This window comes from Nocardioides sp., from assembly GCF_035503875.1.
Lineage (GTDB): Bacteria > Actinomycetota > Actinomycetes > Propionibacteriales > Nocardioidaceae > Nocardioides.
Genome location: NZ_DATJTA010000003.1, coordinates 1 through 99532 on the forward strand (window position 1 = coordinate 1; position 99532 = coordinate 99532).

Annotated in this window: 94 protein-coding genes; 53 read left to right on the plus strand and 41 right to left on the minus strand. The window is 72.1% G+C overall.

Annotated features, from left to right (window positions below):
- The coding region (locus tag VMF51_RS00130; protein ID WP_325472351.1) for an FAD-dependent oxidoreductase at nt 1-761 on the minus strand (761 nt) is incomplete at its 3' end.
- Entirely contained in the window at nt 740-2182 is a 1443-nt protein-coding gene (locus tag VMF51_RS00135; RefSeq protein WP_325472352.1) for an aspartate aminotransferase family protein, read from the minus strand. The genes VMF51_RS00130 and VMF51_RS00135, both read right to left, overlap by 22 nt.
- Before the next feature lie 239 nt (nt 2183-2421).
- Between VMF51_RS00135 and VMF51_RS00140 the strand changes: the two genes are divergently transcribed.
- From VMF51_RS00140 to VMF51_RS00155, 4 genes are all read left to right on the plus strand, one after another.
- Nucleotides 2422-2772 (plus strand): hypothetical protein, encoded by a 351-nt coding sequence (locus VMF51_RS00140; RefSeq protein WP_325472353.1) that lies wholly within the window; start codon nt 2422-2424, stop codon nt 2770-2772.
- A 69-nt stretch (nt 2773-2841) separates the two neighbouring features.
- Complete coding sequence (locus VMF51_RS00145) at nt 2842-4275, plus strand: gamma-aminobutyraldehyde dehydrogenase (RefSeq protein ID WP_325472354.1); 1434 nt, start codon at nt 2842-2844, stop codon at nt 4273-4275.
- 343 nt (nt 4276-4618) lie between these two features.
- Entirely contained in the window at nt 4619-5827 is a 1209-nt protein-coding gene (locus VMF51_RS00150; RefSeq protein WP_325472355.1) for a saccharopine dehydrogenase family protein, read from the plus strand.
- Nucleotides 5827-6759, plus strand: a complete 933-nt coding sequence (locus tag VMF51_RS00155; protein ID WP_325472356.1) for an NAD(P)-dependent alcohol dehydrogenase — start codon at nt 5827-5829, stop codon at nt 6757-6759. The genes VMF51_RS00150 and VMF51_RS00155 overlap by 1 nt, the downstream gene beginning before the upstream one ends.
- Here the strand turns inward: VMF51_RS00155 and VMF51_RS00160 are convergent.
- Complete coding sequence (locus tag VMF51_RS00160) at nt 6756-7148, minus strand: hypothetical protein (RefSeq protein ID WP_325472357.1); 393 nt, start codon at nt 7146-7148, stop codon at nt 6756-6758. The genes VMF51_RS00155 and VMF51_RS00160 overlap by 4 nt on opposite strands.
- 41 nt (nt 7149-7189) lie before the next feature.
- On the opposite strand from VMF51_RS00160, the gene VMF51_RS00165 reads away from it, so the two are divergent.
- The gene (locus VMF51_RS00165; protein WP_325472358.1) at nt 7190-7756 is read left to right on the plus strand and encodes an N-acetyltransferase; all 567 of its coding nucleotides are present in this window, start codon (nt 7190-7192) and stop codon (nt 7754-7756) included.
- Between the two features lie 4 nt (nt 7757-7760).
- Here VMF51_RS00165 and VMF51_RS00170 read toward each other — a convergent pair whose 3' ends face one another.
- Nucleotides 7761-8117 carry a hypothetical protein gene (locus VMF51_RS00170; RefSeq protein WP_325472359.1) on the minus strand — a complete coding sequence of 119 codons (357 nt, stop codon included), beginning with the start codon at nt 8115-8117 and terminating at the stop codon, nt 7761-7763.
- Nucleotides 8118-8167: 50 nt separating this feature from the next.
- Here VMF51_RS00170 and VMF51_RS00175 point away from each other — a divergent pair, with 50 nt between their 5' ends.
- Nucleotides 8168-8455: a hypothetical protein gene (locus VMF51_RS00175; protein ID WP_325472360.1), complete on the plus strand. Its 288-nt coding sequence runs from the start codon at nt 8168-8170 to the stop codon at nt 8453-8455.
- Between the two features lie 64 nt (nt 8456-8519).
- On the opposite strand, the gene VMF51_RS00180 is transcribed toward VMF51_RS00175, so the two are convergent.
- Nucleotides 8520-11930 carry an HtaA domain-containing protein gene (locus tag VMF51_RS00180; protein ID WP_325472361.1) on the minus strand — a complete coding sequence of 1137 codons (3411 nt, stop codon included), beginning with the start codon at nt 11928-11930 and terminating at the stop codon, nt 8520-8522.
- Between the two features lie 272 nt (nt 11931-12202).
- Nucleotides 12203-15637: a glycosyl hydrolase gene (locus VMF51_RS00185; protein ID WP_325472362.1), complete on the minus strand. Its 3435-nt coding sequence runs from the start codon at nt 15635-15637 to the stop codon at nt 12203-12205.
- Between the two features lie 238 nt (nt 15638-15875).
- On the opposite strand from VMF51_RS00185, the gene VMF51_RS00190 reads away from it, so the two are divergent.
- Entirely contained in the window at nt 15876-16487 is a 612-nt protein-coding gene (locus VMF51_RS00190; RefSeq protein WP_325472363.1) for a TetR/AcrR family transcriptional regulator, read from the plus strand.
- Between the two features lie 22 nt (nt 16488-16509).
- Here VMF51_RS00190 and VMF51_RS00195 read toward each other — a convergent pair whose 3' ends face one another.
- Nucleotides 16510-16743 carry a DUF3099 domain-containing protein gene (locus tag VMF51_RS00195; protein WP_325472364.1) on the minus strand — a complete coding sequence of 78 codons (234 nt, stop codon included), beginning with the start codon at nt 16741-16743 and terminating at the stop codon, nt 16510-16512.
- 144 nt (nt 16744-16887) lie between these two features.
- On the opposite strand from VMF51_RS00195, the gene VMF51_RS00200 reads away from it, so the two are divergent.
- Genes VMF51_RS00200 through recQ form a run of 4 tightly spaced genes read left to right on the plus strand, consistent with a single transcriptional unit; the run spans nt 16888 to nt 20973 of the window.
- On the plus strand, nt 16888-17247 hold the full coding sequence (locus VMF51_RS00200; RefSeq protein ID WP_325472365.1) for a YciI family protein: 360 nt from the start codon (nt 16888-16890) through the stop codon (nt 17245-17247).
- Nucleotides 17244-18509: an RNA polymerase sigma factor gene (locus tag VMF51_RS00205; RefSeq protein WP_325472366.1), complete on the plus strand. Its 1266-nt coding sequence runs from the start codon at nt 17244-17246 to the stop codon at nt 18507-18509. Before VMF51_RS00200 ends, VMF51_RS00205 begins: the two co-directional genes overlap by 4 nt.
- Nucleotides 18510-18525: 16 nt before the next feature.
- The gene (locus VMF51_RS00210; RefSeq protein ID WP_325472367.1) at nt 18526-19092 is read left to right on the plus strand and encodes an NADPH-dependent FMN reductase; all 567 of its coding nucleotides are present in this window, start codon (nt 18526-18528) and stop codon (nt 19090-19092) included.
- A 51-nt stretch (nt 19093-19143) separates the two neighbouring features.
- On the plus strand, nt 19144-20973 hold the full coding sequence (gene recQ, locus VMF51_RS00215; RefSeq protein ID WP_325472368.1) for a DNA helicase RecQ: 1830 nt from the start codon (nt 19144-19146) through the stop codon (nt 20971-20973).
- On the opposite strand, the gene VMF51_RS00220 is transcribed toward recQ, so the two are convergent.
- Complete coding sequence (locus VMF51_RS00220; RefSeq protein WP_325472369.1) at nt 20960-21637, minus strand: hypothetical protein; 678 nt, start codon at nt 21635-21637, stop codon at nt 20960-20962. The two genes, recQ and VMF51_RS00220, sit on opposite strands and share 14 nt — an antisense overlap.
- 198 nt (nt 21638-21835) lie before the next feature.
- Nucleotides 21836-22342 carry a hypothetical protein gene (locus VMF51_RS00225; RefSeq protein WP_325472370.1) on the minus strand — a complete coding sequence of 169 codons (507 nt, stop codon included), beginning with the start codon at nt 22340-22342 and terminating at the stop codon, nt 21836-21838.
- 172 nt (nt 22343-22514) lie between these two features.
- On the opposite strand from VMF51_RS00225, the gene VMF51_RS00230 reads away from it, so the two are divergent.
- On the plus strand, nt 22515-23798 hold the full coding sequence (locus VMF51_RS00230; protein WP_325472371.1) for an HNH endonuclease signature motif containing protein: 1284 nt from the start codon (nt 22515-22517) through the stop codon (nt 23796-23798).
- 12 nt (nt 23799-23810) lie between these two features.
- Here VMF51_RS00230 and VMF51_RS00235 read toward each other — a convergent pair whose 3' ends face one another.
- The 5 genes from VMF51_RS00235 to gabT all read right to left on the minus strand — a co-directional run bounded on the left by VMF51_RS00235 (nt 23811) and on the right by gabT (nt 28794).
- The gene (locus VMF51_RS00235; RefSeq protein WP_325472372.1) at nt 23811-24674 is read right to left on the minus strand and encodes a hypothetical protein; all 864 of its coding nucleotides are present in this window, start codon (nt 24672-24674) and stop codon (nt 23811-23813) included.
- Between the two features lie 152 nt (nt 24675-24826).
- Nucleotides 24827-25006: a hypothetical protein gene (locus VMF51_RS00240; RefSeq protein WP_325472373.1), complete on the minus strand. Its 180-nt coding sequence runs from the start codon at nt 25004-25006 to the stop codon at nt 24827-24829.
- Nucleotides 25007-25137: 131 nt separating this feature from the next.
- Nucleotides 25138-25587 (minus strand): nuclear transport factor 2 family protein, encoded by a 450-nt coding sequence (locus VMF51_RS00245; protein ID WP_325472374.1) that lies wholly within the window; start codon nt 25585-25587, stop codon nt 25138-25140.
- Nucleotides 25584-27410 carry an N-acyl-D-amino-acid deacylase family protein gene (locus tag VMF51_RS00250; protein ID WP_325472375.1) on the minus strand — a complete coding sequence of 609 codons (1827 nt, stop codon included), beginning with the start codon at nt 27408-27410 and terminating at the stop codon, nt 25584-25586. The genes VMF51_RS00245 and VMF51_RS00250 overlap by 4 nt, the downstream gene beginning before the upstream one ends.
- A 37-nt stretch (nt 27411-27447) precedes the next feature.
- On the minus strand, nt 27448-28794 hold the full coding sequence (gene gabT / locus VMF51_RS00255) for a 4-aminobutyrate--2-oxoglutarate transaminase (protein ID WP_325472376.1): 1347 nt from the start codon (nt 28792-28794) through the stop codon (nt 27448-27450).
- A 36-nt stretch (nt 28795-28830) separates the two neighbouring features.
- On the opposite strand from gabT, the gene VMF51_RS00260 reads away from it, so the two are divergent.
- From VMF51_RS00260 to VMF51_RS00290, 7 genes are all read left to right on the plus strand, one after another.
- Entirely contained in the window at nt 28831-29934 is a 1104-nt protein-coding gene (locus VMF51_RS00260) for a 1-deoxy-D-xylulose-5-phosphate reductoisomerase (protein ID WP_325472377.1), read from the plus strand.
- Complete coding sequence (locus tag VMF51_RS00265; RefSeq protein ID WP_325472378.1) at nt 29931-31292, plus strand: site-2 protease family protein; 1362 nt, start codon at nt 29931-29933, stop codon at nt 31290-31292. Before VMF51_RS00260 ends, VMF51_RS00265 begins: the two co-directional genes overlap by 4 nt.
- Nucleotides 31293-31393: 101 nt before the next feature.
- The gene (locus VMF51_RS00270) at nt 31394-32815 is read left to right on the plus strand and encodes a polysaccharide pyruvyl transferase family protein (protein ID WP_325472379.1); all 1422 of its coding nucleotides are present in this window, start codon (nt 31394-31396) and stop codon (nt 32813-32815) included.
- A gap of 37 nt (nt 32816-32852) precedes the next feature.
- Nucleotides 32853-34004 (plus strand): flavodoxin-dependent (E)-4-hydroxy-3-methylbut-2-enyl-diphosphate synthase, encoded by a 1152-nt coding sequence (gene ispG, locus VMF51_RS00275; RefSeq protein ID WP_325472380.1) that lies wholly within the window; start codon nt 32853-32855, stop codon nt 34002-34004.
- Nucleotides 34005-34042: 38 nt separating this feature from the next.
- Nucleotides 34043-34888 carry a GNAT family N-acetyltransferase gene (locus VMF51_RS00280; RefSeq protein WP_325472381.1) on the plus strand — a complete coding sequence of 282 codons (846 nt, stop codon included), beginning with the start codon at nt 34043-34045 and terminating at the stop codon, nt 34886-34888.
- A 12-nt stretch (nt 34889-34900) separates the two neighbouring features.
- Complete coding sequence (locus tag VMF51_RS00285; RefSeq protein ID WP_325472382.1) at nt 34901-35266, plus strand: DoxX family protein; 366 nt, start codon at nt 34901-34903, stop codon at nt 35264-35266.
- Between the two features lie 44 nt (nt 35267-35310).
- Nucleotides 35311-37095 carry a proline--tRNA ligase gene (locus VMF51_RS00290; protein WP_325472383.1) on the plus strand — a complete coding sequence of 595 codons (1785 nt, stop codon included), beginning with the start codon at nt 35311-35313 and terminating at the stop codon, nt 37093-37095.
- A 1-nt stretch (nt 37096) separates the two neighbouring features.
- Here VMF51_RS00290 and VMF51_RS00295 read toward each other — a convergent pair whose 3' ends face one another.
- On the minus strand, nt 37097-37783 hold the full coding sequence (locus VMF51_RS00295) for a hypothetical protein (RefSeq protein WP_325472384.1): 687 nt from the start codon (nt 37781-37783) through the stop codon (nt 37097-37099).
- A 23-nt stretch (nt 37784-37806) separates the two neighbouring features.
- Here VMF51_RS00295 and VMF51_RS00300 point away from each other — a divergent pair, with 23 nt between their 5' ends.
- On the plus strand, nt 37807-38511 hold the full coding sequence (locus VMF51_RS00300) for an HAD family hydrolase (RefSeq protein WP_325472385.1): 705 nt from the start codon (nt 37807-37809) through the stop codon (nt 38509-38511).
- A 243-nt stretch (nt 38512-38754) separates the two neighbouring features.
- Here VMF51_RS00300 and VMF51_RS00305 read toward each other — a convergent pair whose 3' ends face one another.
- Together VMF51_RS00305 and VMF51_RS00310 are read right to left on the minus strand one after the other, a co-directional pair.
- Nucleotides 38755-39171, minus strand: coding sequence for a DUF4439 domain-containing protein (locus VMF51_RS00305; protein ID WP_325472386.1), 417 nt, complete (start codon nt 39169-39171; stop codon nt 38755-38757).
- The gene (locus VMF51_RS00310) at nt 39168-39677 is read right to left on the minus strand and encodes a hypothetical protein (protein WP_325472387.1); all 510 of its coding nucleotides are present in this window, start codon (nt 39675-39677) and stop codon (nt 39168-39170) included. Before VMF51_RS00310 ends, VMF51_RS00305 begins: the two co-directional genes overlap by 4 nt.
- Before the next feature lie 100 nt (nt 39678-39777).
- On the opposite strand from VMF51_RS00310, the gene rimP reads away from it, so the two are divergent.
- Nucleotides 39778-40269, plus strand: a complete 492-nt coding sequence (rimP, locus tag VMF51_RS00315; protein WP_325472388.1) for a ribosome maturation factor RimP — start codon at nt 39778-39780, stop codon at nt 40267-40269.
- Complete coding sequence (nusA, locus tag VMF51_RS00320) at nt 40270-41253, plus strand: transcription termination factor NusA (RefSeq protein ID WP_325472389.1); 984 nt, start codon at nt 40270-40272, stop codon at nt 41251-41253.
- 15 nt (nt 41254-41268) lie between these two features.
- On the opposite strand, the gene VMF51_RS00325 is transcribed toward nusA, so the two are convergent.
- Complete coding sequence (locus VMF51_RS00325; RefSeq protein ID WP_325472390.1) at nt 41269-42033, minus strand: glycoside hydrolase family 16 protein; 765 nt, start codon at nt 42031-42033, stop codon at nt 41269-41271.
- Between the two features lie 78 nt (nt 42034-42111).
- On the opposite strand from VMF51_RS00325, the gene VMF51_RS00330 reads away from it, so the two are divergent.
- The 6 genes from VMF51_RS00330 (at nt 42112) to VMF51_RS00355 (ending at nt 48923) form a co-directional block, all read left to right on the plus strand.
- On the plus strand, nt 42112-42489 hold the full coding sequence (locus tag VMF51_RS00330) for a YlxR family protein (protein ID WP_325472391.1): 378 nt from the start codon (nt 42112-42114) through the stop codon (nt 42487-42489).
- Nucleotides 42490-42591: 102 nt separating this feature from the next.
- Nucleotides 42592-45483, plus strand: coding sequence for a translation initiation factor IF-2 (gene infB, locus VMF51_RS00335; RefSeq protein WP_325472392.1), 2892 nt, complete (start codon nt 42592-42594; stop codon nt 45481-45483).
- Nucleotides 45484-45570: 87 nt separating this feature from the next.
- Nucleotides 45571-46047, plus strand: a complete 477-nt coding sequence (gene rbfA, locus VMF51_RS00340) for a 30S ribosome-binding factor RbfA (RefSeq protein WP_325472393.1) — start codon at nt 45571-45573, stop codon at nt 46045-46047.
- Nucleotides 46048-46097: 50 nt separating this feature from the next.
- Nucleotides 46098-46919 carry a tRNA pseudouridine(55) synthase TruB gene (gene truB / locus VMF51_RS00345; RefSeq protein ID WP_414689426.1) on the plus strand — a complete coding sequence of 274 codons (822 nt, stop codon included), beginning with the start codon at nt 46098-46100 and terminating at the stop codon, nt 46917-46919.
- Nucleotides 46920-46971: 52 nt separating this feature from the next.
- Entirely contained in the window at nt 46972-47907 is a 936-nt protein-coding gene (locus tag VMF51_RS00350; RefSeq protein ID WP_325472395.1) for a bifunctional riboflavin kinase/FAD synthetase, read from the plus strand.
- Between the two features lie 14 nt (nt 47908-47921).
- Nucleotides 47922-48923, plus strand: a complete 1002-nt coding sequence (locus VMF51_RS00355; RefSeq protein WP_325472396.1) for a hypothetical protein — start codon at nt 47922-47924, stop codon at nt 48921-48923.
- 81 nt (nt 48924-49004) lie between these two features.
- Here VMF51_RS00355 and VMF51_RS00360 read toward each other — a convergent pair whose 3' ends face one another.
- The 4 genes from VMF51_RS00360 to VMF51_RS00375 are packed head-to-tail and all read right to left on the minus strand — an operon-like array spanning nt 49005 to nt 53125.
- Nucleotides 49005-49262 carry an HPr family phosphocarrier protein gene (locus VMF51_RS00360; protein ID WP_325472397.1) on the minus strand — a complete coding sequence of 86 codons (258 nt, stop codon included), beginning with the start codon at nt 49260-49262 and terminating at the stop codon, nt 49005-49007.
- 39 nt (nt 49263-49301) lie between these two features.
- Complete coding sequence (locus tag VMF51_RS00365) at nt 49302-51401, minus strand: fructose-specific PTS transporter subunit EIIC (protein WP_325472398.1); 2100 nt, start codon at nt 51399-51401, stop codon at nt 49302-49304.
- Complete coding sequence (locus tag VMF51_RS00370) at nt 51402-52361, minus strand: 1-phosphofructokinase family hexose kinase (protein ID WP_325472399.1); 960 nt, start codon at nt 52359-52361, stop codon at nt 51402-51404.
- Nucleotides 52358-53125: a DeoR/GlpR family DNA-binding transcription regulator gene (locus VMF51_RS00375; protein ID WP_325472400.1), complete on the minus strand. Its 768-nt coding sequence runs from the start codon at nt 53123-53125 to the stop codon at nt 52358-52360. Before VMF51_RS00375 ends, VMF51_RS00370 begins: the two co-directional genes overlap by 4 nt.
- 96 nt (nt 53126-53221) lie before the next feature.
- On the opposite strand from VMF51_RS00375, the gene ptsP reads away from it, so the two are divergent.
- Together ptsP and VMF51_RS00385 are read left to right on the plus strand one after the other, a co-directional pair.
- Nucleotides 53222-54916 carry a phosphoenolpyruvate--protein phosphotransferase gene (gene ptsP / locus VMF51_RS00380; RefSeq protein ID WP_325472401.1) on the plus strand — a complete coding sequence of 565 codons (1695 nt, stop codon included), beginning with the start codon at nt 53222-53224 and terminating at the stop codon, nt 54914-54916.
- A gap of 171 nt (nt 54917-55087) precedes the next feature.
- Nucleotides 55088-56065 (plus strand): DUF559 domain-containing protein, encoded by a 978-nt coding sequence (locus VMF51_RS00385; RefSeq protein WP_325472402.1) that lies wholly within the window; start codon nt 55088-55090, stop codon nt 56063-56065.
- 83 nt (nt 56066-56148) lie between these two features.
- Here the strand turns inward: VMF51_RS00385 and VMF51_RS00390 are convergent, their stop codons facing one another.
- Nucleotides 56149-56790, minus strand: coding sequence for a response regulator transcription factor (locus VMF51_RS00390; RefSeq protein ID WP_325472403.1), 642 nt, complete (start codon nt 56788-56790; stop codon nt 56149-56151).
- Nucleotides 56742-58025, minus strand: a complete 1284-nt coding sequence (locus tag VMF51_RS00395; RefSeq protein ID WP_325472404.1) for a sensor histidine kinase — start codon at nt 58023-58025, stop codon at nt 56742-56744. Before VMF51_RS00395 ends, VMF51_RS00390 begins: the two co-directional genes overlap by 49 nt.
- Here VMF51_RS00395 and VMF51_RS00400 point away from each other — a divergent pair.
- The 5 genes from VMF51_RS00400 to VMF51_RS00420 all read left to right on the plus strand — a co-directional run bounded on the left by VMF51_RS00400 (nt 58024) and on the right by VMF51_RS00420 (nt 64892).
- A complete protein-coding gene (locus tag VMF51_RS00400; protein ID WP_325472405.1) occupies nt 58024-60228 on the plus strand; it encodes an MMPL family transporter in 2205 nt (734 codons plus the stop codon). The genes VMF51_RS00395 and VMF51_RS00400 overlap by 2 nt on opposite strands.
- A gap of 51 nt (nt 60229-60279) precedes the next feature.
- A complete protein-coding gene (locus VMF51_RS00405; protein WP_325472406.1) occupies nt 60280-60537 on the plus strand; it encodes a DUF6458 family protein in 258 nt (85 codons plus the stop codon).
- Between the two features lie 205 nt (nt 60538-60742).
- Nucleotides 60743-61018: a 30S ribosomal protein S15 gene (gene rpsO / locus VMF51_RS00410; RefSeq protein WP_349255725.1), complete on the plus strand. Its 276-nt coding sequence runs from the start codon at nt 60743-60745 to the stop codon at nt 61016-61018.
- Nucleotides 61019-61266: 248 nt separating this feature from the next.
- On the plus strand, nt 61267-63516 hold the full coding sequence (locus VMF51_RS00415) for a polyribonucleotide nucleotidyltransferase (protein WP_325472407.1): 2250 nt from the start codon (nt 61267-61269) through the stop codon (nt 63514-63516).
- Nucleotides 63517-63524: 8 nt separating this feature from the next.
- The gene (locus tag VMF51_RS00420; RefSeq protein ID WP_325472408.1) at nt 63525-64892 is read left to right on the plus strand and encodes a pitrilysin family protein; all 1368 of its coding nucleotides are present in this window, start codon (nt 63525-63527) and stop codon (nt 64890-64892) included.
- 2 nt (nt 64893-64894) lie between these two features.
- On the opposite strand, the gene VMF51_RS00425 is transcribed toward VMF51_RS00420, so the two are convergent.
- The 6 genes from VMF51_RS00425 to VMF51_RS00450 all read right to left on the minus strand — a co-directional run bounded on the left by VMF51_RS00425 (nt 64895) and on the right by VMF51_RS00450 (nt 71302).
- Nucleotides 64895-65461, minus strand: coding sequence for a hypothetical protein (locus tag VMF51_RS00425; RefSeq protein WP_325472409.1), 567 nt, complete (start codon nt 65459-65461; stop codon nt 64895-64897).
- On the minus strand, nt 65458-67566 hold the full coding sequence (locus VMF51_RS00430; RefSeq protein ID WP_325472410.1) for a DUF4157 domain-containing protein: 2109 nt from the start codon (nt 67564-67566) through the stop codon (nt 65458-65460). Before VMF51_RS00430 ends, VMF51_RS00425 begins: the two co-directional genes overlap by 4 nt.
- 65 nt (nt 67567-67631) lie before the next feature.
- Nucleotides 67632-69497, minus strand: a complete 1866-nt coding sequence (locus tag VMF51_RS00435; protein WP_325472411.1) for an ATP-binding protein — start codon at nt 69495-69497, stop codon at nt 67632-67634.
- A 54-nt stretch (nt 69498-69551) separates the two neighbouring features.
- Nucleotides 69552-70112, minus strand: coding sequence for a hypothetical protein (locus VMF51_RS00440; protein WP_325472412.1), 561 nt, complete (start codon nt 70110-70112; stop codon nt 69552-69554).
- A complete protein-coding gene (locus VMF51_RS00445; protein ID WP_325472413.1) occupies nt 70109-70705 on the minus strand; it encodes a transposase in 597 nt (198 codons plus the stop codon). The genes VMF51_RS00440 and VMF51_RS00445 overlap by 4 nt, the downstream gene beginning before the upstream one ends.
- 81 nt (nt 70706-70786) lie before the next feature.
- Nucleotides 70787-71302 (minus strand): class I SAM-dependent methyltransferase, encoded by a 516-nt coding sequence (locus tag VMF51_RS00450; RefSeq protein ID WP_325472414.1) that lies wholly within the window; start codon nt 71300-71302, stop codon nt 70787-70789.
- Between the two features lie 73 nt (nt 71303-71375).
- Between VMF51_RS00450 and dapB the strand changes: the two genes are divergently transcribed.
- The gene (dapB, locus tag VMF51_RS00455; protein WP_325472443.1) at nt 71376-72122 is read left to right on the plus strand and encodes a 4-hydroxy-tetrahydrodipicolinate reductase; all 747 of its coding nucleotides are present in this window, start codon (nt 71376-71378) and stop codon (nt 72120-72122) included.
- An 81-nt stretch (nt 72123-72203) separates the two neighbouring features.
- The gene (locus VMF51_RS00460) at nt 72204-73745 is read left to right on the plus strand and encodes a M4 family metallopeptidase (protein ID WP_325472415.1); all 1542 of its coding nucleotides are present in this window, start codon (nt 72204-72206) and stop codon (nt 73743-73745) included.
- Nucleotides 73746-73837: 92 nt separating this feature from the next.
- Here VMF51_RS00460 and VMF51_RS00465 read toward each other — a convergent pair whose 3' ends face one another.
- Nucleotides 73838-74896, minus strand: coding sequence for a zinc-dependent dehydrogenase (locus VMF51_RS00465; protein WP_325472416.1), 1059 nt, complete (start codon nt 74894-74896; stop codon nt 73838-73840).
- Nucleotides 74897-75090: 194 nt separating this feature from the next.
- Between VMF51_RS00465 and VMF51_RS00470 the strand changes: the two genes are divergently transcribed.
- Nucleotides 75091-77046 (plus strand): PTS mannitol transporter subunit IICBA, encoded by a 1956-nt coding sequence (locus VMF51_RS00470; protein ID WP_325472417.1) that lies wholly within the window; start codon nt 75091-75093, stop codon nt 77044-77046.
- A gap of 42 nt (nt 77047-77088) precedes the next feature.
- Here VMF51_RS00470 and VMF51_RS00475 read toward each other — a convergent pair whose 3' ends face one another.
- From VMF51_RS00475 to VMF51_RS00485, 3 genes are read right to left on the minus strand one after another with little or no spacing between them, the layout of a single operon-like run.
- The gene (locus VMF51_RS00475; RefSeq protein WP_325472418.1) at nt 77089-77385 is read right to left on the minus strand and encodes an AzlD domain-containing protein; all 297 of its coding nucleotides are present in this window, start codon (nt 77383-77385) and stop codon (nt 77089-77091) included.
- Nucleotides 77382-78071 (minus strand): AzlC family ABC transporter permease, encoded by a 690-nt coding sequence (locus VMF51_RS00480; protein ID WP_325472419.1) that lies wholly within the window; start codon nt 78069-78071, stop codon nt 77382-77384. Before VMF51_RS00480 ends, VMF51_RS00475 begins: the two co-directional genes overlap by 4 nt.
- Nucleotides 78068-78622, minus strand: coding sequence for a GNAT family N-acetyltransferase (locus VMF51_RS00485; protein ID WP_325472420.1), 555 nt, complete (start codon nt 78620-78622; stop codon nt 78068-78070). The genes VMF51_RS00480 and VMF51_RS00485 overlap by 4 nt, the downstream gene beginning before the upstream one ends.
- A 45-nt stretch (nt 78623-78667) precedes the next feature.
- On the opposite strand from VMF51_RS00485, the gene VMF51_RS00490 reads away from it, so the two are divergent.
- Complete coding sequence (locus tag VMF51_RS00490; RefSeq protein ID WP_325472421.1) at nt 78668-79672, plus strand: aldo/keto reductase family protein; 1005 nt, start codon at nt 78668-78670, stop codon at nt 79670-79672.
- Nucleotides 79673-79815: 143 nt separating this feature from the next.
- Here the strand turns inward: VMF51_RS00490 and VMF51_RS00495 are convergent, their stop codons facing one another.
- Together VMF51_RS00495 and VMF51_RS00500 are read right to left on the minus strand one after the other, a co-directional pair.
- The gene (locus tag VMF51_RS00495) at nt 79816-80631 is read right to left on the minus strand and encodes a hypothetical protein (RefSeq protein WP_325472422.1); all 816 of its coding nucleotides are present in this window, start codon (nt 80629-80631) and stop codon (nt 79816-79818) included.
- Nucleotides 80632-80642: 11 nt separating this feature from the next.
- Nucleotides 80643-81227: a DUF3043 domain-containing protein gene (locus VMF51_RS00500; RefSeq protein WP_325472423.1), complete on the minus strand. Its 585-nt coding sequence runs from the start codon at nt 81225-81227 to the stop codon at nt 80643-80645.
- Nucleotides 81228-81388: 161 nt separating this feature from the next.
- Between VMF51_RS00500 and VMF51_RS00505 the strand changes: the two genes are divergently transcribed.
- The 9 genes from VMF51_RS00505 (at nt 81389) to VMF51_RS00545 (ending at nt 90712) form a co-directional block, all read left to right on the plus strand.
- On the plus strand, nt 81389-82183 hold the full coding sequence (locus VMF51_RS00505) for a PspA/IM30 family protein (RefSeq protein ID WP_325472424.1): 795 nt from the start codon (nt 81389-81391) through the stop codon (nt 82181-82183).
- Between the two features lie 42 nt (nt 82184-82225).
- The gene (gene htpX, locus VMF51_RS00510) at nt 82226-83152 is read left to right on the plus strand and encodes a zinc metalloprotease HtpX (RefSeq protein ID WP_325472425.1); all 927 of its coding nucleotides are present in this window, start codon (nt 82226-82228) and stop codon (nt 83150-83152) included.
- On the plus strand, nt 83152-83739 hold the full coding sequence (gene pspAB, locus VMF51_RS00515) for a PspA-associated protein PspAB (protein ID WP_325472426.1): 588 nt from the start codon (nt 83152-83154) through the stop codon (nt 83737-83739). The genes htpX and pspAB overlap by 1 nt, the downstream gene beginning before the upstream one ends.
- Nucleotides 83740-83827: 88 nt before the next feature.
- A complete protein-coding gene (locus tag VMF51_RS00520; protein ID WP_325472427.1) occupies nt 83828-85009 on the plus strand; it encodes an efflux RND transporter periplasmic adaptor subunit in 1182 nt (393 codons plus the stop codon).
- Complete coding sequence (locus VMF51_RS00525) at nt 85006-85704, plus strand: ABC transporter ATP-binding protein (protein WP_325472428.1); 699 nt, start codon at nt 85006-85008, stop codon at nt 85702-85704. The genes VMF51_RS00520 and VMF51_RS00525 overlap by 4 nt, the downstream gene beginning before the upstream one ends.
- On the plus strand, nt 85701-86927 hold the full coding sequence (locus tag VMF51_RS00530) for an ABC transporter permease (protein ID WP_325472429.1): 1227 nt from the start codon (nt 85701-85703) through the stop codon (nt 86925-86927). The genes VMF51_RS00525 and VMF51_RS00530 overlap by 4 nt, the downstream gene beginning before the upstream one ends.
- Before the next feature lie 38 nt (nt 86928-86965).
- A complete protein-coding gene (locus VMF51_RS00535) occupies nt 86966-87772 on the plus strand; it encodes a hypothetical protein (protein ID WP_325472430.1) in 807 nt (268 codons plus the stop codon).
- Nucleotides 87769-89445: an HlyD family efflux transporter periplasmic adaptor subunit gene (locus tag VMF51_RS00540; RefSeq protein WP_325472431.1), complete on the plus strand. Its 1677-nt coding sequence runs from the start codon at nt 87769-87771 to the stop codon at nt 89443-89445. Before VMF51_RS00535 ends, VMF51_RS00540 begins: the two co-directional genes overlap by 4 nt.
- A gap of 70 nt (nt 89446-89515) precedes the next feature.
- Nucleotides 89516-90712 carry a GAF domain-containing sensor histidine kinase gene (locus tag VMF51_RS00545; protein ID WP_325472432.1) on the plus strand — a complete coding sequence of 399 codons (1197 nt, stop codon included), beginning with the start codon at nt 89516-89518 and terminating at the stop codon, nt 90710-90712.
- A 152-nt stretch (nt 90713-90864) separates the two neighbouring features.
- Here the strand turns inward: VMF51_RS00545 and nadA are convergent, their stop codons facing one another.
- Nucleotides 90865-92037, minus strand: coding sequence for a quinolinate synthase NadA (nadA, locus tag VMF51_RS00550; protein ID WP_325472433.1), 1173 nt, complete (start codon nt 92035-92037; stop codon nt 90865-90867).
- 40 nt (nt 92038-92077) lie between these two features.
- Nucleotides 92078-92959, minus strand: coding sequence for a GNAT family N-acetyltransferase (locus VMF51_RS00555; RefSeq protein WP_325472434.1), 882 nt, complete (start codon nt 92957-92959; stop codon nt 92078-92080).
- A gap of 32 nt (nt 92960-92991) precedes the next feature.
- Here VMF51_RS00555 and VMF51_RS00560 point away from each other — a divergent pair, with 32 nt between their 5' ends.
- Both VMF51_RS00560 and erpA read left to right on the plus strand, forming a co-directional pair.
- Nucleotides 92992-94062 carry a glycerate kinase gene (locus VMF51_RS00560; RefSeq protein WP_325472435.1) on the plus strand — a complete coding sequence of 357 codons (1071 nt, stop codon included), beginning with the start codon at nt 92992-92994 and terminating at the stop codon, nt 94060-94062.
- A 170-nt stretch (nt 94063-94232) separates the two neighbouring features.
- Nucleotides 94233-94595 carry an iron-sulfur cluster insertion protein ErpA gene (gene erpA / locus VMF51_RS00565; RefSeq protein WP_325472436.1) on the plus strand — a complete coding sequence of 121 codons (363 nt, stop codon included), beginning with the start codon at nt 94233-94235 and terminating at the stop codon, nt 94593-94595.
- A 117-nt stretch (nt 94596-94712) separates the two neighbouring features.
- Here erpA and VMF51_RS00570 read toward each other — a convergent pair whose 3' ends face one another.
- Nucleotides 94713-94910: a hypothetical protein gene (locus VMF51_RS00570; protein WP_325472437.1), complete on the minus strand. Its 198-nt coding sequence runs from the start codon at nt 94908-94910 to the stop codon at nt 94713-94715.
- A 64-nt stretch (nt 94911-94974) separates the two neighbouring features.
- On the opposite strand from VMF51_RS00570, the gene VMF51_RS00575 reads away from it, so the two are divergent.
- On the plus strand, nt 94975-95958 hold the full coding sequence (locus VMF51_RS00575; RefSeq protein ID WP_325472438.1) for a carbohydrate kinase family protein: 984 nt from the start codon (nt 94975-94977) through the stop codon (nt 95956-95958).
- Here the strand turns inward: VMF51_RS00575 and VMF51_RS00580 are convergent.
- Together VMF51_RS00580 and VMF51_RS00585 are read right to left on the minus strand one after the other, a co-directional pair.
- Nucleotides 95951-96190, minus strand: a complete 240-nt coding sequence (locus VMF51_RS00580; protein WP_325472439.1) for a sulfurtransferase TusA family protein — start codon at nt 96188-96190, stop codon at nt 95951-95953. The genes VMF51_RS00575 and VMF51_RS00580 overlap by 8 nt on opposite strands.
- Nucleotides 96187-97350, minus strand: coding sequence for a cysteine desulfurase family protein (locus tag VMF51_RS00585; RefSeq protein WP_325472440.1), 1164 nt, complete (start codon nt 97348-97350; stop codon nt 96187-96189). The genes VMF51_RS00580 and VMF51_RS00585 overlap by 4 nt, the downstream gene beginning before the upstream one ends.
- Nucleotides 97351-97583: 233 nt before the next feature.
- Between VMF51_RS00585 and coxB the strand changes: the two genes are divergently transcribed.
- On the plus strand, nt 97584-98378 hold the full coding sequence (gene coxB, locus VMF51_RS00590; protein WP_325472441.1) for a cytochrome c oxidase subunit II: 795 nt from the start codon (nt 97584-97586) through the stop codon (nt 98376-98378).
- Nucleotides 98375-99532 (plus strand): cbb3-type cytochrome c oxidase subunit I (locus tag VMF51_RS00595; protein WP_414689425.1); only part of this gene is annotated, 1158 nt, incomplete at its 3' end. The genes coxB and VMF51_RS00595, both read left to right, overlap by 4 nt.

The window sequence follows — 99532 nt, forward strand, 5'->3', positions numbered from 1 at the left end:
GCCCGCACGACGTACTGCGCCCGTACGGTACCGCCCCGGGTCGCGACCGCCGGCCGGTCGCCCGCCTGGCCGGCGCGCAGCGAGAGTACCTCGGTGTGCTCGTAGATCCGCACCCCGTGCCGCTCGACTGCGTCGGCCAGCCCGCGGGCCAGGAGCGCCGGCTGCACGACGGCACAGTGCGGCGTGAACGTCGCACCCAACACGCCGGCGGCGCCGGTGACCTGGCGTGCCTCGTCCGCCCCGAGCCAGCGCAGGTCGTCCTCGCCGAACCCCAGCGCGCGTGATTCGTCGACCTCGTCCATGGCGCGCTGGCGTTGGGCCTCGCTCCGCACCAGGTCGATCATGCCGCCCTTGGCGAATTGGCAGTCGATGCCCTCGCTCGCCGCGCTGGCGCCCACGATGTCGACCGTCTCCTGCATGGCGCGGCGCATGGATCGCATGGCCTCGACGCCGTGCTGGCGGGCCAGCGCAGCGTCGGACGTGGCGAACAGCGCGGAGCACCAGCCGCCGTTGCGCCCCGAGGCGCCGAAGCCGGCCACCTCGCGCTCCAGGACGGCGATGCGCAGGGTGGGGTCAGCAACAGCGAGCGAGTGCGCCGTCCAGAGCCCGGTGAACCCGGCGCCGACGATGCAGACGTCGACGTCGAGGTCCTCGGTGAGCGCCGGGCGCGGCGGCAGCGGGACCGGGATGGCCTCCCACCACAGGGACAGCCGCTGATAGCCCGATGCTGCCCCCGCCGCTAGTTCTTCTCCGCGCCCCATGCCGCTCGTGCTCCGGGGGCCGGTTCCTCCCCACTCGAGTGTGGCATCAGATCCGCTCGCTTCCCGGCTTCGGTCAACACCTCGCGCAGGGTGGCGGCGATGAAGTCGATCTCCTCCTGCCCGCAGATGAGCGGCGGCGACAGCTGCACGACCGGGTCGCCACGGTCGTCGGCGCGGCAGTAGAGGCCGGCCTCGAACAGGGCGCCGGAGAGGAAGCCGCGCAGCAGGCGCTCGGACTCGTCGTCGTCGAAGGTCTCCTTGGTGGCCTTGTCCTTGACGAGCTCGATGCCGTAGAAGTACCCGTCGCCGCGGACGTCGCCGACGATCGGGAGGTCCTTCAGGCGCTCCAGGGTGGAGCGGAACGTCGCCTCGTTCGAGCGGACGTTCTCCAGCACCTTCTCCTCCTCGAAGGCCCGCAGGTTCGCGAGCGCGACGGCGGTGGAGACCGGATGCCCGCCGAAGGTGTAGCCGTGCGCGAACATCTCGCCGTCGGCGAGGAAGGGCTCCATCAGCCTCTCCGACGCGATCATCGCGCCGAGCGGGGCGTAGCCGGAGGTGATGCCCTTCGCGCAGGTGATGATGTCGGGCTGGTAGCCGTAGCGCTCGGCGCCGAACATGTGGCCGAGCCGGCCGAAGGCGCAGATGACCTCGTCGCTGACCAGGAGTACGTCGTACTCGTCGCAGATCTCGCGCACCCGCTGGAAGTAGCCGGGCGGGGGCGGGAAGCAGCCGCCGGCGTTCTGGACGGGCTCGAGGAAGACGGCGGCGACCGTGTCGGGACCCTCGTTCTCGATCGCGACCGCGATCTGGTCGGCCGCCCAGCGGCCGAACGCCTCCGGGTCATCGCCGTGCTGCGGAGCGCGGTAGATGTTGGTGTTCGGCACCCGGAAGGTCGAGGGCACCAGCGGCTCGAACTGCTGCTTGAGCAGCGGCAGGCCGGTGATCGAGAGCGCGCCCTGGGTGGTGCCGTGGTAGGCGATCGCGCGGCTGATCACCTTGTGCTTCATCGGTCGGCCTGTGAGCTTGAAGTAGTTCTTGGCCAGCTTCCACGCGGTCTCGACGGCCTCGCCGCCACCGCTGGTGAAGAAGACGCGGTTCAAGTCACCGGGGGCGTACGCCGCGATCTTGTCCGCGAGCTCGATCGCGGACGGGTGGGCGTAGGACCACAGCGGCATGAAGGCCAGCTCCTTGGCCTGCGCGGCCGCCGCCTCGGCGAGGTCCTCACGACCGTGGCCGAGCTGGGAGACGAACAGGCCCGCGAGCCCGTCGAGGTACCGCTTGCCGTGCGCGTCGTACAGGTAGGCACCCTCGCCGCGGACCATGATCGGCACGTCGGCGTCCCGGTACGAGTCGTGCCGGGTGAAGTGCATCCAGAGGTGGTCCTTGGCTGCCCGCTGGAGGTGTTCGTAGTCCGCGCTCATAGCACCATGGTGCGCGGCGTCCCCCCGCTATTGCAAGTGAATCAGTTGTCGCAGGGGGTGATCTTCAACTGATTTCGTCGCGCCGGGTCCCCGGTGGCGCGTTTGGCACCCGGGTGACAAGAGCCCGCGTCGTCTTCCGGGCATCGCGCGGCAGTCATGGACGACCCCTCCGGCGACCCGGCACCATCGCAGCCACGACCGACGTGGGCGTGGCGGTGACTGAAGGAGCGTGCGAGTCCGTGCAGGAGTCCGAAGCACCGGTCACGCCACTCGTCTTCGCTGCGGAGGTCGTCTCGACCGTGCTGCTCGTGGCCGCGCTGGTCGTGGGGATGTACCTGTTCATGGGCACCTGGTCCGAGACGGTCTGGCTGCTCTCGGCCGGTCTTGTCGTCTCCAGCCTGGGCCGCGTGTGGTGGGCGAATCCGCAACGCCGGACGCGCGACGTCCGGTTCGGCCGCAGCTTCCTCGTCGCGGCGGCGCTGCTGCTCACGTCGTACGCCGTGCTCGGCTTCGCGGACGGAGGGATCTGGGCGCCGCTGGTCGCGGCGACCATCGCGGGTGTGTTGATCTGCGTGGTCGCTGTCTCCTAGCGCGACTGATTCCGCGCAGAGGGGCCCTTGGCCCTACCGATTCCGTCGGCCCGTCACTAGGCTCCCGGCATGGCAGACCAGACCTTCAAGAACGTCGTCAACGGTGAGCTCGTCGACTCGGTCTCGGGCGAGACCTACGAGGTGATCGACCCGACCACGGGCGAGGTCTACGCCCACGCGCCACTCTCCGCCGCCGAGGACGTCGACCGGGCGTACGCCGCCGCCGACGCCGCCTTCGACGGGTGGGGCTACGCCACGCCCCAGGACCGGTCCAACGCGCTGCTGAAGCTCGCGTCGGCGATCGAGGAGCGGGTCGACGAGATCAACGCCGTCGAGTGCCAGGACACCGGCAAGCCGGTGCAGCTCACGATGGACGAGGAGATGCCGTACGCCTCCGACCACTTCAAGTTCTTCGCCGGCGCGGCCCGCCTGATGGAGGGCAAGGCGGCGGGGGAGTACATGGCCGACCACACCTCCTGGGTACGCCGCGAGCCGATCGGCGTGGTCGGTCAGGTGACGCCGTGGAACTACCCGCTGCTGATGATGATCTGGAAGATCGCGCCCGCGCTGGCCGCCGGCAACACCGTGGTCCTCAAGCCGAGCGACACCACCCCGGCCAGCTCGACGCTGCTGGCCGAGATCGCGCAGGAGTTCCTCCCGCCGGGGGTGCTCAACGTGATCTGTGGCGACCGTGACACCGGCCGGGCGCTGGTGTCCCACAAGACCCCCCAGATGGTGGCCATCACCGGCTCGGTGCGGGCCGGCATGCAGGTCGCCGAGGCCGCGTCGCACGACCTGAAGAAGGTGCACCTCGAGCTCGGTGGCAAGGCGCCGGTCATCGTCTTCGACGACGCCGACATCGCGAGTGCCGCCGAGGGCATCGCCGGTGCCGGGCTGTTCAACGCCGGCCAGGACTGCACCGCGGCCACCCGGGTGCTGGTGCAGCAGGGCATCCACGACGAGTTCGTGGCGGCGCTGGCCGAGGCGGCGAAGGGCATGCCGACCGGCCTGCCGGACGACGAGGCGACGTACTACGGTCCCCTCAACAACGCCAACCAGCTCGCCCACGTCTCCGGCATGGTCGACCGGCTGCCCGACCACGCGACGATCCAGACCGGCGGCGCCCGCAAGGGCGAACGCGGCTACTTCTACGAGCCCACCGTCCTCTCCGGGCTCCAGCAGGCCGACGAGCAGATCCAGACCGAGATCTTCGGCCCGGTCATGACCGTGCAGAAGTTCACCGACGAGGCGCAGGCGCTCACCTGGGCCAACGACGTCCAGTACGGCCTGTCCTCCAGCGTCTGGACGAAGGATCACGCCCGCGCCCTGCGCATGTCGCGCCGGCTCGACTTCGGTGCGGTGTGGATCAACACGCACATCCCGTTCGTCTCCGAGATGCCGCACGGCGGCTTCAAGCACTCCGGCTACGGCAAGGACCTCTCCGGCTACGGCTTCGAGGACTACACGCGGATCAAGCACGTCATGAGCTACATCGGGGAATGACGGTCCTCACGGTGGTCGAGGTGCGAGTGGAGGTGCCGAATCCGGGTGAGGCAAGGAACAGCCCCGATCGAGGCCGTCGTACGGCTCTGGGTTTCGAGGCTCAGGACTTCGTCCTTCGCACCTCAACCAGCGTGGGTGGTGGGTGACGGTGGTTGAGGTGCGAGCGGAGCGAGCCTCGAAACCTGGTGAGTCGAGAGGCGGCCTTGATGGAGGCCGTCGTAGGGCTTACTGGGTTTCGAGGCTCAGGACTTCGTCCTTCGCACCTCAACCAGCGTGGGGGCCGCTCGGGATTTCGTCCTTCGCACCTCAACCCAGCGTCGGGTGACGTGAAAGGAACAGCAGCGTGAGGATCCTCCTGATCGGCGCCGGCGGGGTGGGTGGTGCGTTCGCGGCCATCGCGGCGCGGCGCGACTTCTTCGAGACGATCGTGATCGCCGACTACGACGAGGCGAAGGCCGAGCGGGCGGCCGCCGCCGACGAGCGGTACGCCGCCGCGCGGGTCGACGCGAGCAGTGTGGACAGCGTCGCCGCGCTGTGCCGCGAGCACGACATCACGCACGTGATGAACGCCGTCGACCCCGTCTTCAACATGAGCATCTTCGGCGGCGCGTTCGCGGCGGGCGCCGACTACCTCGACATGGCGATGTCGCTGTCGAAGCCGCACCCGACCGCGCCGTACGAGAAGACCGGGGTGAAGCTCGGCGACGAGCAGTTCGCGCTCGCCGAGCGGTGGGAGGGCGCCGGCCGGCTCGCGCTCGTCGGCATCGGCGTCGAGCCGGGGTTGTCCGACGTGTTCGCGCGGTACGCCGCCGACCACCTGTTCAGCGAGATCGACGAGCTCGGCACCCGCGACGGCGCCAACCTCGTGGTCACCGACGACGACGGCCAGGAGATCTTCGCGCCGTCGTTCTCGATGTGGACCACGATCGAGGAGTGCCTCAACCCGCCGGTGATCTGGCAGGACGGCGACTGGCACACCACGCCGCCGTTCAGCGAGCCGGAGGTCTTCGACTTCCCCGAGGGCATCGGGCCGGTCGAGTGCGTCAACGTGGAGCACGAGGAGGTGCTCCTCATGCCGCGCTGGATCGAGTGCCGGCGCGCGACGTTCAAGTACGGCCTCGGCGACGAGTTCATCAACATCCTGAAGGTGCTGCACACGCTCGGGCTCGACTCGACAGAGAAGGTGCGGGTCAAGGCCGTCGAGGTCAGCCCGCGCGACGTCGTCGCCGCGGTCCTCCCGGACCCGGCCACGGTCGGCCCCCGGATGACCGGCAAGACCTGCGCCGGCCTGTGGGTCACCGGGAAGGGCAAGGACGGCGAGCCGCGGTCGACGTACCTCTACCACGTGGTCGACAACGAGTGGACGATGCGCGAGTACGGCCACCAGTGCGTGGTCTGGCAGACCGCGATCAACCCCGTCGTCGCCCTCGAGCTCCTCGCGCGCGGCACCTGGACGGGGGCGGGCGTGCTCGGTCCGGAGGCGTTCGACGCCGTACCGTTCCTCGACCTGCTCACGGAGTACGGCAGCCCGTGGGGGATGGAGGAGCGCTGATGCGCGCCTGGGTCCGTGAGTCGTACGGCGGACCCGGCGTCCTCCGCCTCGAGGAGCGGCCCGACCCGGTGGCCGGCCCCGGCGAGCTGCTGGTGCGCGTGCACGCGTCCACGGTCAACCGGACGGACCTGGCCTACCTGACCGGCCGGCCATGGGTGAACCGTGCCGTCTGCGGCTGGCCGCGCCCACGCGCGTGGGCCCGCGTGCTGGGCTCGGAGTACGCCGGAGTCGTCGAGGCGGTCGGTCCCGGGGTGACGTCGTACGCCGTGGGCGATCGGGTCTGCGGCTTCGCGGACGGCCGTCCCGGTGCCCATGCCGAGCGGGTCGTGGTCGCGGCCGACTCGCTCGTCGCGCGGCTCCCCGGCGGCTGGTCGTTCGCCGGGGCCGCGCCGGCGATGGAGGGCGCGCACTACGCGCTGGCCATGCCGCGGGTCGCGCGCACGCGGCCGGGCGACCGGGTCCTCATACTCGGCGCCACCGGCGCGATCGGGTCGGCCCTCGTGCAGCTGCTGGTCGCCGACGACGTCGCCGTCACGGCGGTATCCGACCAGCCGCTGCCGGACGCGCTACGCGAGCTTCCCGTCACCGAGGAGGTCGCCGGTCCGTACGACGTCGTGGCCGACGCTGCGGGCAAGAGCTCGTTCGCGGCCTGTCGCCACCTGCTGGCCCCGCGTGGCACCTACGTCTCGTCCGACCTCGGCCGCGGCGGGGTCAACCTGCTGCTGGCGGCGGCTCATCCCCGGGTGCGCTTCCCGGTGCCGAAAGCCGGTCCGGAGGTGGCCACCGAGATCGCGGGGCGAATGGCGGCGGGCAGCTACCGGCCGCTGATCGACCGGACCTACGCGTTCGACGAGTTGCCGGCGGCGTACGCCTACGTCGCAACCGGTCGCAAGGTCGGCAACGTCGTGGTCACCCACGACGCCGCGTCCTAGCCGAAGAGCGTCTCGGCGGCCCGGGAGTCGGCGTACTCCTCGAAGCGGGCGATCCGGCCCTCGCTCAGGGTGACGACCAGGCAGGTCGGCACCCGTACCGGGTCGCCGGACGCGTTGGTGCCGACGGTGGTCGTCTGCAGGACCCAGCCGCCGTCGAAGACCCGGAGCCGGACGTCCTCGACCCGGAGGTCGGCCCCACCCTGGACCTGACGCGTGCGCGAGGGCGTGCGCTGGATCTCCACCTCGCGCTCGCCGATGTTGTGCCAGGTGCTGACGCCGTCCGCGTACAGGTCGTCGTCCGCGCGCCGCCCCTCGAGGAAGGCGGGCAGCCAGCGCTCGGCCAGGGCGCGCGCCTGGTCGATCCCGGCGGGGGAGGGCGTCTCGATCACCCGCCGTTTCTACACCACCGTCCCGCGATACCTTGCCCGTCGTGACGAGTCATCACGAACACCCGGCCGGGACGGTCCGGATCCGGCCCGAGGAGCCGGCCGACGCCCTCGCGATCGCCGACGTCGTCGGCGCCGCGTTCGCCGGCGCGGCGCACTCGGCACCTCCGGTGCACGAGGGCGGCCCGCCCGGCGAGGTCACCCTGCTGGAGTGGCTGCGCGAGGACGAGGGCTGGCTGCCGCGGCTCGCCCTGGTCGCGGAGTCGGACGGCCGCGTCGTCGGGCACGTCGTGTGCACCCGCGGGAGCGTCGACGGCGTACCCGCGCTCGGACTCGGCCCGCTCAGCGTCCATCCCGACCGACAGGGTGAGGGGATCGGCGGTCTGCTGATGCGTGAGACCCTGGCCCGCGCAGAGGAGTACGGCGAGCCGCTGGTGGCCCTGCTCGGCGACCCGGCGTACTACGCGCGGTTCGGGTTCGTCCCGTCCACGCGGTGCGGGATCGAGTCGCCGGAGGCGGAGTACGGCGACTACTTCCAGGTGCGCACCTTGGGCGCAGGCCTGCACCCGCGCGGACGTTTCACGTACGCCGCGCCGTTCTCGCGGCTCTGACCGCTTACTCGATGCACTTGCGCCACACACCCGCGCCCCACCCGCCGGACTCCGTGCGCCAGACGTCGACCTGGACGAGGCGTCGACCTCGCCGATCGAGCAGGTCCACGATGCGCACGACCTCCTCGCCTGCCCCGACGCCGGGGCCTCGTGGCTGCGTGCGCACCTCCGCGACCGGTCGCGCCCACTGGGTGCCGCGCAGCATCTCCTGCTCCAGGTCCTCCCAGGTGGCCGCGGCGGCGACGGGCTCGTGGTGGCTCACGCAGTCGTCGCCCTCGATCGTCCCCACGGTGGTGCATCCGCCGAGGAGCCCGCAGACCAGGACACCGAGGACGAGCTGTCGAGGGAACGTCATGCGCATGTGACGCAGGATCCCACCGGGACGTTCCGCAGGACGACTACCGTGCGCCCGTGGACGTCTACCTGCTGTGGCACATCCGGCACGCGAGGAACCTCGACGGCTCGCCGACCGTGCATCGCGACGAGAGCGGCGATCTGGTGATCAACGAGGAGGACGGCGACGACGTGAAGCTGATCGGCGTCTACAGCACGGTCGAGCTGGCGATGGCGGCGATCGACCGGTCGCGCGGGCTTGAGGGCTTCCGCGACGAGCCGGACTGCTTCATCGCCGATCCGTACACCCTGGACCAGGACCACTGGACAGACGGCTTCATCTCCGTGCCGCACGACGAGAGCTAGGCGAAATGCGGCCGGGCCGTGCCGACCCCGAGATCGACACGGCCCGGCCGCGGTGGTTCGCGCGTCAGCGCACCCGGAGCACGACCGGCTTGCTCGTCGCCGACCGGAGCCGCGGGTCGGCCTTGACCGTCACCGTGAGGCGGTGGTTGCCCCGCGCGAGGCGGGGGAGCCGCACGCGCGTCGTACCGGACGCGTTCGGCTTGAGCGTGGCACGCAGGATCACCTTCCGTCCGTCGCGGACGACGATCTTCCCGGTGGCACGCAGGCTGCTCCCGGGGACGGTGGCGACGACGGCGAGGCGGGCTCGCGCGGCGCGTCGTACCGTCTTCTTGGGCAGCTTGGCCCGCAGGCTCGGGGTCGCCTTCGTGATCCGCAGGCTGTCGCTCCCCGCGGAGGCGGCGAGCCGGTCGGCGCCGAGGAACCTCACCTGCACGGCGTACGAGCCGGGCACGATCCCGGCCGGCGTCGTGCTGGACGCCCGACCGTCGACGACCGGAGCCGTCCACGTGCGGCCGGCCGTGCTGAGCTGCGCGGTGCCGTTGACGGCCTGACGTCCCTCCGCGCTGACGGCGACCCGCACCGGGACGCCCCGGCCGTACGGCGTGGCGCCGCCGACGAGCACGGTGGTGGCGGTCGTGACCGGCTCCTCGGGGGTGCCCGGCTCCTCCGGCACGTCACCGAGCCCGAGGGTGCCGCTGAGCGGGTCGAGCGCCGTCGCCGCGGGGTAGAAGTCGGCGAACGCCGGCACTCCCGCCTCGGTGAGGGTGGCGGGCACGTTCGACAGGCTCAGCGTGTCGCCGGTCGCCTGGACCCGACCGTCGGTGTCGAGGTCAGCCAGCACCACGTCGTCGTACGTCGCCGTCTGCCCGCTGCTGAGCCCGCGGGAGGTGACGTCCGCGACCAACGTGGCGTCGTCCGTGCCGATGACGATGCGCGGCTCCGTGATGGTGAGGTCGAGCTGCGGTCCGGTGGCGCCGTCGTGCCCGGTGAACCGGACGGAGCCGCCGAGGTTCACGGTGCTGGTGCCCCGGGGGTCCCACACGCCGTCGACGACCGGGAACGCGTAGGTGCCGTCGCTGTTCGCCGTGACGCCTCCGGTCGTGGTGATCTGGCCGTGCGCGATCGGTCCGCTGATGTAGTTGCGGAAGGACGCCTTCACGCCCCAGTCGACGGTGCCCGAGGTGATCGCGCGGACCTCCGTCGCGGGCTCGGCGACGGTCACCGTGGCCCGCTCGCTGGTCACCGACCCGACCGGGTTGGTCAGCCGCGCCCGGAACACCGTCCCGGACAGGCTGGCGTCGACGTCACCCAACCGCAGGGTGGCACCGGACTCGCCGGGCACGTCGTGCCAGACCCCGCCGATGCGCTGCTGCCACTGCACGTCCGGTGCCGGGGTCCCGTCCGGCATGACCTTCAGCTCGACGTCGTCGCCGGGGGCGACCGCGACGTCGGCGGGCTGCACCATGATCCGCGGCGCGGTACGCAGCTGGAGGGAGACACGCTCGCTGGCGACCCGGCCGGCGGCGTTCTCGGCGACGAGCCGGTACTGCCGGCCGGTGTCGGCGGTGGTCACCTCGTCGGTGAGGGTGTCGCCGTCGGCCCCCTCGGTGACGTCCGTCCAGGACTGCCCGACGATCCGGGTCTGCCACGTGAGGGTCGGCGTGGGCGTGCCGGTGACCTCGGCGGACAGGGTGACCGTGGCGGTGTCGCCGACGAGGTCGGCTGTCGGTGCGGTCGGCTGGGTCGGGAACGCCGGGCTCACGCCCGCGGACCCGACGACCTGGAGCTGGCCGTCCAGCACGCCCCACACGTCACCGTCGGGCGTGAGGCCGAGGACGTGGCCGCCGCCGTACGGGCCGCTGTCGAGGGGGCCGCGCGCGACGACGGCTCCGCGCTGGAGCCGGGTGAGGTTGGTGCTCGAGTCGGTGACGCCGACGAGGGTGTCGGTGGCGTAGTCGGAGACGAGAGCGCCCAGGTTGAGGTTGGAGTCGGTCGCGGCGTTGAACGGTACGGCGGGCTCGGCGTCCGCGAGGCGCCGGTTGTCGGCGTACCCGACGAGGGGGAGGTAGACGGCCCGGTCGCCGGCGGCGACGGCGTACACGCCGTTGCGGGTGCGGAGCACGCGGTCGGGCTGGATGTCTCCGGCCTCGGTCAGCGGCTCACCCCGGTAGCCGTCGCCGACCTTCACGATGCGCTGCAGCGGCTTGCCCCCGAACAGGGTGGTCGCGAGGAACACGGTGCGACCGTTGTCGGGGACGGCGACCAGGTTGACGATCGAGTTCTCGAACGACCAGCCGCCGGTGACGCTCAGGGTCACGGGGCCGAGCTTGCGCGCGGTCCAGGTCCCGGCGACGTCGACGACCTCCCACAGGTCCGAGGCGGTGTTCGACCGGGCGCGAGCGACGACGTAGCGGTCGTTCTCCGGGTCCCACGCGCCGGCGTTGCCGCCGTCGTGGATCAGGTCCGGGGCGTGGCTGCCGGCGACCTCGGTGACGGTCAGCGTGGTGCCGTCCCAGTCGAAGGTGGTCAGCCGCCGGTCCTGCTGGTTGGTGGTCATGGTGGACGCGAAGATCGTGTCGGTCGCGGGGTCGATGGCGATCGAGTCGCGCACGATGTCCCCGGTGACGCCGGGCCCGCGGACCCAGGCGCTCCTCGGGGCGAGGGTCTGCGGGTCCAGGATCGCGACCCGGGCGCCGTTGCCCCAGCCGACGAGGCTGCCGTCGGACAGGGTGCCCATCACCCGGGTGGGCACCTCGGCGGGCTGCGGGTCGGCGGGCGTGGCGTGGTGCACGGTCCGGCCGGGCGCGTCCCAGGTCTCGCCGACGGGCTTGCCGCCGGGACCGTCGTACCCGAAGGAGACGGGGTCGACGACGGTGCCGGCGCCGTAGTTGAAGATCCGCTCGCCCTCGATGGTCATCGTGGCGGCCAGGTCCGACCAGCGGGTGGCGCCGCCGGACACGACCGGGGCGGCGTCCTCGACGTCGAGGTCGACGAGCGGTACGTCATCGTACCGCACGATCTCGCCGCCGGCGATGGGACGGCTCTCGGCGTCGACGAAGACGCTGGCGTGGTCCTCGGTGATCTCCACGCGGATGTCGTCGAGGGTCAGGTCCAGGTCGCAGGGACGCACGTGGGTGCCGCCCGCGCCGTGGCAGTGGCCGAGGAACTCGATGGTCCCGGCGAAGCCGACGACGGTGGTGCGGGTCGCGTCGTCGTAGCTGCCGCCGGCCACGGGGAGGTGGAACGTGCCGTCCTCGTTGCGGGTGGCTCCGTCGGACAGGGTCGTCCCGGCGGCGCCGATGTAGTTGCGCCAGGACTCCTTGATCCCCCAGTCGAGCCCGGCGCCGGCCGTGACCGGCGTGACGGCGGCCTGGGCGGGAGCGGCGCTCAGCGCCACCGCGCTGAGCGAGCCGAGGAGGAGGGACGTCAGGGCCGCGGCCGTGCTGGCGCGTCTCCGACGAGTGGATGCGGGCATCTCGGGTGCCTTTCCATCATGGTGATTAGGTAAGGCAAACCTAATTTAGAGAGACCTGTTGAACGAGAGCGTGTCCAAATGCGAGACGGAATGACGGATCTCGGGGGAATCGGGCGGCGTCGTGCCTGTGCCCTCCGCGCTCGCCGGCCACGATCGGCGCCGCGCTGCCAGCCGACGGCGGAAGCCCTCGCGACCACGCTCCGATCCGGAGGCGCGGCGCGAGTCCGGCGTGGCTCGAGGCCCGGCGGATCCGCCGGGCCTCGAGCTGGACGTCAGCGCTTCCTGACCACCACGAGCCGGACGGTCTTGGACGACGACCTCGCGGTCGTGGACGACCCGAGGTAGGTCACGCGGACTTTGTGCCGCCCAGCCTTCAGCTTCGGAAGGCGTACGGCCGCTCGGCCGTTCTTCAGGACAGCGGTGGAGCGTGCCTTGCCGTCGACGACGACCCTGATCCTGCCTGCGGCACGAGCCTTCCCGGCGGTGGTGACGAGGACCTTGGCGGTCGCGCGCTTGCCGGTCCTGACCCGGTTCGGGGTCACCTTCAGGGTCGTCGTGGTGGCCCGCTTGACCGTGGGTGCGGGCGGGTTCGGCGCGGCCGGAGCCTTGACCTCGACCTGGCCGTACGGAACGAGCTGGACGGGGCCGAGCAGGCCCGCGGGCAGTTCGGGTCGCGAGGCGAAGTTGCCGTACCCGGGGGTGCCGGCCTGGGCGGTGGCGCGCATCGCGTTGTTGAGGGTGGTGGACAGCTCGATCCGCACCGTGTTGACGCCGGACCGGAGGTGGTCGGTGACGTCGACCTCGTTGGTGCCGGGGACCTGTGACACCGGCACCGGCCTGTCGTTGATCCAGGCGCGGACGGCGCCGGCGAACTCGCCGAGCCGGAGCACGGTGCCGCGGTCGGGCCCGGTGAAGCTGGCCGGCAGGTCGACGGTCGCGGTGTAGACCCCGGTTCCGGACCTGCCCCTCAGCGCCGGGAGGTCCTTCCAGTCGGCGAGGGTGTCGAGCTCGATGTCTGTCTCGGTGGTGCCGGCCGGGAGTGTGGTCGTCGCGTGCAGCGACCAGCCGGCGTCGATGGTCACGGCGTCAGGCAGGGCCGGCAGGGTGGCCGTGCGGACGGTGCCGTCGGACATGGTGAACGTCCGGGCGCCCGGCTGGCCGTCGCGGGCCAGCAGTCCGGCGCCGGCGCGGACGACCTGGTCGGCGTCGGTGGCGGTGACGGCCAGGGCGCGGGCGCCGCCGTTGCGGGTGTCGAAGACGAAGGCCGCGGTGTCCTCGGCCTCGATGCGGACGGGCACGGTGACGGTGGTCGCGCCGGAGGCGCTCTTGCCGACGGCGTACCGTCCGAGCCTGGTGACCTCGCCGGTCCACAGGTCGATCTCGGTCGGGGCGCCCGGGGTGGTGAAGGTGATGGTCCCGTCGACCGGTGCGGTGGAGTTGTTGTAGAGGAACCACGCGTCACCGGACGCCGTACGCCGGTGGACCGGGACGACGTCCTTGACGACGGGGCCGGTGATGTCGGCGGTCACCTCGAGGCCCTGGACGGTGGCGGCCACGATGGCGGGGTCGTCGACGAAAGCGACGCCGGGCAGGGTGCGGAGTCGCGCGATCGCGTCCCGGACGCGCGCGTCCTCGCGGGCGGGCGCCTTCATGCTCTCCCCGGCGTCCGGCGCGCTGCCCTGGACGACGACGGGCAGGCCCGCCTCGGCGAGCCCGACGATCCGCTCGGCGGTCGCGGCGGGCAGGGACGGCTCGTCGTGGACGACGAGCGCCTTGTAGGCGGGGCCGTCGGGCAGGAGCCGGCCGGCCTCGACCTCGCCGGCGGCGCGGAGGTCGTGTGCGCTGATGGAGTCCCAGTTGAAACCGGCGTCGGAGAGGGACTTGCGGAAGTCGTCGACCGGCGTGCCGACGGGGTCGGGCTTGGAGGTGCCGTTCATGTCCGCCTCGCTGTCCAGGACGACGAGGTCGACCTGCGGGCGGCCGGTGCGGACCACGGCTCCGGCACGTCCGGTGTAGTCGGACCAGCGGGCGAGCGCCTTGAACTGCGGGAAGTCCTGGTTCCAGGAGTCGGCGAAGCCGAGGAAGCTGGCGCACCAGGGGCACCAGCCGACCCAGGGGTTCGAGCTGGCCGTGGTGTCGTTGTAGTCCTTGTACGCGAAGCCGTGAAGGATCATCCGGGACACCCCGGCGGCCAGCGAGTGATCGGCGAGCTGCTTGATGTCGATCGCGTTCTGACGGTAGGCGCCGAACAGGGAGGCGCCGATCTCGTTGGAGACCTCGTCCGCGCCGGACCGGTGTGCGCCGGACACGACCTGGCGGTAGCGGTCGATGACGGCCCGGCTGTCACCGGTGCCCGGCGGGCGGGGGCCAGCGGTGGTGCCGGGCTGGTAGGCGGTGGTGTTGGGGTCGCCGAAGCCGAGCGACTCGACGTCCGGCTTGGGGACCTGGGCCGAGAGGCGTCCGGCGTCGGTGGGCAGGTGGCCGTCGCCCTGGTAGGTCTGGGCACGGAAGGTCATGCCCTTGTCGGAGACCCACGCCTCGATGGGGGCGAGGTGGTCGGTGACCAGCAGCGAGTTCACAGTGTCGTCGTAGTCGGCCTTGACCCGCGCGTCGGCTCCACCGGTGAAGGCGATCTCGTCGAAGAGGCCGGGCAGGTACCTGGTGACCGAGTAGTCCTGGATCGTGGTCCAGTTCCGGAGCATGCCACTGGTCCAGAAAACCGCGGACTGGCCCGCGGGGACGGGACCGTGGGCGAGCTCGAGGGAGTCCTCGAAGATGTCGCCGCCGGTCGCGCGCAGCAGAGGCGCGAGCTCGTCGAGGGCGCGGGAGTCGAAGCTGGCCAGCGCGGTGCGGACCGCCTCGCGGTTGAGGTGGTCGACGACCAGGCCGCCGCTGCCGCCGGCGGCGCCGCTCGCGCCGCCACCGCCGCCGAGCTTGTTGACCTGCAGGGTCGGCCGCATCCAGAAGCCGAAGATCCGCCACGACCCCTCGTCCGGTGCGGTCCACTCGACGGCGCCATCCCTGACCCGAGGGGTCAGGTTGACCGTGCTGTCGGGGTCGAGCACCAGTGGCGTGACGCCCGGAGCACTGACGACCCGGGCGGCCGTCACAGCCACCAGTCGGCGTACGGCGCTCGCGTTGGTGCCCGGGTTGTCGGGGACGACGCCGTCGTACGTCGCGCCTGCGGCGACGTCGACCGTGCCGTAGCCGAGGTCCTGTGAGGAGAGGTCCTCGTCGATGGCCGGCGCGGAGACCGGCCAGCCCGGCCCGAGAGTGATGTCGAAGGTCAGGCCGAGCTCCCTCGCCTTCGTCAGCGCATGCGTCATGCTCGCCATGAATGCCGGGGTGCCCCATCGATCGACGTTGCGCAGCGTCGTCTGCTCGACGCCGGAGAATCCGGCTTCCTTGATCGCGGTCAGCTCGGCATCGATCTCGGCTGTGCTGAGCGCGTCGGTGGGCCACCACCAGCGGAACTTCGGCCGGAACTGATCCGGTACGTCGGCCAGCGCGGAGGGGTCGCCGACCAGGTCGAGTGCGGCGCCGCTCCCGCTGGCCGACGGCGCGGATGCGGCCGTCGGGTCATTCGCCGTGGCGGGCGCGGATCCGAGCGAGGCGACGGTGCCGGCTGCTAGCGAGAGCGCGAGCAAGGAGCCGAGCGCCTGAGACCGGCGCCTCGGTGCGCGGACGAGCGGAGTTCTGCGGGTCATGGTTCCTTCCGGCAACAACGATGAGCCCGCGACGCGAGGCGTCGGGGCAGGACGGGAGAGCGCTCACCGCGGTGGAGGCGGCCACGAGAATGTGATGTGAAACGATTCACATCGGCGCACGACGACTGTATGGCGGTCGCCACACGATGTGCAAGCATTTTGGAAACTCGAGTTTCCTTTTCGCCCTTCCGGATGGGAAGCGCCGAAGCCGGATGGTCGCGCCTGCCACAGTTGCGTCGTGGCCGACGATCAGACCGCCCCGCAGCGCCGTCGCGGCAGGCTCCTGGAGGACGCCCTCCTCGAAGCCGCGTGGCTGGAGATCAAGGAGCACGGCTGGTCGGACTTCAGCATGAGCCGCACCGCCGATCGCGCCGGCGCGTCGAAGAAGTCGCTCTACGCGCGCTGGCCGGACAAAGGCGCCCTGGTCGCAGCGACCCTCTTCCACAAGTCCGCCACCCGTGCGCGGCCGTTCGAGCCGGTAGGTGACCTCCGCGAGGACCTGCGACGGGTGATGTCGGCGGCTGCGGACATGCTGGCCGGGCCGATGGGCACGGCCGTCCGCGGCCTGTACGCCTCGCTGCCCACGCTGCCGTCGGAGTACCGGCTGCTGACCGACGAGAACCGCCCGGCGCGGGCCGTTCAGGATGTCCTTGACCAGGCACGTGCGAACGGGCAGCTGGGCGAGGGACCGATCCCGCCGCGCGTCATCGGGCTCGGGACGCACCTCGTGACGATGCACTACCTCGGGCGGGACGCCCCACCCGACGCGGTGGTGATCGAGGAGATCCTCGACCACGTCTGGCTGCCCAGCCTCCGCGCTGCCGCCACGGAGGCCGACGTCGCCCGTTGACGGGTCGGGCCGTGGCGCAGCGTCAGCGGTCCTCGCCCCAGTTGGCGATGATCACCGCGATCGGCGGGAGCACGGCGGCGACGAGCGACATGGCGACGGCCGCCGTCGTCGACCACAGCCGGACGACGTTCCAGGCCAGGACGATCAGCGCCACGCAGGTCCCCATCAGGGCGAAGTACCACCGCTGACGCCGGCGCAGTCGCTCGCTCTGCGGCCGGCGTACGCCGGTGACCGTGGCGCGTTGGCGTCGCCTCATCCCTCCACTGTGGCACCGGTCCGCTCGAGGCCCGGAGAGTTTTCTGGAAGATTTCTGGTCGACGGTGTCGAATCCGGCTGCGCGCCCCGACGTCCGGGTGAAAGGCAAGGTTCCACACCACCTACGACGCCCCAGGAGGCTCCCATGAAGTACATGCTGCTGCTCCGTCACGAGGTCAACGCCGGTCCCGCGGAGGGCACGCCCGAGTTCGACGCCGAGATGGCCCAGTGGGGCCAGGTGATGGGGGAGCTCGGCCAGTCCGGCGCGATGGTCGCCGCCCACGGCCTCGACACCGAGGCGACCGCCACCACCGTCCGCATCCGGAACGACGAGGCCCTGGTCTCCGACGGTCCGTTCGCCGAGACGAAGGAGGCGTTCTTCAGCTACATCATCATCGACGTCCCCGACCTCGACGCGGCCCTCGGCTGGGCCAAGCGGATGCCGCACGTGACGTACGGCTCGGTCGAGGTCCGGCCGCTGTCCAGCCACGAGCAGGACGCTTGACCGAGGCGGCCGAGGCCGTCGAGCGGGCGTACCGCGAGGAGTGGACCGTGCTCCTCGCGGCGCTCGCCGGCCAGGTAGGTGGCGACATCGGGCTGGCCGAGGAGGCGGTGGCCGATGCGTTCGCCGCCGCGGTGGCCGAGTGGCCCACCAAGGGAGTCCCGTCCCGGCCGGGGGCGTGGCTGACCACCGTCGCCCGCCGCCGGGCGATCGACCGGATCCGACGGGAGACCACGCGGTCGGCCGCCCTCGATCGTCTGGAGACGCTGATGAGGGACGACGACCTCTCCGAACCGGAGCCGCCCGACCACAGCGGCGTGGCCGACGACCGGCTGCGGCTGCTGTTCACCTGCTGCCACCCCGCGCTGGCGCTGGAGGCCCGCGTCGCGCTCACCCTCCGGGTCGTGGGCGGGCTCGAGGTCCCCGAGGTGGCGCGCGCGTTCCTGACCACCGAGACCACGATGTACCAGCGCCTCGTCCGGGCGAAGCGCAAGATCAAGACGGCCCGGATCCCGTACCGGGTGCCGGACGCCGAGGAACTGCCCGCTCGGGTGTACGGCGTCCTGCACGTGATCCACCTCGTCTACACCGAGGGCCACGTGGCCAGCTCGGGGGACGACCTCGTGCGGGTCGACCTGTGCCGCGAGGCGATCAGGCTGGGCCGCCTGCTCGCCGCGCTGCTGCCGGAGGACGCCGAGGTGCTCGGGCTGCTGGCGTACCTGCTGCTGACCGACGCACGACGCCCGGCCCGCACCGACGACCGGGGGCGGCCCGTGGCCCTGCAGGACCAGGACCGCGGCCGTTGGGACCGGGCGCTCGTCGCCGAGGGGACGGAGCTCGTCGAGCGCGCGCTCCGCCTCGGGGAGCCGGGACCGTTCCAGGTCCAGGCGGCCATCGCGGCGCTGCACGCCGAGGCGCCGCACTGGGACGCCACCGACTGGCCCCAGATCGCGGCGCTGTACGGCGAGCTGTCCCGGATGACCCCGTCGCCGGTCGTGACGATCAACCGGGCGGCCGCGCTGGCCATGGCCGACGGCCCGCACGTCGGCCTCGCGCTGCTGGCCGAGCTCGAGGACGATGGGCGACTCGACCGCTACCAGCCGCTGCACGCGACCCGGGCCGAGCTGCTGGCCCGCGCGGGGGATCACGAGGGCGCCGCGGCGGCGTACCGGCGGGCGATCGAGCTCACCGGCAACGCCGCCGAGCGCGAGGCCCTGGCCTTGCGCGCCCGCCGGTGGGAGCGTGGAGGCGACCCGTCCACCTGATCCCTCGGGAGTCACCATGAGCTACCAGGTCGCCTACTTCGTCGGGAGTCTCTCGTCGACCTCGATCAACCGAACCCTCAGCCAGGCGCTGATCAAGGTCGCGCCGGACGACCTCGAGTTCACCGAGATCCCCATCGGCAACCTGCCGCTCTACAGCCCGGACTTCGACAGCAGCTACCCGCCGGAGGCCCAGGCCCTCAAAGACGCCATCGCGGCGTCCGACGCGGTCCTGTTCGTCACCCCCGAGTACAACCGGTCGATCCCGGGCGCGCTGAAGAACGCGATCGACTGGGCCTCGCGGCCCTGGGGCCAGAACTCGTTCGACCACATGCCGGCGGCGGTCATCGGGGCCTCGATCGGGCAGATCGGGACCGCAGTCGCCCAGCAGAGCCTGCGCGGCGTGCTCAGCTTCTGCAACGCCCGCCAGATGACGGCCCCGGAGGCCTACATCTACTTCCAGCCGGAGACGTACGCCGCGTCCGGCGAGGTGACCGACGAGGCCACCGCGGACTTCCTGCGCACGTTCATGCAGGAGTTCCGCACCCACATCGAGCGGGTCCTGACGGTCATCCCGCGGCCCTGACCGGGGAGGGGCCGTCGACCGCTCGCGGCGGAGACGGCACGATGGCCCCCGATGACGACGACGAGCCACACGCCGACCGAGGTCCTCTCCCGGGTCTTCGGGTACGACGCCTTCCGCGGGGACCAGTCCCAGATCATCGACACCCTCGTCGGCGGCGGGGACGCCCTGGTGCTGATGCCCACCGGTGGCGGCAAGTCGCTCTGCTACCAGATCCCGGCCTTGGTGCGTCCCGGGACGGGCATCGTCATCTCCCCGCTGATCGCGCTGATGCAGGACCAGGTCGACGCGCTGGCCGCCCTCGGCGTACGCGCCTCGTTCCTGAACTCCACCCAGTCGCCGGAGGAGCGCCGGGCCGTCGAGACGGCGTACGTCGCCGGCGAGCTCGACCTGCTCTACCTGGCCCCGGAGCGCCTGTCGGTGCCGTCGACGATGGCGCTGCTGGACCGCGGCACGATCTCGCTGTTCGCGATCGACGAGGCGCACTGCGTCTCGTCGTGGGGCCACGACTTCCGGCCGGACTACCTCGCGCTCGCGGTCCTGGGGGAGCGGTGGCCCGCCGTACCCCGGATCGCGCTGACCGCGACGGCGACCGCGGCGACCCGCGCCGACATCGTCGCCCGGCTCGGCCTGGACGGGGCGCGGGTCTTCGTGTCGTCGTTCGACCGGCCCAACATCGAGTACCGCATCGTCGCCAAGGACAACCCGCGCAAGCAGCTCCTCGACTTCCTCCAGGCCGAGCACGCGGGCGACTCGGGCATCGTCTACTGCCTGTCGCGGAAGTCGGTGGAGGAGGCGGCGGCGTTCCTGACGCGCAACGGCATCCCGGCGCTGCCGTACCACGCCGGCATGGACGCCCGGCAGCGCGCCGAGCACCAGTCGCGCTTCCTGCGCGAGCCCGGGCTGGTCATCTGCGCCACCATCGCCTTCGGCATGGGCATCGACAAGCCCGACGTCCGCTTCGTCGCGCATCTCGACCTGCCGAAGTCGGTCGAGGGCTACTACCAGGAGACCGGCCGCGCGGGTCGCGACGGCAAGCCGTCGACGGCGTGGCTGGCCTACGGCCTCGCCGACGTCGTCCAGCAGCGGAAGATGGTGCAGACCTCCGACGGCGATGCGGCCCACAAGCGTCGCCTGGGCGCGAACCTCGACGCGATGCTCGCCCTCTGCGAGACCGTCGAGTGTCGTCGTGCGCAGCTCCTGGCCTACTTCGGTCAGCCCGCGTCGGGCGGTTGCGGAAACTGCGACACCTGCACCGCGCCGCCCGAGACCTGGGACGGCACCACCGCCGCCCAGAAGTTCCTCTCCGCGATCTGGCGGTTGGCCGAGCGTCGGCAGCGGTACGGCGCCGGCCACGTCATCGACATCCTGCTGGGGAGGACGAACGACCGGATCGTCTCGCTCGACCACACGTCGCTGACGGTCTACGGCATCGGCACCGAGCTCGACGAGCGACAGTGGCGCGGCGTCGTACGGCAGCTCCTGGCGCAGCGACTGCTCACCGTCGGCGATGACGGCTACGGGACGCTGGAGCTCACGTCGGACTCCGCCGCGGTGCTCCGTGGCGAGCGCGCGGTTCGTCTTCGGCACGAGGTCAAGCCGGCCTCGACCCGTCGCTCCTCGTCCTCCTCCCGCAAGGCGAAGGCCGACGACGTACCCCTCGACGCGGCGGGGGAGTCGCTGTTCGAGCAGCTCCGCGCCTGGCGCGCGGCGACGGCCAAGGAGGCCGGTCTCCCGGCGTACGTCGTCTTCCACGACGCGACGCTGCGGCAGATCGCTGCCCTGCGCCCGACGAGCCGGGAGCAGCTGGCCGGGATCTCGGGGCTCGGTGCCGCCAAGCTGGAGAAGTACGGCGAGGCGTTGCTGGGGGTCACCAGCGCGTAGCCCGAGACAAAGGGGGCTCGGTTGGTGCGATCGTCCCGTCTCGACGACCGAGCTGCGCCCACCAGAGCTTCAGCTGCGAGCACACCCAGGCGACACCGATGGAAGCGGCCGCCACGATTCCCAGGACGATGCACCAGGCCAGAGCACCCTCCCGGGCGCCGCCCGACGGCCACAGCGAGGCCGCGAGGACTCCGATCATCGACAGCGTCAGAAGTCCGAGGAGCGTGATCGCCAACCAACGCGGCGAGCGCTGGAGGATGAGCATGCAGATCAACACGAAGGCACCGAGCCCCACCGTCACCGCCAGCGCGTAACCCACGTCGAGGATGCTGATGAGCGTCACCAGCGCCAGCCCCGCCGAGCCTCCCGCGGTCAGGTCGCTGAGCAGTTGAGGGGCGGTCCGGCCTGCCTTCGGCCACAGCCTCCCCGCGAGCGAGGTGGCCGCGCCCAGGAGCCCGAGAAGCATCGATGCGAAGGCCAGTCCGAGGGTGGGCGGGTAACCGTCACCGGCGCTGGTCAGGACGCCGGCGTCCAGGCACATGCCGACCTGGTTGAGGGTCCAGGTCGCTGACTCAGCCGTGACCGGTTGCTCTGCCTGCTTGACCGTGCTCTTCAGCGAGGTGAGCGCGTCCGCGCCCACGAGACCGGAGCAGACCTCGTCCACGAATCCCGCGGTAGCTACGAAGCCGATCGGTGTCAGGACGAGGACTCCGATGAGGAAGGAGAGTAGGCCCGCACGATCGCCCGTCGGGGTCGACGTCGCGGACTCGTCCTGTTGTGGGGCGGTCAACGGAACAGCTCGACGGGCATCTGGCTCCCTGTTCTGGGATTTCTCGTCTCGATCGTTCGCTTCGGCGCCGGCTCACTCCGGCGGGAAGTGGAACTCCTTCACCCGGACGCGAACGGTCCGGTAGCCCTTCTTCGTGAAGGTCAGCTTGGCGGTGACTCGTCGCTTGCCGATGCTCCACACGTCGTCGGGACCTTCCGTCAAGCGCGGGTGCTCGAAGCGCAGGTGGTTGTTGCTGTCCCAGCCGTCGTTCTTGACCTTGCGCCGCTCTTTGAGCACGACCTTCTTGCCGACGTACCAGCGAGCGGTGAGGCGGAAGGAGCCGCGGATGCTCGGCCTGAAGTCGTCGTTCATCTCGTCGTAGCACCTGACGGGGTTCCCACCCATGGAGTCGTACCAACGGCCGGAGTGCACCAGGATGTTCAGCGCCGGCGTCGACTCGTACTCCGGGTGATGGTGGTAGGCGCACGTCTGAACGTGCCGCCACTTCTTCGGTTTGGCTGCGTTCGCGGGCGCGGCGATGACAGAGGCGACGAGAAGGACGCACACGGTGGCGAGGAGCGCGCGAGACCGGAGCAGCATGAGCGGGAACGTAGCAGCGCCGAGCCCACCTCGCGCAGGGAATGGTTGCTTGCGTGCCGATCCGCTGAGCCGATCGGATGGCAGCCCACTGAGGCTGTGAAAACCCCCTTGCGATCGAACGCGTGTTCGACCATACTGAGATGGTCATCTCGTAGAGGTTTCGGAGACTCGTATGGCCCACCCGATCCGCCTGGCCGCGGCCGAGATCGCCGGTGTGCTGAAGTCGGTGGCCGACGTGAACCCGGCCTTCATGACCACGCCGGACAAGGCGGCGGCGCTGGTCGAGCTGGCCGCGGTCGAGGTACGTGTTGCCGAGCTCCGGCTCCGGATCTCTGCGGACGCCGCTGACGTGGCCGAGGAGACCGGCGCCCGCGACGTGGGCGCCTGGGCCGCGGCCGCGACGCATCGACGCCGGGGCGACTGCGCGGCTGAGTTCCGTCTCGCTCTGGCCCTCGCGGACCGCCCGGTGCTCGCGACCGCGTTGCGGGAAGGGCGCGTGAACCTCGAACAGGCCCACGTCATCGCCACCGCCCTGGCCAAGCTCCCGGCCGAGGTGTCCTCGTCGGTGGTCGACGAGGCCGAGGCCGCCTTGGTGGGGTACGCCGACCGCTTCGACCCCACCGAGCTGGCCCGCCTGGGCCGTCGCATCCTCGACGTCATCGCCCCGGAGATCGCGGAAGCGGTGGAGGCGCGTCATCTCGCCGACCTTGAAGCTTCCGCCCAGCAGCGGATGCGCCTCGGTCTCCGCGCGCTCGGTGACGGCACGACCCGGATCAGCGGCCTGATCCCCGACGCGTCCGCGGCCCGGCTTGCGACGTACCTGCATGCGTTCACCAACCCTCGCCGCGACGACGCCGACTCAACGCTGGTTGAGGTGCGAGCGGAGCGAGCCGCGAAACCCAGTGAGCCAAGCAGCAGCCCCGTGCCCTACGGGCGCAAGACAGCCCAGGCGTTCTGCCACCTCCTGGAAACCCTCGACCCCACCCGCCTCCCGATCCACGGCGGCGACGCCACCACCCTCGTGGTGACGATGTCGCTGGACTCGCTCCGAGCAGACCTCGCCACCGCGACCCTCGGTAACCCCGCTCCGGGCGACTCTCACGACCGGATCACCGCCGCCGAGGCCCGCCGCCTGGCCTGCACGGCCGGGATCGTCCCCGCAGTCCTCGACGGCAAGAGCGAGGTCCTCGACCTCGGCCGCTCCCAGCGCTTCTTCGGCCGCTCCCAGCGCCGCGCCCTCGCCCTCCGCGACAAGGAGTGCCGAGCTGAGGGTTGTCACATCCCGGCACCGTGGTGCGAAGCCCACCACGCCGGCACCCCCTGGGCCGCCGGCGGCCGCACCGACCTCGCCGACGGGCTACTGCTGTGCTCCCACCATCACCACCGAGCCCACGACCCGACCTACGCCACCGAACGCCTGCCCGACGGCGGCGTCCGATTCCACCGACGAACGTAGGCCGGGGTCGCGTCAATTGACGAGCTCGACGTCGGACCACTGGCTGGTGCGGATGACGCCCAGGGCGCTGGACTGGATCCAGATGCCGACCTGGTCACCCGCGTCGACCGCCAGCAGGAAGCTGCGCTGGATCGACTGCGGTCCCATGGTCTCGACATCGAGCGGGGTGATCGTCTGGCTGCCGGGGACGATCGGCTCGTTGGGGCCACGGCTGGCCCCGACGGTCGCGTGGGTCGTGATCGCGGTCGCCGTCGGCAGCAGTGGGAGCTGCACGTCCACGCCGTAGGAGATCCGGTAGGTCCCGGCGCGGGTGAAGGTCAGTGCGCTGCCGTCGAGGTAGGCGGGACCGTCGCCGAGCTTGGTGTAGCCGACGCCGGCGAAGAGCTGCGGGGTCGTCGTGTTCAGGATGGGGATGGCGATCGAGTTGGGGGCGGCCGACGAGTACTCCGCATAGGCGGCGCCACCCGACCCCGCCGGTCCGGCTGGCCCGGTGGCTCCCGTGGCTCCCGCGGGACCGGGGGCGCCGGTGTCGCCCCGGGGTCCGGTGGCTCCCGGGGCGCCGGCGGGGCCGACGTCGCCCGCACGCCCTGCGGGGCCCGCCGGGCCGGTCTTGCCCTGGGGGCCGGGGGCCCCGGCCACGAGCTCGCCCGGGCGGAAGTCCCTCGCGCGCAGGGTGCCGTCCTTCACGCGCCTGCTGGTGATGGCGTCCTTGGCGATCTTGGACTTGGTCACCGAGCGGGGTGCGAGGTTGGAGGTCTCGACCTCGTGACGGCCGAGCTCGTGGGCGGCGTAGGCCGTCCCGGAGACGGCGACGGCGAGGGCGAGGGACGACACGACCAGTGCGGCTGGTCCGGTGGCGCGGGAGGAGGGCTTCACGGGGGAGGGCCTTTCGGGGTCCAGGCCGCGGTCCGGGTGCCGCGGGCGTCAACGCTAGAAGTGCATTCGACCGGCGGCGGCCCGGCTGAAGACATTTCTCGGCGTGACGCAGCGCCCCACGGCCGGCCCGCTCACGACGGCGGGGACGTCCGTCAGTCCGTGGCGTAGGCCACCCAGGTGATGAACATGAACAGGGCGATGATCGCCGCGTCGACCGAGATCGCGAACGCGAAGGCGGCGATCACGACCTTCCGGTCGTCGTCTTTCCACGAGGGCGCCTGCTCGTGCTCCCGCAGGGCGTACCCGGTCGTGCGGTCCTCGCTCGCGCTCATGGTCGCCTCCCTGGACTGCGGATCGGCTCGACGGCCGGCCGTTCGATCCCGGCCGTTCCATCGTCCGTCGCACGGTCCCGGTCCGCATCACCTCCGGCGGGTGAGTCGCCGCGACCCGGAGACGAGGTCGTCTACAGGTCGGCGGTGGCGTCGTACACCCAGCTCGTGTCTGCGGTGGCGAGCCCCTCGACCCACGAGGCGGGCGCGTTGTTCATGATGGCGCCGTAGTCCCAGTAGTCCTTCCAGAGGCACACGCGGCCGTCGCGCACCTTGTGCACGGTGGCGAAGGGGAGGGTGAAGACCTCGCCGGACTTGAAGGTCCAGGTCTCGGAGTGCTCGTAGATCACGTCGTCACCGGAAGCGACCAGGACGCCGTCGTGGTTCTCGTAGCCCGCGAGCTCGCCCCAGCCGACGCGAAGCCGCTTGGCGATGTCCTCCGGGCCACGGGCCGACAGGGACGGGCCGAGGGGCATGTCCATGTAGAGGCAGTCCTCGGTGACCCAGTCGGCGATGCCGTCGTAGTCGCGCGCGGACAGGGTGCGCCAGAGGCCGCGGACGGCCTCCTCGGGGGTGCGGGTCACGAGGCGATCTCCGTGGTCGAGGGACGAGGCGTCTGAGGGGTACGACGGGCCGCGGTCAGCGGCGATCGGGACTGCTCGCCGGTCCGCAGGAACCGGCCGGTCCGCTCGCGGCCGAGCAGCGACGTGGCGCGACCGGAGCGCCAGACCGTGCGGCCGCCGACCATGACGAGCGGGACGGTGGCGTCGTTGCGGTTGACCATGCGGGAGAGGCCGCCGTACTGCGCGACGGGCTCCTCGTTGTACTCCTCCAGCGAGGAGTCGAGCCGCGAGGGGTCGAGCACCATCAGGTCGGCGCGGTCGCCGAGACGTAGGTGGCCGGCGTCGAGGCCGTACCAGTCGGCCAGCTCGCCGGTCAGCCGGTGCACGGCGTGCTCGACCGTCACGAACGGCTTGCCGGCGACCTCCGCGTCGCGCACGTGCCGCAGCAGCCGCAGCCCGAAGTTGTAGAAGGCCATGTTGCGCAGGTGCGCGCCGGCGTCGGAGAAGCCCATCTGCACCCCCGGCTCCCGGGCGATCTTGCGCAGTACGCCGGGGCGGTGGTTGGAGATCGTGGTGCGCCAGCGGAGGTCGGTGCCGTGGTCGAGCACCAGGTCCAGGAACGCGTCGACCGGGTGGGCGCCACCGCGCTCCTGTCCGACCTGTCCGAAGGACTTGCCGACCACGGAGGCGTCCGGGCAGGCGACGATCTCGGCGTCGAAGAAGTCGCGGTGCCACACCCGCGGGCCGTACTTGGACTCGTAGTCCTTCCGGAAGCGGGCACGGTACGCCGGGTCGCGCATCAGCTCGTCGCGCGCGAGCTTCTCCTGCAGGTGCAGCGCCTGCGCGCCGGCGCCGAACTCCTCGAAGATCACCAGGTCGATGCCGTCGGCGTACACCTCGAACGGCACCGGGAGGTGCTGGAAGCGGAAGTCGCCGCCGAGCCGGTTGACCAGTCCCGCCAGCCCACGCAGGAGGTGGATGACGAACGGGATGGCCTTGATGTCGGCGGCCGACAACAGGCTGGTCTTCAGCGGCCTGCCGCCCAGACCGATCGAGCCGAACGCCTGGGTGAGGAGCGTGTGCGGGCGGCCGACGTCCGGTCCGGCCTGCAGGGCGCGGCCCCGCTGGCGCAGGATCCGGCGCAGTCCGCGCATCTCCCGTCCGCGGGCGTACGTCGACGGCAGGGTGCGCGAGCGGCACAGGTCGCCGTCGAGCTTGTCGAACAGCAGCTGCTGGGCCGACATGCCGACGAAGCCGGCGTCCAGGGCCTCGCGGAGCATGCGCTCCATCCGCGCCTGCTCGGCCGCGCTCGGCCGGACCTCCTTGCGGGTGGCCCGGTCCAGGCCCATCGTCGCGGTGCGCATGTCGGAGTGGCCGATGAACGCGGCCAGGTTGGGACCGAGGGGGAGCGACTCCAGCGCGGCGACGTACTGGCCGGCGTTCTCCCAGGTCCGCTTCTCGTCGACCGCGGAGATGACGTGCTGGCGGGGGATCGCCTCGACCCGGCCGAACAGGTCGCCGGCGTCCACGCCGCCGACGTGCACGGTCGAGAGCGAGCAGGAGCCCAGCAGGATCGTGGTGACCCCGTGCCGCAGCGACTCGGTCAGGTCGGGGCCGCGCAGCACCTCGACGTCGTAGTGGGTGTGGATGTCGACCATCCCCGGGAGCACCCACTGCCCGGCCGCCTCGACGACCTCGCCGCAGCCCGTCTCGTCGAGCGGCTCCTCGGAGATCGCCGCGACGACGCCGTCGCGGATCCCGACGTGGCGCACGGCCGACGGGCCGCCGCTGCCGTCGAAGAAGCGACCGTCCTTGATGATGGTGTCGTAGGTCACATTGCGCATCGAACCCCTCGGGTTGACACGCGTCAAGTGGTTCCCGTCAGGCGGTCGCGGCGAACGCCTCCGCGACCACGTCGAACGCCTCGTCGAGCAGGGCGTCGGAGATGGACAGGGGCGGCAGGAAGCGGAAGACGTTGCCCCACGTGCCGCAGGTCAGGGTGACGACCCCGTGGGCGTGGCAGTACGCCGAGACCGCCGCCGCCCGTGCCGCGTCGGGCTCGGTGGTGCCCGGGGCGCACAGCTCGATCGCCATCATCGCGCCCCGCCCGCGCACGTCGCCGATCACGGGGTACGACGCCCGCAGCGTCTCCAGGCGCGACCGCATCCGCTCGCCGATCGCCCGAGCGCGACCCACGAGGTCGTGCTCGCGCATCTCCTCGATGGCGCCCAGGCCGGCGGCGCAGGCGACGGGGTTGCCGCCGTACGTCCCGCCGAGCCCGCCCACATGGACCGCGTCCATCAGGTCGGCGCGGCCGGTGACCGCTGCCAGCGGCAGCCCGCCGGCGATGCCCTTGGCGGTGGTGACCAGGTCGGGGACGACGCCCTCGTCGTCGGAGGCGAACCAGTCGCCGGTGCGGCAGAAGCCCGACTGGATCTCGTCGGCGACGAAGACCACGTCGTGGGCGGCGCACCACGCGGCGATGGCCGGCAGGAACCCGGGTGCGGGCACCACGAACCCGCCCTCGCCCTGGATGGGCTCGATGACCACGCAGGCCAGGTTGGTCGCGCCGACCTGCTTCTCGATCACGTCGATCGCGCGGGCCGCGGCCTCGGCGCCGGACAGCCCGTCGCGGAAGGGGTACGACATCGGAGCTCGGTAGACCTCGCCGGCGAACGGCCCGAAGCCGTGCTTGTAGGGCATGTTCTTCGCGGTCATGGCCATCGTGAGGTTGGTGCGGCCGTGGTACGCATGGTCGAAGACGACGACCGCGTCCCGGCCGGTCGCGGCGCGCGCGATCTTCACGGCGTTCTCGACGGCCTCGGCGCCGGAGTTGAACAGCGCGCTCTTCTTCGCATGGCTTCCCGGCGTGAGCTCGGCGAGCTGCTCGCACACGTCGACGTAGCCGTCGTACGGCGTGATCATGAAGCAGGTGTGCGTGAACGCCGCCACCTGCTCGCTCACGCGACGGACGACCGACGGCGCGCTGTTGCCGACGGTGGTGACCGCGATGCCGGAGCCGAGGTCGATCAGCGCGTTGCCGTCGACGTCGAGCAGGATCCCACCGCCCGCGGCGACCACGAAGACCGGCAGCGTCGTGCCGACGCCGTCGGCGACCACCGCCTTCTTGCGGTCGAGGCGCTCCAGGGAGGCGGGGCCGGGGATCGCGGTGACGAGCCGGCGCTCCTGCGGGAGCGCGGGCCCACCGGTGGCGGGGATGGTGGTCATGAGATGACTGTAGAGCCGACCTGGGACGATGGTCGCGTGGCAATTCGTGACTCCCGGCGGGACGTCGTCGTCCTCGGCTCGACCGGCTCCATCGGCACCCAGGCACTCGAGCTGATCCGGCGGAACCCCGACCGGTTCCGGGTCGTCGGACTGACCGCCGGCGGGTCCAACCGCGAGCTGTTCCGGCAGCAGGTCGACGAGTTCGCGCCGGCGTACTCCGGGCTGGGGGAGGACGCCTCGGTCGAGGCCGCGGGCCGGCCGTGCGACGTCGTCCTCAACGGCATCACCGGGGCCGTGGGGCTGCGGCCGACGCTGGCCGCGCTCGACGCCGGCCGCACGCTCGCGCTGGCCAACAAGGAGTCGCTGATCATGGGCGGCCCGCTGGTCCTGGAGCGCGCCGGACCGGACCAGATCGTGCCGGTCGACTCCGAGCACTCCGCGCTCGCCCAGTGCTTGAGGGGCGGGACGCCCCAGGAGGTACGACGCCTCGTGCTCACTGCCAGCGGCGGCCCGTTCCGGGGTCGCACCCGCGAGCAGCTGGCCGGCGTGACGCCGCAGGAGGCGATGAACCACCCGACCTGGGACATGGGGCCGGTCATCACCATCAACTCCGCGACCCTGGTCAACAAGGGCCTGGAGGTGATCGAGGCGCACCTGCTCTTCGGCATCCCCTTCGACCGCATCGAGGTCGTGGTGCACCCGACGAGCGTCGTGCACTCGATGGTCGAGTTCGTCGACGGCTCGACACTGGTCCAGGCCAGTCCGCCGACCATGCTGATCCCCATCGCGCTCGGCCTGTCCTGGCCCGACCGGGTGCCCGACGCCGCGCCGCCGGTCGACTGGACCCGCCCCGAGACCTGGGAGTTCTTCCCCCTGGACGACGAGGCGTTCCCGGCCGTGGCGCTGGCCCGGGCCGCGGGGGAGACGGGCAGCACCGCGCCCGCCGTCTACAACGCGGCCAACGAGGTCTGTGTCGACGCCTTCCGCCGGGGCGAGCTCACGTTCATCGACATCGTGCCCACGATTCAGGCTGTTCTCAGCCGACACGACGTACCCTCGGACGTGGCCGTCGAGGACATCCTGGCCGCCGATGCCTGGGCCCGCGCCGAGGCGACACGACTGATCGAAGGGCCCGCATGACCGCGCTGTTCTACCTCCTCGGAGTGGTGATCTTCGCGCTCGCCATCCTGGTCTCGATCGGCCTGCACGAGCTCGGCCACCTGATCCCGGCCAAGAGGTTCGGCGGCAAGGTCACCCAGTACTTCGTCGGCTTCGGCCCCACGGTGTGGAGCAAGCAGGTCGGCGAGACCGAGTACGGCGTCAAGGCGATCCCGCTCGGCGGCTACGTCAAGATCGTCGGGATGCTGCCCCCGGGGGCGACCGCGCTCGCCGACGAGGTGACGTACGACGCCGACGGCAACCAGGTCACCAAGGTCCGCAAGTCGAACACGGGCATGTTCACCCAGCTGATCTCCGACGCTCGCGCCGCGGAGTGGGAGCTGGTCGGTCCCGACGACAACGACCGGCTCTTCTACAAGCTCCCGTGGTGGAAGAAGGTGATCGTGATGGCCGGCGGGCCCACGGTCAACCTGCTCATCGCGTTCTTCCTCTTCCTGCTGGTCTTCTCCACCTACGGCGTGAAGACCGAGGAGGTCGCCCCGGGTCCGCCCGTGATCGAGGCGGTCTCGAAGTGCGTGATCCCGTACGCCGAGAGAGATCGCAAGTGTCGCGAGAGCGACGAGATCAGCCCCGCCCTCGACGCCGGCCTGCTGCCCGGGGACACCGTCACCTCCTTCAACGGCATCCCCATCACCGGCTGGGAGCAGCTGCGGAAGCTGATCCGCGACAACGACGGCGGCACCGCCACCATCGGCTACGAGCGCGACGGACAGAGCCTGACCGGCACCACCAGCACCACGGTCGAGGCCCGGCCGGAGTCCGAGACCAGCGAGACGCTGCGCGAGGTCGGCTTCCTGGGCGTCGTCCCGACCATGCACACCACGACCGAGACCGGCGGGGTGCTGTTCACCCTCGACCAGATGGGCACCATGACCGTCCACACGGTCGAGGCGCTCGCGACGCTCCCGGTGAAGGTCTGGGACGTCGGCCAGGCGATCCTCGGCATGGAGGAGCGGGCGGCCGACAGCCCGGTCAGCATCGTGGGCGGCGGCCGGCTGGCCGGGGAGACGGTCTCCCACGACACGTTCCCCGTGCTCGACAAGGCCGTGCTCCTGGTCATGCTGATCGCGGGCTTCAACTTCTTCATCGGGATGTTCAACTTCGTCCCGCTGCTGCCGCTCGACGGTGGCCACATCGCCAGCGCGCTGTGGGAGGGGATCCGCCGGGGGATCGCGCGGCTCCGTCGGCGGCCCGATCCCGGGTACGTCGACGCGGCCAAGCTGCTCCCGGTCGCCTACGTCGTCGCCTCGGCGATGCTGGTGATGGGCGTGGTGCTGATCATCGGCGACCTCGTCGTACCCCTGCACCTGGAGGGGTAGCCGCGGAGGCCGGGACGCTCGCTGTGCTCGGATAGTCTGGCTCCCGGTCCGGTGCCTGCCGGGAGAGCGAGATCGTCCGGCTGTGGCGACTGAGGAGAGTCTTGACCCACCCCGCCCCCCATCCCCGCGTCCTCGCCGTCGGCGCCTACGAGCGCGACAACTTCGGCGACCTGCTCTTCCTGCTCGTCACCGAGCGCTACCTGGAGGGCAGCGAGGTCGTCTCCGCCTCGCCGTTCAGCGCCGATATGACGGCGCTGCTCGACCGGCAGGTGGTGGCCCTCGGCGACGAGCTGCAGGAGCGCGAGTACGACGCGATCTGGTCCGTCGGCGGCCAGGTCGGCGGGATCAGCATCGAGACCGCCTACCGCCTCTCGACCCCGCGCGAGGAGTACGCCGCCTACCGGCGCGCCACCCCCGACGTCCAGGAGCGGTTGATCGCCGAGGCGCTGAACGGTGCGCCGATCGTCTCGCCGTACATCCCGACGCCGGCCGCCTTCGAGCGCAACGCCGGAGCGGTCACGGTCCTCAACTCCGTCGGCGTGGCCGGGATCGCCGGACGCCCGGTCCGCATCCACCACGAGCTGGTCTCGGTGCTCAAGACGACCGACATCGTCTCGGTGCGCGACAAGGAGTCCAGTGACTTCCTGACCGGCCTCGGCGTCGAGCACACCCTGGCTCCCGACGTGGTCCACGCCATCGGGGTCCTGGAGCCGTTCGAGCCCGCCCCCGACAACGACGTGGTCGTGCTCCAGGTGTCGAGCGGCATCGCCGCGCAGCTGGGCCACGAGGCCATCGCCGAGCAGCTCGTCGGCAGCCGCCACCTCGGCGGCTCGACGGTCCGCTTCGTGCAGGCCGGCCTGGCCGCGGGCCACGACTCGATGGCCGACGCCGAGCGGATCGCCGAGCGGATCCGGCAGCTCTCGCCGAGCACCGGGATCGAGTTCGCGACCGGGCGTCGTCCGATGGAGGTCGTCGAGGCGATCCGCGACTCCCGCCTGGTGATCGGCACCTCGCTCCACGTGCGGATCATCGCGGCGTCGTACGCCCGGCCACGGGTGACCTTCGTCCGCAAGAAGCCGACCCGCTACGCCCGCCACTGGGACCCGCACATGCCGTACAACGTCGCCGTGGCCGACCTCGAGGAGGCGATGGGCGCGGCGCTCGAGGCCGGTCAGCGGCCCGAGGTCGTGGAGGCGTCGCGCGAGCTGTCGCGGCTCGCCGACCAGAACGTCCGCTCGATCGCCGAGCGGGTGCGCGAGCTGTCGGCCCAGCGCGCGGGCAGCGTCCGCGAGCAGCGTGCCGAGGCGCGCCGGGCCGCGCTCGCCGACGCCGCCGGGCGCGCCGACCTCGACGTCGACGGCATCCGCCGGGAGCTGGGCAAGACCCGGGCGGAGCTGCGCGCGACCCAGACCGAGCTGGCTCGCACCAAGGAGCAGCTGGCGCAGGCCCGCTCCGACGCGCAGGCCCGCGGTCGCGGGCTGGGCGAGCGGCTGCTGCGGCGCTCGGGCCTCGCCGGCCGCTGATGTCGGGCGCCGCCGGTCCGGCCAGTAGATTGGCGGCATGACCGAGATCAACCTGGGCATGCCCGCGGCCCCGCCGCCCGTGCTCGCCCCGCGCCGCCAGACCCGCCAGATCCAGGTCGGCAAGGTCGGGGTCGGCAGCGACCACCCGGTCTCGGTGCAGTCGATGACGACGACGCTCACGAGCGACGTCAACAGCACCCTCCAGCAGATCGCCGAGCTGACGGCGTCCGGCTGCGACATCGTGCGGGTCGCGTGCCCGAGCCAGGACGACGCCGACGCGCTCCCGGCGATCGCGCAGAAGTCGCAGATCCCGGTCATCGCCGACATCCACTTCCAGCCCAAGTACGTCTACGCCGCCATCGAGGCCGGCTGCGCGGCGGTCCGGGTCAACCCCGGCAACATCCGCAAGTTCGACGACCAGGTCAAGGAGATCGCCCGGGCCGCCCAGGACCACGGCACCTCCATCCGGATCGGCGTCAACGCCGGCTCGCTGGACCCGCGGCTGCTGCAGAAGTACGGCAAGGCCACGCCCGAGGCGCTCGTGGAGTCGGCGAAGTGGGAGGCGAGCCTCTTCGAGGAGCACGGCTTCCGCGACTTCAAGATCTCGGTCAAGCACAACGACCCCGTCGTGATGGTCCGGGCCTACGAGCTGCTCGCGGCCGAGGGCGACTGGCCGCTGCATCTCGGCGTGACCGAGGCGGGTCCGGCGTTCCAGGGCACGATCAAGTCCGCGACGGCGTTCGGCGCCCTGCTCAGCCAGGGCATCGGCGACACGATCCGGGTCTCGCTCTCCGCACCGCCCGTGGAGGAGGTGAAGGTCGGGATCCAGATCCTGCAGTCGCTCAACCTGCGCCCGCGCAAGCTGGAGATCGTCTCCTGCCCCTCGTGCGGCCGCGCCCAGGTCGACGTCTACACCCTCGCCGAGCAGGTCACCGCCGGCCTCGAGGGCATGGAGGTCCCGCTGCGGGTCGCCGTCATGGGCTGTGTCGTCAACGGGCCGGGGGAGGCCCGCGAGGCCGACCTCGGCGTCGCCTCCGGCAACGGCAAGGGCCAGATCTTCGTCAAGGGCGAGGTCATCAAGACCGTCCCCGAGTCGCAGATCGTCGAGACCCTGATCGAGGAGGCGATGCGCATCGCCGAGGGCATGGAGGCCGTCGACGGTGCCACCGCCGAGGTCTTCGTCGGCTGATCCGTGCCGCTCGGCGTCCGGAGACGTAGGCTTCGCCCGTGTTGACGACGCGCCACGGAGTGCGCCCCCTCGCGGCCCCCGATCTCGACGCGTTCCTCCAGCTCACGGCGCAGGACCCGGTCGTCAACGTCTTCGCCGACTACCGCGCCCGCACCACCAACCTCGAGCCGCGCTGGCTCGGCGGGGAGATGTGGGGCCGGTTCGTGGACGGCGACCTCGTCGCCGCCTGCCACGTCGGCGCCAACCTGGTGCCGGTGCAGGCGAGCGCCGACGACGCCCGGACGTTCGCGGAGCGCGCGCTGACCCGCGGACGTACCGTCTCGACGATCGTCGGGCCGCACGACGCGGTCCGGGTGCTCTGGGACGGGCTGGCCGGCTCGTGGGGCCGCCCGCGCGAGACCCGGTGGGAGCAGCCGCACCTCGAGCTGAGCGGCGCGCCGCTGGTCGAGCCCGACCCCGGCGTACGACGCACCACGCGCGAGGACCTCGAGGAGCTCTACCCGGCCTGCGTCGCGATGTACACCGAGGAGGTCGGCGTCTCCCCGGAGTACGGCGGGGGAGCCGATCTCTACCGCGCCCGGGTCACCCAGCTGATGAACCGCGGCTGGTCGTTCGCCCGCTTCGACGACGGCCGGCTGGTCTTCAAGGCCGAGGTCGCGTGCGCGTCGCCGTACGCCGCCCAGGTCCAGGGGGTCTGGGTGCCGCCGGACCGGCGCGGCGAGGGGCTGGCGATCAGCGGGATGGCCGCGGTCGCCGACCTGGTCCGCCGCGAGATCGCTCCGGTGGTCTCGCTGTACGTCAACGAGTGGAACACCCCCGCCCGGCGCGCGTACGCGAGCGTGGGCTTCCGGGAGACGGCCCGCTTCTCGACCGTCATGTTCTGAGAGGGTGGCGCGATGAGCCTCCCCACCAGCGCCAAGGTGCTCGCCACCGGCTTCGCCGTCAGCGGCACCATCCACCTCGTCAAGCCCGAGGTGTACGAGCCGATCATGCCGTCGTGGGTCCCGGCCCACCGCGAGGTGATCCTGGCCAGCGGGGTCGCCGAGCTCCTCTGCGCCGCCGGTCTCGCCGTGCCCCGGACCCGCCGGCTGGCCGGCTGGGCCAGCGCGCTGCTGCTGGTCGGTGTCTTCCCGGGGAACCTGCAGATGGCCCAGGACGCGTCGAAGACCCGCAACACGAAGTTCAAGGCTGCCGCCTACGCCCGGCTGCCGCTCCAGCTGCCGATGATCCGGGCGGCGCTGCGGGCGACCCGTGAAGGGTGAACTGGTTCGCTGACGGGGGAGTCCGGGAAGTAGCCTTGCGCCCCATGAGCACCTCCCGGATCCTGCGCATGTCGAGCCTCTTCGTCCGCACGCTGCGCGACGACCCGGCCGACGCCGAGGTGCCCAGCCACAAGCTGCTCGTCCGCGCCGGCTACATCCGCCGCGCGGCCCCCGGCATCTACACCTGGCTGCCCCTCGGGCTGAAGGTGCTGCGCAAGATCGAGGGCATCGTCCGCGACGAGATGGACGGCATCGGCGCCCAGGAGCTCAGCTTCCCCGCGCTGCTGCCCCGCGAGCCCTACGAGGCCAGCAACCGGTGGAACGAGTACGGCGACAACCTCTTCCGGCTGCAGGACCGCAAGGGCGGGGACTACCTGCTCGGTCCCACCCACGAGGAGATGTTCACCCTCGTGGTCAAGGACCTCTACAGCAGCTACAAGGACCTGCCGCTGTCGATCTACCAGATCCAGACCAAGTACCGCGACGAGGCGCGCCCCCGCGCCGGCGTCCTGCGCGGGCGCGAGTTCACGATGAAGGACTCCTACTCCTTCGACGTCGACGACGCGGGCCTCGACGAGAGCTACCAGAAGCACCGCGACGCCTACGTCCGGATCTTCGACCGGCTCGGCTTCGACTACGCCATCGTCAAGGCGACCTCGGGGGCGATGGGCGGCTCGAAGTCCGAGGAGTTCCTCGCCAAGGCCGAGGTCGGCGAGGACACCTACGTGCGCTGCACGACCTGCGACTACGCCGCCAACGTCGAGGCCGTCCAGGTCCGCCCGCCCAGCCCGGTGCCCTACGACGACGCGCCCGAGGCGCACGCCGAGCAGACCCCCGACACCCCCACCATCCAGACCCTGGTCGACCACCTCAACGCAGCCTTCCCCCGGGACGACCGCCCGTGGACCGCGGGCGACACGCTGAAGAACGTCCTGGTGATGCTCAAGCACGTCGACGGCACCCGCGAGCCGGTCGCCATCGGCGTGCCCGGCGACCGCGAGGTCGACCAGAAGCGCCTGGAGGGCCAGCTCGAGCCCACCGAGGTCGAGCCCTTCGACGAGGCCGAGTTCGTCAAGCACCCGAGCCTGGTCAAGGGCTACATCGGCCCCGGCGTCCTGGGGGAGAAGAACGCCTCCGGCATCCGCTACCTCGTCGACCCCCGTGTCGTCGAGGGCACCCGCTGGGTCACCGGCGCCGACGTCTCCGGCAGCCACGTCCTCGACCTGGTCGCCGGCCGCGACTTCACCCCCGACGGCACCATCGAGGCCGCCGAGGTGCGCGACGGCGACGAGTGCCCCAACTGCGACGCGGGAGTCCTCGAGACCGCCCGCGGCATCGAGATGGGCCACATCTTCCAGCTCGGACGCAAGTACGCCGACGCCCTCGACCTCCAGGTGCTCGACGAGAACGGCAAGCTCGTCACGGTCACCATGGGCTCCTACGGCATCGGCTGCACCCGCGCGGTCGCGGCGATCGCCGAGGGCACCCTCGACGAGGTCGGCTTGTGCTGGCCGCGCAACGTGGCTCCTGCCGACGTCCACCTGGTCGCCGCCGGCAAGGACGAGGCGATCTTCGCCGCCGCTGACCGGATCGCCCACGAGCTCGCGGAGCAGGGCGTCGAGGTCCTGTACGACGACCGCGCCGGCCGGATCAGCCCCGGGGTGAAGTTCAAGGACGCCGAGCTGATCGGGATCCCGACCATCGTGGTCGTCGGCAAGAGCCTCGCCGAGTCGGGCACCGTCGAGGTGCGCGAGCGACGCACGGGCGAGCGCGAGGACGTCGTCGCCGACCACGTCGTCGACCACCTCGTCCGCCTGGTCCGGGCCTGAGTCACACCCGCCGGTACAGCGGCGTGCGGCCGTCCCTGCCGGCGGGCGCGACCAGCTCCATCAGCCGCAGGCAGTAGACGACCCGCTGGGTCAGCACCCTCGGTGCGCCCAGCAGCGCCGCCAGGTCGCGGGTGCTGAACGGGACCTCGGGCACGTCGACGCCCAGCAGTGCGAGCGCGTCGGCCGGGCGGCGTACCTCGTGCCTGGCGAGGACGGCGTCGAGGTGGCGGGTACCCGGGTCCTTGGTCCGGCGCCGGTTGCCGGTGCTCCGGACCGGGGCAGGACCGCGCACGTGGTCCTCGCGGCACAGCAGCACCTCGACCACCAGGTGGGGGTGCCCGACCAGGGACGGGAAGGCGACCAGGCGGTCGAAGACCTCCAGCACCGACGCGGACTTCGGCGAGCGGCGCTCGGACAGGACGACGCCGTCCGCGTCGACCCGGACGATCCGCCGCTCGGCCGGCACCGGGTGCACGATCCGCATCCGGTGGCCGTCGAGCAGCGCGTCCAGCTTGGGACCGAGCGGCCCGAACCCGCCGGTCTGGATCTCCACCAGCTCCCCGTCGGCCCGCACCAGGTCGATGACGAACCGGTCGACGGGCACCTCGACGCGGTCGCCCGGCCGCGCCAGCCACTGCTTCACCGCGGCGTGCAGCGGGCCTTCCGCGAGGGTCCCGATGCCGGTCACGATCAGAACCTTAGGGTTTGAGCATGGCTGGCATCGACGCGGTGATCTTCGACTGGGGCGGCACCCTGACCCGCTGGCACGACGTGGACTTCCACGCGGAGTCGCTCGCCCTGGCCCAGGCGGTCATCGACGTCGACCACCCCGTCGAGGTCTCCCAGGCGCGGCTGCACGAGGCCAACCGGGCGATCTGGGGACGCAGCCGGGACCACCAGCAGAGCGCCACGATCGCCGACCTGTTCACCGAGGCCGGGCTCGCCCACGACCCGGAGCTGCTCGCGGCGTACTACGAGTTCTGGGAGCCGCACACCGAGACCGACCCCGACGTCGCCCCGCTCTTCGAGGCGCTGCGCGCGGAGGGGATCAAGGTCGGCGTGCTGTCGAACACCATCTGGCCGCGTGCGTGGCACGAGGGCTTCTTCGACCGCGACGGCGTGCTGCACCTGCTCGACGGCGACGTCTACACCAGCGAGATCGCCTGGACGAAGCCGTCGCCCGACGCCTTCCGGGCCGCGATGGCGGCGGTCGACGTGGCCGATCCGAGCCGCTGCGTGTACGTCGGCGACCGGCTCTTCGACGACGTCTGGGGTGCCCAGAACGCCGGCCTGCGCGCGATCCACGTGCCGCACAGCACGATCCCGCCCGACCAGTTCGGCCACACCGAGGGGGAGCCGGACGCCGTCGCGCACCGGCTCGCCGACGTCCTCGACGTCGTCCGTCGCTGGTCCTGACGCGACTGCAGGTTTCTGCATTGCAGGTTTGTGAGGATGGCGGCACGTCGCGCTCTGGCAGCGTGTGTTGCAGACTTGTGCAAGCAGGAAGCCGCCGGTCCCCACCATGTAGTGCGGCTCCTCGCAACGGCCTCCGTGTCCAGGCCATCAGCGGCTCGTGTGCTTGTCGGTTCCGGGGAACATCTCGGGAGTTCCCCGCGATCGACAAGCACCGGGCCGCTGCTCATGTCCGGCCGACCCGGCTCAGATGCCGGGGAGCTCCTCGGGCTCGGCGCCGAAGGCCAGCCCGCGCACCGCGGCGTCGGTCAGCGACTCGACGGCCCAGCGGCGCAGCGCCCCGGTCGTGCTGGCCACCCAGAACCCGTACGTCGCCGCGCATCCTGCCTCCAGCTCGCGGGCGCGCGCGGTGACGGCCGCGGTGCTGCCGAGGTCCGCAGACAGCTCGTAGGCCGGCGCCGCGGGCACGGGCGTGGCGTCCAGGCCCTCCAGTTGGGCGACGACCCGGTCGCGGCGGTCCCGGTGGACAGCGTGCGCGTCCTGGAGGGCCGCGTAGAGGCCCGGCTGTGCCGAGGCGGAGGTCTGGCCGCCCAGGGCGCCGTACACGTGGACCGCCGCGTGCTCGGCGGCCAGCACGGTCTGCAGCGCGTCGACCTCGCTCATCGGGCACCCACCTCCCCGGGCAGCGCGGCGAGGTGCTGGGCCACCGCGGCGGACATCGCGGCGAGCAGGCGGGCCAGCTCGCCGCTCTGGGCGGCAACCGCCGCCGTGGCGAGGCGGCCCTGCAGCCGCCGCTCCTGACGGACGGCCTCGGCGGCGGCGACCGGCTCCGAGGCGGGGACGGACGGCGAGGCCGCCGTCACGGCCTCGTCCGCACCGAGCGCGAGGAGGTGCTGCCGGTGCAGCCGGGCCAGGGGACGGAACGCCGCCCGCTCGGGGCGGGGGACCGCACGGACCGTCGCCAGGAGACCGGTCAGGTCCACCACGACCCCGGCCACCAGGGTCGTGTCCGCGTCCTCCGGGGGCGCCGAGGAGTCCGGGTCGGTCGGGCTGGTGGGATCCGAGCGCGGGTCGAGGTCGTCGAGGTCGCAGCCGGCGACGGCGGCCAGGCCGAGCAGCGCGACGCCGACCGTCGTACGACGGGTGACGGAGGGCTGACGGCGTGGCACGGCGTGACCCTATCCGCCGGGATGATCCCGGGTCGCACAGCGGTTAGGGTGTGCCGACAAGGACGAGTTGCAGACAACAGAACAGGGAGGTCGCTCACCCGTGAGCAGTGCCAGCCAGGATGCCCTCAGGGATCGGATCGAGGCAGAGCTCGCCGGCCCCCTGCGTGCTCTCGAGCTCGACGTCGAGGCGGTCGAGATCACTCCGGCCGGGAAGCGTCGGGTGCTGCGTGTCGCCGTCGACAAGGACGGCGGGGTGACGCTCGACGACGTCGCCGAGGCGACCCGCGAGGTCGACCGCACCCTCGAGGCCTCCGACGTGATGGGGGAGCACCCCTACACCCTCGAGGTGACCTCCCGTGGCGTCGACCGTCCCCTGTCCCTCCCTCGCCACTGGCGCCGCAACGTCGAGCGCTTGGTGCGCGTCGTGCTGACCGACGGCTCCGTGGTCGTCGGCCGGATCCGGGAGTGGGACGAGGACGACGCGGGAGCCGCGACCCTCGACGTCGACGGCGAGCGGCGCGAGCTGCCGTACTCCGAGATCGCCAAGGCGCTCGTCCAGATCGAGTTCAACCGTCCCTCAGAGGAGAGCTAGATGGATATCGACCTGAGCATCCTGCGCATGCTCGAGCGCGAGAAGGAGATCTCCTTCGACGTGCTCGTCGAGGCCATCGAGCAGGCCCTCCTGACGGCGTACCACAAGACCCCGGGCGCGCAGGACGCCGCGCGCGTCCTCCTCGACCGCAAGACCGGGCATGTCAGCGTGCTGGTCCGCGACGCCGACGCCGACGGCAATCCCGAGGGCGAGGAGTACGACGACACCCCGCAGGGCTTCGGCCGGATCGCGGCGACGACGGCGAAGCAGATCATGCTGCAGCGGCTGCGCGACGCCGAGGACGACATCCGCTTCGGGGAGTTCGCCGGCAAGGAGGGCGACATCATCTCGGGCGTGATCCAGCAGGGTCGCAACCCCGACGACGTGATGGTCGACCTCGGCAAGCTGGAGGCGCTGCTGCCGGTCAGCGAGCGGGTGCCGGGCGAGGACTACTCCCACGGCACCCGGATCAAGTGCCTGGTCGTCTCGGTGCGCAAGGGGATGCGCGGCCCGCAGATCACGCTCTCCCGCTCGCACCCGAGCCTGGTGAAGAAGCTGTTCGCCCTGGAGGTCCCCGAGATCGCCGACGGCACCGTCGAGATCGCCGCCATCGCCCGCGAGGCAGGGCACCGCACCAAGATCGCGGTGAAGTCGACCACCTCCGGCGTGAACGCCAAGGGGGCCTGCATCGGCCCGATGGGCCAGCGGGTCCGCAACGTGATGGCCGAGCTGCACGGCGAGAAGATCGACATCGTCGACTGGTCCGAGGACCCCGCCGAGCTGGTCGCCCACGCGCTCTCGCCGGCCCGGGTCACCTCCGTCGAGGTGATCGACCTCGCGGCCCGCTCGGCGCGCGTCGTCGTCCCCGACTTCCAGCTGTCGCTGGCCATCGGCAAGGAGGGCCAGAACGCCCGCCTCGCCGCGCGGCTGACCGGCTGGCGCATCGACATCCGCTCCGACGACGAGCCGGCCGGCGACGCCTGAGGAACGGAGCCGGCGCTAGCCGTGACCTGAGATCTCGGAGACCTCCAGGCGCGGCACCAGGTGCTCGTCGCCGCCCACCGACCAGCCGGGGAAGTCGAAGACGGCCAGCATCAGCTGGAGGGGGTACGCCGGCGGCCGCGGGCAGCGGCGTACCTCGTGCTCGTCGACGGTGAAGACGACCTCGTCGCGGTCCCAGACGGCCGCGTACGTATGCCAGCCCGACACGTCGAGCGGCAGTCGCGGGGCGGCGAAGTCCTCGGCGAGGTCGGGGTCGCGGAAGGCGTGCAGCCCGTGGCCGACCTCGGCGCTGGTGCCGGCGCCCTCGGTGCGGAGGGAGCGTCCGAAGACCTCGAACACGCAGATCTCGCCGCAGCGCTCGGGCCGGTCCTCGAGGCCGACCAGCCACAAGGAGGCCATCGAGCGCGCCGAGAGGCTCATCCGGCACCGGAGGGAGACGGCGGCCGGTGCGCTCAGCAGCCGCCCCTCGAACCGGGGCTGCTCCTCGCGCACGACCTGACCGGCCCGGAACGGCTGCTGCCCGAGGGTGCTGCCGGCCGGTCCGGAGAAGCTGCCGGACTGGAGTGCCGACACGCGCAGCGGCGGCTCGTGGTCGCCGGCGCACCACACGGGATGGTCGACGGGGACGTCGAGGACGAGCCCGTCCGGGCCGAGGCGGTACGACGCGGCCGAGGCCGCGCGTGAGCTCCACGCGGGCAGGTAGTGCGGCAGCCAGGTGTCCCGGTCGAGACCGGGACCGAGGAATCGGTCCGAGAAGGTCACCTCGAAAGCCTAAGGTCGCGCGATCCCGCGGCGCCCGGTTCGGATTCGAGCAGGGGTTGCGGGTAGAGTTGGAGAGCAGTGGCCCGCCTACAGACATCTTCGGCATGCCCGGACTCCGTTTCCCCGTTGGGACCGGTCCGGACGTGCGTCGGATGCCGGAAGCGGGCCGCGAAGCGCGAGCTGTTGCGGGTGACCGTGGGCTCGGACGCGGACGGCCATCCGGCGGTCTCGCCCGATCCACGCGGCACCGCACCCGGCCGGGGGGCGCACCTGCACCCCACGACCGAGTGTTACGACCTCGCGGTGCGGAGGAAGGCCTTCGCCCGTGCCCTGCGGTTCACCGCGGGCGGGGCGGGACTCTCCACCGAGCCGCTGGGGGAGTTCCTGCAGAAGGCGGCGACAGCGAGCCACGAACCACCACCACCGACCGACAGAAACTGGAGCAGCAGCTCATGAGCACTCGATGAGTACTTCCCGATGAGTTTGCACAACCACTAACGGTCTCGAGCACCACCCCGAACTTCCGAGCTCGCGGGTCTCGAGGCCAGAAGGAGAAGCGTGGCCAAGACCCGAGTACACGAGCTCGCCAAGGAGTTCGGAGTCGAGAGCAAGTTCGTTCTCGAGAAGTTCAAGGAGATGGGGGAGTTCGTCAAGTCGGCGAGCTCGACCGTCGAGTTGCCTGCGGAGATGCGTTTCCGCAAGGAGGTCGGCGAGTCCCTGAAGGCCTCCGGCGGCGCCGCTGCGCCCGCCGAGGCGCCCGCGGCGTCGGCGCCCAAGCCGGCTCCCCACAAGCCCGCCGCCCCGAAGCCCGCCGACGCTCCCGCGCCGGCCGCCGAGGCTCCCGCGGCACCTGCTGCTCCGGCACCGGAGGCTCCGGCCGCCGCAGCGCCGCAGGCTCCGGCTCCCAAGGCCGCCCCCCGACCGGGTCCCAAGCCCGGCCCGGCGGCCCCCGCCAGCAAGCCCGCTGCCGAGCAGCCTGCCGCTCCCGCGGCTCCGGCCGCGCCCGCCGCCCCGGCGGCGTCGGCCGCCCCGGCTCCCGCCGCGCCCAAGGCGCCGACCCCGGCCCCGCGGCCGGTCGGCCGTCCGGGCGCGCCGCGACCGGGCAACAACCCGTTCGCGCCCAGCCAGGGCATGGGCCGCAAGCCCGCCCCGCCGCGTGGCGGGGAGACCCCCGCCGCCGGTGCTCCGGCCGCCCCGGCCGCCGGTGGCGAGCAGCGTCCGCCGCGGCCGCCGGCCGCTCGTGACGGTGGCGCTCCGGGTCGTCCCGGCATGCCGCGTCCGAACCCGGCGATGATGCCCAAGTCCCCGGCCGCCTTCGGTAACGGTCCCGGTGGCCGTGGCCCGGGTGGCCCCGGTGCCCGTCCCGGTGCGCCGGGTCGCGGTGGCCCGGGTGCCGGTCGTCCGGGTGCTCCCGGTCGTGGTGGCCCCGGTGGCGGCGCGGGTGCGCCCGGTCGTCCGGGTGGCTTCGGCCCCGCCGGCGGCGGTCGCCCCGGCGGCGGCAACCGTCCCGGCCAGCGTGGTCAGACCCAGGGTGCCTTCGGTCGCCCGGGTGGCCCGTCGCGTCGTGGTCGCAAGTCGAAGCGGGCGCGGCGCCAGGAGTTCGAGGCCATGCAGGCCCCGACGATCGGCGGCGTGCGGGTTCGCAAGGGCGACGGCGAGACCGTCCGCCTGCCGCGCGGCGCCTCGCTGACCGACTTCGCCGAGAAGATCGGCGTCGACGCGGCCCAGCTCGTGCAGATGCTGTTCAGCCTCGGCGAGATGGTGACCGCGACCGAGTCGGTCAACGACGAGACGCTGGAGCTGCTCGGCGAGGAGCTCAACTACGTCGTCCAGGTCGTCTCGCCCGAGGACGAGGACCGCGAGCTGCTCGAGGGCTTCGACCTGGAGTTCGGCGCCGACGAGGGCGACGAGGCCGACCTGGTCGTCCGTCCGCCGGTCGTCACCGTCATGGGTCACGTCGACCACGGCAAGACCAAGCTCCTCGACGCGCTGCGCAGCGCCAACGTCGTCGACAAGGAGGCCGGTGGCATCACCCAGCACATCGGTGCCTACCAGGTCGCGGCCGAGGTCGACGGCGAAGAGCGTCGGATCACCCTCATCGACACCCCGGGTCACGAGGCCTTCACGGCCATGCGTGCTCGTGGTGCCCAGGCGACCGACATCGCGATCCTCGTGGTGGCGGCCGACGACGGCGTCATGCCGCAGACGGTCGAGGCGCTCAACCACGCCAAGGCCGCCGGTGTGCCGATCGTCGTGGCGGTCAACAAGATCGACAAGCCCGACGCCGACCCGACCAAGGTCCGCGGCCAGCTGACCGAGTACGGCCTGGTCCCCGAGGAGTACGGCGGCGACTCGATGTTCGTCGACGTCTCGGCCAAGTCCCAGCTCAACCTGGACAAGCTGCTCGAGGCGGTCGTCCTGACCGCCGACGCGTCGCTCGACCTGCGGGCCAACCCGACGCAGGACGCGCAGGGTCTGGTCGTCGAGGCCCACCTGGACCGCGGTCGCGGCCCGGTGGCCACGGTGCTGGTCCAGCGCGGCACGCTGCGCGTGGGCGACTCGATCGTCGCCGGTCCGGCCTTCGGCCGCGTCCGGGCGATGCTCGACGAGCACGGCCAGGAGCTCACCGAGGCCACGCCGGCCCGTCCGGCGATGGTCCTGGGTCTGAGCGCGGTGCCGGGCGCGGGTCAGAACTTCCTGGTCGTCGAGGACGACCGGATGGCCCGTCAGATCGCCGAGAAGCGCGAGGCCCGCGAGCGGGCGGCCATGCAGGCCAAGCGCCGCGTGCGTCGTACCCTCGAGGACTTCATGGCCTCCATGGAGAAGGGCGAGAGCCAGGAGCTCAACCTCATCCTCAAGGGCGACGTGTCCGGTTCGGTCGAGGCGCTCGAGGACGCCCTGTCGCAGATCGACGTCGGCGACGAGGTCAGCCTGCGGGTCATCGACCGCGGTGTCGGTGCGATCACCGAGACCAACGTCGACCTGGCCGCCGCCTCCGACGCCATCATCATCGGCTTCAACGTCCGCCCGCAGGGCAAGGCGACCGAGATGGCCGACAAGGAGGGCGTGGAGATCCGGTACTACTCGGTCATCTACCAGGCCATCGAGGAGATCGAGGCGGCCCTCAAGGGGATGCTCAAGCCGATCTTCGAGGAGTCCGTCCTCGGGCAGGCCGAGATCCGCAACATCTTCCGTTCGTCGAAGATCGGCAACATCGCCGGTTGCATGGTCACCAGTGGTGTCGTGCGGCGCAACGCGAAGGCGCGGCTGCTCCGCGACGGCAAGGTCATCGCCGACAACCTCGACCTGGCCTCGCTCAAGCGCGAGAAGGACGACGCTTCCGAGGTCCGCGAGGGCTTCGAGTGCGGTCTGGTCCTGAAGAACTACCAGAACATCGAGATCGGCGACATCGTGGAGTCGTTCGAGATGCGCGAGATCGCTCGCAGCTGATCCACCCTGCCGAGTCGGCGCCAGCCTCCGCATCGTCGGGGGCTGGCGCCGACTCGCGTCTACGAGTCTTCTGAGAGAGTGAGCACCATGGCCAATCCCCGTGTCCGCAAGATCGCCGATCGCATCCAGGTCGTCGTCGCCGAGATGCTGGAGCGCCGGATCAAGGATCCGCGCCTGGGCTTCGTGACCATCACGGACGTCCGGGTGACGGGCGACTCCCAGCAGGCCACGATCTTCTACACCGTCCTCGACTCGACGGGCGACGACGAGGCCGCGCTGGCCGCGACGGCCGCCGCCCTGGAGTCGGCCAAGGGCCTGATCCGCTCCGAGGTGGCCAAGCAGCTCGGCACCCGGATCGTCCCGACGCTCACCTTCGTCGCGGACGCGCTGCCGGAGTCGGCGCGTCATCTCGACGAGGTGCTGGCCCGGGCGAAGGCCCAGGACGACGCGGTCGCGGCCCAGCGTGGCGCGGCGTACGCCGGCGACGCCGACCCGTACAAGAAGCCCCGCGAGACCGCGGACTCCGACGCCGACCTCGACGTCGACGACTCCGACGACGAGTGAGCGACTCCGCCACCGCGGCGGGCCTCGTCGTCGTCGACAAGGCGGGCGGCATGACCTCCCACGACGTCGTCGCGAAGGTCCGCCGCCTCGCCGGCACGCGCAAGGTCGGCCACGCCGGCACGCTGGACCCGATGGCGACCGGGGTGCTGGTGCTCGGGGTCAACCGGGCCACCCGCCTGCTCGGGCACCTGATGCTCACCGAGAAGGCGTACGACGCCACCGTCCGCCTCGGCGTCGCGACCACCACCGACGACGCTGAAGGTGAGGCGACGGCGGCGGTCGACGCGTCCCACCTGGACCCCGCGAGCGTGCGGGCGGCCTTCGCCGAGCAGGTCGGCGACATCGAGCAGGTCCCGACGGCGGTCTCGGCGATCAAGATCGACGGCAAGCGCGCCTACCAGCGGGTCCGCGACGGCGAGCAGGTCGAGCTGAAGGCGCGGACGGTGACGGTCCACGAGCTCGTGGTCCACGACGTCCGCCCGGAGGGCGCCGTCGTCGACGTGGACATCTCGCTGCGCTGCTCCAGCGGCACCTACGTGCGCGCCATCGCCCGCGACGTGGGCGCCGCGCTCGACGTCGGCGGCCACCTGACGGCGCTGCGGCGTACCGCCGTCGGGCCGTACGACCTGGGCGTCGCCCGGACCCTCGACGAGCTCGGGGAGTCGTTCGCCGTGCTGCCGGTCGCCGAGGCCGCGCGCGCGGCGTTCCCGGTCGTCGAGCTCGACGAGGACCAGGCGCGTGACGTCCGGGTCGGCCGGCCCCTCGACGTACCGCTCGACGCGCTGGCGGCCGTCTTCGCGCCCGACGGGGAGTTCCTGGCCCTCTACGAGCCGCGCGAGGGGCGAGCCCGCCCGGTCGCCGTCTTCGTCTGAGCTAGCTGAGACCGTTTGGGTGGTCGAGCCCGCGCCTGAGTAGGGTTTCGGCGTGCAGATCTGGCGCTCCCTCCACGACGTCCCGGCCGACCTCGGCCCGACGGCCGTCGTCGTCGGCAACTTCGACGGGGTCCACCTCGGTCATCGGCAGGTGCTCGCCCGCGCCCGTGCTCTCGCCGACGAGAGCGGCCTGACCCTGGTGGCGGTGACCTTCGACCCCCACCCGATGGCGGTGCTGCGACCCGAGCACGCCCCGAGCACGCTGACCTCCATCGAGGTGCGTGCCGAGCTGCTGGCCGAGGCCGGTGCCGACGCCGTGCTCGCCGTACCCTTCGACCTCGACGTCGCCGGCTGGGAGCCCGACGAGTTCGTCCAGCGCGTGCTCGTCGACGCGCTGAGCGCGGCCCGGGTCGTGGTCGGGGCCAACTTCCGGTTCGGTCGCAAGGCCGCCGGCGACGTGGCCACCCTCCAGGCCGCGGGGGAGCGGCTCGGCTTCGTCGCCGAGGGGATCCCGCTCGACGGCGGTCCGATGGTCTGGTCCTCCACCTACGTCCGCACCTGCCTGGCGACCGGTGACGTCGCCGGTGCGGCGGAGGCGCTGGGCCGCCCGTACGCCGTACGCGGCGTGGTCGTCCACGGCGACCAGCGCGGCCGCGAGCTCGGCTTCCCGACGGCCAACGTCCCCACCGACGGCCTGACCGCCGCCCCGGCTGACGGCGTGTACGCCGGCCGCCTGCAGCGGCTGGACACCGGCGAGATCTTCCCCGCGGCCATCAGCGTCGGCACGAACCCCACGTTCAACGGCGTCCGCGAGCGCCGGGTGGAGAGCTACGTGCTGGACCGCACGGACCTGGAGCTGTACGGCGTCGAGGTCGAGGTCTCCTTCGTCGACCGGCTGCGCGGCATGGTCGCCTTCGAGTCGGTCGAGAAGCTCGTCGAGCAGATGGACGCCGACGTCGACCGGGCGCGGGTACTGCTCACCTCGTGACTCCCGTGAGCCCCGTGACGCCGGAGACCATCGCCGCCACCGACCGGTGGTTCCTGCAGCACGGCCTCGCCTACTTCGTCCCCGAGCAGCGGGCCGCCGTCCGGGCAGCGCTGCGCCCGCGCCGGGTCCTGCCGCTGCTCGCCGCCACCGCCCTGGGCGCCGCCGGGGTCGCGGTCGCGGTGACGCTGCTGGCGGACGAGATCAGCTTCCTGCCCTCCATCCTGTGGACCGGGTTCGGGATCGTCGCGACCTGGTACGCCCTCACGGCGCTGGAGGCCCGCTCGATCGTCACCTGGGCGCTGGCCCGGACCTTCCGCAGCCTGTGGACCCTGATGCCGATGATGACGCGGGCGCTGCCGCTGCTGCTGCTCTTCGTCACGTTCCTGTTCGTGAACGCGGAGGCCTGGGAGGTCGCCTCGCACCTCGACGGCGGCGAGCTGTGGCTGGTGGCCCTGCTCTTCGGCACCATGGCCGGCGCGTTCCTGCTGGTGCGGCTGCCCGAGGAGGTCGACCGCACCGACGACCACGTCGACGACGCGCTGCTGCTCGCGTCGACGACCGGGACCCCGCTCGAAGCGGCGGCGCAGGAGCTGGTGGCCGACCCGGATGCCGACCCCGCGTCGTACGCCGAGGTCAGCGGGTACGAGCGCTGGAACCTGGTGCTCGTGCTGGTGGTCATCCAGGCCACTCAGGTGCTGCTGCTGGCCGTCGGGGTGTTCCTGTTCTTCATGCTCTTCGGCGCGATCACGATGGAGTCGGGCATCGTGACCGGCTGGACCGGGGAGGAGGCGCACAGCCTCCCGGGTCGGTTCTCGAACATCTCCGTCGAGCTGGTCCAGGTCTCGGTGTTCCTGGCGGCCTTCTCGAGCCTGTACCTCACGGTCTCGACGGTCACCGACGAGACGTACCGCGCCCAGTTCTTCGGCAGCGTGCTGCACGAGCTGGAACGAGCGGTCGGCGTACGAGCGGTCTACCTTGCCCTGCGCGCTTCGACTCCCGGAGGCCCGACCACCTGACCCGCCGAGTCGGCAGAAGTTGCGCGTCGAGTCGGCAGAAGTTGCCGTCAGGTCTGACGTGAACTTCTGCCGACTCGGCGGTCAGGCGTCCAGGTCCTTCTCGACGAGGGCGGCGATCGCGTCCACGTCCGCCTGGCTGTCGCCGGAGACCTCGACGGTGTCGCCCTTGCCGGCGCCCAGGGTCATGATCAGCAGCGCGGAGCTGGCGTCGACGGCCTCGTCGCCGGGGATGCCGATCAGCACCTCGGAGTCGAGCTCACCAGCGGCCTCGGAGATGATCGCGGCGGGACGGGCGTGCAGGCCGACGGCGGAGCCGACGACGACGGACTTGGTGGGCATGGACTCTCCTTGAGCTCGGGGTTCGGTGGGGTGGAGCGGTCAGGCGGGGACGGCGGCCGGGCTGCGGCCGATGGACTTCAGGGCGATGACGGCGATGGCGCCGACGACGACGCCGACCGCCAGGGAGCCGAAGAACCAGATCACGTTGTCGACGGCGAAGATCACGAAGATGCCGCCGTGCGGGGCGCGCACGCTGACGTCGAGGGCCATCGACATGCCGCCGGTCACCGCGCTGCCGAGCATGATCCCCGGGATCACCCGCAGCGGGTCGGCGGCCGCGAACGGGATCGCGCCCTCGGTGATGAACGACGCGCCGAGCAGCCAGCCCGCCTTGCCGTTCTCGCGCTCGGGCACCGTGAACAGCCCCGGGCGTACGACGGTGGCGAGCGCCAGCGCGATCGGCGGAACCATGCCGGCGAGCATGACCGCCGCCATGATCTTCAGCTCCGGGGCGTCGGACGCGAGGGCCGCGCCGCCCACGCCGGCGGCTGCGAAGCTGTAGGCGACCTTGTTCAGCGGGCCGCCCATGTCGAAGGCCATCATCAGGCCGAGGACGACGCCGAGCAGGATGGCGTAGCTGCCGCTCATGTCGTTCAGGCCGTCGTTGAGCTGCTCCATCAGCCAGCCGATGGGCTTGCCGAGGACCACGATCATCAGCAGTCCGGCGAGGATCGAGGTGAACAGCGGGATGACCAGCACCGGCATCAGGCCGCGAGCCCAGGTGGGCACCTTCCAGCCGGCGATCCAGTGCGCGATCAGTCCGGCGACCACGCCGCCGACGATGGCGCCGAGGAAGCCGGTCACGGGTGCGGCGGTGTTGCCGGAGATGCCGTCGCCGTTCTGGACGTTGAAGATGTTCGCCGCGAGACCGCCCACGATGAAGCCCGGTGCGATGCCCGGCCGGTCGGCGATCGCGTACGCGATGTAGCCGGCCAGGGCGGGGACGAAGAACATGAACGCCGTCTTGCCGATGACGAAGAACAGCGCGCCCAGATAGGCCAGCAACCCCGAGCCGAGCAGCGCGTGGTCGAGGCCGAAGGCGTCGACGTCCGGCAGGTCGAACAGCGTGTTGTCGACCATGATCTTGCCGTAGTTGTTGTCGTTGGCGATCTCGTAGCCGGCCAGCAGGAAGCCGAGCGCGATGAGCAGGCCGCCGGCCGCGACGAACGGGATCATGTACGACACGCCGGTCATCAGGACGCGACGGGTCCGGCCGCCCCAGGTCTCCCCGGCGCCCGTGGACGCCATGCTGTCGCCGCCGCCGGAGGACCCCTCTACGCGCGGGGCGTTCGGGTCGCCGGCGTACCGGAGCGCCTCGGCGATCATCGCGTCGCCCTCGTCGATCGGCCGCTTCACCCCGGACGAGACGACCGGCTTGCCGGCGAACCGGTGCCGGTCGCGGACCCCGACGTCGACGGCGAAGATGACGGCGTCGGCGGCCGCGATGGTCTCGGGGGAGAGCGGCTTGGCGCCGGCGGAGCCCTGGGTCTCGACCGCGATTTCGACGCCGGCCTTCGCGGCGGCGGCCTCCAGGGCCTCGGCGGCCATGTAGGTGTGCGCGATGCCCGTGGGGCAGGCGGTGACGGCGACGAGGCGCCGGGCCTCGGTCGTGGTCGCGGGCTGTTCCGAGGCGGCCTCGGCGGGCTTGTCGGCGGGCGGCGCGGGCGCGGCCGGCTTCGGGGCCGGTGGCGGGCCGAGCACCAGCTCGATGTGCTCGACGACCTCCTCGGCCGTCTCGGCCTCGCGCAGCGAGTCGGTGAAGGCGGGCTTGACCAGCGCCCGCGCGAGCTTGGTCAGCAGCTGCAGGTGGGTGGCGTCGCCGCCGGCGGGGGCGGTGATCAGGAACGCGAGATCGGCCGGTCCGTCCTTGGCGCCGAACTCGACCGGCGGGTCGAGGCGGGCGAAGGCCAGCGTCGGTACGTCGACGCCCGCCGTCCGGCAGTGCGGGATGGCTATGCCGCCCGGGAGGCCGGTGGGAGAGGTCGCCTCGCGGGCGAGCGCGTCCGTGACGATCTGGTCGGCGTCGGTGGCGCGGCCGGCGTCGGAGACGACGCCCGCGAGGGCGCGGATCACGTCGTGCTTGTCGGCGCCGAGATCCGCATCGAGGCGGACCAGAGCCGTGGTGATCAGGTCGGGCATTCAGTCTCCCTGGGTGGGCCGCAGGTCGCGGACCGAGACGAGCTCGGGCCGGACCTCGGTGGGGTGCGGGATGGTCGTGCCGGGCAGTCCGGCGGCCGCGCTGCCGTAGGCGACGGCGAGCGCGAGTCGTTGGGCGGGTGGTCTGTTCTCGATGTCACCGAGGAGGTACCCGAACAGGCTGGAGTCCCCTGCGCCGACGGTGCTGACGACCTCGGTCGGCGGGGGTGCGGCGTACCAGGCGCCGTCGGCCGTGACCAGCACGGCGCCGTGGGCGCCGAGCGTGGCCAGGACGGTCTCGACGCCCCGCTCGACCAGGGAGTACGCCGCCTTCGCGGCCGCCTCCGCGTCGGACTCGAGGACGTCGGCGTCGCCGCCGGTGAAGGAGGCGAGCTCCTCGCCGTTCGGCTTCATCAGGTGCGGTGGAGCGTGGTCCAGCCGCTCGACGAGGGAGCGCAGCGGCGCGTCGCTGGTGTCGACGGCGATCCGGGCGCCGGCGTCGCGCAGGGCACCGACGAGCTCGGCGTACCACTCGACCGGGGCGCCCGGGGGCAGCGAGCCGGCGAGCACGATCCAGTCGGCGGACGCGGCGCGCCGGCGCAGCGACTCGGCCAGTCCGCGCAGCACCAGCGGGGTCACGGCGGGGCCGGGGCTGTTCAGCTTCGTCGTGGTGCCGTCGGGCTCGCTGATGGTGATGTTGACCCGCAGCGTGCCCTCGTTCGGAACGGGGCGGCAGTCGATGCCGGCACCGAGCAGCTCCAGGACGTACGGGTCGTCCTTCGCGGCGGGGAGTACGGCGATCGACGGGATGCCGGCGGCGACCGAGGCGCGCGAGATGTTCACGCCCTTGCCGCCCGCCTGGGAGAGCACGGACTCGGCGCGCTGGACCGCACCGCGCTCCAGGGGGCCGGTGAGGGTCACCGTCCGGTCGTGGCTGGGATTGGCCGTGAGCGTGATGATCATGCGGTGCGGACCTCCATCCCCGAGGCGGCGAAGGTCGCCTGGTCGGCAGGGTCGATGCCGGTGTCGGTGACGAGCACGTCGACCTCGTCGAGCGAGGCGAACCGGACCGGCGCCTCCACCCCCACCTTGCTGGCGTCTGCGAGCGCCACCACCTGGCGGGCGCAGTGCACCATCGCCCGCTTCACGGCCGCCTCGTCGTGGTCGGGGGTCGAGAGGCCGTGCTCGGCCGTGACGCCGTTGCTGCCGAGGAACACCACGTCGGCGCGGAGCCGCTCCAGTGCCGCGACGGTGTCGGCGCCGACGGCGGCCTGGGTGGTCGCGCGGACGCGGCCCGGGAGCAGGTGCAGCTCGACCTGCGGGTTGCCGGCCAGCCGCGCCGCCACCGGCACGGCGTGGGTGAGGACGACGAGACGGTGGTCGCGGGGGAGCAGGCTGGCCAGCCGGTTGGTGGTGGAGCCGGCGTCCATCAGCACCGTCGAGCCCGCGGGCGGGAGCAGCTCGAGCGCCGCGCGCGCGATCCGTTCCTTCTGCGGCGTGTTCGCCTGGTCGCGCTCGATCAGGCCCGACTCGATGACGGCGAGGCTGTCGGACGGTACGGCGCCGCCGTGCACGCGGCGTACCAGGCCCATCCGCTCGAGGGACGACAGGTCGCGCCGGACCGTCTCGGTCGTGACGTCGTACCGTTCGGCGAGTACGTTGACCGACAGACGCCCGTGCTCGGCGACGAGTTGGGCCATCGCCTGCTGGCGCTCCTCGGCGTACATCCGCCACCGTCCTCTCAGCCTGCGCGGATCTGTGTATCTGTTGTTTTAGACCCGTTTGTGTTGACTGTCAAGCCCGACCGGGCGTTTACTGTGAGCATGGTCACCGGTTCCCCCACCCCTGCCGCCGTCGTCCTGACGGGCACCCCCGTGGTCCCGGGTGCGGCGTACGGCCCCGCCCTGCTGGTCCGTGCCGAGATCTCACCGGCCGCCGTCGAGGCCTTCGGCTCCGGCGGGTACGCCGACGACGAGGCCGCGCTCGCGGCGTACGACGACGCCGTGGCCGCCGTCGCCGACGGCTTCGCCCGCAAGGCCGAGAAGGCGTCGGGTGCCGCGGCGGAGGTGCTCACCGCCAGCGCCGGACTCGCCAAGGACAAGGGACTGCGGGGAGCGGTCCGCAAGCACCTGCGTGCGGGCGACGACCTGCTGGCGTCGCTGCACGCGGCGGTCGAGCAGTTCGTCGGGGTGTTCACCGGCATGGGCGGGCTGATGGCCGAGCGGGTCACGGACCTGCGCGACATCGAGCGGCGCGTGACCGCGCACCTGGTGGGTGAGCCGGAGCCCGGCGTACCCACGCCCGAGATGCCGTCGGTGCTGGTCGCCGAGGACCTCGCCCCCTCCGACACCGCGGGTCTCGATCCCGCGCTGGTCATGGCACTGGTGACCGAACGGGGCGGTCCGACCAGCCACACGGCGATCATCGCGCGCCAGCTCGGCATCCCCTGCGTGGTCGGCGTCGGCGGCGCGCTGGCGCTCGTAGGCGGGACGCCGGTGCTGGTGGACGGCACCGCCGGCACCGTCGAGAGCCACCCCGACGCCGCCGAGGCCGAGCGCAAGGTCGCCGCCGACCGGGAGAGCCGGGCGGCCCTGGCGGCCTGGGAGGGGCCGGGACGTACGGCGGACGGCACCGCCGTGAAGATCCTGGCCAACGTCGCCGACGGGGAGTCGGCGACGCAGTCGGCCGAGGCGCCCGTCGAGGGGGTCGGGCTGTTCCGTACCGAGCTGTGCTTCCTCAACCGCAAGGACGAGCCCTCGGTCGAGGAGCAGGCCGGGATCTACGCCGACGTGCTGCGGCCCTTCCGGGACCGGTACGTCGTGGTGCGCACCCTGGACGCCGGCTCCGACAAGCCGGTCGCGTTCGCGACGCACGAGGGCGAGGAGAACCCTGCCCTGGGCGTGCGCGGGCTGCGGCTCTCCTTCGACAACCCCGCGCTGCTGGAGCGCCAGCTCGACGGCATCGCCGCCGCCGCGGAGTCGACCGGCACCGAGACCTGGGTGATGGCGCCGATGGTCGCCACCGTCGCGGAGGCGCGGGCGTTCTCCGCGCAGGTCCGCAGCCGGGGGCTGAAGGCCGGCGTGATGGTGGAGGTGCCCTCGGCGGCCCTGCTCGCGCACCGGATGCTGGAGGCGGTCGACTTCCTCTCGATCGGCACCAACGACCTCACCCAGTACGCCATGGCCGCCGACCGGATGGCCACCGACCTCGCGCACCTCACCGACCCGTGGCAGCCCGCGGTCCTGCAGCTCATCGCCATCACCGCCCACGCCGGTCAGCAGGCCGGCAAGCCGGTCGGAGTCTGCGGCGAGGCCGCCGCCGACCCGCTGCTGGCCTGCGCGCTGGTCGGCATGGGCATCACGTCACTGTCGATGGCTGCGGCCGCCGTACGCCCCGTCGGCGCGCGGCTGGCGTCGGTCACCCTGGACGAGTGCGAGGAGGCCGCCGAGGCCGCCCTCTCCGCCGCCGACCCGATGGCCGGCCGCGCCGCGGTGCTGGAGGTGCTGGAGCGGGGCTGAGGAGGCGGCGGCGGACGTCATACGAGCTGGGTGCTGGAGGCGCCGGGTCGTATGACGTCCCGGCGGGCGGTGAGCCGTCAGTCGTCCACAAACTCACGAGTGCTCGGAGTTCTCCACCGCTCGACGACGGCTCGACCCCCGCCGTCCTGACCGGGCGGCAACGTCGGTGCCATGGCGACGACATCGGACGAGGATCCGTCGGCGGAAGCAGGCCCAGCGCGCCGGGAGCGCCTGGAGCGCCTCGAGCGCCTGGAGAAGCGTGCGCGCGAGCAGGCAGGCGTGATCTCCCGGCAGGAGCTGTACGCCGCCGGCCTGACCAGGGGCGAGGTGCGCGCCCAGGTTCGGGCGCGGCGATGGCAGCGGGTCGGGGCGCACTGCCTCGTCGTGCACACCGGCCCGCTGAGCACCGAGGCGCGGCACTGGGTGGCGGAGATCGAGTCCGGTCCGCGTGGGTTCATCGACGGTGCCTCGGCCCTGGTGCTCGCCGGGCTGAAGCGGTACGAGCCCGAGCGGATCCGGGTGACCGTGCCTCGGGGCGCGAGGATCCGTCACCGTCCGTCGCCGTCCCTGGATATCCGTCAGACCAGGCGATGGAGCCCGAGCGACCTGGTCGAGGGGGAGCGGCCGCGGCGCGCGAGGGTTCCCGTCGCAGCGGTCCGGGCGGCGCTCTGGGCACGGTCGGACCGACAGGCGATGCTGGTGTTGACGATGACCGTGCAGCAGCGCCTCTGCACCGTCGAGGAGATCGTCCGCGAGATGCTCCGGGTTCGCCGCGACCGACGCCGGTTGCTGATCCACGAGGCGCTGATCGACCTGGCGGGCGGCATCGGATCGCTTGCCGAGCTCGACGTCCTCCGCGGCTGTCGCGAGCGAGGCATTCCCGAGCCGGACCTCCAAGCGGCTCGCAGGACGGCGTCGGGCAGCTACTTCCTGGACTTCCGCTGGTCGCGGTGGCGCACCGTGCTCGAGGTGGACGGCATCCAGCACACCTGGGCGGAGCACCTCGTGGGCGACGCGTTACGTCACAACAGCATCGCCATCGACGGCGATGTGGTGCTCCGGATGCCGGTGCTCGGACTCAGGGTCTGTCCCGACGACTTCTTCGACCAGGTGCGGAGGTCGTTGCATCGTGCAGGTTGGGCAGCCTGACGTCGCCCGGGACGTCATACGACCTGGCACCCGGGGCGACCAGCACGTATGACGTCCGCGTGGCCTCGGGGGCAGGTTCGCCGTCAGAGGCGCAGCCAGGTCAGCACGGCGCGGACCCGGCGGTGGTCGTCGGTGTCGAGGGGGAGGTCGAGCTTGGTGAAGATGCCGTTGATGTGCTTGGCGACGGCCTTCTCGGTGACCACGAGCTCGGTGGCGATGGCGGCGTTGGAGCGGCCCTCGGCCATCAGCGCGAGGACCTCGCGCTCGCGGGGGCTGAGCCGGTCGACGGGCTCCTCGCGGCGGCGGGCCATGATCGTGGCGACGACCTCGGGGTCGAGGACGGTGCCGCCGGCGAGCACGCGCCGTACGCCCTCGACGAACTCCTCGACGTCGGAGACCCGGTCCTTGAGCAGGTAGCCGACCGCGCCCTCGCCGCTGGCGAGCAGCTCGCGGGCGTAGAGGTGCTCGACGTACTGCGAGAGCACCATGACGGGGAACGCCGGCCGCTCGGTGCGTACGGCGATCGCCGCGCGCAGGCCCTCGTCGGTGTGCGTCGGCGGCATCCGGACGTCGAGTACGGCGCCCTCCGCCTCGGGCAGCCGGAGCGCGCTCTGCAGGTCGCCCGCGTTGTCGACCGCCGCGACGATCGTGAAGCCGTTGCCCTCGAGGAGCTGGATCAGGCCGGCCCGGAGGAGGGCGTGGTCTTCGGCGAGGACAAGCCGCACGGAACCTCCAGGGTGACGATGGTCGGCCCGCCGGTCGGGCTCGAGACCATCATCGTGCCGTCGAAGGCTCCCAGACGCCGCATGACACCCCGCATCCCGGTCCCGCCGTCGGGATCGGCCCCGCCGCGGCCGTCGTCGCCGACCTCCGCGCGCAGCACCCCGTCCGCGTGGCCGATCCGGATCCAGGCGTGCTCCGCCCCGGCGTGCTTGCCGATGTTCGCCAGGCACTCGGCCACCGCGAAGTAGACCGCCGACTCGACCGGGGCGGGCGGCCGGCCGGTGAGCGACGCGCTCACGTCCACCGGGATCGCCATGTCCAGCGCGAGCGCCTCGACGGCCCCGGCGAGCCCGCGGTCGGCGAGCACCGGCGGGTGGATGCCACGGACGACGGACCGCAGCTCGCCCAGTGCCGCGGTCGTGGTGTCGCGCGCGTCGCTGACCATCTTCCGGGCGGCCTCGGGGTCGCGGGCGAACATCGAGTCCGCCATCCCCAGGCTCATCGACAGCGCGACCAGCCGGGCCTGCGCGCCGTCGTGCAGGTCCCGCTCCAGGCGCCGCAGCTCGGCGGCGGAGTGGTCGACCAGGTCCGCGCGGGTCTCGGTCAGCTGCTGGACCCGCTGCTCCAGCCGCTCGGTGGTGCCGGGGGAGAGGAGTGTCCGGTCGAGGGCGCTGCGCAGCCGCATCAGCGGCGGGCCGGCGTACCACCAGATCCACCAGGTCACGACGGCGATGAGGAGTACGACGACGAGCAGCGAGATCGCGAAGCCGACCGTCATCGCCATCAGCATCCAGCCCAGGTCCCGCCAGGTCATCGGGTCCAGCGCGACCGCACGCATCCGCTCCACGGGACCCAGCCCCTGCAACGGCGTGTACGGCGCGGGCAGCGGATGGCCCAGCACCCGTCCGGCCATCCGGCGGTGCGCGTTCGCCAGCGCCCGCGTGGCCGGGACCGCCACGGCGAGCAGGAGCGCGCCCACCCAGACGATCATGAGCACGCCGCCGACGACCCAGAGCACGAACAGCAGGACCACCGGCACGAACGCCAGCACCTGCAGCCCGGCGTACCCCGTCATCAGCAGCCGGCTCGGGGGGCGGAGATCCGGGGCAGGGGCGTTCGCAGTCACCCCCTCATCCTCGCCGAGACCGAGGCGGGACGCGGTGGTGCTGACACCACTCTCGGTCGGGGTCCGCACGCCCCTGCCGAGCGGGCCGGCGCGCACGAGGCTGGCGGTCATGACCAATCCCCTCACCTCCGTACCCATCCGGGCCGCCCGTTGGAGCGCGGCCCACCCGTGGCGGGCCATCCTCGGCTGGCTCGCGCTCGTGATCGTGGCGGTCGGCCTTGCGGCCGCCGTCCCGACCCAGGAGACGACCGACGCGGACTACCGCCTCGGCGAGTCCGGCCGTGCCGACCAGCTGATCAGCGAGGCCGGGCTCTCCGAGCCGGACTCCGAGGTCGTCCTCATCACCGGCGAGCCCGCCGCGGCCGACGCGGCGGCGGCCGACCTGGTCGCCGCGATGACGGCGGTCGACGGCGTCGAGGCGGTCGCGGAGCCGCAGTGGAGCCCGGACCGCTCCGCGCTGCTGGTCGCGATCCGGCTGGCCGAGGACGGTGAGGGACGCGACTCCGACGACGAGGCGAGCGTCGCGCCGCTGCAGGCCGCCACGAAGGACGTCGCCGCGGCCCACCCGGACGTGTCGCTGCGCCAGAGCGGCGACCTGTCGCTCGACGTGGCCATCGACGAGCGGGTGGGCGAGGACCTGGCCTCCGCCGAGATCATCAGCCTCCCGGTCACCCTCGTGCTGATGCTCGTCGCGTTCGGCGCGCTGATCGCCGCCGGGCTCCCGGTCCTGCTGGCCGCGACCAGCGTCGCCGCCACGATCGGCATCAGCGCTCCGCTCTCGCACCTCGTGCACGCCGACTCCACCGTGACCAGCATGATCGTGCTCATCGGCATGGCGGTCGGGGTCGACTACTCGCTCTTCTACCTCAAGCGCGAGCGGGAGGAACGGGCGAAGGGCCGCAGCACGATCGACGCGGTCGAGATCGCGGCGCAGACCTCCGGGCACTCGATCCTCGTGTCGGGCGGCGCGGTGATCGCCTCGATGGCGGGCCTGTTCCTGATGGGGGACACGACCTTCAACTCGCTGGCCGTGGGCTCCATCCTCGTGGTCGCGATCGCCGTGCTCGGTTCGATCACCGTGCTCCCCGCCCTGCTCGCCGGCCTCGGCCGCTGGGTGGACCGGCCCCGCGTGCCGCTGCTGTGGCGGCTCAACTCCCGCATCGGCCGGGGCGGGATCAGCCGCCGGCTGCTCTCGCCGGTCGTCGCGCACCCGAAGGTCGCCCTGCTGCTGGCGGGTGCGGTCGTCGCGGCGCTCGCCGTACCGGCCCTCGGGATGAAGACCCACTCGGCGAACCTCGAGACGCTCCCCGCGTCCATCCCCGAGGTGCAGACGATGCGCGACGTCTCCGCGGCGTTCCCGTCGGAGGGCTCGGTGGCCGACGTCGTCGTCCACGCCGACGCCGACCAGCGGGACGACGTGGTGGCCGCGCTCGAGCGGCTGGACCGCGAGGCCGCGGCCACCGGCTCGTTCGTCAGCACCGGTGAGCCGGTGCTCACCTCCGCCGACGGCCGTACGTCGGTGCTGGAGATCTCGATGCCCTTCGAGGAGTCCGACGAGCGGGTCGACGACGCGCTGCGTCAGCTCCGCGACGACCTCGTCCCTGCGGCGGGCCTCCCGAACGGGGCGGAGCACGCTGTCGGCGGCGGCCCCGCCGAGTCGCTGGACTTCGTGGAGCGCCAGCAGGAGCGGCTCCCGCTGATCATCGGGTTCGTCCTGCTGCTGACCCTGGTCATCATGGCGACGACGTTCCGCAGCCTGCCGGTGGCGCTCGTCTCGACGGTGCTCAACCTCGGCTCGGTCGGTGTCGCCTTCGGGCTGATGACGCTGGTCTTCCAGCACGGCTGGTTCGAGTCCCTGCTCGGCTTCGAGAGCTCCGGGTTCGTGATCGACTGGCTGCCGCTGTTCGTCCTGGTGGTGCTGGTCGGGCTGTCGATGGACTACCACGTCTTCGTCGTCAGCCGGATCCGCGAGTACGTCGACCAGGGCCTGCCGACCCGCCTCGCCGTGCAGCGGGGCGTCGCCGACACGGCCGGCGTCGTGACCAGCGCCGCCGCCGTCATGGTCTCGGTGTTCGCGATCTTCGCGACCCTGTCCATGCTGGAGATGAAGATGATGGGCGTCGCGCTGTCCGCCGCGATCCTGCTCGACGCGACGCTGGTCCGTCTGGTGCTGCTGCCGGCGGCGCTGGTGCTGCTGGGCGAGCGCGCCTGGTGGCCCCGGCGACCGGTCCGACCGCGCGGACAGCTCGTGGTCGAGACCGACCCGGCGTACGACGTCCACGACCCCGGGTTTGCGGGGGCGACCCACCGGTGACTGGGCAGGAGGATCCGTCCGCAGGGGGACGGCCGGACGAAAGGAACCGCTATGGGGTACGGACTGGGGATCTTCCTCCTGGCCCTCGGCTTGATCCTGGCCTTCGCCGTCGGTGACTCGATCGCCAGCGTCGACCTGTACACCGCCGGGCTCATCCTGGCCGGCGTCGGCGTGCTCGCGCTGATCCTGACCGCGGCCACGACCATGGGCCGGCGCCGTACGGGCACCGTCGCCACGACGACCCACCCGGACGGCTCGCAGACCGTCCAGGAGCGGCGCTCGACGCACGCCGACCCCGGCGGCGTCTGAGAGTCCTCCGACTGCCGTCCATCCCGTGGGGGATGGGCGGCAGTCGTGCATTTGGGGGGTGCGCGGTCGCGCGATAGCCTTGCTCGGTTGTCCAGTACGGACAGCCGCACCATCACGACCACCGCCGTGCAACGGCCGCGGATCCAGAGTGCCCGGGTGAACAGGCCCCGGCGCGCCGCGCAGCGAACCAGAGAGGAAGCCCCGCATGTCCATCGGTACCGACGCGGAGACCAAGAAGAAGATCATCGCCGAGTACGCCACGACCGAGGGTGACACCGGTTCGCCCGAGGTGCAGATCGCGCTGCTCAGCTACCGGATCAGCCACCTGACCGAGCACCTCAAGCAGCACAAGCACGACCACCACAGCCGTCGTGGTCTGCTGCTGCTCGTCGGCCAGCGCCGCCGCCTGCTGAACTACCTGCAGAAGACCGAGATCGAGCGCTACCGCTCGATCGTCGAGCGTCTCGGCCTGCGCCGCTGACTCGTCGTGAAGGACCCACTCCGGTGGGTCCTTCACGCTTTACCGGCCCGGCCCGCGGGCTGCGCTAGATTTCCAACTGAACACCCCACCACAGGAGCGACCCGCCCGTTCTGGCTCGGTCCTCGGTAGTGGCCCTCAGGACGCCGATCCGCATCGGCTCCGTGCTGCGGGCCTCGATCGAAGACCGGCCTCCGCCCAATCACGCGGGACGCCGTGGATCGCTCCGCGAGCAAGACAAGGACGAATCCTTGACCGATCCCGTCATCCACGCCGTAGAGACCGTTCTCGACAACGGCAAGTTCGGCACCCGCACCGTCAAGTTCGAGACCGGGCTGCTGGCCCGCCAGGCCGCCGGTTCCGTGACCGCCTACCTCGACGACGACACGATGCTGCTCTCGGCGACCACCGCCGGCAAGCACCCCAAGGACCACTTCGACTTCTTCCCCCTGACGATCGACGTCGAGGAGCGGATGTACGCCGCGGGCAAGATCCCCGGCTCGTTCTTCCGTTCCGAGGGTCGTCCGGGCGAGGACGCGATCCTCACCTGCCGCCTGATCGACCGCCCGCTGCGCCCGACCTTCAAGAAGGGCCTGCGCAACGAGGTCCAGGTCGTCATCACCGTGCTGGCGCTCAACCCCGACGCGCCGTACGACGTCCTCGCGATCAACGCCGCGTCGATGTCCACCCAGCTCTCCGGCCTGCCGTTCTCCGGCCCGGTCGGCGGCGTCCGCGTCGCGCTGATCCGCGGCCAGTGGGTCGCGTTCCCGACGCACAGCCAGCTCGAGGAGGCCGTGTTCGACATGGTCGTCGCGGGTCGGGTCACCGAGACCGGCGACGTCGCGATCATGATGGTCGAGGCCGAGGCCACCGAGCAGACCATCGAGCTGGTCTCCGGCGGCGCCACCGCGCCGACCGAGGAGGTCGTCGCCGGCGGTCTCGACGCCGCGAAGCCGTTCATCAAGCAGCTCGTCGAGGCGCAGCAGGAGCTGGCCAACGTCGCGGCGAAGCCGATCCAGGAGTTCCCGATCTTCCTCGACTTCGAGGACGACGTGTTCGAGGCCGTGCAGGCCGCCGTCGGCACCGCGGTCACCGACCTCTACAGCGTCGGCGGCGACCGCGAGCGCGTGCTGTCGAAGCTGGAGCGCGAGGAGGAGGGCGACCGGATCAAGGCCTCCCTGCTCGAGCAGCTCGGCGAGCAGTTCGAGGGCCGCGAGAAGGAGGTCGGCGCGGCGTACAAGGCCGTGACCAAGCAGGCCATCCGCACCCAGGTGCTGCGCGACAAGGTCCGCATCGACGGCCGCGGCCTCGCCGACATCCGCCCCCTGCACGCCGAGGTCGACGTGATCCCGCGGGTGCACGGCTCGGCGCTGTTCGAGCGCGGCGAGACCCAGATCCTGGGCGTCACCACCCTCGACATGCTGAAGCTGGAGCAGCAGCTCGACACGCTGTCCCCGGAGAAGCACCGCCGCTACATGCACAAGTACGTCTTCCCGCCGTTCTCCACCGGTGAGACCGGCCGGGTCGGCTCCCCGAAGCGTCGCGAGGTCGGCCACGGTGCGCTGGCCCGCCGCGCGCTGCTGCCGGTGCTGCCCACCCGCGAGGAGTTCCCCTACGCGATCCGCCAGCTCTCCGAGGCCATGGGCTCCAACGGCTCGACCTCGATGGGCTCGGTCTGCGCCTCGACCATGTCGCTGCTGCAGGCGGGCGTGCCGCTGAAGGCGCCGGTCGCCGGCATCGCGATGGGCCTGATCTCGGGCGAGGTCGAGGGCCAGACCCAGTACGTCGCGCTCACCGACATCCTCGGTGCCGAGGACGCGTTCGGCGACATGGACTTCAAGGTCGCCGGCACCCGTCAGTTCGTCACCGCGCTGCAGCTCGACACCAAGCTCGACGGCATCCCCGCCGAGGTCCTGGCGGCCGCGCTCAACCAGGCCAAGGACGCCCGGCTCGCGATCCTCGACGTGATGGCCGAGGCCATCGACGAGCCCGAGGAGATGGCGTCCACCGCGCCGCGGATCATCACCGTGAAGATCCCCGTCGACAAGATCGGCGAGGTCATCGGCCCCAAGGGCAAGGTGATCAACCAGATCCAGGACGACACGGGCGCGTCGATCTCGATCGAGGACGACGGCACCATCTACATCGGTGCCACCAACGGCGACTCCGCCGATGCCGCCCGCGCGGCGATCAACCAGATCGCCAACCCGACGATGCCCGAGGTCGGCGAGCGCTACCTCGGCACCGTCGTGAAGACGACCAACTTCGGCGCGTTCGTCTCGCTGATGCCCGGCAAGGACGGCCTGCTGCACATCAGCAAGCTCCGCCCGCTCGCCGGCGGCAAGCGCGTCGACGCCGTCGAGGACGTCCTCTCGGTGGGTCAGAAGATCCAGGTCCAGATCGGCGAGATCGACGACCGCGGCAAGCTGTCGCTGGTCCCGGTCGTCGAGGAGGCCGAGGGCTCCGAGGAGTCCGCCGAGGGCACCTCCGAGGAGGCCTGACCCGCACCGTGGCACCCCGCACCACGCCGACCGGCCAGCAGGATTCTGCTGGCCGGTCGGCCCTTTCTCAGCAGAAGGTCGGCTCGACGCGGACCCTGCACACCGTCCGCGACGCCGACGGCCAGGTGACCTCGCTCGTACGCCGTACCGTCCTGCCGGGCGGACTGCGCGTCATCAGCGAGCGCCTCACCGGTACGCGCTCGGCGGCCGTGGGCGTCTGGGTGGGCGTCGGCTCGCGCGACGAGTCCGCGACCCTGCACGGCTGCTCGCACTTCCTGGAGCACCTGCTGTTCAAGGGGACCGCCGAGCGCTCCGCCCTGGACATCTCGATCGCGCTCGACGCCGTCGGCGGTGAGTTCAACGCCTTCACCGCGAAGGAGTACACCTGCTTCCACGCGCGGGTCCTCGACGAGGACCTGCCGCTGGCCGTCGACGTGCTGGGGGACATGATCACGTCCTCGACGATCACCGCCGAGGACGTCGAGGCCGAGCGCGACGTCATCCTCGACGAGCTCGCCATGCACGACGACGACCCCGACGACGTCGTCCACAACCTCTTCGCCGAGCAGGCCTGGGGTCGGACCTCGCCGCTCGGGCGTGACATCGGCGGCAGCGAGGCGTCGATCACGGCGCTGACCCGGACCCAGATCCGGCGCTTCTACCGCAAGCACTACCGGCCGGCGAACATGGTCGTCTCCGTCGCCGGCAACGTCGACCACGCCGCGCTGGTCCGCCAGGTCCGCCGGGCCTTCGGTCGCAACGACTTCCTGGTCGGCGACGAGCCGCCGGCCCCGCCGCGGCCGGCGTCCAGGGCCGTGCGGGTACGCCCCGGCACGGTCGAGGCGACCCGCCCGTTCGAGCAGGTCAACGTCGTGCTCGGGATGAAGGGCCTGACCCGCAACGACGAGCGCCGCTTCGCGCTCGGGGTCCTGAACACCGCGCTCGGCGGCGGCACCTCCAGCCGGCTGTTCCAGGAGGTGCGCGAGCGCCGCGGCCTGGCGTACTCCGTCTTCTCCTTCGCCAGCCACCACGCCGACTCGGGCCTGGTCGGCGTGTCCGTCGGGTGCCTGCCCAGCAAGCTCGACGACGTGCTGGCGGTGGTCCGCGCCGAGCTCGCCCGGGTCGCCGACGAGGGCATCACCGCCGAGGAGCTCGCCCGGGGCAAGGGGCAGCTGCGCGGCGGACTGGTCCTGGGACTGGAGGACTCGGCGTCCCGGATGTCGCGGATCGGCAAGGCCGAGCTGGTGTACGACGAGCTGCTCAGCATCGACGACGTGCTGGCCCGCATCGAGGCGGTCACGCTCGACGACGTCCGCTCGATCGCGGCCGAGGTGTTCGGTCAGCCCGAGATCCTCGCGGTGGTCGGACCGGCCTGACCTCAGGAGCCGGCGGCCGGCGGCTCGGCGTACAACGCGGCCATCGCGCGCCCGAAGCCGGCGACGAGCTCCGCGAAGGGGACACCGTCGCCGGCGGCCACCACGAGCGGGCCGAAGCGGGTGACGGCGTGGTGGATCATCGACAGCGGCCAGGCGACCACCCCGGGGTCGAGCGGGTGGACCGAGAGGGCCTGGGTGTGGCGGAAGACCACGGTCGACACGCTCTCGCCGAGCTCGAACCCCGTCAGGGGGAGGGCGGCGTTCACCTGGTGCAGGAACCGTGCCGTCGTCGGGACGGCGTCGTCGCGGATGTCGTCGTCCACGACGACGAGGTACTGCAGGACCGCGGGCGAGGCGTGCTCGGGCAGGAAGCAGACGTGCGCGGTCCAGGACGCGCCGTCCTCGGCGACCAGGGGCACCATGAGCTGGGCCGGGACCTCGTCGTCCCCCGGCAGCAGCGAGGCCTCGATGCCGCCGGCCGCGAACTCCTCGGCCAGCAGCCCCAACAGCTCGTACGCCGGATCCGCCTCCGGATCGTACGGCGGGTCGGGCTCGGTCACCTCCGTCACATGGACTCCACCTTCGAGAGCTTGCGTTCGATGAGGTCCTGACCGGACTCGGAGAGCGCCTCCTCGAGGTTGACGTTGATCGAGTCGAGCAGCAGGTAGGCGTCGTGCAGCTCGCGCTCGGTCTCCCCGGGGATCCAGGCCCCGCGGTCGGCCTTGGGGTTCTGCTGGAACTCGTGCAGCGCCTTGTGCACGACGTCCGCCTCACCGGCCTGCAGGGCGCTGCGCAGCTCGTCGGCGAGCCGGGCGTTGGTCGAGGCGAGTCGGGAGACCTCGTTGGCCTCCTGGATCGCCGCCGACCGCGCCTTGCCCTCGGTGGTCTTCGGGTTCTTGGGAGCGGGGCCGGCGAAGCCGCGGTTCGAGCTGAGCTTGCCCGCCGCCTTGGCCTCGGGCAGCGACATCTGCCCGCGCGTCTTCGCCCGGGGACGGGGCTCGCGCATCTCCTCGAACTCCTCCTCCGCGCCCTCGCTCTCGACGCCGCGCTCGAAGACGTTCTCGAGGTCGCCGCCCTGCTCGGTCTCGACGCCGCGCTCGAAGATCCCCTCGCCCAGCACCTCCTCGGACTTGCGGCCCTGGGCGATCGCCTCCGCGGCCTTGCGGCGGTCCCAGGTGTTCTTCAGCTTGCCGGCGATCTTCGCGCCGGCGTACACGCCTCCGGCGATGGCCGCGGCGATCCCGATGCCCCAGCCGATGGGGTTGCTGACGATGAGCAGGGCGCCCGCGGCGATGCCGAGCGCCCCGAGGGTGATCTTCATGGCGGCGACGGCGCCCTTGAACTTCTCGGCCGAGACGATGGCGGACTTCCAGTCCTGGCCGCGCTTGCTCAGCATCGTCTTGGCGCGACCCCAGGTGAGGCGGCAGAGCTTCTGGACGGCCTTGCCGCCGCGCCACATCCCCTGGAGGACCTGGGCGGACCCGGCGGCCACGCCGAGCGCCCCGGCGGCCGTGCCGAGCGCTGCGTTGCCGGTGCTGGCGACGAAGTCCTTGGCGCTTCCGCCGCTCTGCACGAAGGCCGTGCCCACGCCCGCCTTGGCGGTCGAGAGCGCCGCGCCCGCGAGCGCGTTGCCCTGGTTCTTCCCCTTGCGCCCGGCCATGTTCTTCATGCCCGCGTCGTCGAACCTGGTGCCGTCGTTGTCCATCTTGCGGGCGTTGTTCAGCCCCATGAGGGAGTCGCCGACGAGCAGGCCGCCGAGCGCCTCGCTCGCGCCTCCGGCGGCCTTGCCGAGGTGGGTGCCGAGCGCGATGCTGCCGACGGCCACGCCCGCGCCTCCGGGCTTGCCGCCCTCCATCCACAGGTTGTCCATGGTCCCCGCAGGACCGGTGTAGGCCGGCACCGCGGGCTTGGCGGGCTCCGGCTTCGGCGCCGGCGCCTCCTTCTTCTTGCGCCACGGCAGCTCCCAGCGGGAGATCCGGGTGCCGGTGGCGACGCCGCGACCGATCGCCGCGCGGGCCTGCGGCGAGATCGCGGTGGTCGCCACGAGCCGCTGCGCGCCGCCCGCGGGCTGCAGCGTGTGCGCGAGCTCGTGGGCGAGCACCTTGTCGCCGGCGGGGGTTCCGGGGGCGTACTGGCCCTTGCCGAAGAACACGTCCTTGCCGGTGGTGAACGCCCGGGCCGAGACGGCGGTGTTGAGCTTGGCGGCCGCGTCGTCGGCGTGGATCCGGACGCCGGAGAAGCTGGAGCCGAAGGCGCCCTCCATCCGGCGGCGTACCTCGGCGTCGAGCGGCCGGCCCGCGCCGCGGCGGCTCTCGATGGCGGAGCTGGTGGCGGAGTCGAGCGCGCCGCCCTCGTAGCCGACGACCGGGTTCCCGCTGGGCGCGGGGGAGCGGCGCAGGTGGTCGCAGCCGGGACCGTGCTGGTGGGCGTCGGCGTCGCCCCCGGCGGTGCCGTCGGCCAGCTCGAGGCGGCGCAGGCGGGAGAGGGCGGCGTCGGCCATCTGGTCGGCGTCGGCCTCGGCGCGGTCCTCGGCGTGCCCGACGACGAGGCTGCCCGTCGCGGGTGCCGCCACGGGCAGGGGGACGGGGGCGACGGGCGCGGGGCTCTCGATCGGTGCCTGCTGGACCGGTGCGGGGGCGACGTCCGCTGCGGCCCGGTCGCGATCGGTGCTCATGGGACGAATTCTGTCGGCCGCCGAGGCCCACCCGTGGCCGAACGCGCGAAAGTTTGTCTTCCGGACTAGCGCACGACCGGTGGGCGGCGACCGAGCTTGATGTGCTCGCGGCGGACCGCGTCGGCGACGTGGCGCATGCCGACGGCGCTGCCCTCGGCGACGGCGGCGTACACGGAGGAGAGCACCATGTTGCGGATGTCACCACCGGCGAGCTCGACCGAGGTGGAGAGCCACTCGACGTCGACCGGGTCGTCGGCATCGACGGCGAGCCCGTCGAGGTGGTGCTCCCACAGCCGTCGACGGGTGGGCTGGTCGGGGTCGGGGAAGGCGACCATGAAGTGCAGGCGCCGCGCGAACGCGGGGTCGAGGTTGCCGCGCAGGTTGCTGGCCAGCACGGTGATGCCGTCGAACTGCTCCATCCGCTGGAGCAGGTAGGCGATCTCCTGGTTGGCGTAGCGGTCCTTGGCGTCCTTGACCTCCGAGCGGGACCCGAACAGCGCGTCGGCCTCGTCGAAGAAGAGCACGGCGTTGGTCGCCTCGGCCTCCTGGAAGACGCGCTCGAGGTTCTTCTCGGTCTCCCCGATGTACTTGTCGACGATCGTGGAGAGGTCGACCTGGTAGAGGTCCATCCCGAGGGAGTCGGCGACGACGTGCGCGGCCAGGGTCTTGCCGGTGCCGGGCGGTCCGGAGAAGAGGGCGCAGATGCCCACGCCCTTGCCCCCCTTGCCGTGCAGGGGTCCCATCGCGACCACCTCGTCGCGGAACCGTGCCCAGTCGAGCATCCGGGTCACCTCGCCGAGGGCCGCGGGCGGGAGGACGAGGTCGTCCAGGCTCACCGACGACCCGGCGTTGGCGCGCACCGACCGGCCCCGGCTCAGCTCGCGGGCGGAGTGGCGGATCCGCTCGGCCGAGATGCCCTCCTCCCCGTGCAGGGAGGCCGTGGTCGCGGCGTGCCGTCCGACGTTGACGATCTGCTCGGGCGACAGCGGCATCCCGGTGATCTCGCGGCTGCCGGCCAGGTCGCCCAGCAGCGGCTCCCAGAGCGACTGACGCTCCGCGACCGAGAGCCGGGGCGCCGGCACGGTGAGCGGAAGGTCGGCCGGCCAGGCGGGGTCCCAGGGCTCGGCACTCACGGCGATGACCGGGACGACCGACCGCGAGTAGGAGTCGGCCCGCGCCTTCTCCGCGTTGACCAGGACCAGCACGGTCCCGGAGAGGCCGCACTCCACCAGCAGGTCGAGGACGACGTCGGAGACCTGGGCGGTGGGTTCGAGGCGCCCGAGGTCGGCGATCAGGCAGGACACGCCGAGCTCGTGGCAGGCGGCGGTCGCCATGGCCGCGCCGGCGCCGCCGCCGGTGGCGTGCACCCAGACCAGGCGCTGACCGGCGCGGAGCGCGGACGCGAGCAGCTCGGTGCCCTCGACGGCGACGGGGACGCCGTCGAGCAGCAGCCCCAGCACGGCCCGGCTCGGGACGTCGTCGCCCGCGAGGAAGCCCGAGACCCGCTCCGGCACGACGACGCGCCTGCTGAGCAGCACGTCGGTGCCGGCGACGCTCACCAGGCCGAAGCGGACCAGCGGTGAGCGCTCGCCGAAGTGGGTCCGGGCGGAGCGCGCGTCGGCGGGGAGTCCGGCGAGCTCCAGTGCCACGGCGACGGTCGGGCGGCCCGGATGGCCGTCGCCGGCGAGCAGGCCGAGGAGCAGGTGGCCGCTGACGCTCTGCTCGGCGGCGGCCGCGACCTCCAGAAGGTCGGTCTCCTGCTCGCCGAGGCCGAACTGGTGACGGATGGTCTTGAGCGCGTCGGCGAGCGCGGGGTCGACGCCGTCGGCGACGACGGCCTCCAGCGCGGCCCGGGCGGTCGCGGCCTGGTCCCAGCCGGCATCGGCCCGTCGCTCGACGGCACCCGTCAGTCGGGCGGCGAGGGTCTGCACGGGGTCAGGATCGCACGTGCCGCGTGCGATGTCCGGCGTACGGCGGCAGCGCGGTCAGCGCAGCAGGACCAGGTGCACCACGCCGGCGCACGCGCAGGCCCAGAGCACGCTGGTGAAGGTGCCGATGATGAACCGCTCGGCCGCGCCGGCGGAGGCGCCGTTGCGCAGTTCGGGATAGCGGCCCAGACCCTTGACGGCCAGGGCGATGGCGATCCCCTCCGGCATGCCGCCGACCAGGCTGGCGAACACCGCCGTCCGCTCCAGCGCACCGATCCAGGCTCCGCCGCGCAGCACGGAGCCGGCGGTGTGGATCGGCTGCTGGTCGCCGGTCGGAGGATGGTCGTGCCGGTCGACCCAGGCGAAGACGAGCGAGGTCAGTGGTCCGCCGCCGATCGCCGCGAGAGCGCCCGCCAGGATCACCAGCAGGGTGACCCCGCCGTGCCCGCCGACCTGGACCCCGGGGACGGCGGCCGCGGTGATCGTCGTGGCGGCCAGCAGCACGGCCGAGCAGGGTGCCCACACGTCGCGCCCGGCGGCCGTCCAGCCGACGGTCGCGGCGAGGAGGGCCGCGCCCACGAGGACGAGGATGATGAGGCCGGCGGTGTCGGTGCTCATCCGCGCGCCTCCTCCAGGGCGGTGGTGGCCAGGTGCGTGACGAGCTCGCGGGCGCGCCGGCCCTCCACGATGCCGGCGGCCTGGGCGCGCTGGCTGACCGCCGACTGGCTGATGCCGAGGCGGCGGGCGGCCTCGTCGTACGACAGGCCGGTGTCGGCGAGGTCGGCGACCTCCCAGCCGCGCGGGGTGCGACGTGCCAGCACCGCGGCCCACAGCCACAGCGCCGACTCCAGCTGACGGGCGCCGGGACGCTCGCCGACGACCCGGAGGTGCCAGGGACTGGTCTTGGCCGCCGTGACGCCCGCGCGAGCATGGAGGTACGCCGGGCCGGCGCCGGCCCGTGCGTGCGGTGGCAGGGGCAGGTCGACGGGACCGACTCCGATCCCGATACTCCAGGTCCCGGCGCGCAGCAGTGGCTCGACGGCGGCGGGAAGGGCGGCGGGGTCGTCCAGCACGCCCTGGAGCTCGTCACCGGCGGTCCGCTCGAAGGAGCGCAGCGCGGCGACCCCGCCGAGCAGCTCCAGGGCCGTGGGGACCTGATCGCGCCCGCGGCGGCTGTCGCGCTGGTCGACGGTGAGCACCAGGACGGACATGCGTTCCCCCTCGGTCGTGCCCTGATGCCGAGGCTACATTAGGAAATAACCTTAGGGAAGGGGACTATAAGGCGGCAGCCTTCACCGGCGGCCGATGATGCCGACGACCGCGGGTGTCTTCTGCTCGACGACCGAGACCCGGAAGCCGCCACCGGCGAGCGCGGCCGACGCCTTCTCGACGATGGTGGGCAGCTGGTCGGGGAACTTCACCTCGTAGAAGAGGAACACGGCGCCGCCCGGCAGCACCCGCTCGTGGAGCAGGGCGATCTCGTCGGCGCAGTCGCGCACCCAGAACAGGTTGACGTTGAACGCGTAGACCTTGGTCAGCCGCTTCACCGGCACCCGCAGCGTCGCCAGGTCGATCTGGCGCACGGTGAGCCGGCCCGACTCGACGTACTTCGCGCAGCGCCGCTTGGTGCGGTCGACGCCGGACTCCGAGCGGTCGATCGCGAACAGCTTGCCGGTCTCCAGCTTGCTGCAGATCGCCTCGGCACCCGCGCCGGGTCCGCAGCCGATCTCCAGGACGTGGTCCGAGGGCTGGACGTCCATGAACTCGACCGCCCACCGGATCCGGGACGGAATCGCCTGCGCCACCATGGGGCCAAGCCTGCCAGAACGGGCACCCGGATGGGATCACCGGATGGCCCACTACGGTGGTGACGTGGGTGACGTGATCAAGGTGGGCGTGCTCGGCGCGCGGGGCAAGGTCGGCGCCGAGGTGTGCCGCGCGGTCGAGGAGAGCGCCGATCTGGCGCTGGTCGCGACGGTCGACGCGGGCGACCCGATCCAGGCGCTGGTCGACGCCGGCGCGGAGGCGGTGGTCGACTTCACCCACCCCGACGTGGTCATGGACAACCTCCGGTTCTGCGTCGCCCACGGCATCCACGCGGTCGTCGGCACCACCGGATTCGACGAGTCCCGGCTCGACACGCTCCGCGGCTGGCTCGCCGAGTCGCCCGCCACCGGCGTCCTGATCGCCCCCAACTTCTCCATCGGCGCGATCCTGATGATGCGCTTCGCGGCTGCCGCCGCTCCGTTCTACGAGTCGGTGGAGGTCGTCGAGCTGCACCACCCCGACAAGGCCGACGCGCCGTCCGGCACGGCCCGTCGTACGGCGGAGCTGATCGCCGCCGCGCGCCGCGACGCGGGGTGCCCGCCCGTGCCGGACGCCACCTCGACCTCGCTCGACGGCGCCCGGGGCGCCGACGTCGACGGCATCCGGGTGCACGGGCTGCGGATCCGCGGGCTCGTGGCGCACCAGGAGGTCGTCCTCGGCGGCGTGGGGGAGACCCTGACCATCCGCCACGACTCCCTCGACCGGGCCTCGTTCACGCCCGGTGTGCTGACCGGGCTGAGGGCCATCGCCGCGCACCCCGGCCTCACGGTCGGACTCGAGCACTTCCTCGATCTCGACTAGCTCTCCGTAGCCCCCACCGGGCTCTGCTCGTTGGCTCGTCGGATCCGCCACTCGGGGCGGGTCGGGACGAGAGGGAACCACATGCGCAGGAGCTGGGGAGTCGCCACGCTGGCGACGGTCGCGATCGGGACGCTCGGGGTCGCGGGCGGCGGCGGGGCCGCCGGAGCGGCCGAGGGTGCCGCGGAGACGTCGTTCACGGTGACGGACGTCGTCACCGATCCCGGCGGGGCCACCCACGTCCGGGTGGACCGGACGTACGACGGGCTGCGGGTGCTCGGCGGTGACCGGGTCGTCCACCGCGGCCCCGACGACTCCCTGCAGGGGGTCAGTCAGACCCTGGACTCGGCGCTGAGACTGGCGACCGATCCTCTGGTGCCGGCCGACCGTGCGGAGACGCGAGCTCTCGCCCCGGCCCGGGCCACCGCCGCGATCGACGGCCTGCGCGCCGAGGGCGCCCCGGAGCTGGTGGTCGACGCGCTCGGCGACGCGCCGCGGCTCGCCTGGGAGGTCACCACCCACGGCACGCAGGACGACGGCACGCCGAGCCGGCTCGCGACGTACGTCGACGCGCGCACCGGCGCCGTGCTGCGCCGGGTGGAGGGCATCCACACCGCCGAGGGCTCCGGGCAGTCGCTCTACAGCGGGACGGTGCCGCTGTCGATCACGCAGTCCGGGTCGTCGTACACGCTGACCGACCCGGCACGCGGCAACGCGCGGACCACCGACATGAGGAACCGGGAGGACTCGATCCTGTGCCAGCTGCTCCGCGTCGGCTGCTCGGCCGGTACGGCGTACTCCAGCACCGACACGTCCTTCGGCAGCGGCACGAACGCGAACCGCGAGTCCGCCGCCGTCGACGCCCACTACGGCGGCGCGACGACCTTCGACTACTTCAAGCTGGTCCACGGCCGCAACGGCATCTTCGGCGACGGCCGGGGTGTCCCGAGCCGGGTCCACTACGGCAACGGCTACGTCAACGCCTTCTGGGACGGCTCCCAGATGACGTACGGCGACGGCGACGGCACCGAGTTCGGTCCGCTGGTCTCGCTGGACGTGGCGGGTCACGAGATGACCCACGGCGTCACCGAGAACACCGCGAACCTCACCTACTCCGGGGAGTCCGGCGGCCTGAACGAGGCGACCTCGGACATCTTCGGGACCATGGTGGAGTTCCACGCCGCCAACTCCGCCGACCCGGGCGACTACCTGATCGGCGAGGAGTTCGACCTGGGCGACCACCGCGGCTTCCGCCGGATGGACGACCCGGACTCCGACGGCGCCTCGCAGAACTGCTGGACGAGCGGCACCCAGGACCTCGACGTCCACTACTCCTCGGGCGTCGGCAACCACTTCTTCTACCTGCTCGCCGAGGGCTCCGGGGCGAGGACGATCGGCGGCGTCGCGCACAGCTCGAGCACCTGCGACGGCTCCACCGTCGCCGGCATCGGCCGGGACGCGGCGGCCCGGATCTGGTTCCGGGCGCTGAGCGTCTACATGACCTCGGGCACGGACTACGCCGGAGCGCGAACCGCCACGCTCGACGCGGCGTCCGACCTGTACGGCGCCGCGAGCGCCCAGCGCGCCGCCGTGGCGGCGGCCTGGAGCGCTGTGAACGTGTCCTGACGCTGCGGCGGCAGGATGCGCCGAGGCCCGTGCTGGAGGGGGATCCGGCACGGGCCTCGTGTGTGCGGGGGAGTCGTGGACGACTCGGTCGGTCAGGGCTCGACGGTGACCTTAATGGCGCGGCCCGCCTTGACGATCTCGAAGGCGTCCAGCACCCGCTCGAGGGGGATGTGCTCGGTGATGAGGTCCTTGACCGGGACCTGACCGGTGGAGATGTACTCCAGCGCCCGCTTGTTGTGCTCGGGGGCCGAGCCGTTGGCGCCGTGGATGTGCAGCTGCCGGTAGTGCACGACGTTGGAGTCGCAGGTGATGGTCGGGTTCGTCTTCGGCAGGCCGCCGAAGAACGAGATCCGGCCGTTGCGCGCGGCCATCGCGATGGCCTGCTCCTGGGTCACGTTGGCGGCGGTGGCGGTGATGATCACGTCGGCGCCGCGACCGCCGGTGAGCTCCATGACCCGCTCGACCACGTCGACCTGGGAGCCGTCGATCGTCTCGTCGGGCTGCACGGCCTCGGCCGACATCTTCAGCCGCTCGGCGTTCACGTCGACGAGGTAGACGGGGCCGACCTTGTGCACGCCACGCGCGATGCGGATGTGCATGCAGCCGATCGGGCCGGCTCCGAAGACGACGACGGTGTCGCCCTCCTCGATGCCGAGCAGCTCCTGGGCGTTGATCGCGCACGCGAACGGCTCGGCGGCCGACGCCTCGTCGTACCCCACGTTCTCGGGGATACGGTTGAGGCCGTCGACATTCAGCACCTGTCGCGGCACGATCATGTACTCGGCGAAGCCGCCGTCGTACTGGTAGCCGACGGAGGTCTGGTTCTGGCACACGGCCATCCAGCCCTTGCGGCACTCGTGGCACTCGCCGCAGGGGACGGCGGCGATCACCTGGGCGCGGTCGCCCGGCTTCCAGTCCGTGCCGTACGTCGCGTTGACGTCGGCCCCGACCTCGACGACCTCGCCGGCGATCTCGTGGCCGATGGTCCGCGGGGGCGTGAGGTTCTGGTGGCCGTTGTGGAAGATCTTCACGTCCGTGCCGCAGGTCGAGCAGTTCTTGACCTTCAGCTTGATCTCGTCGGGACCGCACTCCGGCTCCGGCACGTCCTCGAGCCGGACGTCCTCGGGTGCGTAGAACCGCAGGGCCTTCATGGTTGTCCTCCTGGTGACGGGTCGCGAGACCGGAAGCCTACCGCATCTGTGTGGTGTTGTTTCTGAATGTGTTGGTTTTGGGGTCTTGACCCCTGAAACAGGCGGGCATATAAAGGCAATCAAAGGTGCTTGTGATCGGGGTCACAGGCGAGCGACGGGCACCGAGCGGCGACCGGTTTCGGAAGGAAGCGTCCATGGCCACCACTACTCACCCGGCTCCCAGCAGAGGGAGCGCACGGGTCCGCGTCCAGCAGTTCGGCACGTTCCTGTCCAACATGATCATGCCCAACATCGGCGCGATCATCGCCTGGGGACTCATCACCGCGTTCTTCATCCCGGACGGGTGGACCCCCAACGAGAAGATCGCCACGATGGTCGGCCCGACGATCACCTACCTGCTGCCGATCCTGATCGCCTACACCGGCGGCCGGCTCGTGTACGACGTCCGCGGGGGTGTCGTCGGTGCCACCTCCGTGATGGGCGTGATCCTCGCGACCAGCGACCCGATCTTCATCGGCGACGGCAACGGCTCGCCGATGTTCCTCGGCGCCATGATCATGGGTCCGTTGTCCGCCCTGATCATGAAGCGGCTCGACGCGCTGTGGGAGCACCGGATCAAGCCGGGCTTCGAGATGCTGGTCAACAACTTCTCGGCCGGCATCCTGGCCGGCCTGCTGGCCATCGCGGGGATGTTCCTGCTCGCGCCGGTGCTGCGCCGCATCACCGAGTGGTTCGGGGACGCGGTCAACTTCCTGGTCGACAACTCCCTGCTGCCGCTGACCTCGATCGTCATCGAGCCGGCGAAGGTGCTCTTCCTCAACAACGCCATCAACCACGGCGTCCTCACGCCGCTCGGCATCCAGGAGGTCGCCGAGCAGGGCAAGTCGGTCCTCTTCCTCCTGGAGGCCAACCCGGGTCCCGGTCTCGGCCTGCTGATGGCCTACACCTTCTTCGGGCGGGGGATCGCCCGGGCCTCGGCGCCGGGTGCGGCGATCATCCAGTTCTTCGGCGGCATCCACGAGATCTACTTCCCGTATGTGCTGATGAAGCCGAAGATGATCCTCGCCACCATCGCCGGCGGCATGACGGGCATCTTCCTGTTCGTCCTCTTCGACGTGGGGCTGCGGGCTCCGGCCGCGCCGGGCTCGATCGCCGCGGTCTACGCCCAGACGCCCAGCGGCGACTTCCTCGGCATCACGCTCGGGGTCTTCGGTGCCGCGGCGGTCTCCTTCCTGGTCGGGGCGGTGCTGCTGCGCACCGACCGGACCACGGAGGACGGCGACCTCGCGGGGGCGACCGCCGACATGGAGGCGATGAAGGGCAAGCGGTCCGTGGCCTCCTCGGTGCTCGCCGGCGCCCCGGACGCGGCGGGCTCGACGGGTCCGATCGAGTCGATCGTCTTCGCCTGCGACGCCGGCATGGGCTCCTCGGCCATGGGTGCCTCGGTGCTCCGCAAGAAGATCCACGCGGCGGGCTTCCCCGAGGTCACGGTCGTCAACAAGGCGATCGCCAGCCTCGGCGACGACTGCGACCTGGTGGTCACCCACCAGGACCTGACCGCCCGGGCCCAGCAGCGGACCGCCTCGGCCGTCCACGTCTCGGTGGACAACTTCATGGCGAGTCCGCGCTACGACGAGATCGTCGAGCTGGTGCGCCAGCGCAACGGCGCGGGCGAGGACACCGAGGTCGCGGAGCCGGCCGCCACGATCGACCCCGCCGGACTGCTGGAGGCGGAATCGATCGTGCTCGACGCTGCGAGCGAGACCCGCGAGGCCGCGATCACCCGGGCCGGCGAGCTGCTGGTCGCGGCGGGGGCGGTGGAGGCGTCGTACGTCGACGCGATGCACGCCCGCGAGCAGTCGGTCTCGACCTTCATGGGCAACGGCCTGGCGATCCCGCACGGCACCAACGAGGCGAAGGCCGACGTACGCCGCACGGCGATCTCGTTCGTGCGCTATGCCGAGCCGGTCGAGTGGAAGAACAAGCAGGTGCGGTTCGTCGTGGGGATCGCGGCCCTCGGCGACGACCACCTCAAGCTCCTGGGGCGGATCGCGGAGATCTTCCTCGACAAGGAGCAGGTGGCCCGCCTCGAGCAGGCGGCCACCCCGGACGAGGTGATGGCGATCCTGGGGGCCGTCCAGCCCGCCTGATCGGCACCCTCCCGCACGCGGTCCTGGCCCGGCTCCCGTCCCCTACAGCCGGACCAGGGCCGCCGTGGCGGCGGCGCCGACCACGACGAGGAGGAACGGCGCCCGCACGAGCAGCAGCACGACCGCCGCGCCCAGGCCCGCCGCGCGGGCGTCGAGGACCACCCGGTGGCCGTCCGCGAACACCTGCACCGCGACCAGCGCCGCCAGGAGCGCGACGGGGATCAGGTCGGCGATCCGCCGTACGACGGGCCGCTCCAGCACCGACGCGGGGACGGAGAGCCCGGCGAGCTTGAGCAGGTAGCAGCCGACGCCGGCGGCGAGGATGGCGGCCCAGATCATCGCGGACCCCTCGCGAGGGCGCCGACCAGGAGCGCGACGCCGCCGGCGGCGAGCACCGGCACGCCGGCCGGCACGAACGGGACGACGCCGAGCGCGACCGCGACCGCGAGGACCGCGACCAGGCGGTTGCGCGGCTCGGACAGCCGGGGCCACAGCAGGGCGAGGAACGCGCCGCCCGCCGCCGCGTCCAGCCCGTAGGTGCGCGGGTCGCCGATCGCCTCGCCGGCGACCGCGCCGACCAGGGTGAAGAGGTTCCACAGCACGAAGATGGAGGCGCCCGTGACGAGGAAACCGGTGCGGGCGCGCTCGGTCGTGTCCCGGGTGACCGACATAGCGCTCGACTCGTCGATCAGGAGGTGGGCCGCGCCGAGGCGTCGTACGCCCCGCCAGGCGAGCAGCGGTGCCAGGCGCAGCCCGTAGAGGGTGTTGCGGGTGCCGAGCAGCACGGCCGCCGCGGCGCCGGACGCGGGCGAGCCGCCGCCCGCCAGGACGCCGACCAGCGCGAACTGGGAGGCACTCGTGAACATCAGCAGCGACAGCACGCAGGTCTGCGCGACGCTCAGCCCGGCGGCCACCGACAGGGCGCCGAAGGAGACGCCGTACAACCCGGTGGCGATCCCGACGCCGAGACTGTCCCGGACGATCCCCGCCCGCTGCGGGTCGACCCCCTCGACCGACGTGCTCACGCCAGCGCGGTGTGCAGGCGCACCTGCTTGACGAGCGTGGTGCCCTCGCCGTCGAGGTCGAGCTCGCGGTGGGCGCCGTCGGCCCCCCAGCCGGCGGCCACCAGGAACGCGCGCAGCCGGTCGTCGGAGGCGACGGTCCAGGTCACGGCGCGCGTGAAGCGGTCCGCGACCATCGTGTCGGCCGCCGCCTGCAGCAGCCGCGAGCCGTGCCCCTTCCCGCGCTCGGCGGCGTCGACGGTCAGCTCGGCGAGCTCGCCGTCGGCGACCGGGTCGCAGTCGGGGTCGGTCGTCGGGCCCGTGATCGCGAAGCCGCAGACCCGGTTGCGCTCGAGCGCGACCAGGACCCGGTGGCGGGCGTCCTGCGGGCGGGTGAGCGCGGCCCGCCAGGTCTCGGCGGCGTGCGCCGTCGCCTCGGGGCCGCTCGGGAACGCGTCGGCCGGCACCAGCCCGCCGTACATCTCGGGCCAGGCGCGCAGCTGCAGGTCGGCGATCGCGGCCGCGTCGTCGGCCCAGGCCACGCGGACGGAGACGTCGGCGGTGGGGGAGCTCATGGCGCTCATCCTCGCAGGCCGACACCCGCTCAGTAGGGTCGAGTCATGGAGATCCGCAACCTCGGCAGCAGCGGCCTGAAGATCTCGGCCATCTCGTACGGCAACTGGCTCACCCACGGCTCGCAGGTGGAGGAGGACGCCGCCACCGCGTGCGTGCGACAGGCCCTCGACGAGGGCATCACCACCTTCGACACCGCGGACGTCTACGCCAACACCGCCGCGGAGACCGTCCTCGGCAAGGCGCTGGCGGGGGAGCGGCGCGAGGGTCTGGAGATCTTCACCAAGGTCTTCTGGCCCACCGGCCCCGGGCGGCACAACGACCACGGGCTCTCGCGCAAGCACATCCTCGAGGCGATCGACGGCTCGCTGCGCCGGCTCGGCACCGACTACGTCGACCTGTACCAGGCACACCGCTACGACCACGAGACGCCGCTGGAGGAGACGATGGAGGCCTTCGCCGACGTCGTCCGCTCCGGCAAGGCGCTCTACATCGGCGTCTCGGAGTGGCGCGCCGAGGAGATCCGCGCCGCGCACGCGCTGGCCCGCGAGCTGCGGATCCCGCTGGTGTCCAACCAGCCGCAGTACTCCATGCTCTGGCGCGTCATCGAGGCCGAGGTGGTCCCGACCTCCGAGGAGCTGGGGATCGGCCAGGTCGTCTGGTCGCCGATCGCGCAGGGCGTGCTGACGGGCAAGTACCAGCCGGGGCAGCCGCACCCCGAGGGCTCGCGCGCGACCGACGAGAAGGGCGGCGCGAACATGATCAGCCGCTGGCTGCGCGACGACGTCCTGGAGCGGGTGCAGCGCCTGCAGCCCATCGCCGCCGACGCCGGGCTCTCCATGGCCCAGCTCGCGGTCGCGTGGGTGCTGCAGAACCCCAACGTCTCCTCGGCGATCATCGGCGCCAGCCGGCCGGAGCAGGTCACCGACAACGTGAAGGCCGCCGGCGTGACGCTGGACGCCGACGTACTCGCCGCCATCGACGAGGTCGTCGGCCCGGTCGTGGAGCGCGACCCGGCCAAGACGCAGTCGCCGCCGCGGCGGGACTTCTGAGCGGCGGGAGTCGCAGCAGTCGCAGCTTCATCACGGTATGCAGACCAGTTGTCGCCTCCCACGCCGTACCCACCGTGGGGAGTGACAGCTCGGCTGCATACCGTGATGAGCCTGCACACCGGCCCCGGTCGCCGGCCGAGTGATCAGCCCTCGGCCTGCTGCGCCTGGGTCAGTCGTACGGCGCCGATCGTGGAGAGCACCAGGCCGAGCAGGATCGACCACCACCAGCCCTCGCGCACGCCGTCGCCGAGCAGGGCGACGCCGACCAGCGCGGGGATGAACGTCTGGCCGACGATCATCGGCGCAGTGGTGGCCGAGACCGAGTCGCTGTGCATGCCCCGCGAGTAGAGCCAGAAGGCCACCAGGCTGAAGGACGGTACGGCGAGGGCGGCGAGGACCGTGCCGGTGTCGACCGGCGTGCCGACGCCGCGCACGGCGATCGCGGAGCCGGCGTACCCGAGGCCGGCCAGGGTGCCAAGACCGGCACCGCCGAGCCGTCCGCCGAGCGTCGAGGCGACGGCGAGCAGCGCGACGCCGACCCACAGGCAGAGCAGGAACGCCGAGTCGGTGCGCACCGAGCCGGCGGACCCGGAGCCGAGGGCGAGCAGGACCAGGCCGCCGGAGACCAGGCCGATCGAGGTCCACTGGCTCCGGTCGAGCCGCTCCGCGAGCCGGCGCGAGGTGAACGCGGTCACCGGCAGCGACATCGCGATGGTGGCCTGCGCCAGGTAGAGGGGGAGCAGCCAGATCGCCACCGCGTGCAGCAGGAAGCCCACGAGGTAGGCGACCAGCACCGCCCAGGTCCACGGGTCGCGGACCGAGGCCAGCACGAACGACGCGAGCCGGTCGGGCGAGGTCGCGTGGCGTCGTACGCCGTGGGCCTGGGCGACCGCCGCGACGCCGAAGACGAAGGCGCTGAGGAGCCCGGCCGCCAGGCCGTAGACCTGGTCGGTGGTCACGGGCGGTCAGTTCAGCGGTAGGTCTCGGGGAGGCTCTGGCCGATCTTGACCTGGGGCTTGGGCATCCGCAGGAAGCGCGGGTTCAGCGCGCGGCTGATGCCGTAGTAGGTGGTGCCCTTGGTGCTCTCGCCCGGGAAGCGCGCGGCGAGCTCGCGGCGCAGCCGGAACCGGAGCCGGAGGATGTCGAAGAACAGCATCAGCATCGTCGCGAGCAGCAGGAAGCTGCTGAGCTCCATCAGGCTGTCGACGCCGGTGTAGCCGAGGATCATCGAGACGATCAGCAGCGGGAACAGGATGTCGAGGAAGGTGAAGCGGCAGTCGACGAAGTCGCGCACGAAGCGGCGCATCGGCCCCTTGTCGCGCGGCATGTAGTAGCGCTCGTCGCCCGACTTCATCGCCGCGCGGACCTTCTGGCTCGACTCGGACCGTGCCTCGCGCTGCGCGCGGGCGAGCTCCTTGCGGGTGCGCGGGGTCTTCGCGCGGGCCCGGGCGGCGGCCTCGGCCTCCTTGCGGGTGGGGGTCGGCCGCCCCTTGCCGCCGGGCTTGACCTCGGCGGGTTGCGGGGACTCGGTCTCGGACTTGCTGCGACGGAACAACGGTGGCCTTCTGATCGAGCTGACATGCGGGGCAACGGGCCCCACTACCCTACCGGCGCCCGCCTCGGCGCGTGCCGTCCCGGGTCGCCTGACCTTGGGGATCGGTCATAGGGTGAGAGGCACGTGGCGGCAGCGCTGGAACACCATCGAGAGGGACCCCCATGAGCCTGATGAAGCGCATGAGCTTGATCTTCAAGTCCAAGGCCCACAAGGCCCTCGACCGCGCCGAGGACCCGCGCGAGACCCTCGACTACAGCTACCAGCGTCAGCTCGACCTGCTCTCCAAGGTACGCCGCGGGGTCGCCGACGTCGTCACCAGCCGCAAGCGCGTGGAGCTGCAGATCAAGCAGCTCGAGCAGCAGCAGGCGAAGCTCCAGACCCAGGCGCAGCAGGCCATCGACATGAACCGCGAGGACCTGGCCCGCGAGGCGCTGACCCGCAAGTCCGGGCTGACCGGTCAGATCAACGACCTGAACGCCCAGCTCGAGCAGCTGCAGGGCGAGGAGGAGAAGCTCACCCGCGCCCAGCAGCAGCTGCAGACCAAGGTCGAGGCGTTCCGCACCCGCAAGGAGACGATCAAGGCGACGTACACCGCCGCCGAGGCGTCGACGCGCATCAACGAGGCGATGTCCGGCATCGGCGACGAGATGGGCGACGTCGGCCAGGCGATCCAGCGCGCCGAGGACAAGACCGCGCAGATGCAGGCCCGCGCCGGCGCGATCGACGAGCTGATCGCCTCCGGCGTCCTCGACGACGCGAGCTCGACCAACCGCGGCGACGACATCGCCCGCGAGCTGGAGGCGATGAGCTCCCAGTCCGAGGTCGAGGCCGAGCTGGCCCGGCTCAAGGGCGGTACGCCGCCGCCGGCCGCGCTCGAGGCGGGCGAGGAGCCCGGCACGGCGGGCAACGGTGTGGCCTACGAGGCGACCGAGAAGCCCACCGAGGAACCCCGCTGACCCTCACAGGAACCTCTTGGGAAGACCCGGGAGAATAAGGACATGGCACACAGCCGCTTCCTCCCAGACCGCGGGCTGACCGCCCGGATGACCCTCGTGATGTTCCTGCTCGGCGGCCTCTTCGTCGCGCTGATCGTCGTCCTGATGGGCGTCGCCGGCAACATGTTCGGCTCGGGCGCCATCCTGATCGTCGGTCTGATCGGCATCGGCATCGCGGTCTACCAGTGGTGGAGCTCCGACACCGTCGCGATGCGCGCCATGCGGGCGCGCGAGGTCACCCCGGAGCAGGCCCCCGAGCTGCACGGCATGATCGACCGGCTGTGCGCGATGGCCGACATGCCGAAGCCGCGGGTCGGCATCGCCGACATGGCCATCCCGAACGCGTTCGCGACGGGCCGCTCGCCCGACCGCGCGGTCGTGTGCGTGACCACCGGCATCCTGGGCACCCTCACGGCCGAGGAGCTCGAGGGCGTGCTCGCCCACGAGCTCTCGCACGTCGCGCACCGCGACGTCCTGGTGATGACGGTGGCGTCCAGCGCCGGCATCGTCGCCGGCATGCTCACCCAGGGTGCCCAGTACGGCGCGATCTTCGGCGGGAACCGCCGCGACAACAACAACGGCCTGCCGATCTGGCTGGTCGTCTTGCTCGTCAGCATGGTCGTGTACGCCGTCAGCTTCGTGCTGCTCAAGCTCCTGTCGCGCTACCGCGAGATGTCCGCCGACCGAGCGGGCGCGTACCTCACGATGAAGCCGCAGGCGCTCGCCTCCGCGCTGCAGAAGATCACCGGCGAGATGAACGCCATCCCGACCCAGGACCTGCGGGCCTCGCAGGCCATGAACGCCTTCTTCATCGCCCCGGCCGTCAAGGGCGTCTCGCTGCGCACGCTCACCTCGACGCACCCCACGCTCGAGCAGCGGCTCGAGCAGCTGGCCGAGATCCAGGCCGACCTGAGCCGGCGTACCCCCTGATGGGGCTGTGGGACTCGCTGCTCGGGAGGTCCAAGCCGAAGCAGGCGAACCTCGACGCGCTCTTCGGCGTCGCGAACGCCGCCGTCACGCTGGAGACCACGCTGGGTCTGGTGCCGACCGGTGACGGCTCGGTCTGCTATCGCGGCGCCTCCGGGGTCGCGTTCGCCGAGACCGAGCGCGACCTGGTCGAGCTGATCCGCAGCACCGGCGACGCGCCCGAGGTGCGCGTGACCGGCGACGAGTTCGGCTTCACCTGGGTCGAGGTCGACCGGGAGCCGGGCTCCGGCGTCGAGGGGCTCAGCGCCAGCCTGCACGCCGTGAACACGAGCCTGGAGGCCCAGGGCTTCGGGCCGGGTCTGCTGTGCACGGTCGTGACCTTCGAGGACCATGCGGGACGCCACGTCGGCCTGGTCTACCTCTACAAGCAGGGCACCTTCTACCCGTTCGCGCCGACCGGTCCCCAGCAGCGCGACAACCTGCTGGAGATCCAGATCCGCGACGCGCTGCGCGGCGAGCTCCCGATCGAGGAGGACCTGTCCCGGTGGCTGGCCGTCTGGGGCGCGCCGGGTCTCACAGGCTCCTCCTAGGTTCGACCCACCGCCGCCACAGACCCGCTGACGAGTCTCGTGCCGACGGGCCCGACCAGGGCCTGCGGACTCGTCGGAGGGATCGTTCGTGCCCAGGTTGTTGCGTGGGAGGTCGCGTCGGCTGCTGGCGATCTCGGTCGTCCTGCTCGTCGCCGGTGGCGGCACCGGAGCCTGGCTCCTGGCCCGGGACGAGTCGGTCGCCGTCGAGCCGACCACGGCCACGGTGTCGGCGGAGACCGTCCGCGAGACCGTCGCCGCCAGCGGCACGATCGCTCCGGCGCGCAGCGCCGAGCTCTCCTTCGAGGTCTCCGGCACCGTCACCCGGGTGCTGGTCGCCGAGGGCGACACGGTGCGCAAGGGCCAGGCGCTGGCTCGGGTCGGCACCGGCACGCTGGTCGCCGAGCGCACCGCCGCGGTGGCCGCCCTCGACGCGGCGTACGCCCAGCTCGAGGAGGACGAGGACGACGGCGCCTCGGCGACCCAGCTCGCCGCCGACCGCGCGAGCATCCTGTCGGCGGAGGACAGCGTGGCGGAGGCGCGCGAGGCCGTCCGCGACGCGACCCTGCGCTCCACCGTCCGCGGCACCGTCGTCAGCCTCGACCTCGCCCGGGGCGACGTGGTCGGCACCTCCTCCGGAGGCGGAAGCGCGCCGGGGAGCACGGGCGGTACGGACACCTCGTCGTCCGGCGACACGGGCACGATCACGGTCGTGTCGACCTCGAGCTTCGTCGTCGACGCCACCGTCGCGGCGGCGGACGCGGCGCGGCTGGAGAGGGGACTGCAGGCCGAGATCACGCCGAGCGGGGCGACCGAGGTCGTCTACGGCACGGTCGCCGACGTCGGCCTGGTGGCCGAGACGAACACCAGCGGGGCGGCGGTCTTCCCGGTCGTCGTCGAAGTCACCGGCACCCCGGAGGACCTGTACGCCGGCACCTCGGCCGACGTCTCCATCATCGTCACGCAGACCGCCGGCGTGCTGACCGTCCCGAGCCGCGCGCTCACGACGGAGGACGACACGACGTACGTGACGAGGATCGTCGACGGCGAGAAGGTCACGACCGAGGTCGAGACGGGGACGGCGTACGGCATGTCCACCGAGGTGGTCGCCGGCCTCGCCGAGGGTGACGTCGTCGAGATCCCGGGGTTCTCCGGACCCGCCGGCGGTGGCGGCGGAGGCGGTGGTGACCGGCCGGGGCAGTTCCCCGGCGGGGGCGAGATGCCCGACTTCGGCCAGATGCCCCCGGGCGGCCTGGGCGGGGCGCCCTCGTGAGCGGGATCATCGAGCTGGAGGGCGTCCGCAAGACCTACCGCTCCGGCAGCATCGAGTTCGAGGCCCTGCGCGGCGTCGACACCACGATCACCGAGGGCGAGTACGTCGCCGTCATCGGCCCCTCCGGCTCGGGCAAGTCGACGCTGATGAACATCCTCGGCTGCCTGGACACCCCCTCCGAGGGTCGCTACCTGCTCGCCGGCGAGGACGTCTCCGGCATGAGCGAGGACCAGCTGGCGGAGGTGCGCAACCGACGCATCGGGTTCGTGTTCCAGCAGTTCAACCTGCTGGCGACGCTCCCGGCCTGGCGCAACGTCGAGCTCCCGCTCGTGTACGCCGGCGTACCCCGCGCCGAGCGCCGGGAGCGGGCGGTCGCGGCGCTGGGCCGGGTCGGTCTCGCCGACCGGATCGACAACCGGCCCGGAGAGCTGTCCGGTGGGCAGCAGCAGCGGGTCGCTGTCGCGCGGGCGCTGGTCACCGAGCCGGCGATGATCCTGGCCGACGAGCCGACCGGCAACCTCGACTCGCAGTCCACCACCGACGTGCTCGCGCTGCTCGACGAGCTGCACCGGGCCGGGCGCACCATCGTGCTGATCACCCACGAGCTCGACGTCGCGGCCCGTGCCGGTCGCAACCTGGTCATCCGCGACGGTGCGATCACCTCCGACGAGCGGATCGGCGGGGTCCCGGCATGAGCTGGACGGAGACCCTGCGGGCCGGGGCCGAGGCGGTGCGCGCCCACCGGCTCCGCTCGACCCTGACCATGCTGGGCATCGTCATCGGCATCTCCTCGGTGATCCTCACCGTCGGCCTCGGCCAGGGCGCCCAGGACCAGGTGCGCCAGCAGATCAGCGCGCTCGGCAGCAACCTGCTGATCGTCTCGCCGGGCAGCAGCACCGACTCCAGCGGGATGCGCGGCGGCTTCGGCTCCGCGTCCACCCTGACCCTGCGCGACGCGGAGGCGATCGCCGACGAGACCGCTGTCCCGGACGCGGCCCGGGTGGCGCCCACGACCTCGACCTCGACCTCGCTGGAGGCGGGGGAGACCAACTGGACCAGCTCGGTCGTGGGCACCACCACCAGCTGGCTCGACGTCCGCGCCCGTGAGCTGTCCTCGGGACGCTTCTTCACCTCCGCGGAGGTGACGTCGGCGGCCGACGTCGTCGTCCTCGGCCCCGACACGGCGAGCGAGCTGTTCGAGCGCACCAGCCCGGTCGGGCAGACGGTCTCCGTCGACGGCACGCCGATGACGGTGGTCGGCGTGCTGACCTCCTCCGGCGCCTCGTCGTCCGGCAGCAGCGAGGACGACGTCGCGGTGGTGCCGATCAGCACGGCCAAGCGGCTCACCGGGACGACGTCGTCCTCGGTCTCGACGATCTACGTCGAGGCAGCCTCGGCCGACCTGCTGAGCGCGGCGTACCAGGAGGTGAACGCGCTGCTGCTGACCCTGCACGACGTGGGCGCCGACGAGGCGGACTTCTCCATCTCGACCCAGGCGTCCCTGGTCGAGACGGCCAACTCCACCAACGAGACGATGACGGTGCTGCTCGCGGGCATCGCGGCGATCTCGCTGCTCGTCGGCGGCATCGGCGTCATGAACATCATGCTCGTCTCCGTCACCGAGCGGATCCGCGAGATCGGCCTGCGCAAGGCGCTCGGCGCCACGCCCGGCGTCATCCGGCGCCAGTTCCTGGTGGAGGCCTCCCTGCTGGGGCTCACCGGGGGCGTGGTCGGCGTACTGATCGGTGTGGCCGGCTCCCAGGTGCTGCCGAGCCTGATCGACCAGCCGGTCTCCGTCTCGCCCGTGGCGACCCTCGGCGCGATCGGCACCGCCGTGGCGCTCGGCATCGGCTTCGGCGTCTACCCCGCGAGCCGGGCCGCCCGGCTCACCCCCATCGACGCGCTGCGCAGCGAATGACCCGCGCGCGACCCCACCGGAAGGAAGAACCCCGACCCATGAAGCTCTCCCGTCTCACCGGCACCGCGTGCGCGGTGCTCCTGCTCGCCTCGCTGACCGCGTGCGGCGGGGACGACGACTCGGCCACTGACGGGGGAGCCGCCGCGCCGGCCGCTCCCGCCGACCGGGGCGGACCCGGCGGCGCCGGCATGCCTGGAGCTCCCGGAGCCTCCGGCCTCGTCGCGGCCGTCAGCGGTCGGACGATGCAGGTCCAGAGCTCCGACGCGGGGCAGGTCGCGGTCACCTGGACCGCGGAGACCGCGTTCCTCGAGCAGGTGACGGGCTCGCTCGACGACGTCACCGTCGGCACCTGCGTGTTCGTCACCACCGAGGGCGAGACCGAGGACGGCGAGCCGGTCGCGGCCGACGCCGTACGCATCACCGAGGCGGGTGAGGACGGCGAGTGCGTCGGCGGCTTCGGCGGTGCCGGCGGGCCCGCCGGTGAGCGTCCCGAGGGGATGCCGACCGACCTGCCCACCGACCGTCCCACCGACCGCCCGACCGACCGTCCGGGCGGCTTCGGCGGGACATCCGGGAAGGTGGTCGCGGTGAGCACCACCGGCTTCACCGTCGAGTCGGCAGAAGTTGACGCCGAGGTCACGGTCACCGCGGACACGACGTACTCCACGACGACCGAGGCGGACGCCGCCGCGGCCGAGGTCGGGCGCTGCGTCATGGCGGTCGGCGAGGCCGACGACACCGGCGCCGTGACGGCGACCCGGATCAACGTCAGCGACGCCGTCGACGGCGAGTGCGCCGCTGGTCGCGGCTTCGGCGGCCCGCCGGCCCGGGGCGAGGACTCGTGAGGACGGTACGGCGCGGCGGTGCGGCGGCGCTCGTCCTCGCGCTGGCCGGAGGCGGGTACGCTGCCTACGCCGCGTCGGACGAGCCCGCGACGGCGTACCGCACCGCGGACGTGACGCTCGCCGACGTGGAGGGGACCCTGGCGCTGGCGGGGACGCTCGCGCCCGCGGGGCGCGCCGACGTCGCGTTCGGCACCGACGGGACGATCGAGGCGATCCCGGTGGCGACCGGGGCCCGAGTCGCTGCCGGCGACGTACTCGCCCGGCTCGACCGGACCCCGCTGCGGCGCGCCGTACGACGGGCCGAGGCGACGCTGGCCACCGCGCGGGCCCAGCTGGAGTCCGACCAGGACGCCCAGGTCGAGGCCGTCAGCGCGTCGACCACCGCCCCGGCGGCCTCGGGATCGTCGTCCTCGGGATCGGAGGACCAGCAGCAGGACCAGTCCGAGGAGAGGAGCGAACAGTCCTCCGGCGGGCAGTCGGGCGACGTGTCGCCGGACGTCTCGGCGGCGATGGCCGCAGCCCTCGCCCGGTTGGCCGCGCAGCAGCAGGCCGTCACGACGGCGCAGTCGACCGCGTCCGCCGCGATCACGGAGGCCGGCGCGGCCCTGGTCGCCCAGACCGAGGCGTGCACCGATGCGTTCGAGGCCGAGCCGCCCGCGGACGCCGCCGAGCCGGGCGAGGAATCGTCGGAGTCCGCGACCTCCGACCCGGCCGACGAGGCCTGCGCCGCCGCGCTGGGCAGCGTCCAGGAGGCCCAGCAGGAGGTGGTGACGGCTCAGTCCGTGCTGCAGCGCGCGCTCGAGACGCTCGCCGGCACGCTCTCCGCGGCGGTCGGCAAGCTCGGCGACCTCGACGAGTCCGGCTCCGACGCCGGCCAGGGTGCGCAGTCGGAGTCCCCGTCGGCCCAGCCGTCCGCGCAGCCCAGCCAGCAGGTGCAGGCCAGCGCGCCGTCGGGCGGATCGACCGGGCGGTCGGGCACCGTCACGGCGGCCACCCTGGCCCGGGACCAGGCCGCGATCGACGCGGCGAAAGCCGAACTGGTCGCCGCCCGGGAGGCGCTGGCGTCGGCGACCCTGCGGGCGCCGTACGCCGGGACCGTGGTCGACGTCGCCGCCGAGGAGGGGGCGACGACGGCGGCGGGCACCACCGTCGTGAGCGTCGCGGCCCGCGGCAGCACCACCGTCACCGTGGCCGCGACCGAGGCCCAGGTACGGCGGCTGGAGGTCGGCCAGCGGGCGTCGGTGCTTCCGGCGGGCGCCGAGGAGTCGCTGGACGGCGAGGTCACCTCGGTCGGGGTGCTGGCGGACACCTCGTCGGGCAGCACGACGTACCCGGTCCTCGTCACCCTCGACGGCCGCGACCTCGGCCTCCCGTCGGGCGCGACGGCCTCGGTCGGCGTCGTGGTCGGGACGGCCCGGGACGTGCTGACGGTGCCGAGCTCGGCGGTCTCCTCGGGGAGCGTCCGCGTCGTCGAGGGCGGTACGGCGACCCGGACGCCGGTCGTCACGGGCGTCGTCGGGAGCACCCGCACCGAGATCACCTCCGGGGTCGAGGAGGGGGACCAGGTGGTCCTCGCCGAGCTGGGCGCGGAGCTGCCGAGCGGTGATGCCGACACGGGCTGGGGCTTCGGCGGCCGCGGCGGCGGCTCGATGCCGCAGCGCCCGGGAGGCTGAGGCCACCTCCGGACCCGGCGTGGCTACACTCCGGATCCGAGGCCTCGACCCCCCGCGAAGGAGCCGATCTGTGAGCGTGTCCATCGACACGGACGAGGTGCGCGTCGCCCAGATCGGGCGCTACCAGGTGGTCACCCGGCCACCGCGCCGCGACCTCGTGGCACTGGTGGACGTCGCCGCCCAGGTGGCCGGCGTGCCGATGGCGACGATCAACCTGATCACGGCCACCGAGCAGCACCAGATCGCGACCGCCGGCTTCGAGGCGGCGGTGTGCGCGCGCGAGGACTCGATGTGCAACGTCGTCTTCCAGGGCGGCGTACCGGTGATCGTGGCAGATGCGAGCCAGGACGACCGGTTCCGGGACAACCCGTTCGTCACCGGGGTGATCGGCGACGTCCGGTTCTACGCGACACACCCGCTCGCGACGCCGGACGGGACGTTGATCGGCACCCTGTGCGTGTTCGACACGGTGCCGCGCACGCTCACCGACGACCAGAGGCGCGCGTTGGAGCACCTGGCCGACCGGGTCGTCGACCTGCTCGAGCTGGAGCTGCGCACCCGCGAGCTCAGCTCGACCGTCGACGACCTGCGCAGCACGCAGTCGGAGCTGGAGCGGTCCAACGAGGTGCTGGCCGCGTTCGCCGGCCAGGTCAGCCACGACCTGCGCAACCCGCTGTCCGCGGTGATGATGGCGCTGAACCTGATCGCCGAGCAGGCCGAGGAGTCCGGCGGCTCGACGTTCCTCATGGACCGGGCGATCAGCGGCGCCGAGCGCATGCAGGCGCTGATCGACGACCTGCTGAGCTTCGCCCGCCTCGGCGGCGAGCTCTCCCGGGTGCCCGTCGACCTCGCCGCCGTCGTCGCCGACGTCCGTGACGACCTCGCCTCCGCCCTGGCCGGGGCCACGGTCGAGGTCACCGACCTGCCCGTGGTGACGGGGGACCCGGTCCAGCTGCGTGCGGTCGTCCAGAACCTGGTCGGCAACGCCGCCAAGTTCACCCTCCCCGGGGAGAGGGCGCGGATCGAGATCGGCGCGGTCCGGGAGGCCGACGGCTGGCGGATCGAGATCTGCGACCACGGCCGCGGCATCGCCCCCGAGCAGCGCGACCGCGTCTTCCAACCGCTCGCCCGGGTCGACGAGTCGGTCGAGGGATCCGGCATCGGCCTCGCCACCTGCCGCCGGATCGTCGAGGCGCACGGCGGCCAGATCGGCCTGGACGACTCCCCGAGCGGCGGGACCCGCGCCTGGTTGACCGTCCCCGCTTGAGCGCGACCCGTCACTTTCCCGGCGGTTTCGTCGGTGTGTCGCGGCGCGATTGACGGGTCGGCTGACCGCCCGCGTCGTACGACGGGGGCGGCGAGCCGTCGATCCTGCGCCGACACGCCGCGAGAACCGCCGAGAAAGTGACGGGTCGGCGATCAGTCCCGGGAGGTCTTACCCGGCAGGGCGAGCATCCGCTCGAGGGCGACCAGCGCCCACTTCTCGGTCTCGGGGTCGACGGTGATCTGGTTCGGGACGGTGCCGGCGACGAGGGACTCCAGCGCCCACACGAAGTGGGGCAGGTCGATCCGGTTCATCGTCGAGCAGTAGCAGACCGTCTTGTCGAGGAACGTGATCCGCTTGTCCGGGTGCGCGTTCGCGAGCCGCTTGACCAGGTTGAGCTCGGTGCCGATCGCCCAGGCCGAGCCCGGCGGAGCCGCCTCGATCGCCTTGATGATGAACTCCGTCGAGCCGACGAGGTCGGCCTTCAGCACGACCTCGTGCTGGCACTCGGGGTGGACCAGGATCTGCACGTCCGGAATGGTCGCGCGCAGCTCGTCGACGACGTCGGGGGAGAAGCGGCCGTGCACCGAGCAGTGGCCCTTCCACAGGATCATCCGCGCGTTCTGCAGCTCCTCGGCGGTGAGCCCGCCGTTCGGCTTGAGCGGGTTCCACACGACGCACTCGTCGAGGGAGATGCCCATCTTCAGGACCGCGGTGTTGCGGCCGAGGTGCTGGTCGGGTAGGAACAGGATCTTGGCGTCGGGGCGCTGCTCGAAGGCCCACTCGAGGGCGACCTCCGCGTTGCTGGAGGTGCACACGACGCCGCCGTTGCGGCCGCAGAACGCCTTGATGTCGGCGCTGGAGTTCATGTACGTCACCGGGACCACGGAGTCGACGACCCCGGCCGCGGTCAGCGCGTCCCACGCGCTCTCGACCTGCGCGAGGCGGGCCATGTCGGCCATCGAGCAACCGGCGGCGAGGTCGGGCAGGATGACCTTCTGGTCCGGCCCGGTGAGGATGTCGGCGGACTCCGCCATGAAGTGCACGCCGCAGAAGACGATGAACTCGGCGTCCGGGCGGGCCGCGGCGTCGCGGGCCAGCTTGAACGAGTCGCCCGTGACGTCGGCGAACGCGATCACCTCGTCGCGCTGGTAGTGGTGCCCCAGCACGAAGAGCCGCTCGCCCAGGGCGGCCTTGGCCGCCTCGGCACGCGCGACCAGGTCGGGGTCGGACGGCGCGGGCAGGTCGCCCGGGCAGTCGACGCCTCGCTCGGAGGCGATGTCGGTGCCGCGACCGAGCGGCAGCAGCGGGAGGTCGACGGTCGTCATGTCCGGATCGTATTCCTGTGCTCGGGCGGGGCCGTAAACGTCACAGCAGGGCACCGTTGTGAACGTACGGCGCCGGCGGTTTCATCCCGCGCAGTCCCAGGTAGCCCTCCTGGTGCAGCTCGAGCCGTGCGGCCATCCCCACGTCGATCGCCCACTCGTTGGCCGTGGTCAGGTGCGGGACGACGGTCTCGCCGGTGCTGTCGGCGAGGACGGCCCACAGCAGGCGCGCCGCCGTACGACGGTTGCTCGCGGCCAGCAGCGCGAGGGAGCCGTCGTGGCCGACGTACGCGTAGCCCGACCCGCTGGACGTGTCGGACACCAGCAGCCGCCACGCGGCCAGCATCAGCCGATGGTCCGGCCCGTGCGCGGACCCGCGCGTCCGCCGGTCCAGCGAGTCGAGCAGGTCGACGTCGCCCGCCGTACCTTCGCGGACCTTGTCGACGACCGGGATCGCGCTCCGGTCGACGGTGCCGGACAGGAACATCTGCGGGTGCAGCGAGAACCCGGCGAGCCGGTAGCGCCGTACCGCCTTCGGGTCCGACGACGCCGACAGCATCCCGCGCAGGCAACCGCGGCCGTGCTCCATCGCGGTGTCGAGCAACCGCTTGCCGAGGCCCTGCCCCTGCAGGCCCGGTCGTACGGCGAAGGTCGCCAGGCACCAGGTCAGCTCGCGGACGAACGACGTCGCGAACCCGACCAGCTCGCCGTCCATCTCCGCCACCCAGCAGCCGCCGGGATCGGTGTCCAGGAAGTGGGTGGTCCGGGTGATCCAGTTGCCGGCGCGCGTGGGCGGCCGCAGCTCCGGCACCGGGAACCCGGGCCGGTGGGTGCGGACGTCGAGCTCGTAGAAGCTCTCCGCGCTCAGCCGCTCGGCAGCGGCCACGTCGCCGGGTCGCATCGGCCGGATCAGCACCTCGCTCACGGGTTCGACCCTAGGCTCCTAAGGTGTGCGCCATGCGCATCCTGGTCGCCCCCGACAAGTTCGCGGGCACGCTCACGGCGCCCGAGGCTGCGGCGGCGATCGCCGCCGGCTGGCACCGGCACGCCCCCGACGACGAGCTCGACCTCGCGCCCATGGCCGACGGCGGCCCCGGCTTCGTCGACGTCCTCCACACCGCGCTCGGCGGCAGCCTGCTCGCGGTCACCGTTCGCGGCCCGTTCGGCGACCCGGTTCCCGGCACCGTGCTCGTGGCGGGGGAGACGGCGTACGTCGAGAGCGCCCAGGCGTGCGGGCTGCACCTGACGGGAGCGGAACGTGCCGAGGAGGCCACGACGTACGGCGTGGGCCAGCTGGTCCTGGCCGCCGCCGAGGCCGGGGCGTCGACCGTGGTGGTCGGTCTCGGGGGCAGTGGCACCAACGACGGGGGAGCGGGCCTGCTCGCCGCCCTGGGCGCGACGGCCGACCGGCCGCTGGACCGGGGCGCGGCCGGTCTCGCGGGCATCACCACGGTGACGGTGCCCGAGGTCGGCGTGCGCCTGGTCGCCGCCAGCGACGTGGACAACCCGCTGACCGGCCTGCTGGGTGCGACCAAGACCTTCGGCCCGCAGAAGGGGATCCCCGAGGAGCGGCTTCCGGTGGTCGACGGCTGGCTCGAGGAGCTGGCCGTCGCGGCAGGACGGCGTACCGCGTTGGAGAAGGGCGCCGGCGCGGCGGGCGGCCTCGGATTCGGCCTCCTCCTGCTCGGCGCGACCCGCGAGCCCGGCATCGACCTCGTGGCCGATGCGGTCCGACTCGCCGAGCGCGCCCGCGCCGCCGACCTCGTGCTGACCGGCGAGGGTGCCTTCGACTTCTCCAGCCGCTCCGGGAAGGTGCCGTACGGCGTCGCCACCGTCGCCGAGTCCGCGCTCCGCCCCTGCGTCGCGCTCGCCGGCCAGGTGCTGGTCGGCTCCCGCGAGATGAGGGCGCTCGGTGTGGAGTCGGCGTACTCCCTCGTCGACCTGGTGGGCCAGGACCGCGCCTTCGCCGACCCCGCCGGCTCGCTCTCCGACCTCGCCGCCCGCGTCGCCCGCACCTGGTCCCGCTGAACCGCGAGTCGGCAGAAGTTCACGTCAGACCTGACTGCAACTTCTGCCGACTCGGCGCGCAACTTCTGCCGACTCGGCGGTGACTGGCTGGCCGGGAGGGGAATAGCCCCGGGTGTGCGACGATTGAGTCAGTAGCCGACACACCCCCGCATCTATCTGGGAGCAGACACATGACCGAGCAGGTGGACACGACCGCAGAGCGTCGCACCGACCAGATCAACCTGAGCCCGGTGGCGGCGACGAAGGTGAAGAGCCTTCTCGACCAGGAGGGCCGCGACGACCTGCAGCTGCGGATCTCGGTGCAGCCGGGCGGCTGCTCGGGCCTGCGCTACCAGCTCTTCTTCGACGAGCGCACCCTCGACGGTGACGTCGTCACCGACTTCGACGGCGTGGCCGTGGTCGTCGACCGGATGAGCGTCCCCTACCTCAACGGCGCGATGATCGACTTCGTCGACAGCATCGAGAAGCAGGGCTTCACCATCGACAACCCCAACGCCACGGGCTCGTGCGCGTGCGGTGACTCGTTCCACTGATCGAGGACGCGCCAGCGCACCACCACGCAACACAACAGCCCCCGCCGGTGACCGGCGGGGGCTGTTGGCGTCCAACGGCCGAGGGAGGGGTGGCCGTCGAAGTGCGGGGGGAGCGGCTCAGTCCAGGTGCAGCTGGAGCGCGTTGGCGATCCTCGTGGCGGCCTCGGTGATCTCGATCTCCGGCTTCGGGACGTCGCGCGGGTAGTCCTCGTAGCGCAGCGACGGCGCCGGGTCCGGCAGGTGGCGTACGGCGGCCTCGCAGTCGGCCCGCATCTCCTGCAGCGAGCCCAGGTCGTCGTGGGAGAGCTGAGTCATGCCGAGGACGCTACGGCCTACTCCGAAGTAGTCCCAGCGGTACCAGCCGGTAGTGTTCCGTCCCATGTCGCTGCTGATCGCCGGTTCCATCGCCACCGACCACCTGATGGGCTACGCCGGGAAGTTCGCCGACTCCCTGGTGGTCGAGCAGCTGGACAAGCTCTCGCTGTCCTTCCTCGTCGACGACCTCGAGATCCGGCGCGGGGGAGTGGCGGCCAACATGTGCTTCGGCCTGGGCCGGCTCGGCCTGCGCCCGGTGCTCGTCGGGGCGGCCGGCGAGGACTTCGCCGACTACCGCTCCTGGCTGGAGCGGCACGGGGTGGACTGCTCCCACGTCCGCATCTCCGAGACCCGCCACACCGCCCGGTTCGTGTGCACCACCGACCCGACCGGCGCGCAGATCGCCTCCTTCTACCCCGGCGCGATGAGCGAGGCGCGGCTGATGGAGCTCGGTCCGATCGTCGACCGGGTCGGGGAGCCGACGTACGTCCTGATCGGCGCCGACGACCCCGACGGCATGCTGCGCCACACCCAGGAGTGCCGCCAGCGCGGCTACCCGTTCATCGCAGACCCGAGCCAGCAGCTCGCGTTCAGCGACGGCGAGCTGATCCGCGACCTGGTCGACGGCGCCGCGATCCTGTTCTCCAACGAGTACGAGTCGCACCTGATCGAGCAGAAGACCGGCTGGTCCGCCGAGGAGGTCCTCTCCCGGGTCGGCACCCAGGTCACCACGCTCGGCGCCCAGGGCGTCCGGGTGAGCCGCCGCGGCGAGGCCGACATCGTGCTGCCCGCCGCCAAGAACGTCACGGCCATCGAGCCCACCGGCGTCGGCGACGCCTTCCGCTCCGGCTTCCTCGCCGCCGTCACGTGGGGCCTCGACCACGAGCGCGCGGCCCAGGTCGGCTGCGTGCTCGCGGCGTACGTCGTCGAGACGGTCGGCACCCAGGAGTACACCTTCACCCGCGACCAGTTCCTGGCCCGGCTGGAGGAGTCCTACGGCCCCGAGGCGGCCAAGGCCGTCGAGCCGCACCTCGCGCTCGTCAGGTGACCCGACGCACCAGGTAGCGCGGGACGCCGTCGTCGGCGATCTCCTCGCCGACGTACTCCTGCCCGCGCATCCGGCACCATGCAGGTACGTCGTGGCGCGCCGCCACGTCGTCGGCGACGACGGCCACCAGTGCGCCCGGGGGCACCTCGGCGTAGCGGCGCCCGAGCTCGATGACCGGCAGCGGGCAGAGCAGGCCGCGGCAGTCGAGCTCGAGGTCGACCGCGGTGCTCACAGGCCCGCGTCCGCTCGGATGCCGGCGACCACCTCGGGCAGCGCGGCCAGGAAGGCGTCCACGTCGTCCTCGGTCGCGTCGCGGGTGAGCGAGAGCCGCACGTTGCCGTGCGTCAGGGCGCCCATCGCCGCCAGGACCCGGCTCGGCTCCAGGCTGGACGAGGTGCACGCCGAGCCGCTCGCGACCGAGAATCCCCTCCGGGCCAGCCCGTCGACGAGCGCCTCGCCGTCGACGTAGAGGCAGGAGAAGGTGACCAGGTGGGGGAGCCGGTCGATCGGGTCGCCGACGACCTCGACGTCCGGCACCGCGGCCACCCCCGCGCGCACGCGGTCGACCAGCGCGGCCTGACGGGCGTTGACGGCGTCCCGTTCCGCGACGACCGCCTGCAGCGCCGCCGCGGCCGCGAGGGCGGCCGGGACGTTCTCGAAGCCCGAGACCCGCTCGTCCACCCGGTCGTCGCCCGGGAACGGCGTCACCCAGCGCACCCCCTTGCGCACCAGGAGTACGCCGACCCCGGCCGGCCCGCCCCACTTGTGCGCCGAGCCCGCGGCGGCCGACCAGCCGTCCGGCAGCGGCAGCCGGCCCATCGACGCGCACGCGTCGACGAGGAGCGGCACGTCGTACGACGCGGCGCGGAGCGCGGACGCCACCTCCGTGACCGGCTGCAGCGTCCCGACCTCGTGGTTGGCGCTCTGGACGGCGACGACCCCGACCTCGGGGGAGCCGGCCGCGGCGACGACGTCCTCGGGCGCCACCCGTCCCGTGCGGTCGACCGGCACCTCCAGGTGCCCCTCGGGGCGGCGCCACGCGGCGGCGTGGACGACGGCCGAGTGCTCGACCGCGGTGCGCACCACCCGGTCGCCCCGGCCGGGCCGGGCCGCGACCAGACCGAGCAGCCCGCGGTGCACCGCGTCGGTTCCGGAGGAGGTGAAGGAGACCTCGTCGGGGCGCACCTCCAGGCACTCGGCGACCACGGCGCGGGCGTTGTCGAGCAGCAGCCGCGCGCTCCGCGCCGGGCCGTGCAGGCGGCGCGGGTCGGCGTACCCCTGGTCGAGCGCGGCGAGCAGCGTCTCACGGGCCGCCGGGTGCAGCGACTCCGCCGAGGCGGTGTCGAAGTAGCGGGGCAGGGGTACCCCGGACCGGGCCGCGGCTTTTGTCACACCGGGAACCTACCGGGTACCCGCTCCCGCGACCGGAGTGCGATTCGGATAGTGTTCGACAGTACTTGTGAATGCCCGAGAGGAAGGCTCCAGCGTTGAGTCTGCAACTCCCCAGGCGCGGGACCGGAGGGCGCGGATACCTCCGCCGCCTGCTCCTGCTCTCCGTGCTCGGTGTCAGCGTCGTGGCCCTCGCCGGCTGTGGTTCGGATAGCGGTGAATGGAAGCGTCTGGCGATGCCAGAGCCGGCGACCGAGCAGGGCGAGCACACGCTCGACCTGTGGCAGGGCGCGTGGATCGCCGCCCTGATCACCGGTCTCGTGGTCTGGGGGCTCATCGCCTGGGTCGTCATCCGCTACCGCCGCCGCAGCGACGACGAGATCCCGATCCAGACCCGTTACAACCTGCCGCTCGAGATCTTCTACACGATCGCGCCGATCATGATGGTCGTCGTCTTCTTCCAGCAGACCGTCGAGACGCAGAACATCCTGCTCGACCGCTCCGACGAGCCCGACAACATCGTCGAGGTCACGGCGCAGCAGTGGAGCTGGGCGTTCAACCACGGCGTCGGCGAGGTCGACTACAGCGCCGACGAGAAGGGCGAGAACGACGACGACGAGTACCCGTACGACGAGTACGCCTACGTCTCCGGCACCGGGTCCGACATCCCGACCCTGTACCTGCCGGTCGGCGTGACGACGCGGTTCAACCTGCACTCGCCGGACGTGATCCACAACTTCGGCGTGCCCGGCTTCCTGATGAAGATGGACGTCATCCCGGGTCGCGTGAACACCTTCGAGGTCACGCCCAAGACGACCGGCACCTTCGCCGGCAAGTGCTACGAGCTGTGCGGCGTCTACCACTCGCGGATGCTCTTCGAGGTCAAGGTCGTCAGCCTCAAGGAGTACGACGCCTACGTCGAGACGCTCGCCGAAGAGGGCTCGACGTCCGAGAAGCCGCTGATCGGCGGCCGGTACGCCGACACGCAGGTGGGCCTGGAGTCCGCCGAGCACGAGGGAGCAGCGAAGTGACCGCCACCGCGAGCAGGCCGGCGATCGCCCCGGCCCGCAAGCCGCTGGGCCAGGAGCTGGTCCGGCTGATGACCACGACCGATCACAAGCTGATCGGCAAGATGTACCTGATCACGTCGTTCGCGTGGTTCCTGATCGGCGGCCTGATGGCCCTGCTGATCCGCTCCGAGCTGGCCTACCCGGGCAACCAGCTCGTCAACGACGAGCTCTACAACCAGCTCTTCACCATGCACGGCACGATCATGCTGCTGCTGTTCGCGACGCCGCTGTTCTTCGGCTTCGCCAACGTGATCATGCCGCTACAGATCGGCTCCCCGGACGTGGCCTTCCCGCGCCTGAACATGTTCAGCTACTGGCTGTTCCTGTTCGGTGGTCTGATCGCGGCCTCCGGCTTCCTGACGCCGCAGGGCGCGGCCGACTTCGGCTGGTTCGCCTACACGCCGCTCTCGGACGCCGTGCGCTCGCCGGGCGTCGGCGGCGACCTGTGGATCATGGGTCTGTGGATGGCCGGTCTCGGCACCATCCTCGGCGCGGTCAACTTCATCACGACGATCATCTGCATGCGTGCCCCCGGCATGACCATGTTCCGGATGCCGCTGTTCGTCTGGAACACGCTGATCACCTCGCTGCTGGTGCTCATCGCGTTCCCGGTGCTCGCCGGCGCGCTGCTCTCGCTCGAGGCGGACCGCCAGCTCGGGGCGCACGTGTTCGACACCGCCCACGGCGGCGCGATCCTGTGGCAGCACCTGTTCTGGTTCTTCGGGCACCCGGAGGTGTACATCGTGGCGCTGCCGTTCTTCGGCATCGTCTCCGAGGTCTTCCCGGTGTTCGCCCGCAAGCCGATCTTCGGCTACTCCGGCCTGGTGTTCGCGACCCTGAGCATCGCCGGCCTGTCGGTGACCGTGTGGGCGCACCACATGTTCACCACCGGCGCGGTCATGCTCCCGTTCTTCGCGTTCATGACCTACCTGATCGCGGTGCCCACCGGAGTGAAGTTCTTCAACTGGGTCGGTACGATCTGGCGAGGTCAGATCACCTTCGAACCCGCGATGCTCTTCATCCTCGGGTTCCTGATCGTCTTCCTGTTCGGTGGTCTGACCGGCGTCATCCTGGCATCGCCGCCGCTGGACTTCGCGGTGAGCGACTCCTACTTC

Excerpts from the sequence above, each read along its gene's own strand:
- nadA (WP_325472433.1), bottom strand. The coding sequence starts at position 92,037 with ATGACGACCGTCGACCTCCCGCTGCTGCCGCTCGGTCGCGGCACCGAC.
- VMF51_RS00285 (WP_325472382.1), top strand. The coding sequence starts at position 34,901 with ATGAGCCTCCCCACCAGCGCCAAGGTGCTCGCCACCGGCTTCGCCGTC.
- VMF51_RS00185 (WP_325472362.1), bottom strand. The coding sequence starts at position 15,637 with ATGACCCGCAGAACTCCGCTCGTCCGCGCACCGAGGCGCCGGTCTCAG.
- ptsP (WP_325472401.1), top strand. The coding sequence starts at position 53,222 with ATGGTCACCGGTTCCCCCACCCCTGCCGCCGTCGTCCTGACGGGCACC.
- VMF51_RS00535 (WP_325472430.1), top strand. The coding sequence starts at position 86,966 with ATGAAGCTCTCCCGTCTCACCGGCACCGCGTGCGCGGTGCTCCTGCTC.
- VMF51_RS00180 (WP_325472361.1), bottom strand. The coding sequence starts at position 11,930 with ATGCCCGCATCCACTCGTCGGAGACGCGCCAGCACGGCCGCGGCCCTG.
- VMF51_RS00485 (WP_325472420.1), bottom strand. The coding sequence starts at position 78,622 with ATGAGCTCCCCCACCGCCGACGTCTCCGTCCGCGTGGCCTGGGCCGAC.
- VMF51_RS00375 (WP_325472400.1), bottom strand. The coding sequence starts at position 53,125 with ATGTACGCCGAGGAGCGCCAGCAGGCGATGGCCCAACTCGTCGCCGAG.
- VMF51_RS00530 (WP_325472429.1), top strand. The coding sequence starts at position 85,701 with ATGAGCTGGACGGAGACCCTGCGGGCCGGGGCCGAGGCGGTGCGCGCC.
- VMF51_RS00400 (WP_325472405.1), top strand. The coding sequence starts at position 58,024 with ATGACCAATCCCCTCACCTCCGTACCCATCCGGGCCGCCCGTTGGAGC.
- VMF51_RS00430 (WP_325472410.1), bottom strand. The coding sequence starts at position 67,566 with ATGAGCACCGATCGCGACCGGGCCGCAGCGGACGTCGCCCCCGCACCG.
- nusA (WP_325472389.1), top strand. The coding sequence starts at position 40,270 with ATGGATATCGACCTGAGCATCCTGCGCATGCTCGAGCGCGAGAAGGAG.
- VMF51_RS00225 (WP_325472370.1), bottom strand. The coding sequence starts at position 22,342 with ATGCTGCTCCGGTCTCGCGCGCTCCTCGCCACCGTGTGCGTCCTTCTC.
- rbfA (WP_325472393.1), top strand. The coding sequence starts at position 45,571 with ATGGCCAATCCCCGTGTCCGCAAGATCGCCGATCGCATCCAGGTCGTC.
- VMF51_RS00265 (WP_325472378.1), top strand. The coding sequence starts at position 29,931 with ATGACCGCGCTGTTCTACCTCCTCGGAGTGGTGATCTTCGCGCTCGCC.
- VMF51_RS00250 (WP_325472375.1), bottom strand. The coding sequence starts at position 27,410 with ATGCGCAATGTGACCTACGACACCATCATCAAGGACGGTCGCTTCTTC.
- VMF51_RS00195 (WP_325472364.1), bottom strand. The coding sequence starts at position 16,743 with ATGAGGCGACGCCAACGCGCCACGGTCACCGGCGTACGCCGGCCGCAG.
- VMF51_RS00405 (WP_325472406.1), top strand. The coding sequence starts at position 60,280 with ATGGGGTACGGACTGGGGATCTTCCTCCTGGCCCTCGGCTTGATCCTG.
- VMF51_RS00170 (WP_325472359.1), bottom strand. The coding sequence starts at position 8,117 with ATGCGCATGACGTTCCCTCGACAGCTCGTCCTCGGTGTCCTGGTCTGC.
- ispG (WP_325472380.1), top strand. The coding sequence starts at position 32,853 with ATGACCGAGATCAACCTGGGCATGCCCGCGGCCCCGCCGCCCGTGCTC.
- htpX (WP_325472425.1), top strand. The coding sequence starts at position 82,226 with ATGGCACACAGCCGCTTCCTCCCAGACCGCGGGCTGACCGCCCGGATG.
- VMF51_RS00200 (WP_325472365.1), top strand. The coding sequence starts at position 16,888 with ATGAAGTACATGCTGCTGCTCCGTCACGAGGTCAACGCCGGTCCCGCG.
- rpsO (WP_349255725.1), top strand. The coding sequence starts at position 60,743 with ATGTCCATCGGTACCGACGCGGAGACCAAGAAGAAGATCATCGCCGAG.
- VMF51_RS00290 (WP_325472383.1), top strand. The coding sequence starts at position 35,311 with ATGAGCACCTCCCGGATCCTGCGCATGTCGAGCCTCTTCGTCCGCACG.
- VMF51_RS00360 (WP_325472397.1), bottom strand. The coding sequence starts at position 49,262 with ATGCCCACCAAGTCCGTCGTCGTCGGCTCCGCCGTCGGCCTGCACGCC.
- truB (WP_414689426.1), top strand. The coding sequence starts at position 46,098 with ATGACCTCCCACGACGTCGTCGCGAAGGTCCGCCGCCTCGCCGGCACG.
- VMF51_RS00450 (WP_325472414.1), bottom strand. The coding sequence starts at position 71,302 with ATGGTGGCGCAGGCGATTCCGTCCCGGATCCGGTGGGCGGTCGAGTTC.
- VMF51_RS00440 (WP_325472412.1), bottom strand. The coding sequence starts at position 70,112 with ATGAGCACCGACACCGCCGGCCTCATCATCCTCGTCCTCGTGGGCGCG.
- VMF51_RS00560 (WP_325472435.1), top strand. The coding sequence starts at position 92,992 with ATGCGCATCCTGGTCGCCCCCGACAAGTTCGCGGGCACGCTCACGGCG.
- VMF51_RS00460 (WP_325472415.1), top strand. The coding sequence starts at position 72,204 with ATGCGCAGGAGCTGGGGAGTCGCCACGCTGGCGACGGTCGCGATCGGG.
- erpA (WP_325472436.1), top strand. The coding sequence starts at position 94,233 with ATGACCGAGCAGGTGGACACGACCGCAGAGCGTCGCACCGACCAGATC.
- VMF51_RS00155 (WP_325472356.1), top strand. The coding sequence starts at position 5,827 with ATGCGCGCCTGGGTCCGTGAGTCGTACGGCGGACCCGGCGTCCTCCGC.
- VMF51_RS00210 (WP_325472367.1), top strand. The coding sequence starts at position 18,526 with ATGAGCTACCAGGTCGCCTACTTCGTCGGGAGTCTCTCGTCGACCTCG.
- VMF51_RS00145 (WP_325472354.1), top strand. The coding sequence starts at position 2,842 with ATGGCAGACCAGACCTTCAAGAACGTCGTCAACGGTGAGCTCGTCGAC.
- VMF51_RS00240 (WP_325472373.1), bottom strand. The coding sequence starts at position 25,006 with ATGAGCGCGAGCGAGGACCGCACGACCGGGTACGCCCTGCGGGAGCAC.
- VMF51_RS00300 (WP_325472385.1), top strand. The coding sequence starts at position 37,807 with ATGGCTGGCATCGACGCGGTGATCTTCGACTGGGGCGGCACCCTGACC.
- VMF51_RS00575 (WP_325472438.1), top strand. The coding sequence starts at position 94,975 with ATGTCGCTGCTGATCGCCGGTTCCATCGCCACCGACCACCTGATGGGC.
- gabT (WP_325472376.1), bottom strand. The coding sequence starts at position 28,794 with ATGACCACCATCCCCGCCACCGGTGGGCCCGCGCTCCCGCAGGAGCGC.
- VMF51_RS00505 (WP_325472424.1), top strand. The coding sequence starts at position 81,389 with ATGAGCCTGATGAAGCGCATGAGCTTGATCTTCAAGTCCAAGGCCCAC.
- VMF51_RS00395 (WP_325472404.1), bottom strand. The coding sequence starts at position 58,025 with ATGACCGCCAGCCTCGTGCGCGCCGGCCCGCTCGGCAGGGGCGTGCGG.
- VMF51_RS00570 (WP_325472437.1), bottom strand. The coding sequence starts at position 94,910 with ATGACTCAGCTCTCCCACGACGACCTGGGCTCGCTGCAGGAGATGCGG.
- VMF51_RS00230 (WP_325472371.1), top strand. The coding sequence starts at position 22,515 with ATGGCCCACCCGATCCGCCTGGCCGCGGCCGAGATCGCCGGTGTGCTG.
- VMF51_RS00370 (WP_325472399.1), bottom strand. The coding sequence starts at position 52,361 with ATGATCATCACGCTCACGGCCAATCCCAGCCACGACCGGACGGTGACC.
- VMF51_RS00365 (WP_325472398.1), bottom strand. The coding sequence starts at position 51,401 with ATGCCCGACCTGATCACCACGGCTCTGGTCCGCCTCGATGCGGATCTC.
- pspAB (WP_325472426.1), top strand. The coding sequence starts at position 83,152 with ATGGGGCTGTGGGACTCGCTGCTCGGGAGGTCCAAGCCGAAGCAGGCG.
- VMF51_RS00135 (WP_325472352.1), bottom strand. The coding sequence starts at position 2,182 with ATGAGCGCGGACTACGAACACCTCCAGCGGGCAGCCAAGGACCACCTC.
- VMF51_RS00475 (WP_325472418.1), bottom strand. The coding sequence starts at position 77,385 with ATGATCTGGGCCGCCATCCTCGCCGCCGGCGTCGGCTGCTACCTGCTC.
- VMF51_RS00470 (WP_325472417.1), top strand. The coding sequence starts at position 75,091 with ATGGCCACCACTACTCACCCGGCTCCCAGCAGAGGGAGCGCACGGGTC.
- recQ (WP_325472368.1), top strand. The coding sequence starts at position 19,144 with ATGACGACGACGAGCCACACGCCGACCGAGGTCCTCTCCCGGGTCTTC.
- VMF51_RS00385 (WP_325472402.1), top strand. The coding sequence starts at position 55,088 with ATGGCGACGACATCGGACGAGGATCCGTCGGCGGAAGCAGGCCCAGCG.
- coxB (WP_325472441.1), top strand. The coding sequence starts at position 97,584 with ATGCCAGAGCCGGCGACCGAGCAGGGCGAGCACACGCTCGACCTGTGG.
- VMF51_RS00465 (WP_325472416.1), bottom strand. The coding sequence starts at position 74,896 with ATGAAGGCCCTGCGGTTCTACGCACCCGAGGACGTCCGGCTCGAGGAC.
- VMF51_RS00305 (WP_325472386.1), bottom strand. The coding sequence starts at position 39,171 with ATGAGCGAGGTCGACGCGCTGCAGACCGTGCTGGCCGCCGAGCACGCG.
- VMF51_RS00490 (WP_325472421.1), top strand. The coding sequence starts at position 78,668 with ATGGAGATCCGCAACCTCGGCAGCAGCGGCCTGAAGATCTCGGCCATC.
- VMF51_RS00445 (WP_325472413.1), bottom strand. The coding sequence starts at position 70,705 with ATGTCCGTCCTGGTGCTCACCGTCGACCAGCGCGACAGCCGCCGCGGG.